General features: G+C 54.5%; 114 protein-coding genes, 1 tRNA gene and 2 pseudogenes (2 of these 117 cut by a window edge). 76 read left to right on the top strand and 41 right to left on the bottom strand.

Annotated features, from left to right (window positions below; translation table 11 throughout):
- The 18 genes from traD to F3J41_RS13265 form a co-directional block, all read left to right on the top strand.
- Window positions 1-1,187, top strand: the 3' portion of a protein-coding gene (traD, locus tag F3J41_RS13350; RefSeq protein WP_166711476.1) for a type IV conjugative transfer system coupling protein TraD. 925 nt of this gene lie to the left of the window's left edge; only the last 1,187 of its 2,112 coding nucleotides appear in the window; its start codon lies off the left edge, out of view; its stop codon occupies window positions 1,185-1,187.
- Window positions 1,174-1,935: a TIGR03747 family integrating conjugative element membrane protein gene (locus F3J41_RS13345; protein WP_166711474.1), complete on the top strand. Its 762-nt coding sequence runs from the start codon at window positions 1,174-1,176 to the stop codon at window positions 1,933-1,935. The genes traD and F3J41_RS13345 overlap by 14 nt, the downstream gene beginning before the upstream one ends.
- A gap of 269 nt (window positions 1,936-2,204) precedes the next feature.
- Window positions 2,205-2,531 carry a hypothetical protein gene (locus F3J41_RS13340; RefSeq protein WP_166711472.1) on the top strand — a complete coding sequence of 109 codons (327 nt, stop codon included), beginning with the start codon at window positions 2,205-2,207 and terminating at the stop codon, window positions 2,529-2,531.
- A 57-nt stretch (window positions 2,532-2,588) separates the two neighbouring features.
- Entirely contained in the window at window positions 2,589-3,275 is a 687-nt protein-coding gene (locus F3J41_RS13335) for a hypothetical protein (protein ID WP_166711470.1), read from the top strand.
- A gap of 262 nt (window positions 3,276-3,537) precedes the next feature.
- Entirely contained in the window at window positions 3,538-3,855 is a 318-nt protein-coding gene (locus F3J41_RS13330) for an RAQPRD family integrative conjugative element protein (RefSeq protein ID WP_166711468.1), read from the top strand.
- Window positions 3,846-4,091, top strand: a complete 246-nt coding sequence (locus F3J41_RS13325) for a TIGR03758 family integrating conjugative element protein (RefSeq protein ID WP_058770096.1) — start codon at window positions 3,846-3,848, stop codon at window positions 4,089-4,091. The genes F3J41_RS13330 and F3J41_RS13325 overlap by 10 nt, the downstream gene beginning before the upstream one ends.
- A 12-nt stretch (window positions 4,092-4,103) precedes the next feature.
- Entirely contained in the window at window positions 4,104-4,466 is a 363-nt protein-coding gene (locus F3J41_RS13320) for a TIGR03745 family integrating conjugative element membrane protein (RefSeq protein ID WP_104187946.1), read from the top strand.
- Window positions 4,467-4,475: 9 nt separating this feature from the next.
- Window positions 4,476-4,850: a TIGR03750 family conjugal transfer protein gene (locus tag F3J41_RS13315; protein WP_104187948.1), complete on the top strand. Its 375-nt coding sequence runs from the start codon at window positions 4,476-4,478 to the stop codon at window positions 4,848-4,850.
- Entirely contained in the window at window positions 4,847-5,491 is a 645-nt protein-coding gene (locus tag F3J41_RS13310) for a PFL_4703 family integrating conjugative element protein (RefSeq protein WP_166711466.1), read from the top strand. Before F3J41_RS13315 ends, F3J41_RS13310 begins: the two co-directional genes overlap by 4 nt.
- Before the next feature lie 11 nt (window positions 5,492-5,502).
- Entirely contained in the window at window positions 5,503-6,396 is an 894-nt protein-coding gene (locus tag F3J41_RS13305; protein WP_247656287.1) for a TIGR03749 family integrating conjugative element protein, read from the top strand.
- On the top strand, window positions 6,396-7,916 hold the full coding sequence (locus F3J41_RS13300) for a TIGR03752 family integrating conjugative element protein (protein ID WP_166711462.1): 1,521 nt from the start codon (window positions 6,396-6,398) through the stop codon (window positions 7,914-7,916). Before F3J41_RS13305 ends, F3J41_RS13300 begins: the two co-directional genes overlap by 1 nt.
- An 11-nt stretch (window positions 7,917-7,927) precedes the next feature.
- Window positions 7,928-8,188: a hypothetical protein gene (locus F3J41_RS13295; protein ID WP_166711459.1), complete on the top strand. Its 261-nt coding sequence runs from the start codon at window positions 7,928-7,930 to the stop codon at window positions 8,186-8,188.
- Window positions 8,175-8,591, top strand: a complete 417-nt coding sequence (locus F3J41_RS13290) for a TIGR03751 family conjugal transfer lipoprotein (RefSeq protein ID WP_104187956.1) — start codon at window positions 8,175-8,177, stop codon at window positions 8,589-8,591. The genes F3J41_RS13295 and F3J41_RS13290 overlap by 14 nt, the downstream gene beginning before the upstream one ends.
- A complete protein-coding gene (locus F3J41_RS13285; protein WP_166711458.1) occupies window positions 8,591-11,389 on the top strand; it encodes a conjugative transfer ATPase in 2,799 nt (932 codons plus the stop codon). The genes F3J41_RS13290 and F3J41_RS13285 overlap by 1 nt, the downstream gene beginning before the upstream one ends.
- Window positions 11,390-11,400: 11 nt before the next feature.
- Window positions 11,401-11,805: a hypothetical protein gene (locus F3J41_RS13280; protein ID WP_166711456.1), complete on the top strand. Its 405-nt coding sequence runs from the start codon at window positions 11,401-11,403 to the stop codon at window positions 11,803-11,805.
- 459 nt (window positions 11,806-12,264) lie between these two features.
- Window positions 12,265-12,732, top strand: a complete 468-nt coding sequence (locus F3J41_RS13275; protein WP_166711454.1) for a helix-turn-helix domain-containing protein — start codon at window positions 12,265-12,267, stop codon at window positions 12,730-12,732.
- A gap of 115 nt (window positions 12,733-12,847) precedes the next feature.
- On the top strand, window positions 12,848-13,240 hold the full coding sequence (locus tag F3J41_RS13270; RefSeq protein WP_166711452.1) for a VOC family protein: 393 nt from the start codon (window positions 12,848-12,850) through the stop codon (window positions 13,238-13,240).
- An 89-nt stretch (window positions 13,241-13,329) separates the two neighbouring features.
- The gene (locus F3J41_RS13265) at window positions 13,330-13,731 is read left to right on the top strand and encodes a VOC family protein (RefSeq protein ID WP_166711450.1); all 402 of its coding nucleotides are present in this window, start codon (window positions 13,330-13,332) and stop codon (window positions 13,729-13,731) included.
- A gap of 189 nt (window positions 13,732-13,920) precedes the next feature.
- Here the strand turns inward: F3J41_RS13265 and F3J41_RS13260 are convergent, their stop codons facing one another.
- Entirely contained in the window at window positions 13,921-14,709 is a 789-nt protein-coding gene (locus tag F3J41_RS13260) for a sulfite exporter TauE/SafE family protein (protein WP_058758735.1), read from the bottom strand.
- Between the two features lie 107 nt (window positions 14,710-14,816).
- Between F3J41_RS13260 and F3J41_RS13255 the strand changes: the two genes are divergently transcribed.
- Complete coding sequence (locus F3J41_RS13255; RefSeq protein ID WP_141496453.1) at window positions 14,817-15,584, top strand: helix-turn-helix transcriptional regulator; 768 nt, start codon at window positions 14,817-14,819, stop codon at window positions 15,582-15,584.
- Window positions 15,585-15,783: 199 nt separating this feature from the next.
- Here F3J41_RS13255 and F3J41_RS13250 read toward each other — a convergent pair whose 3' ends face one another.
- The gene (locus tag F3J41_RS13250) at window positions 15,784-16,680 is read right to left on the bottom strand and encodes a LysR family transcriptional regulator (RefSeq protein WP_181444788.1); all 897 of its coding nucleotides are present in this window, start codon (window positions 16,678-16,680) and stop codon (window positions 15,784-15,786) included.
- Between the two features lie 109 nt (window positions 16,681-16,789).
- Here F3J41_RS13250 and F3J41_RS13245 point away from each other — a divergent pair, with 109 nt between their 5' ends.
- Entirely contained in the window at window positions 16,790-17,953 is a 1,164-nt protein-coding gene (locus F3J41_RS13245; protein ID WP_141496452.1) for an alpha/beta fold hydrolase, read from the top strand.
- 371 nt (window positions 17,954-18,324) lie between these two features.
- A complete protein-coding gene (locus F3J41_RS13240; RefSeq protein WP_166711448.1) occupies window positions 18,325-19,197 on the top strand; it encodes a restriction endonuclease in 873 nt (290 codons plus the stop codon).
- Window positions 19,198-19,657: 460 nt separating this feature from the next.
- Here F3J41_RS13240 and F3J41_RS13235 read toward each other — a convergent pair whose 3' ends face one another.
- Window positions 19,658-19,891, bottom strand: a complete 234-nt coding sequence (locus F3J41_RS13235) for a PerC family transcriptional regulator (protein WP_166711445.1) — start codon at window positions 19,889-19,891, stop codon at window positions 19,658-19,660.
- Window positions 19,892-20,021: 130 nt separating this feature from the next.
- Between F3J41_RS13235 and F3J41_RS13230 the strand changes: the two genes are divergently transcribed.
- The 6 genes from F3J41_RS13230 to F3J41_RS13205 all read left to right on the top strand — a co-directional run bounded on the left by F3J41_RS13230 (window position 20,022) and on the right by F3J41_RS13205 (window position 27,311).
- Window positions 20,022-22,454 (top strand): ATP-binding protein, encoded by a 2,433-nt coding sequence (locus tag F3J41_RS13230; RefSeq protein WP_166711443.1) that lies wholly within the window; start codon window positions 20,022-20,024, stop codon window positions 22,452-22,454.
- A 168-nt stretch (window positions 22,455-22,622) separates the two neighbouring features.
- On the top strand, window positions 22,623-23,030 hold the full coding sequence (locus F3J41_RS13225; protein ID WP_166711441.1) for a TIGR03757 family integrating conjugative element protein: 408 nt from the start codon (window positions 22,623-22,625) through the stop codon (window positions 23,028-23,030).
- A gap of 2 nt (window positions 23,031-23,032) precedes the next feature.
- The gene (locus F3J41_RS13220) at window positions 23,033-23,998 is read left to right on the top strand and encodes a TIGR03756 family integrating conjugative element protein (protein WP_211075231.1); all 966 of its coding nucleotides are present in this window, start codon (window positions 23,033-23,035) and stop codon (window positions 23,996-23,998) included.
- 11 nt (window positions 23,999-24,009) lie between these two features.
- A complete protein-coding gene (locus F3J41_RS13215; RefSeq protein WP_233209822.1) occupies window positions 24,010-25,434 on the top strand; it encodes an integrating conjugative element protein in 1,425 nt (474 codons plus the stop codon).
- A 46-nt stretch (window positions 25,435-25,480) separates the two neighbouring features.
- Window positions 25,481-25,774 carry a hypothetical protein gene (locus tag F3J41_RS13210; RefSeq protein WP_247656286.1) on the top strand — a complete coding sequence of 98 codons (294 nt, stop codon included), beginning with the start codon at window positions 25,481-25,483 and terminating at the stop codon, window positions 25,772-25,774.
- A 10-nt stretch (window positions 25,775-25,784) separates the two neighbouring features.
- Entirely contained in the window at window positions 25,785-27,311 is a 1,527-nt protein-coding gene (locus tag F3J41_RS13205) for a conjugal transfer protein TraG N-terminal domain-containing protein (RefSeq protein ID WP_166711435.1), read from the top strand.
- Between the two features lie 45 nt (window positions 27,312-27,356).
- On the opposite strand, the gene F3J41_RS13200 is transcribed toward F3J41_RS13205, so the two are convergent.
- Window positions 27,357-27,599 (bottom strand): hypothetical protein, encoded by a 243-nt coding sequence (locus F3J41_RS13200; protein WP_166711433.1) that lies wholly within the window; start codon window positions 27,597-27,599, stop codon window positions 27,357-27,359.
- A gap of 576 nt (window positions 27,600-28,175) precedes the next feature.
- Window positions 28,176-28,490 carry an Abi family protein gene (locus F3J41_RS13195; protein WP_166711431.1) on the bottom strand — a complete coding sequence of 105 codons (315 nt, stop codon included), beginning with the start codon at window positions 28,488-28,490 and terminating at the stop codon, window positions 28,176-28,178.
- Between the two features lie 1,411 nt (window positions 28,491-29,901).
- Between F3J41_RS13195 and F3J41_RS13190 the strand changes: the two genes are divergently transcribed.
- From F3J41_RS13190 to F3J41_RS13145, 10 genes are all read left to right on the top strand, one after another.
- Complete coding sequence (locus F3J41_RS13190) at window positions 29,902-30,792, top strand: integrase domain-containing protein (RefSeq protein WP_166711429.1); 891 nt, start codon at window positions 29,902-29,904, stop codon at window positions 30,790-30,792.
- Window positions 30,785-31,012: a hypothetical protein gene (locus F3J41_RS13185; protein ID WP_146068654.1), complete on the top strand. Its 228-nt coding sequence runs from the start codon at window positions 30,785-30,787 to the stop codon at window positions 31,010-31,012. The genes F3J41_RS13190 and F3J41_RS13185 overlap by 8 nt, the downstream gene beginning before the upstream one ends.
- Window positions 31,013-31,357: 345 nt before the next feature.
- Window positions 31,358-31,774, top strand: a complete 417-nt coding sequence (locus F3J41_RS13180) for a hypothetical protein (RefSeq protein ID WP_166711427.1) — start codon at window positions 31,358-31,360, stop codon at window positions 31,772-31,774.
- Between the two features lie 88 nt (window positions 31,775-31,862).
- Window positions 31,863-32,228 carry a hypothetical protein gene (locus tag F3J41_RS13175; protein WP_166711425.1) on the top strand — a complete coding sequence of 122 codons (366 nt, stop codon included), beginning with the start codon at window positions 31,863-31,865 and terminating at the stop codon, window positions 32,226-32,228.
- 78 nt (window positions 32,229-32,306) lie between these two features.
- Entirely contained in the window at window positions 32,307-32,624 is a 318-nt protein-coding gene (locus tag F3J41_RS13170; RefSeq protein ID WP_166711423.1) for a hypothetical protein, read from the top strand.
- 109 nt (window positions 32,625-32,733) lie between these two features.
- Window positions 32,734-33,042, top strand: coding sequence for a hypothetical protein (locus tag F3J41_RS13165; RefSeq protein WP_059009494.1), 309 nt, complete (start codon window positions 32,734-32,736; stop codon window positions 33,040-33,042).
- 80 nt (window positions 33,043-33,122) lie between these two features.
- On the top strand, window positions 33,123-33,734 hold the full coding sequence (locus F3J41_RS13160) for a hypothetical protein (RefSeq protein ID WP_166711421.1): 612 nt from the start codon (window positions 33,123-33,125) through the stop codon (window positions 33,732-33,734).
- 71 nt (window positions 33,735-33,805) lie between these two features.
- Complete coding sequence (locus tag F3J41_RS13155) at window positions 33,806-34,789, top strand: ArdC family protein (protein WP_166711419.1); 984 nt, start codon at window positions 33,806-33,808, stop codon at window positions 34,787-34,789.
- A gap of 96 nt (window positions 34,790-34,885) precedes the next feature.
- Entirely contained in the window at window positions 34,886-35,836 is a 951-nt protein-coding gene (locus F3J41_RS13150) for a DUF1281 domain-containing protein (RefSeq protein WP_166711417.1), read from the top strand.
- A gap of 127 nt (window positions 35,837-35,963) precedes the next feature.
- Window positions 35,964-36,665: an N-6 DNA methylase gene (locus F3J41_RS13145; RefSeq protein WP_166711415.1), complete on the top strand. Its 702-nt coding sequence runs from the start codon at window positions 35,964-35,966 to the stop codon at window positions 36,663-36,665.
- A 173-nt stretch (window positions 36,666-36,838) separates the two neighbouring features.
- On the opposite strand, the gene F3J41_RS13140 is transcribed toward F3J41_RS13145, so the two are convergent.
- The 3 genes from F3J41_RS13140 to F3J41_RS13130 form a co-directional block, all read right to left on the bottom strand.
- The gene (locus tag F3J41_RS13140) at window positions 36,839-37,414 is read right to left on the bottom strand and encodes an SLATT domain-containing protein (protein ID WP_166711413.1); all 576 of its coding nucleotides are present in this window, start codon (window positions 37,412-37,414) and stop codon (window positions 36,839-36,841) included.
- Window positions 37,415-37,419: 5 nt separating this feature from the next.
- Window positions 37,420-38,781, bottom strand: a complete 1,362-nt coding sequence (locus F3J41_RS13135) for a nucleotidyltransferase (RefSeq protein ID WP_166711411.1) — start codon at window positions 38,779-38,781, stop codon at window positions 37,420-37,422.
- 375 nt (window positions 38,782-39,156) lie between these two features.
- Entirely contained in the window at window positions 39,157-39,399 is a 243-nt protein-coding gene (locus F3J41_RS13130; protein WP_166711409.1) for a DNA polymerase III subunit theta, read from the bottom strand.
- A gap of 71 nt (window positions 39,400-39,470) precedes the next feature.
- On the opposite strand from F3J41_RS13130, the pseudogene F3J41_RS13125 reads away from it, so the two are divergent.
- The 9 genes and pseudogenes from F3J41_RS13125 to F3J41_RS13090 all read left to right on the top strand — a co-directional run.
- Window positions 39,471-39,617, top strand: a pseudogene (locus tag F3J41_RS13125) (ISL3 family transposase); the annotation flags it as partial.
- Window positions 39,618-40,846: 1,229 nt separating this feature from the next.
- On the top strand, window positions 40,847-41,599 hold the full coding sequence (locus F3J41_RS13120; protein WP_166711407.1) for a methyltransferase domain-containing protein: 753 nt from the start codon (window positions 40,847-40,849) through the stop codon (window positions 41,597-41,599).
- A gap of 10 nt (window positions 41,600-41,609) precedes the next feature.
- On the top strand, window positions 41,610-42,521 hold the full coding sequence (locus F3J41_RS13115; protein ID WP_166711406.1) for a bifunctional 2-polyprenyl-6-hydroxyphenol methylase/3-demethylubiquinol 3-O-methyltransferase UbiG: 912 nt from the start codon (window positions 41,610-41,612) through the stop codon (window positions 42,519-42,521).
- Window positions 42,518-43,636 carry a site-2 protease family protein gene (locus tag F3J41_RS13110; RefSeq protein ID WP_166711404.1) on the top strand — a complete coding sequence of 373 codons (1,119 nt, stop codon included), beginning with the start codon at window positions 42,518-42,520 and terminating at the stop codon, window positions 43,634-43,636. Before F3J41_RS13115 ends, F3J41_RS13110 begins: the two co-directional genes overlap by 4 nt.
- 10 nt (window positions 43,637-43,646) lie before the next feature.
- Window positions 43,647-43,781, top strand: a complete 135-nt coding sequence (locus F3J41_RS23445) for a TglA family RiPP precursor (protein ID WP_247656285.1) — start codon at window positions 43,647-43,649, stop codon at window positions 43,779-43,781.
- A 60-nt stretch (window positions 43,782-43,841) separates the two neighbouring features.
- Window positions 43,842-44,756, top strand: coding sequence for a DUF692 family multinuclear iron-containing protein (locus tag F3J41_RS13105; protein ID WP_211075197.1), 915 nt, complete (start codon window positions 43,842-43,844; stop codon window positions 44,754-44,756).
- Window positions 44,746-45,513: a hypothetical protein gene (locus F3J41_RS13100; protein ID WP_166711401.1), complete on the top strand. Its 768-nt coding sequence runs from the start codon at window positions 44,746-44,748 to the stop codon at window positions 45,511-45,513. Before F3J41_RS13105 ends, F3J41_RS13100 begins: the two co-directional genes overlap by 11 nt.
- A 1-nt stretch (window position 45,514) precedes the next feature.
- On the top strand, window positions 45,515-47,953 hold the full coding sequence (locus F3J41_RS13095; protein ID WP_166711399.1) for a lantibiotic dehydratase: 2,439 nt from the start codon (window positions 45,515-45,517) through the stop codon (window positions 47,951-47,953).
- Complete coding sequence (locus F3J41_RS13090) at window positions 47,943-49,211, top strand: MFS transporter (RefSeq protein WP_166711397.1); 1,269 nt, start codon at window positions 47,943-47,945, stop codon at window positions 49,209-49,211. Before F3J41_RS13095 ends, F3J41_RS13090 begins: the two co-directional genes overlap by 11 nt.
- A gap of 51 nt (window positions 49,212-49,262) precedes the next feature.
- Here F3J41_RS13090 and F3J41_RS13085 read toward each other — a convergent pair whose 3' ends face one another.
- Entirely contained in the window at window positions 49,263-50,384 is a 1,122-nt protein-coding gene (locus F3J41_RS13085; RefSeq protein WP_166711395.1) for an aminotransferase class V-fold PLP-dependent enzyme, read from the bottom strand.
- Window positions 50,385-50,637: 253 nt separating this feature from the next.
- On the opposite strand from F3J41_RS13085, the pseudogene umuC reads away from it, so the two are divergent.
- Window positions 50,638-51,687 (top strand): annotated as a pseudogene (gene umuC, locus F3J41_RS13080) (translesion error-prone DNA polymerase V subunit UmuC); the annotation flags it as partial.
- Here umuC and F3J41_RS13075 read toward each other — a convergent pair.
- Window positions 51,682-52,245 carry a hypothetical protein gene (locus F3J41_RS13075; protein ID WP_166711391.1) on the bottom strand — a complete coding sequence of 188 codons (564 nt, stop codon included), beginning with the start codon at window positions 52,243-52,245 and terminating at the stop codon, window positions 51,682-51,684. The pseudogene umuC and the gene F3J41_RS13075 overlap by 6 nt on opposite strands.
- A gap of 200 nt (window positions 52,246-52,445) precedes the next feature.
- Between F3J41_RS13075 and F3J41_RS23675 the strand changes: the two genes are divergently transcribed.
- Window positions 52,446-54,026 (top strand): TraI domain-containing protein, encoded by a 1,581-nt coding sequence (locus tag F3J41_RS23675; protein ID WP_371815472.1) that lies wholly within the window; start codon window positions 52,446-52,448, stop codon window positions 54,024-54,026.
- 34 nt (window positions 54,027-54,060) lie between these two features.
- Complete coding sequence (locus F3J41_RS13065; protein ID WP_166711495.1) at window positions 54,061-55,020, top strand: site-specific integrase; 960 nt, start codon at window positions 54,061-54,063, stop codon at window positions 55,018-55,020.
- A gap of 276 nt (window positions 55,021-55,296) precedes the next feature.
- Here the strand turns inward: F3J41_RS13065 and F3J41_RS13060 are convergent.
- From F3J41_RS13060 to aspA, 5 genes are all read right to left on the bottom strand, one after another.
- Window positions 55,297-55,372, bottom strand: a tRNA-Phe gene (locus F3J41_RS13060).
- Window positions 55,373-55,480: 108 nt separating this feature from the next.
- Window positions 55,481-56,059, bottom strand: a complete 579-nt coding sequence (locus tag F3J41_RS13055; RefSeq protein WP_021507771.1) for a transcriptional regulator — start codon at window positions 56,057-56,059, stop codon at window positions 55,481-55,483.
- A gap of 66 nt (window positions 56,060-56,125) precedes the next feature.
- Window positions 56,126-57,823, bottom strand: a complete 1,698-nt coding sequence (locus F3J41_RS13050) for a protein-disulfide reductase DsbD (RefSeq protein WP_166711389.1) — start codon at window positions 57,821-57,823, stop codon at window positions 56,126-56,128.
- An 86-nt stretch (window positions 57,824-57,909) separates the two neighbouring features.
- Complete coding sequence (locus F3J41_RS13045) at window positions 57,910-59,211, bottom strand: anaerobic C4-dicarboxylate transporter (protein ID WP_166711387.1); 1,302 nt, start codon at window positions 59,209-59,211, stop codon at window positions 57,910-57,912.
- A gap of 114 nt (window positions 59,212-59,325) precedes the next feature.
- The gene (aspA, locus tag F3J41_RS13040) at window positions 59,326-60,762 is read right to left on the bottom strand and encodes an aspartate ammonia-lyase (protein ID WP_021507768.1); all 1,437 of its coding nucleotides are present in this window, start codon (window positions 60,760-60,762) and stop codon (window positions 59,326-59,328) included.
- 375 nt (window positions 60,763-61,137) lie between these two features.
- Here aspA and F3J41_RS13035 point away from each other — a divergent pair, with 375 nt between their 5' ends.
- The 4 genes from F3J41_RS13035 to F3J41_RS13020 all read left to right on the top strand — a co-directional run bounded on the left by F3J41_RS13035 (window position 61,138) and on the right by F3J41_RS13020 (window position 64,323).
- A complete protein-coding gene (locus tag F3J41_RS13035; RefSeq protein WP_166711385.1) occupies window positions 61,138-61,590 on the top strand; it encodes an FxsA family protein in 453 nt (150 codons plus the stop codon).
- Window positions 61,591-61,784: 194 nt separating this feature from the next.
- Window positions 61,785-62,078, top strand: coding sequence for a co-chaperone GroES (locus F3J41_RS13030; protein ID WP_021507766.1), 294 nt, complete (start codon window positions 61,785-61,787; stop codon window positions 62,076-62,078).
- A gap of 46 nt (window positions 62,079-62,124) precedes the next feature.
- A complete protein-coding gene (gene groL, locus F3J41_RS13025) occupies window positions 62,125-63,780 on the top strand; it encodes a chaperonin GroEL (RefSeq protein ID WP_021507765.1) in 1,656 nt (551 codons plus the stop codon).
- Between the two features lie 195 nt (window positions 63,781-63,975).
- Window positions 63,976-64,323: a DUF4156 domain-containing protein gene (locus tag F3J41_RS13020; protein ID WP_021507764.1), complete on the top strand. Its 348-nt coding sequence runs from the start codon at window positions 63,976-63,978 to the stop codon at window positions 64,321-64,323.
- Window positions 64,324-64,478: 155 nt separating this feature from the next.
- Here the strand turns inward: F3J41_RS13020 and epmB are convergent, their stop codons facing one another.
- On the bottom strand, window positions 64,479-65,507 hold the full coding sequence (gene epmB, locus F3J41_RS13015) for an EF-P beta-lysylation protein EpmB (RefSeq protein WP_166711383.1): 1,029 nt from the start codon (window positions 65,505-65,507) through the stop codon (window positions 64,479-64,481).
- Between the two features lie 40 nt (window positions 65,508-65,547).
- Here epmB and efp point away from each other — a divergent pair, with 40 nt between their 5' ends.
- The 3 genes from efp to epmA all read left to right on the top strand — a co-directional run bounded on the left by efp (window position 65,548) and on the right by epmA (window position 67,542).
- Window positions 65,548-66,114, top strand: coding sequence for an elongation factor P (gene efp, locus F3J41_RS13010; protein WP_021507762.1), 567 nt, complete (start codon window positions 65,548-65,550; stop codon window positions 66,112-66,114).
- 151 nt (window positions 66,115-66,265) lie between these two features.
- Window positions 66,266-66,400 (top strand): entericidin A/B family lipoprotein, encoded by a 135-nt coding sequence (locus F3J41_RS13005; RefSeq protein WP_031279745.1) that lies wholly within the window; start codon window positions 66,266-66,268, stop codon window positions 66,398-66,400.
- Between the two features lie 164 nt (window positions 66,401-66,564).
- Entirely contained in the window at window positions 66,565-67,542 is a 978-nt protein-coding gene (epmA, locus tag F3J41_RS13000) for an elongation factor P--(R)-beta-lysine ligase (protein ID WP_021507760.1), read from the top strand.
- 64 nt (window positions 67,543-67,606) lie between these two features.
- Here the strand turns inward: epmA and degS are convergent, their stop codons facing one another.
- The 3 genes from degS to zapG all read right to left on the bottom strand — a co-directional run bounded on the left by degS (window position 67,607) and on the right by zapG (window position 70,650).
- Window positions 67,607-68,680, bottom strand: a complete 1,074-nt coding sequence (gene degS, locus F3J41_RS12995) for an outer membrane-stress sensor serine endopeptidase DegS (RefSeq protein ID WP_021507759.1) — start codon at window positions 68,678-68,680, stop codon at window positions 67,607-67,609.
- An 86-nt stretch (window positions 68,681-68,766) separates the two neighbouring features.
- Window positions 68,767-70,137 carry a serine endoprotease DegQ gene (gene degQ, locus F3J41_RS12990; RefSeq protein ID WP_088516008.1) on the bottom strand — a complete coding sequence of 457 codons (1,371 nt, stop codon included), beginning with the start codon at window positions 70,135-70,137 and terminating at the stop codon, window positions 68,767-68,769.
- 108 nt (window positions 70,138-70,245) lie between these two features.
- On the bottom strand, window positions 70,246-70,650 hold the full coding sequence (zapG, locus tag F3J41_RS12985) for a Z-ring associated protein ZapG (RefSeq protein WP_021507757.1): 405 nt from the start codon (window positions 70,648-70,650) through the stop codon (window positions 70,246-70,248).
- Window positions 70,651-70,834: 184 nt separating this feature from the next.
- Here zapG and zapE point away from each other — a divergent pair, with 184 nt between their 5' ends.
- The 5 genes from zapE to sspB all read left to right on the top strand — a co-directional run bounded on the left by zapE (window position 70,835) and on the right by sspB (window position 74,497).
- Window positions 70,835-71,962, top strand: coding sequence for a cell division protein ZapE (gene zapE / locus F3J41_RS12980; RefSeq protein ID WP_058759600.1), 1,128 nt, complete (start codon window positions 70,835-70,837; stop codon window positions 71,960-71,962).
- Between the two features lie 238 nt (window positions 71,963-72,200).
- Window positions 72,201-72,629, top strand: a complete 429-nt coding sequence (rplM, locus tag F3J41_RS12975; protein ID WP_021507755.1) for a 50S ribosomal protein L13 — start codon at window positions 72,201-72,203, stop codon at window positions 72,627-72,629.
- A gap of 15 nt (window positions 72,630-72,644) precedes the next feature.
- On the top strand, window positions 72,645-73,037 hold the full coding sequence (rpsI, locus tag F3J41_RS12970; protein ID WP_021507754.1) for a 30S ribosomal protein S9: 393 nt from the start codon (window positions 72,645-72,647) through the stop codon (window positions 73,035-73,037).
- Between the two features lie 329 nt (window positions 73,038-73,366).
- A complete protein-coding gene (gene sspA / locus F3J41_RS12965) occupies window positions 73,367-74,008 on the top strand; it encodes a stringent starvation protein SspA (protein WP_021507753.1) in 642 nt (213 codons plus the stop codon).
- 3 nt (window positions 74,009-74,011) lie between these two features.
- A complete protein-coding gene (gene sspB, locus F3J41_RS12960) occupies window positions 74,012-74,497 on the top strand; it encodes a ClpXP protease specificity-enhancing factor (RefSeq protein WP_021507752.1) in 486 nt (161 codons plus the stop codon).
- Window positions 74,498-74,609: 112 nt separating this feature from the next.
- Here the strand turns inward: sspB and F3J41_RS12955 are convergent, their stop codons facing one another.
- Both F3J41_RS12955 and F3J41_RS12950 read right to left on the bottom strand, forming a co-directional pair.
- Entirely contained in the window at window positions 74,610-76,364 is a 1,755-nt protein-coding gene (locus tag F3J41_RS12955) for a sulfite reductase subunit alpha (RefSeq protein ID WP_058770697.1), read from the bottom strand.
- Between the two features lie 53 nt (window positions 76,365-76,417).
- Complete coding sequence (locus F3J41_RS12950; protein ID WP_166711381.1) at window positions 76,418-81,949, bottom strand: glutamate synthase-related protein; 5,532 nt, start codon at window positions 81,947-81,949, stop codon at window positions 76,418-76,420.
- Between the two features lie 884 nt (window positions 81,950-82,833).
- Between F3J41_RS12950 and arcB the strand changes: the two genes are divergently transcribed.
- Complete coding sequence (arcB, locus tag F3J41_RS12945) at window positions 82,834-85,167, top strand: aerobic respiration two-component sensor histidine kinase ArcB (protein ID WP_058780373.1); 2,334 nt, start codon at window positions 82,834-82,836, stop codon at window positions 85,165-85,167.
- 257 nt (window positions 85,168-85,424) lie between these two features.
- On the opposite strand, the gene F3J41_RS12940 is transcribed toward arcB, so the two are convergent.
- A complete protein-coding gene (locus F3J41_RS12940) occupies window positions 85,425-85,760 on the bottom strand; it encodes a hypothetical protein (RefSeq protein ID WP_127833598.1) in 336 nt (111 codons plus the stop codon).
- A gap of 306 nt (window positions 85,761-86,066) precedes the next feature.
- Between F3J41_RS12940 and mtgA the strand changes: the two genes are divergently transcribed.
- The gene (gene mtgA, locus F3J41_RS12935) at window positions 86,067-86,789 is read left to right on the top strand and encodes a monofunctional biosynthetic peptidoglycan transglycosylase (RefSeq protein ID WP_127833599.1); all 723 of its coding nucleotides are present in this window, start codon (window positions 86,067-86,069) and stop codon (window positions 86,787-86,789) included.
- A gap of 5 nt (window positions 86,790-86,794) precedes the next feature.
- Here mtgA and npr read toward each other — a convergent pair whose 3' ends face one another.
- From npr to F3J41_RS12880, 11 genes are all read right to left on the bottom strand, one after another.
- Entirely contained in the window at window positions 86,795-87,067 is a 273-nt protein-coding gene (gene npr / locus F3J41_RS12930; RefSeq protein WP_058759594.1) for a PTS phosphocarrier protein NPr, read from the bottom strand.
- Complete coding sequence (gene rapZ, locus F3J41_RS12925) at window positions 87,064-87,918, bottom strand: RNase adapter RapZ (protein WP_021507744.1); 855 nt, start codon at window positions 87,916-87,918, stop codon at window positions 87,064-87,066. The genes npr and rapZ overlap by 4 nt, the downstream gene beginning before the upstream one ends.
- 52 nt (window positions 87,919-87,970) lie before the next feature.
- Complete coding sequence (ptsN, locus tag F3J41_RS12920) at window positions 87,971-88,453, bottom strand: PTS IIA-like nitrogen regulatory protein PtsN (protein WP_031279741.1); 483 nt, start codon at window positions 88,451-88,453, stop codon at window positions 87,971-87,973.
- 166 nt (window positions 88,454-88,619) lie between these two features.
- Window positions 88,620-88,907: a ribosome hibernation promoting factor gene (hpf, locus tag F3J41_RS12915; protein WP_010618250.1), complete on the bottom strand. Its 288-nt coding sequence runs from the start codon at window positions 88,905-88,907 to the stop codon at window positions 88,620-88,622.
- Window positions 88,908-88,928: 21 nt separating this feature from the next.
- Window positions 88,929-90,362, bottom strand: coding sequence for an RNA polymerase factor sigma-54 (gene rpoN, locus F3J41_RS12910; protein WP_031279740.1), 1,434 nt, complete (start codon window positions 90,360-90,362; stop codon window positions 88,929-88,931).
- A gap of 48 nt (window positions 90,363-90,410) precedes the next feature.
- Window positions 90,411-91,136 carry an LPS export ABC transporter ATP-binding protein gene (gene lptB, locus F3J41_RS12905; RefSeq protein WP_010618248.1) on the bottom strand — a complete coding sequence of 242 codons (726 nt, stop codon included), beginning with the start codon at window positions 91,134-91,136 and terminating at the stop codon, window positions 90,411-90,413.
- 5 nt (window positions 91,137-91,141) lie between these two features.
- Window positions 91,142-91,696 carry a lipopolysaccharide ABC transporter substrate-binding protein LptA gene (lptA, locus tag F3J41_RS12900; RefSeq protein ID WP_031279739.1) on the bottom strand — a complete coding sequence of 185 codons (555 nt, stop codon included), beginning with the start codon at window positions 91,694-91,696 and terminating at the stop codon, window positions 91,142-91,144.
- Complete coding sequence (lptC, locus tag F3J41_RS12895; protein WP_021507740.1) at window positions 91,671-92,243, bottom strand: LPS export ABC transporter periplasmic protein LptC; 573 nt, start codon at window positions 92,241-92,243, stop codon at window positions 91,671-91,673. The genes lptA and lptC overlap by 26 nt, the downstream gene beginning before the upstream one ends.
- A complete protein-coding gene (gene kdsC, locus F3J41_RS12890) occupies window positions 92,240-92,806 on the bottom strand; it encodes a 3-deoxy-manno-octulosonate-8-phosphatase KdsC (RefSeq protein ID WP_021507739.1) in 567 nt (188 codons plus the stop codon). The genes lptC and kdsC overlap by 4 nt, the downstream gene beginning before the upstream one ends.
- Window positions 92,807-92,819: 13 nt before the next feature.
- On the bottom strand, window positions 92,820-93,800 hold the full coding sequence (gene kdsD, locus F3J41_RS12885) for an arabinose-5-phosphate isomerase KdsD (protein WP_021507738.1): 981 nt from the start codon (window positions 93,798-93,800) through the stop codon (window positions 92,820-92,822).
- 12 nt (window positions 93,801-93,812) lie between these two features.
- Entirely contained in the window at window positions 93,813-94,796 is a 984-nt protein-coding gene (locus F3J41_RS12880; RefSeq protein ID WP_021507737.1) for a calcium/sodium antiporter, read from the bottom strand.
- Window positions 94,797-95,023: 227 nt separating this feature from the next.
- Here F3J41_RS12880 and mlaF point away from each other — a divergent pair, with 227 nt between their 5' ends.
- From mlaF to murA, 7 genes are all read left to right on the top strand, one after another.
- Window positions 95,024-95,839, top strand: coding sequence for a phospholipid ABC transporter ATP-binding protein MlaF (gene mlaF / locus F3J41_RS12875; RefSeq protein ID WP_021507736.1), 816 nt, complete (start codon window positions 95,024-95,026; stop codon window positions 95,837-95,839).
- Window positions 95,840-95,843: 4 nt separating this feature from the next.
- On the top strand, window positions 95,844-96,626 hold the full coding sequence (gene mlaE / locus F3J41_RS12870; protein WP_021507735.1) for a lipid asymmetry maintenance ABC transporter permease subunit MlaE: 783 nt from the start codon (window positions 95,844-95,846) through the stop codon (window positions 96,624-96,626).
- A gap of 4 nt (window positions 96,627-96,630) precedes the next feature.
- Window positions 96,631-97,173: an outer membrane lipid asymmetry maintenance protein MlaD gene (gene mlaD / locus F3J41_RS12865; RefSeq protein WP_021507734.1), complete on the top strand. Its 543-nt coding sequence runs from the start codon at window positions 96,631-96,633 to the stop codon at window positions 97,171-97,173.
- A 19-nt stretch (window positions 97,174-97,192) separates the two neighbouring features.
- Window positions 97,193-97,831 (top strand): phospholipid-binding protein MlaC, encoded by a 639-nt coding sequence (mlaC, locus tag F3J41_RS12860; protein ID WP_021507733.1) that lies wholly within the window; start codon window positions 97,193-97,195, stop codon window positions 97,829-97,831.
- The gene (gene mlaB, locus F3J41_RS12855) at window positions 97,831-98,136 is read left to right on the top strand and encodes a lipid asymmetry maintenance protein MlaB (RefSeq protein WP_021507732.1); all 306 of its coding nucleotides are present in this window, start codon (window positions 97,831-97,833) and stop codon (window positions 98,134-98,136) included. The genes mlaC and mlaB overlap by 1 nt, the downstream gene beginning before the upstream one ends.
- Before the next feature lie 114 nt (window positions 98,137-98,250).
- The gene (ibaG, locus tag F3J41_RS12850) at window positions 98,251-98,508 is read left to right on the top strand and encodes a BolA family iron metabolism protein IbaG (protein WP_007886637.1); all 258 of its coding nucleotides are present in this window, start codon (window positions 98,251-98,253) and stop codon (window positions 98,506-98,508) included.
- 46 nt (window positions 98,509-98,554) lie between these two features.
- A complete protein-coding gene (gene murA, locus F3J41_RS12845; protein ID WP_021507731.1) occupies window positions 98,555-99,814 on the top strand; it encodes a UDP-N-acetylglucosamine 1-carboxyvinyltransferase in 1,260 nt (419 codons plus the stop codon).
- Window positions 99,815-99,877: 63 nt separating this feature from the next.
- Here murA and F3J41_RS12840 read toward each other — a convergent pair whose 3' ends face one another.
- Together F3J41_RS12840 and ispB are read right to left on the bottom strand one after the other, a co-directional pair.
- Window positions 99,878-100,171: a helix-turn-helix transcriptional regulator gene (locus tag F3J41_RS12840; protein WP_021507730.1), complete on the bottom strand. Its 294-nt coding sequence runs from the start codon at window positions 100,169-100,171 to the stop codon at window positions 99,878-99,880.
- 238 nt (window positions 100,172-100,409) lie between these two features.
- Window positions 100,410-101,381 carry an octaprenyl diphosphate synthase gene (ispB, locus tag F3J41_RS12835; protein WP_021507729.1) on the bottom strand — a complete coding sequence of 324 codons (972 nt, stop codon included), beginning with the start codon at window positions 101,379-101,381 and terminating at the stop codon, window positions 100,410-100,412.
- A gap of 254 nt (window positions 101,382-101,635) precedes the next feature.
- On the opposite strand from ispB, the gene rplU reads away from it, so the two are divergent.
- From rplU to cgtA, 3 genes are all read left to right on the top strand, one after another.
- Window positions 101,636-101,947 (top strand): 50S ribosomal protein L21, encoded by a 312-nt coding sequence (gene rplU, locus F3J41_RS12830; protein WP_021507728.1) that lies wholly within the window; start codon window positions 101,636-101,638, stop codon window positions 101,945-101,947.
- Between the two features lie 15 nt (window positions 101,948-101,962).
- Entirely contained in the window at window positions 101,963-102,220 is a 258-nt protein-coding gene (rpmA, locus tag F3J41_RS12825) for a 50S ribosomal protein L27 (protein ID WP_006121751.1), read from the top strand.
- Window positions 102,221-102,469: 249 nt separating this feature from the next.
- On the top strand, window positions 102,470-103,645 hold the full coding sequence (cgtA, locus tag F3J41_RS12820) for an Obg family GTPase CgtA (protein ID WP_058759590.1): 1,176 nt from the start codon (window positions 102,470-102,472) through the stop codon (window positions 103,643-103,645).
- 173 nt (window positions 103,646-103,818) lie between these two features.
- Here cgtA and F3J41_RS12815 read toward each other — a convergent pair whose 3' ends face one another.
- The 5 genes from F3J41_RS12815 to F3J41_RS12795 are packed head-to-tail and all read right to left on the bottom strand — an operon-like array spanning window position 103,819 to window position 108,669.
- Window positions 103,819-104,235, bottom strand: a complete 417-nt coding sequence (locus F3J41_RS12815) for a hotdog fold thioesterase (RefSeq protein ID WP_058774892.1) — start codon at window positions 104,233-104,235, stop codon at window positions 103,819-103,821.
- 3 nt (window positions 104,236-104,238) lie between these two features.
- Window positions 104,239-104,997: a 2,3-dihydro-2,3-dihydroxybenzoate dehydrogenase gene (dhbA, locus tag F3J41_RS12810; RefSeq protein ID WP_058759589.1), complete on the bottom strand. Its 759-nt coding sequence runs from the start codon at window positions 104,995-104,997 to the stop codon at window positions 104,239-104,241.
- Complete coding sequence (locus F3J41_RS12805; RefSeq protein ID WP_021507724.1) at window positions 104,994-105,848, bottom strand: isochorismatase family protein; 855 nt, start codon at window positions 105,846-105,848, stop codon at window positions 104,994-104,996. The genes dhbA and F3J41_RS12805 overlap by 4 nt, the downstream gene beginning before the upstream one ends.
- A gap of 18 nt (window positions 105,849-105,866) precedes the next feature.
- Complete coding sequence (locus tag F3J41_RS12800) at window positions 105,867-107,480, bottom strand: (2,3-dihydroxybenzoyl)adenylate synthase (RefSeq protein WP_166711380.1); 1,614 nt, start codon at window positions 107,478-107,480, stop codon at window positions 105,867-105,869.
- A gap of 10 nt (window positions 107,481-107,490) precedes the next feature.
- Entirely contained in the window at window positions 107,491-108,669 is a 1,179-nt protein-coding gene (locus F3J41_RS12795) for an isochorismate synthase (protein ID WP_371815474.1), read from the bottom strand.
- Window positions 108,670-108,848: 179 nt separating this feature from the next.
- Here F3J41_RS12795 and fepB point away from each other — a divergent pair, with 179 nt between their 5' ends.
- Window positions 108,849-109,814 (top strand): Fe2+-enterobactin ABC transporter substrate-binding protein, encoded by a 966-nt coding sequence (gene fepB / locus F3J41_RS12790; RefSeq protein WP_058774890.1) that lies wholly within the window; start codon window positions 108,849-108,851, stop codon window positions 109,812-109,814.
- Here the strand turns inward: fepB and entS are convergent.
- Window positions 109,809-111,059, bottom strand: coding sequence for an enterobactin transporter EntS (gene entS / locus F3J41_RS12785; protein WP_166711376.1), 1,251 nt, complete (start codon window positions 111,057-111,059; stop codon window positions 109,809-109,811). The genes fepB and entS overlap by 6 nt on opposite strands.
- 146 nt (window positions 111,060-111,205) lie before the next feature.
- Here entS and fepD point away from each other — a divergent pair, with 146 nt between their 5' ends.
- Together fepD and fepG are read left to right on the top strand one after the other, a co-directional pair.
- Entirely contained in the window at window positions 111,206-112,195 is a 990-nt protein-coding gene (gene fepD / locus F3J41_RS12780; protein WP_166711374.1) for a Fe(3+)-siderophore ABC transporter permease, read from the top strand.
- Window positions 112,192-112,458: the 5' portion of an iron-enterobactin ABC transporter permease gene (gene fepG / locus F3J41_RS12775; RefSeq protein WP_058759584.1), read on the top strand. The gene runs 717 nt beyond the window's last position; 267 of the gene's 984 nt are visible here — the first part of the coding sequence; the start codon lies at window positions 112,192-112,194; its stop codon lies beyond the right edge, outside the window. The genes fepD and fepG overlap by 4 nt, the downstream gene beginning before the upstream one ends.

The following is a 112,458-nucleotide window of genomic DNA, read 5'->3' as shown; positions in this document are numbered from 1 at the left end:
TGGTCGCCCTCGGTCAGCGACCGGATTACGGCCTCATTCTCCGCTATGTCACCAATATTGGTGAACTGTATGAAACCTACGTGGATAACCTGCTGAGTGAAAAGGCACCGCAGCTGCTGAATACCGCAGAGGCCTTGATGCAGAAAGGGATCAGCGATAAGGACCTGCCGCGTCATCTTCAGGGCAGGCCTAACGGCGCGAAAATCTGGGTATCGGAGCAGGTACTGGGCAGCCCGGAGGGGAAAAAGCTCTGGGACCCGGTGCTTGATGGTCTGCGCAGCGCAGTCCAGTACGATCGCACCTACTTCGATAAAATTGTGGCCTCCCTGTTGCCGCTGCTGGAGAAACTCACCACCGGTAAGACGGCTGCGCTTCTCGCGCCCGATTACACCGACCTGGACGATCCGCGCCCGATTCTCGACTGGCACAATATCATCAAGTCACGTGGCGTGGTGTATGTCGGCCTCGATGCGCTCTCTGATCCGGTGGTGGCCGCGGCCGTCGGCAACAGCATGTTTGCCGATCTGGTCTCTGAGGGCGGTCACATCTACAAATTCGGGCTTGGCGATGAGGAGGAAGGAAAATCCGCAAAGGTGGCCATCAACCTGCACTGCGATGAGTTCAACGAGCTGATGGGGGATGAATTCATTCCCCTCATCAACAAAGGGGGCGGCGCCGGGTTTCAGGTGACCGCGTACACCCAGACCCTGTCCGATATCGAGGCACGGATCGGCAGCACGGCTAAAGCAAATCAGGTGGTGGGGAACTTCAACACGCTGGTCATGCTCCGCGTGCGCGAGAAGAACACCGCCATGCTGCTCACCGATCAGCTCCCTGAAGTGGACGTTTACCAGAAAACACTGACTTCCGGCGTCACGGATGTTTCCCGTCCCGGGGAAGGAACAGACTTTAACAGCAACGTTAATGACCAGGTGAGTCTGGTAAAAGTCCCGATGATTAGCCCTGCAGATATCATCAATCTGCCAAAGGGGCAGGCCTTTGCGTTACTTGAAGGGGGGCGGTTGTGGAAAGTTCGCATGCCGCTGCCGGCAGATAATGACGATCCACATATGCCTGCCAGTCTTAAGCAACTGTCTGACAATATGGAAAAAAACTACCACACCGGTGAGACATGGTGGACGGGTGGTGACATGCCGTTGGCAGGAGGTCCGGATGTCCCAGCATGATGGTGACAGCAGACAACGAAGCGCCCCTGCGCGCCAGCGGCAGTCAGGACCGATTGGGCTGCTTCTGTGGGATTTTCCGGTGGGCCTTATAGGCGTGCTGCTCGGATCACTGCTCGTCAGCCTGCTGATTGAATATGCCTGTATCGCGCTGTTGTGGCCGGAGGAAGGCGCCGCCCACAGCTACCGGGTGATGGTGGCTGAAAGTCACTGGCTGTCGGAGGGGTATACGCGCAGCCTGCTGATGGCCGCTCCGGTTGAGACGGTCAGCCGCTGGGTGCATGTAGCGTGGCAGTGGCTGTTCGTGGACAGCGGATTCAGCGGCTGGCTGCAGTCATTTAAAGCCCTGAGCGAAAAAGGCAGCGGGCTTATTCCGGCGCTCAATGGGCTGGGTGCTTCACTGGTGAGCTGGCTGGCTGTGTACCTTCAGGCCACAGTCTGGGTCACGCTGATTTTCTTCATCCGGGTCATGATCCTTTTTCTCAGCCTGCCGCTGTTTGCGCTGGTTGTCATAATGGGCGTGGTGGACGGGCTGGTCAGGCGTGACTTACGGCGATACGGCGCCGGCTATGAATCAAGCTTTGTCTATCACCACGCCAAGCGCTTTATTAAACCCGCTCTGTATGGTCCCTGCATGCTCTACCTGGCATGGCCAACAGCTGTGTGGCCAAATCTGTTGTTACTGCCTTCAGCACTGCTGGTTGGTGGCGTTCTGGCGGTGGTAACGGGGTCATTTAAAAAGTATCTCTGAGATACCGCGCGTTGTACCATTTTCGGGATGCTCCCCGAGGGCCCGCAGCTGGTGCGGGCTTTTTTTATGTTTTTTAGATTGCGGCGTTTCGGCGGCCCTGAGTCTGGCGGCGGCATGGGCATTAAATCTGATGGGAGACTTTCGATTAAAGCATCTCAAGTTAGTGTCGATAAGGGATAGTACAACAATTTGAACATCAAATGTCCGCATCAAAAGATGCATTTTTTTATGCCCGTGTTAGACTGACGAAAAGAAATAGGAGGTGCGAGATGACTACATTACGGCGTATGCCAGCCCTCAGCCCGGAAGAAATCCGCAAAATTTCTGAAAAAGCCGTGGAAAATGTCGCTGCACAGAAAATCGTTACGACTAACTCAAAAATGCCATTGGTACACAGTCCTGATGGTTGTGCGCTGTCACGCAAAGTAAGCGCGCGAGCTTATAGGCGCACGAAAGATGCGGCTTCGTTAAATGCAGCGGCATCAGGCTTAGTTGAACGAGCTCGCGCGCTGGCTGGCTCTGTATTATCTCAGAGCAGCGGGCGTCAATATATGCAGGATTCATTTAATCAGGTACGCAAAACCAAAAAAGCGTAACTCCGCTTTATCGACAAAAGCCCCTAACGAGGGGTTTTTTTTTGTTTTTGGTGAACTATGGCTCAGCAATCTAAACAGTGGATTTTTACCGAACTGGTAAAAGACCCAAATAACATCGAACAACTGATTTCATATGCAATTTATAAAGGGTTCAAGGACGAAATTGCCCGGAATGCCCGCGCTGCTGGAAAAACAGAACCAGAAATAGAAACGGAGCTGATGGCATATCATGATCAATGCCTCAAATCGCCGAGACAGTTAGAAGTTTTCCGAAAGAGCGCTAAGGATACGCTGGATGGGTATATAGCCCGGGTAAATGGCGAATTGGAATCACGTTTGAATAAAATATTTGCACAGCAAGAGGCAGACTACCATAAGCAGATCAAAGCTCTGGAAAAGGACAAAAAGGCGGCTGAAAAAACGGCGTTGAATCAGCTGCTGGCGGGGGCAGAGAAATATAGCAAACAGGTCACAAAACCGGTGGGTGCTATTGAACATATCCAGAAATATTCTATGGCGTTCCTGAGATTCATGTTTTCGGGCGTCCCAAAACTTTTTGCGACAGCATTCTCGGTGTCATTAATGTTTGCTGTATATGGCTGGGCTAGCGGTGATGGCACATCTGCTGTCCGCACAGGCTTGCAGAAGTGGATAGATATGACGTTTCCGGCAAAAGAAGGGAAAAATGCGCCCAGCGAGGCAACCAATAATGCCCCGCGAAATGGTGCGGGTCCAACTGATTAACGGCGGCGGCTCGATTCGGTATAATCTCGAACCTCCGTTCCTCGCTCACAGCAGACTGAAAGTTTCAGTCTGAGCTGGTACACCTCTTAATGAGCGATGATAAGCGCTATATATGAAGCTTACTCTAAAGGCGTGCACGTTGAGTACATTAATCATCCCGGGCAGTTACACCTAAATTTTCGACAGTACATAAAGAATTTTCTGCTGTAAGCCTCGCTGCTTTGCGTCACTCTCCCGACGACCAGATAACCGGGAGAGCCTCATGCGTCACACCAGAAACCTCATTGCCCTGCTGATAACCACACTTCCCGTCCTGCAGTGTCACGCCTCCGAGAAAGACGAGCTGGCGCTGGTCATGCGTCAGCTGGATCAGGTGCAGGCCGGGCTTGACCGGGCCCGTGTCGCGGCAAACCAGACTCAGGATGCCCGCTTTTATTTCGACTATCTGCAGGCGACACGCGATATCACCACCATGAAGCAGGGTATTTCCGCCTATCTGGAACCCTCCAGGGCACAACCCGCATCCCGGCAGTCCGCTGTTACCGGCCAGTATCGTGCTGAGGAACCCGCATGGCGATGAACGGCGCGCAACTGAACGGGTGGAGCGCCGGCACCGGCAGCAGCCTAACGCCCGGACAACTTAACACCCTCATTCTGGGGTTGCTGGCCGTCGTCATTCTTCTGTTCTGCGCCTGGGCGCTGGTTCAGGCCTATCGCGGGATTGCCTCCAAATCCGTGACGTTTCGTCAGTTCAATGAACTTGCGGTAAGGCTGATCGTGCTTTACCTGGCAACGCTGTTTCTGTTTTTCCACTAAAAGGACACCTCAATGAAATCCACATTACTCAGGCTTTACCACTCTGCATTCGCACGCGCCGGGCTGTTGCTGACGGGTTTTCTCATCAGTGGTCAGGCGCTTGCTGATCTCCCGCCGGTTGAGCAGCCTACGACCGGCGGTGGCGGTGGCACCTATAACACCATGATGGGGTACGCCAAAATGGGCGGGCTGGCACTCGGGCTGTTGATAAGCGTTGGGGCCTTCCTCGCGGTCGCCCATGCCGTCATTACCTCTTTCCACGACATCCGTAAGGGTAAAGGCTCCTGGACGGAATTCCTGCTTTACGGGGTGGTTGGCATCATTCTCATCCTCGCCGTCATCTATCTGGCCACTAAAGCCTCTGACATTTTGTAAGGAGCCAGCATGGCCGTCATCGACTTCCTTCCTGATCGTCTGAACAATCCGCCCGTGGTGTGGAAAGGCTTCACGTCTGGTGAGTTTCTTCTGGCGGCCATCATTGGCGTCGTCGCCGGCATTCCACTGGCGGTGCCGCTGGCGCTGGTGCCATTTATCGGCTGGCTGGCATTTCCCACCTGCATGCTGCTGATGCCGCTCATTGTCATCTTCCTGGGTGGCGGCTGGATTGCTGGCTATAAACGTGGCAAGCCGGAAAATTACATCTGGCAGCGGCTGGAGGAAATCCGCTGCCGGGCCCGCCTTTCACGTTCACTGGTACTCGACAGCCGGGCGTGGGAGATGAAGCGAACCCGGGCCATGCCGCAGAGAGGTGAGCGATGAGCCGGTTTCGTAACGGTATGACCGCGCGTGATAATCACATCATTTCGCTTCGCATCGCCTGTGTGCTGCTGTTCGCCGGCCTGCTGGTCACGGGGATTGGCTGGATGCGCGCGCCTTCCGAACTCACCATCCATAACCCACCGGACCTGCGATCGGGCAGCACGCGAAAATGGTGGGAGGTTCCGCCGTCCACCGTATACAGCTTTGCGTTCTATATCTTTCAGCAGCTGAACTCATGGCCCAAAAATGGTGAGGTGGATTATCCGGCCAAAATTGCCCAGATGAGCCCTTATCTGACGCCGTCCTGCCAGGACTTTCTGAATAAAGCCGCAGAGATGCGTAAAAACAGCGATGAACTCCGGGACCGCGTACGCGTAGTGTATGAAATTCCCCGCCGGGGCTACAGCAGCCGCAGCGTCACTATTCTCGATCAGGACAACTGGATCGCACGGCTGGATTTAGTGGCAGACGAGTATTACCACACCGAGTCGGTCAAGCGCGCGCTGGTCCGGTATCCCCTGAAAGTGGTGCGCTGGGAAGGTGATCCGGAGCGCAATCCCTTTGGGCTGGCGCTGGATTGCTATGCGGCTACGCCTCAGCGGCTTGAAGCTGTCACCCTGCCTGAGCCGGAGAAAAAGTGATGGGAAACCGGATGAAAAAGTATTCACTCATTTTTCTCGTCAGCCTGTGTTTTCCCTGTATGGCGAACGCCGTCGAGCTGATGAAATGGGAGCGTATCCCGCTGCAGGTCCCCCTGACGGTGGGCCAGGAGCGTATCGTTTTTGTGAATAAAAACGTGCGCGTTGGCTTTCCGCCCTCGCTCAACAACAAGCTGCGTATCCAGAGCAACAGCGGCGTGGTCTATCTTGATGCCAGCGAAGCGTTTCCGGTGACGCGACTTGAGCTGCAGAACAAAGAGAACGGGGAGATTATCCTGCTGGATGTCTCTGCGGCACCCGGTAAAACCACGCGTGAACCCGTGAAAATTGTCTATGACGGTGAAGTGGCCACCGTATCTGCCAGTGACAGGCAGTCCGTCAGCAGCGACGGGGACAGCACCGGACGTCAGGCGAAGCAGCCGGATGTGGATGCTCCTCAGCAGGATCGTAAGCCCGCAAAACTCAATGCTCCTCTGCCTGTCGTGCTGACCCGCTATGCGGCTCAGAACATGTATGGTCCGCTGCGTACGGTTGAACCGGTGCCGGGTATCAATCCGGTTTCACTAAAGCTGCCGTCAGCTGTTACCACACTGATGCCTTCAGAACCCGTCAGCGTTACACCGATGGCAGCATGGAGCCTGCAGGGCAGCAGCGTGGTTGCGCTGCAGGTCCGTAACCGTTCAACCGGCAAAGTGATTCTCGATCCGCGCGCGCTGGAGGGGCAGTTTATTACGGCCACCTTCCAGCACCGCTGGCTCGGCCGTGCAGGTACGCCCGAGGATACAACGGTTCTTTATCTGGTTACGTCCGGGCGCCCGGAGGGGGCATTCATTGCCGAACCGCCGTCGCAACAGCCTGCTGACAGCCGTAAGCGGAGAAAAAAATAATGAAAGCACCTGCCTCTAATCTCATCGTTAAAATTGCCGTGCCGGTGGTGCTGGCCGGCGCCATTGTCGTCGGCGTGAAATCATGCTCAGGGGGCGGAAATCATCCGGCGATGACAGGCAACGCAACCAGTTCCGCGCTGAAAGACCTGTCGCCGGAAGACCTCAAGGCTGCGGGGATCGAGGGTGACACGCCGCAGGACACGCTTCGCACGGTGGTGGGAAATTTCCGCAAAGTTCAGGACCGTCTTGATTCGCTCGCGGACGATAACAAAAAACTCACTGACGAAAATAAAGCCCTGAAAACCACCAACAGCAACGTGGACGCACAGATCAGCCAGGCGGTGAGCAATGCCCGCAATGAGGAAGCGCAGAAACGCCAGCAGCTCAGCGCTCAGGTCACGGATCTCAGCTCACAGGTCAAACGGCTGATGGATCAGCTGCAGAATGGCGGTGCCGGCACGGAATCCGGAAAAACCAGCAGCCCCGGCAGTGATATTCCGATCGGGCTGGGCTACGACAGCGGGCTGAACAGCGGCGCTTCCGGCGTATCGTCTTCTTCTGATGGCCTGCAGTGGGTTGAGCCCAGAGACGGGGTATCCGTTGATGCAAGCGGCCGGCCGGTGACCGACAGCAACAGAAACAACGCGACCGGTTTCTCCTTTGCCACTTCGTTTTCCGAAGCGGGTGAAGCAGGAAAACAGGCGGCAGGAAAAGCAACCGCAATGGTTCAGACTCAGCTTACGGATGCGCAGAAGGCGACCGTTCCGGTATTTACGCTTCCGGAAAACTCCACGCTCGTAGGCAGTCAGGCGATGACCGCCTTACTGGGGCGTATTCCCGTAGATGGTAAAGTCACTGATCCCTATCCTTTCAAGGTCATGATTGGCAGGGATAACCTGACGGCGAACGGCATCGAGCTTCCCGATGTTCAGGGGGCAATCGTGTCCGGTACCGCGACGGGGGACTGGACGCTGTCGTGCGTGCGCGGGTCTATTACCAGCATCACGTTTGTCTTTACCGACGGCACCGTCAGGACGCTGCCCTCTCCGGATGGCCAGAACAGTGGCGGCAGCCAGAACAGCGGCAACGCGAACGGTAATAACAGCAGCATTGGCTGGCTGTCAGACGACAACGGCATTCCCTGCATTTCAGGCACGCGTAAAAGCAACGCCTCAACCTACCTGCCAACCATCACCACACTTGCGGCCGCCGGTGCGGCGGGTGATGCCGTGGCGGAAAATCAGAATACCGGCCAGACCAACGCCTACGGTGGCGTGACTTCAACTCTCACGGGTGATGCCGGTCAGGCCGTGCTGGGCAAGGCGCTTTCCGGCGGCATGCGGGAAACGATCGACTGGGTGAAAGCCCGCTACGGACAGACATTTGACGCCATTTATGTACCGCCGGGTCAGAAGGTGGCGCTGCATATCACGCGACAGCTCGCCATCGATTACGAAGAAAAAGGCCGCAAGGTTAAATATGACTTCAGCCTGGCCGGCAATGGCACAGGCATGGACTGACGGGGATTCCAATGCAAAACACCAACCTTGAGTATCGGGTGGGGTATACCCCACTCAGTGGACGGCTGTATGCCGGTTATGTCCGGAAAGATAATGGAAAGTGGGAGGGTTCTCCCCATGAGGTGACCGACTGGGCCATGTTTGCGGTTGGCCAGAAACTGGCCCGGGAAGAGACGGATATGCTGTTTCCCCTGCCTGACGGTCGGGTGATGCGAGTGTCTGCAGTCATTACGGACCCTGAAACGACGGAGGATGCGAATGCACAGCGCTAAACCCCGCCTGGTGTTGCCTCTGACACTGATGCTGTCGTTATTACTGGCCGGCTGCAGCACGTCCAAAGACGAGATGCTGCCGCCCGGAGACAGCAGCATGCTTGAGCTCTGGAATGATGGCGCCTCTGCGACACATGCAACCGGCGAAAGCCGCACCACACTGCGCCGTCCGGTTACGGACAGCGAACGCGTTATTTCTCAGCAGACGCGCGAAAGCTACAGCCGCACGCAGGAAAACGAAATTCAGCAGACGTTTCCGCGCCTGCCTAATCCCGACATGGTCATGTACGTGTTCCCGCACCTGGCCGACGGCAATACGCCGGTTCCCGGCTACAGCACCGTTTTCCCGTTTTACAGCCAGGTACAGTATGCGCTGCCTGGTGAGCGCACGGAGGATCTTTAATGGCTTTTTCTCTTTTTCGCCGTCGGGCCGACGCGCAGGCGCCGCATCAGTATGGAGATGGTCCGTTTTCCATTAACGGGCATGAACCGCTGACGCGGGAGGGGCGGCTTACCCGCCGTGATGAAGCTAAGCTGTATGATACTGCGCCTTCCATTATCGACCACATCCCGTGGGGCGAGTATCTTCCTGAGCACCAGTGCATCCTGCTTGATGATGGCGTATCGGTCGGCGCTGTTTACGAAGTGATCCCGGTTGGGACCGAGGGACGACCAGACTCACGGCTTGATGAAATTCGTGACGTGGTGGAAAACGCCCTGCAGGACAGCCTTCCGGAGCTGGATGCTCACCAGTGGGTGGTGCAGTTTTACTGCCAGGACGAGTCAGATCTGACCGTCTACATGGACGGAATCAGGGGGTATGTGAAGCCCAATGCTCAGGGAACGGCTTTTACGGAAGCCTGGCTGACAGAGCAGGAGCGGCATCTGCAGAACGTGGCCAGCGAAAAGGGCCTGTTTCTGGATGAGGCCGTCACCGGTGCGCCCTGGCGCGGCCAGATCAGACGTACACGTATGGTGATTTACCGCTGGGTTGAATCACCGTATCGCGACCCGATGGCACCCGAGGTGTTGCTAAAACAGGTTTGCGATCGTCTGACCTCAGCAATGAGTGGTGCGGGTATCCAGTGCCGGCGTCAGAACGGAGAGCAGATCCACAGCTGGCTGCTGCGCTGGTTCAATCCCGATCCGAAATGGGTGGATAAAGCGACACTTTATCGTTGTGCAAAACACACTGACGATGCGCCGGGTGAATTACCTCTGCTGAACGATTTCAGTGAAAGCCTGTGGTTCACCCGCCCGCGCAGCGACGGGGAGAAAGGTGTCTGGTGGTTTGATGATGTGGCGCATAAAGCTGTTCCCGTGGCGCGTCTGCGTAATGCGCCCTCAACAGGTCACCTGACGGGAGAGGTCAAACGCGGTGAACATATCAATGCCATTATGGACCTGCTGCCTGAGGGCACCGTGCTTGCCCTGACGCTGGTCATTCACCCTCAGGATAAGCTGGAGGAAAACTTTGCCCGCCTGAGCCGCGATTCAATGGGTGAAAACGTGGACTCCCTACGCGCGCGCGAGGATGCCGCCACAGCCCGCACTTACCTGGGTAATAAACATAAACTGTATCGGGCTGCCATTACCCTGCTGATTAAAGCCCGGGACCTTCCATCGCTGGATAAGCGCTATCTTGATCTCAGCAGCAAGCTGCTCAACTGCGGCCTTGAGCCGGTTAACCCGGAGCATGATATCGGTCCGCTCAGCACCTATATGCGCGCATTACCCATGTGCTTTAATCCGGCACAGGACCGGCATAACTGGTATACGCGCCTGATGTTCGTGCAGCATTTTGCCTGCCTGGCACCGGTCTATGGTCGTGATACCGGCACCGGCAACCCGGGCTTCACCTTCTTTAACCGGGGCGGTGGCCCGCTCTCGGTCGATCCGCTTAACAGAAATGACCGCACGCAGAACGCGCATCTGATGCTGTTTGGGCCAACCGGTGCCGGCAAGTCCGCAACCGCGCTGGTCAAGCTTGCCCAGATGATGGCCATCTATCGCCCACGTATTTTCCTGATAGAAGCAGGCAACAGCTTCGGCCTGTTTGGTGATTACTGCGCCTCTCTGGGACTGAGCGTACATCGGGTCAGTATCAAGCCCGGTAAAGTTATTTCTCTCGCACCGTTCGGTGACTCACATCTGCTGATGCAGGCAAAACCGGATGAACTGATCATCAGTGAAGACGCTCTTCCGGATATTGATGACGATGAAGATAAGGATGAAGAGCGTGACGTACTCGGTGAAATGGAAATTGCCGCCCGCCTGATGATCACCGGCGGAGAAGCTGCAGAAGAATCACGATTAACACGCGCAGACCGTGGCATGATCCGTGAGGCTATCATGATCGCCGCCCGCACGGCTTTTGAGGAAAGCCGGCAGATGTTGCCTGAAGACCTGATGTTTGCGTTGCAGAATATTGCCCGGGATAGCAGCCAGGGAGAAGACGGCCGGGAAAAGCGAACTGCGGCACGTCGTTCACGCGCGGAAGAAATGTCCGAGGCGCTCCGGATGTTCACTGAAGGCTTCGAAGGCGAACTCTTCAACCGTCCAGGCACCCCGTGGCCAGAGGCTGATGTCACGATCGTTGACCTGGGTACGCTGGCCCGTGAGGGCTATGAGGCGCAGATGGCCGTTGCGGTCATTTCGCTGCTTAACTCAATCAACAATATCGCTGAGCGCGATCAGTACAGCGACAGGGATATTATTGTGCCCATTGATGAAGGACATATCGTAACGACTAACCCGCTGCTCGGACCTTACGCGACAAAAATTGCCAAAATGTGGCGTAAGCTGGGCACCTGGCTCTGGATTTTCACCCAGAACCTCGAGGATTTCCCTGATACCGCAAAAAAAATGCTGAACATGGCGGAGTGGTGGATCTGTCTGGTAATGCCTCCGCAGGAGGTCGAGCAGATTGCCCGCTTCAAGACGCTGACAGCTGAACAACGGGAAATGCTGCTTTCAGCGACGAAGGTCCCCCGGAAATATACGGAAGGCGTCATTATTTCAGAGAAGGTGCAGGCGCTCTTTCGTGCGGTTCCCCCCAGTCTCTACCTGGCGCTGGGGATGACTGAAAAACCAGAGAAAGCCGAGAGACGACAAATCATGAACGAATTAAATTGCAGTGAGCTTGAGGCTGCGTTTCACGTTGCGCGCCAGCTTGATGAAAATCGCGGACTGAGTATCTGACAGGGGAACCCATGAAAAAACTGACTATGGCACCGCCAGTGGTCGTAGCGGACAAGGCGCTGATTGCGTCTGTCATTTTTACCGTGCCACCGCAGGGGACGGCATCAATTGGTCAGTCCGACAGTGTCTCACTGGAAATACTGCAGCGCCAGATCACAAGTCGGCTTGATAAGCCGGTTCTGATTTCAGTATTCCCTCACCGCGTTGGGCGCCGCAGCTGCGTGGCGGTACATCTGACGGATGCCGGCGGGAAAAAACTGGATATTCTCATCACGGTAACCGGTAACACGCTGTGGCCTGGTGAAGCTGAGTTCGAAAGCAGCCTGCGCTGGAATATCTGCGTGCCGGATGCCACCGATATGTTATGGGTGCTGAAGGAGATCGACAGAGTTACAGACGGCGAGGTGTTCAGTTAAATCGGCCCTGCCTGTTTGTCAGGCAGCGGTTTCAGACTGTCTGACAAACAGGCAGGCTGCGGGTGCGGGCGGCATAGAGCCCGCGTTTATTTTGACTCATTCGGGTTGAGCCTTTTCAAACTTACTTTATTGACTGCGTAATTACACCTGACTTGACTACCCATTTGCATTTTACTTGGCGACCGTTTGCAGATTACCTGACCATCGCCAACTAAAATTGGCGTATGGCTCACATCTTATGACGAAGCCCGAACTAAACGGCAGCAGTGTGCCAAAAGCGGAAGTAGCATATGAACTCGTATGTTAAAACCGACCGTATATGCTCCTGAAGTTTGGGATACAAGACTCTCAAACCGGCATGTCAGACCGTTGTCAGGTTACTGTCGGGTTACGATCGTGGGCGTGCAGGATTGTCTGAGCAACACTGTGCGCTGACCACTTTCAATTTGTAGACATAATATGAGTAATACAAACAAATTTAGATCGCGGCGTCTTGCGCGAGCATGGTCCCAGGAACAGCTTGCCGAACTGTCCGGACTGAGTGTGCGCACGGTGCAGCGTATTGAGAATGGCGATCAACCCAGCCTGGAAACACTGAGCGCCCTTGCAGCTGTATTTGAGGTGAGCGTTGCGGATCTTTCTGGCTCTGACGCGCATGGCGATAACGCGCTCGACCAGAGAATTGCCGAAGCGAAGAGCAACCTGGCAGAGGAAGGCCGTTTTTACCGGTCGGTTATTACCGCTGTCGTTGTTTGTGCGCTACTGCTTGTTCTTAACCACTTTACGGCCCCGGCCAGCGTATGGTCATTGTGGGTATCAGGGATCTGGTTTGCACTGCTGGTTATTCGTGGTATGAGAACGTTTGTTTTTCGCGGGCTGATTAGCCGCTGGCAACAGAAGCGGTTGCGGCAGATGCTGCGGCGATAAGCGCGATTCGCAAAAGTAGTCTTATGTTAAATCGAGTGCTGTAGTGTGCTTGGTTGGTTGTTTATCAAAAATGACTAAGAGAGTCTATTTGGTAATAACAATCAGGGAGGCGGCTGTGAAGATAACGAAGATTGACCACATACACGTATACGTGGAGAACATCAAACTGGCAGAACGCTGGTACCAGGAGGTTCTTGGTTTTTCCCGCGATGACTCGCTGTATTTCTGGTTTGAGCAGGGAGGGCCGCTGGTTATCAGAAATCACGGCGCATCACTTTCCCTGTTTCCCAGGAAAAATCAGCATCCCGGCCATACGGTGGCTTTCGTTGTAGAAGCGGCTGAGTTTCTCAGTTTTGTGCCTGCTCTCAACGCAAAAAATATCCCGTTTACCGTATGCGATCACGATGTATCTTTATCCGTGTACTTTAACGATCTTAGCGATAACAAGATTGAGCTGACCAGCTACGAATACCTTCAGGCAAAGCAGCTACTGGAGAGCGTTGTATAGCTTTCTCCCCTGGCTGCAGTCGGAGCGCAAAACTTTTATGCTAAAAGAGAGTGTCAGGGCTGTTGTGCCTGAAACCTGACGGAGCAGAAATGAGAACGCAAAAGCGATGTATAGGATACGTGGCGATCGTGGTCGATGACTACGACCGCGCGATTGAATACTACACCGACAAGCTGGGTTTTACTCTGGTTGAGGATACGCCGCAGCCTGGCAAGCGCTGGGTTGTGGTGACGCCGCACCCGGAAAGCGACTGTAATATTCTCCTGGCCCGCGCTTCAAACGAGCGGCAGGAAGGCTTTATCGGCAACCAGTGTGGCGGACGGGTTTTCCTGTTCCTGCAGACCGATGACTTCTGTCGCGATTACAACGCCATGAAGGAGAAAGGCGTCCACTTCTGCCAGGAGCCGCGGGAGGAGGAGTGCGGGATGGTGGTGGTGTTTGAGGACATCTACGGCAACCGATGGGATCTTTACCAGAACGCGCAGCCCTGAAAGCCCTGAGGCTGCGCACGTCCAGTGCGTGGCCGGGACTGTATGTCTGATATTTATTTGTCATCATTAAATGTCCACTCTTCGCTCATAGCGGACCATGCTCCGCGTCTGTCCGCTTTGTGCCAGTAACGGATGTTCATACAATTATTGCTTCTGTAACAGCAGCCAAATCAGCAAAACAAGGTTTGCCTAAAGCACTATTACTACCAGAACCATGCACAGCAGCATCACGTAGATTCGCGCGTGCCAGACATCGGGGACGGCGGGGATAGCCCGGCGGCTGAACACAATACCCGCCCAGCCGGTCACCAGGAGCAAGCCCAAGATTTTCAGGCTGATAAATCCCAAAAATCCGCCTGCCTGAATTTTATGCCAGCCGCTTATCGCATATGTCATCGCACCGCACAGCGCTACCGGCAGGGAAAGCGGGTTGGCCGCACTAATACACGCGCGCATTGCATGGCCGTGTCGTCGTAACAGTGGCACCGTCATTACGCTGCCGCCAACGCCCAGCAGTGCAGCAATCATGCCGATTAGCATACCGCCACCGGTAACTGTCATAAGTGATAAACGACGCGGCGCGCTGCCGCTGAAGAAGCCTTTGCGTAACAGACAATCCCCAATCGTCGCCAGCATATAAAGGATAAAAAGCGCACGAATCAGCGCCTCGCTCATCATTCCCGCTAACCACGAACCGACTACCGCGCCTGTGGCGATAAACCACAGCAGCGGAAACAAGACGGTTGAAGAAAGCCTGCCCGCTTGCCAGTTTTGGTAACTAACCCAGCCTGCGTTGAAAATCATCACCGCTGTCGAGGTGGCCACGGCAATATGCATCGCATTTCCTGCCAGCAGCGGCTGCCGCATCAGCAACTGATAAATAAATGGCACGACAACAAAGCCGCCGCCGAAGCCAAAAAGGACCGTGGTTATGCCGGTAGTAAAGCCGGCAAGTACTATTATCAGCAATTCGTTCAAGGAGGTGTCCCGTTTACAAGTGAGGCAGCAGCATATCGCTCCAGCGGCCCGCTTCCCATTTGCGCAGCGCTCAATTACCCTTGCAAACTGGTCAGATGGGGACGGATATGCGAAACGAGAAAATTGACGGCTTCGATCGGCTGAATCGCGATGTTGTGGCGCTCGGCAACGACTATGCGCAGGGATTTTTCCTGCCGCAACATCAGCACCGCCGTGCGCAGCTTCTGTATGGCGCAACCGGCCTGATGCACGTTTCAACCCGGGACGGGGAATGGGTGGTGCCGCCCCAGCATGCGGTATGGATCCCCCCCGAAATCCTGCATGCCGTCAAGTTCACAGGCGTAACGACGCGTAGCCTGTATATCGAACCCGCATGCGCGTCCAGATTGCGTAACATCAGCCGCTGCGAAGTGATTGCCGTATCGCCGCTGTTGCGGCAGCTACTACTGGAGGCGGTTGATTTGCCGCCGTGCTATGACAGCGTACGCGATCGGGCGCTGATAGATTTAATGCTGCTTGAAGTGGCGGCAATGCCAGTGTGCGCGCTCGAGATCCCTTTGCCGCAGCAGCCCGCGCTGTTGAGGCTATGTCAGGCTTTTTTACTTGCGCCAGCCATTCACGATCCGGCAGAACGCTGGGCCAGCGCGCTGTTTATGAGCGGCAGCACATTTCGTCGCCATTTTCAGCAGCAAACCGGCATGTCGTTTTCAGCCTGGCGTCAGCGAGCCTGTGTGGTCAGCGCGCTGGCAATGCTGCTAACGGGAACACCGGTAAACGAAGTCGCGTTGTCGCTCGGCTATGACAATGGTTCTTCCTTCGCGACGATGTTCCGTCGGGTTACCGGCCAGCCACCTTCATTTTATCACCCGACTTAACAGGGGGGCTTTGTCCACTGCTACCAGCTCAGGTCTGATAGCTTTCCTGCGCCATTGACTGAGCAGACGCATGGCAGTTGCTGTTTTGAAGGTAGAATAAGCTTTGTAAAGCCAAGGTAAAGACGTAATGCTGGAACAATAACGTTCGCGTTGTGCTAAAAGCGGGCATCATTCTATGTTTGTTTAAGTACCCGCACTCTTAAAGCGGCTTCGCTTTCAAAGCATCAGCAATAAAATCAACGAAAGTGCGAACCTTAAATGGAATGCGCATCGCACTCGGGTACACTGCCTGAATGGTAAGCTCTGATGTCCGGTAATCTGGCAGCAGCTCAATAAGTTGGCCCTGCCTTATGTGCTCTCGAAAAACAAAACAGGGGCCATATACAATCCCTGTACCGCCCAAGGCCGCTTCCATTAACAAGTGGATATTGTTTGATGTGAGCCGGCAACGGCTTTCGATAGTGTGTGGCCTGTTATCTGTGTCATAGATTGTCCAGTCTCCGGCAGAAATTGCCTGGCTGAAAGCCAGGCGCGGCATACGCGAGAGATCATCTGGCGTTTCAGGCATGCCGTATTTTTTCAGAAAGTCTGTTGATGCGCATAAAACCATTTTACAGGGTGCCAGACGTCGGGTGACAAGCGTCGGATCGTCCAGATGTCCTATGCGTATGGCTACATCTATCCGTTCCTCAAGCAAATCAATATAATTATCCTCAAGGACAACACCTGCACTGACTTCCGGAAATTGCTCAAGGTAGCGTGACACAATCTTCCCCAAATGCATTTCGCCGAAGGCAAGAGGGGCGGCGATGCGTAACAATCCCCGGGGAGTGGCCTGAATGTCACTGGCTTCCCTGTCTGCGTCATCCAGAGCCTCGATAATCACTTTGCAGCGTTCATAATATCGCTGACCAACATCCGTAAGGCTCAGTCGGCGTGTAGAGCGCTGAATAAGCCGCACGTGTAAATCGGATTCTAAAGCACTGACATGTTTTCCTGCCATGGCTGATGAAAGTTTAAAACGTCTTGCGGCCGCAGCAAAACTGCCTTCCTCAACTGCCGCAATAAAAATTCGCATACTGGTAAACTTGTCCATTACGCACACCATTCGATAATATGGTTATCGACTGTAAACACTATTCAGCCAATTATCATTTATAAGAACTGTAATTAACATTGTTTTAAACCATGAGGAGAATGAAATAATGAAAATTACAGTGAACAATACAGGTATTAATGTACAGCAACATGGTCGCGGTGAGCTTGCACTGGTGTTCCTGCATTACTATGGCGGATCATCCCGAACGTGGCAGAGCGTGATATCACAGTTACCTGATCACTATCGCACGGTAGCTATCGATCACCGTGGCTGGGGATTATCAGATGCGCCGAAGTCCGGATACCGGATTGCGGACCTTGCAAGTGATGCTGAAGGCGTCATTGCCGCGCTCAAGCTAAAGCGCTATATCCTGATTGGCCACTCAATGGGAGGAAAAGTTGCCCAATTGATGGCATCCCGTCGGCCTCAAGGCCTTGAAGGGCTAATGCTGATTGCACCCTCTCCTCCTTCGCCCATGATGCTTTCTAAAGAAGATCGCGACAGGCTTACCAGTGCATATAGCAGCCGTGAATCAGTCGAGTTTGTTATCGACAATGTTCTGACGTCGAGGCCGCTTAGCCCGGCGCTCCGTGAGCAGGTCATTGAAGACAGTCTGAGCGCCGGAACTGAAGCGAAGGCTGCCTGGCCCGACATCGCCATGCGCGAAGACATTACAAGTGCAGTTGCCTCCATTAATGTCCCCGTAAGAGTCATATCAGGAGAGCTGGACCGGGTCGATACCCCGGAAACGTTGCAAAGAGAGCTGCTGCCTCGCATTCCTCACGCAGCAATGATGATTGTTCATGACACAGGACATCTTTCGCCGCTGGAATCACCTCAAGAAATTGCAGGATACATTTCCAATTTCGCAGCTTCGGTTGAGAGGAGCGATACTGTCCATCGATCGCCAGCTGAAACCATTGCTGCATTTGATGAAGCATTTAATGCCGGAAATATTGACGCATTGATGTCTGTTTTCAGTAACCGTGCCACGATGAGAATGCCCAGCAATGTTGTCATCGAAACTGATCCTTATGCATTGCGTATGGCTTTTACCACGTTGATAGCATCAAGGCCAATTATCAGAAACCAGATCCATACTCTTATCCCTTCAGGTGACCTTATTCTTGCCATCATTAAATGGTCGCTGACTACGACATTAGAAGACGGCACTCAAAGAGATGATTGCGGCGTCGCCACACAGGTGATGGAACAAGGGGCGGATAAGGGCTGGCGGATACGCATTTCAAACCCGACGGGAATTAACTGACTGGTCAAGGTCCGCTTTTGCTCATAGCGGACATTGGCCTGAGCGTCTGTCCGCTTTGTGCCAAGAGCGGACGTGGGTTTTTCTGATCATCTTATCGATGGACTGCAATATTTTTCGTTCATTCAAAGTGGTGGCTATAGGCCGAAAAAGAAAGAATCTTTGTCTGGATATTGGCTCGAATGTTATAGTAAAAGTTACAGGAACGACAGAAGTTCACTGACGGTATAAAGTTAAGCCATGAAAAAATCCATTAAAACAATGTCAAATCGAAGCAATAGAAGATAATTTAGCAAATAAAGTAAAGCACGAGATATAACGAAATATTAGAGTGGAAAGATAACAACTTTCAATGTTAAAGCTAAGAGGCTGATATGAAAAAAAACACTGGAAAGGAGTATGAGGAATTTGTTGGTGCCATACAGCAAAGTTTGATTAATGCTGAAGGGATGTCACATTTAAAAAATATAAAAGTGGAAGTAAACAAAAAAATTGAAGATAGAAACGGGATTTTAAGGCAGTTTGATGTGTATTGGGAGTTTAATTTAGGTGGTTATGATTATAAGACTGTAATCGAATGCAAAGACTATGCATCTTCAGTGACCATAGATAAAATTGACGCATTTATTGGCAAGACACAAGACATACCAGGACTTAGGCTCATCTACGCTACGAAAACAGGCTACCAGAGCGGAGCACAAAGAAAAGCAGATCAGCATAAAGTAGATCTTCTTATTATACGAGAAGGAGTTGATGAGGACTGGACTGCACCTGATGGAACGCCACTAATAAAAATCATCAATTTGAACATCATCGCCATATCCCCTCCAAATATTACGTCTTTTTCTCCTTTTGTGGATGCTTCTTGGTTGGAATCTCAGCCGGAGCTTGATATTGAAAAAATAAATAATAAATTCAGTATGACGCTAAATAATGAAGTTTTTATATGTAACGAAGTGACTGGCGTTAGATTTTCACTGTATGACTTGGCTAACTCACTGACTGGTAAAATCCCTGACATGCAGTATGGGGAGGGAACATATAGTGAGGAGCTACATAATTCTTATTTAGAGTCTGACGATGGAGATCTGAGAGTTAAGCTTAGAGGATACAAATTGAGCTATGAGTACCGCAAGCCCGCAAAAGTTACATCAATAATTGATTACTCCAAAGAACTTCTAGGTATCGTTCAAAACTATTCATCAGGAGATAAGCAAATGGTCTTTAGGGATGGGCGTGTAAAGTGATCACACTTTAGGAAAAAAAAGCCTAAATAAGAGAATTGCCCTCCAACAGAGGGCTCTTTTTATCATTAGAAACTTCCGAAATGCTCTCCCCTTCTTGAAGCCTGTGTGGCCTGCCCCCTATAAAACAATACGTGACTTCTTAGCAAGTTCTCTATCAACTGTAAGGTAGCTGCTAACTTCCGCTCCTCGCTCTTAGCTGCCAGTTAATCTGGCCGGGTTTTGACTGCTTTTTTGTTTGAGATGACCAATTGAAATGCAAATACGCGGTCAAGTAAAATGCAAACGGGTTGTCAAGTGAATGCAAAAAAACAATTGACAAAACAAACATGTTTTTGTATTTAAATACTTGCCTGGTGTGATCTATATACCCGTCCAATCATTCCTCTCACACCGGGTCAAAGCCTTATCCAAACGGATAAGGCTTTTGTTTTGTCGTTACGGCAGCTCCACTTTTCCTGCATCAATATCCATCACTGAAACGGCTCTGAATCTTATACAGACGCCGTGTTTCGCTTCTGCGACCATCAGGCGTGAGATTGGCCGCCATATCCAGACATCGCTCTCTGCGGCGGGCTATGGCCTCGCGTTCGGCATCTTCCGTAATCTGATCCATCACGGTCAGCCAGCGGCGTGCAGCGCGTCGCCATAAGCCCCTTCTTTCCAGTGATTCTGCTACAGTGTCTTTCAGTCCCATAGGCCTCCACCGGGGTCACTCTTGCCTCATCTGTGCCATCTATTCTTTCATAATGGTAATCACAGTTGTTTATTTCACCCAGAGCGCATTCACAGAAAATGGACTTCCGTCTACAAACAGGAGCCTGTTGATGCGCTATCCCTTTGAACTCGATCCGCAGATTATTCACCACATCATATACAGTCAGGCCGGTTCTGTCGGCAAGGCCGTCATTGAACTCATCATGAACAGCGTCGACGCCGGTGCCGGCGCGGTGATAATCGATATAACCCCGAAGGGCTTCTCCTGCCGGGATGATGGACGCGGTTTTACCTCATACGATGACGTAAAGCGCTATTTCGGGCGTTTCGGCACGCCACATCAGGAAGGTGATGCAACCTACGGGCGCTTTCGTCTGGGCCGGGGCCAGATCATGGCGCACGCCCGTACACTCTGGCGCTCGCAGCGCTGGCAGATGTCGGTTGATACGCGTGAAATGGGTTATCACTATGACCTGGAAGAAATTGCGGAGGCTGAGCCAGGCTGCCATATCACTGGTGAGTGGTATGAGCCGCTGACCAGTCAGGAGCGCATGTCATGCATTCAGGAAATCCGCGATTTGGTGCGCTATACGCCCGTCACGGTGCACCTCAACGGCACCATCATTACCCGCCAGCCGGCACTGGAGAAGTGGGATGCGGAGGACGATGAGGCCTGGTATCGGCTCCGGGAAGACGGTGCCGTGTCGGTTTACAATCAGGGCGTTCTGGTGCGTCATGATCCGGGTCACATCTGGGGTGTGGGTGGCCTTATCGTCAGTAAAAAAACCATCGCGCTTAACGTCTCGCGTACTGAAATCCTTCGCAAGACCTGCCCTGTCTGGAAAACAATTGCCGCCCGGTTTGGCCAGCTTGCCACCGCCTTCTCTGACAATCAGGGGAAACATCGTAAAACTGAAGCGCGTCGGGAGAAAACCGCCCGCGCTTTGCTTTCCGGAGAGGGCGACCTGCAGAAGCTGATGCACGATGAAGAGGTCATAACGCTCCTGCCCGGCAAACGTCACGTCACGCTTGAGCACTTCATCCGTAAGTGCCGTTATTACCCGGCGGCAACCGACAAAAACTGCTTCACCCTCGCGCGGTATGCTCGCGATGTTCCGCGCGGGGAAATCATTGCCCGGGCCGGTATCGCTCCAGTGTTGCATCCTGTCACGCTGCCCCGCTTCGGCTGTTACGAGCCGGAAGAGTTTATGGAATGTCTGAGCCGCGTACGCGCAAACCTGATGGCATACCGTGAACAGTTACCCCGGCACCGGCGATGGGGTTCCGGCTGGCAGTCTGAGCTGGTACTTATTGATTTCGACACCCTCAGCGCAAACTTTATCGACCGCACGCAGATGGTCAGCGAGAAACAGCTTGATAAGGAAACGCGACGGGCTTGGACAGCGCTGCGCTGGTGCCTTACCCAGTATGCTGCTGTCTGCTCGGGTGGCGAAGCGGGTTATCAGTCACGTTCTTACGGGGGGAAGCGCTTTCAAATTTTGCTGGGTGAGTCCACGTCGGCGGATGCCTGGACGGACGGAGAGACCTATATTGCCTTCAACATCGATATCGTCCGCCGGCTAAAATCCGATGCGCTGCAGACTGCCAGTCAGCTGTTCAGCCTGACGGAGCACGAGGTGGCACACCAGGGTGACAGCCTGGACTGTGGCCACGACGAGACTTTTTATCAGCGTTTCCATGATATCAGCACCCTGTGCGCACCCGTTCGCCAGCGTTACATGCACGTCTGGCTGATGAAATACACGACTAGCCTGGAGGCAGAGGGTAAACGCGCAACCGGAACAGCCTGGAAAGAGCGTTATCTGACTGAGCGTGCCAGCACCGGCCGGGAGAAAAAAGGACTCCCCGGCGTTATCAGTGATGCCGGAATTCGTGATGCTGTAAGTGCACAGCCGGACCCGGAAGATATGTCACGGCTTGATTTTCTTAACCAGCAACTGACGGGCGCCGGTGCAGCGGCGCCTGTAAGGTCCGACTGGGATAGCGCGGTGGCCGCCGGCATTGAGCAGGCCCGTAAGAATCAGGCAGAACGGTTACAGGAACAGCAGGCCACGGAGGACTGGTACGCTGCTGAGGATGATGTATCCGACATTCTGACCGATGAGCAACGGGCGGCTGAAGCCGAAGCTGAAGAGCAGATGTGGCTGGCGTCCTGTAAATTGCATTACCTGTCTATTTTACCCGGTGCAACGGAGGAAAACCTGAATGACAGGGTTGTCGCGTTTCTTGCTTATATGACCGTTTCAGAAGAGGAAGAACTGGCGGCCTGGGCCATGCGGGCCTGGGATAACAGTGACCAGTGGTATGCCAGAAATGCCCCGTCGTACAGTGAGGCTGATGAACTGTATGAACAGGACCTGGAGCAACCACCCGGAAAAAGCATCCCTGCTGACTGGCTGCCCTTTATGCAGGAAGGCGAAACGCGATGGAGCATAGAGCGGAATGCGGCGGCGGCCGGATTTATGCATGAGCTGGATTATCTGGAATGGCGGCGCGACAGCGACACCGGTGAGCCAGCCTGACGGTGCAGAATACCGGATTTGTCAACCGGCCGGAGGGTGCAAATTCTGCATTCTGTCAACCAGGACGCCCGGTTAATAAATTATCAGCACCGGGCTCAGAGTTAATTACTGACCGGCCTTGTTATTGAACGCACCCTGAGCAGGTTACTCACTCAGGGAGTGTTCTCCATGAAATTTTCATTTTGCTGCCTCGCAGCACTGTTCCTAACCGCCGGCGCCCATGCCGGCACCGTCATTTATACCGACAGCGCCCACCCGGTAACGGGTAACCCCGGGCCTGACGTGACTGTCATTATGCTGGATGCGCCTGACCGGCTGCAGGCGGATCTCTTCGGCCCGCTGCCGGCAGACCCGGCGCAGGCTGAACAGCAGGCGCGGGCTGTCATCAGTTCGCCTGCGTTTAAGCAGCGTCAGCAGGACCTTGCCGGAACCTATGCTGGCCTCACGCACGCCTGGTCGCTGGGTCTTGAGAAATACCCCGCGGTGGTGTTTGACGATAAGTGGGTGGTCTACGGCACCACGGACGTCGGCGTGGCCACGCAGCAGCTGAACGCCCGGAAGGAGTCTGCACAGTGAAAATGTCATTCTCCCGCCCGCGCCGGCTGGCACTCACCACGTTAATGGCCTGCACCGGCACGATGGCCAGCGTCAATACCGCGAGTCTGCTCTCAAGCGCCGCCAGTCCTGACTGTATCAGCTGGCGCATCAGCGGTATCTGTTACTGGCTGTTCTGTACGCCTTTCGGCTGCTCCGTTAAAACCTCCGTGAAGGTCACCCATTTCATTCCGGAAGCCGTGGTTTCAGCCTACCTGAGCCCTGGAGCCAATCCCTGGACGGAGATGTCGGCCGTCAGCAGCCTGGCTGATGGCGCCGAGAGTGCGCTCCTGGGAGGCGCTGCAGGTGTGGCGACCGGTGGCGGACGGCAGGAAATGAAGGCGCCCGGCGATCGTAAGCAGAACCTGCACTTTTACTACGGCGATGCGTATGGCCATCCAGCTACCAGACTCATCGGCGGAATGGTGCCGGGGTATTCCTGTGACAGTGCCGCCACGCCTTTTATGCCGTACTTCACAAGCAGCCTCGATGCGCTTGCCTGGCGCACCGGCGTACCGGAATCGCTCTACCCGGAGGCGTTAATCCCGGGACAGCGAGAGATTGGCAGCACGGCCAGCGGCAACATGTGGGGGAATGTCTACCCCCGCAGCGGCTTTGTCACTCAGACCGACAGCTACAAGTCGGCGGCCGTTGTTGTGCAGCGTGTGGCCGACATTATCACCCGCCAGGGACAGCTGCATGTCTACAGCCCGCTCACCGGGCAGCGTTCGCCGGGCTACTGGCCACCCGACCCCGTCCAGGAAAATACCGGCACAAAAAATCACAAATGGCAGCGTCTCTCTCCCCAGCTCTCGCAGAGCTGCGCAGTGTTCCCCGACACCGGCGGGCAGATAGCTGAAAACGGCAACTATGCCTGGGCGCTGTGGCAGCCCTACAGCTGCTGCAAACGACGTGGCCAGACCTTCCTTTTCAGCACCGATTTCTCCTGAGGACTAAGCAGATGAAACAGCAGTATTCGCAGCGGCTCTACCGCCCTCTGGCGGCATTAGCCTTCTCCGCCTTTCTCTCCCTGCCGGCACTGGCTGTCGACACGTCACTTTCGTCCGGCGGTGCGTCAGTGAGCGGCGCGATTAATGACGGACTTTTTTACTCTATTGGTGGCGGCTCAGTGATCTCACCGCCACCGAGCCGCAGCAACATGTCCCGGCTGGGGCTGAATGGTGGGTGGAGCAGTGACCTCATGTGCGGCAACTTTGACCTGAAAACGACCGTAGGCAATCAGCTCAACGGCATTACCAGCGGATTCAAGGACCTTATGGGCAACGTGATTCAGGGCGCGACCGGCGCGGTCATGAGCATGCCGGCAATGGCCATTCAGCGTGCTAATCCCGGGCTGTATGAAATGCTCACCAACGGGGTGCTGCAGGCAGGGCTCAACTTCGATAAAGCGCAACTCAATTGCCAGAATATGTCGAAAAAGCTTGCTGACTATACCCTGGGCAGCAAGTGGCAGCAGGCTGCTGTATCCGAAGAATACAAGGATATTGTGGCATCCAGCGGCGGAGACGCCGTCTCCAGCGACCAGCAGCTGCAGAAGGCCACCGGTGAAGAAGGCGTAACCTGGGTTGGCGGTCAGAAGCGCGGAGGCAAAGGCCAGCAGGCCATTCAGCCGACCCGTGACCTGGCTAAAGCCGGTTATAACATGATGAACAGCCTGCCGGTGACCAGCAACAGCAGCGTGGGCTCCGCCAGCTGCAACGGCACGGTCTGCCAGCGCTGGAAAACCTCGGATGATGCGGCAGCGGCGGTGGTTAAGGTGCTTGGCGATCGTTCGATCCGGACCTGCAGAGAAACCAGCGAATGCACAAGCGGCGGGGCTGAAAACCAGCCCGGCAGTTCTGTCGCCGGCACGGGATTCTCGCCCGTGCTTGAAGATGCTACCAAAGCCAATCTGGAACAGCTGGGTAAACTGGTCGGCGGTGAACTGCAGCCAACGGCCGATAACCTGGCGGCGCTTAAAACCGGCAGCCTGGTTGTAACGCGCGGTGTTATTCAGTCACTACGCGATGACCCGGACAAGGTCGCGCTGGTTCAGCGCCTGGCCGGCGAGCTGGCGATGGCTGACACCGTGGAAACAGCACTGACCATGCGGCGCATGCTGACCACCGGCGAATCCGAGCCAAACGCCGCTGAGCAACCCGAGGCGCTTGCTGAAGGCGACCGCCGCATTGATGCGCTTGACCGCGAGCTCAGCGCCCTGCGTAACGAGATGGAGTTGCGCAAATCCATCAGCAACAACAGCCTGCTGACCACGCTGGCGCGTCAGGGAGAGCGTAACCAGGATAACCAGCTGCAGCAGAAAGCCGGCAATCAGGATCAGGGCTTCAGTCAGATGAACCAGACGCAGTCTTCCGGAGCAAACTGATATGACACTCCCCTCTGTTCGCGGCCGTGCGGGCCGCATATTACTCATGCTTCTCCCGTTACTGCTGGTAACCGTGGCCATGTTTGCGCTGGCTTCGGTCTTTATGGCGTATGACCCGGACGGCCAGCTGACACGCCGCTGGCTGCATGAGAGCCGGTGGGGGCTGTTTGCCTGGCGACTTGTGATGTATGCCGGCATCGCTGCAGCCTGGGGCCTGAAGATCCGCCCGCAGCTTCTGAAGCGGTGGCCGGAGGCTCGTGCCCGCCTGCCGCGCACCGAGCTGCTCGGGGTGCTGTTTATTCTGGCCACGGAATGCGTGGCCTGGACCGGCACGGCATAAGGGGAAGATCATGACAGCAAACAGTTACCTGGAATATTTTCTGGTCCTCTTTGGCTGGGTGATGAACAATGCCATGTGGACCATTCTCAGCAGCACAGGGCTCTTCGCGCTGCCGCTGGTTTTTAAGGTCATGGGCGTGTGGCTCAAGGTGCGTGAGGAAGGTGCAGACGAAGGGAATAAAGGATTACTGGCGCTCCCGCGCATTGAGCATGCCATTTATGTTTCATTTGTGGTGATGCTTTTTTGCTGCATCCCGCTGCTGCCAGTAGATATCAGCACCATCAAATTCGACAGTTCCCGGGCAAAGCAGTGTGGCATCAGCGTACCCACGCCGCAGAACTCGGGCTACAGCGGTTTAGTCAATGACTTTGACGGTCGTACCGCCCAGGTGCCCATCTGGTGGTATCTGCTGCATATGATGTCTAAGGGCACTACCCAGGCCATGATTGCGTCCATTCCCTGCGGCACGCAGCTGCGCCAGATGCGTTTTGACGTGCAGAACACGAAGCTACGTGACCCGGTATTGCTGCAGGAGGTCCAGGACTTTGCAGATCAGTGTTATTCAAGGGCCTATTTCCGGCTTAAGAACAGCAACAGTCAGCTCAGCGATGCCACCATTAACTCGGTAGGCTGGATTGGCAGCGATTACTTCCTGAATACGTCGGGCTATTACGATTACTACACCGCCACCACACCGAGGAGCCAGTGGCCCTATAACAGCTCCCGCGACAGCGGCTATCCGGACACCGGTCAGGGCGGCTATCCCACCTGTAAAACGTGGTGGTCCGATGGCTCATCGGGGCTTCGTACTCGCGTGCTGGCCACCTTTAGTGATTACACACGTAAAGAAGTGCAGAGGCAATTTCCCGGTCAGCAATGGGAAGAGGTCGTGCTGCGGTGGATAGTAAGCCCGCGAAATGCCGGACTTTCGGGAGGCGGTGTTACTTACATGGCCGGTGCAGATGATACCGCCTCCGGTATTGGCGGAAATCTGTCACGGCTGGCATCTACTGTAGGTTTAGGCATGAAGCAGGTAGAGGCACTTCCTGGCTTCGATGCGCTGAAACAGGCGCTTCCGATGATTCAGGCGCTTCTGCAGATGATGATTATCACTGTGATACCGGTGCTGATGATGTTCAGTGCTTACGAGCCCAAAACAGTGGTTACCATATCATTCGCATTGTTTGCATTGCAGTTCATCACCTTCTGGTGGGAGCTGGCAGGATGGCTTGATGACAGATTGATCACTATTTTGTACTCGAGTCTTGCGGCTAATGGGCTTGCTTCAGGTCAACCTATAGCGGATTTCCTTAGTTCACCTCGTGATGGATGGATTATGAATCTGGTGCTGGGAATGATGTATGTAGTGTTCCCGACATTTTGGGTGGGAATGCTGGGGTGGGCCGGAGTAAGGATTGGTGCTGTCATAGATTTAGCAATGTCAGCTGCATCTAAAATGCCCCAACAGGCTGGCAGTGAAGGGGGGAAAACTGCTGCTAGCGCAGTTAAAACCGTGGCAACTAAAGGAAAAGCCTGATACTGAATAGGAAGATTTGGACCAAGTCAAATGGATGTTCTTGGTCTAATCCTTCATCCCATTACGATAATATCCATATCCTTGAGTGCCGTTTTTCCAGCCATCAGAACTTGTTTTTAATTCATCATAGATATCATCAAGATCGTCATGAGATTTTAACGAGTTTGGCATGTTTGAGGCGACAATCCGGGCAACAGAAAAAATTGTTGTAATAGAATCACTTAAATCATCTTTAAAGTTTCTATTATTTTCATATAGTTTCAGTTGTTCATCCCAGTGAGTAGACATTGAATCCCCCGAACCTGATAGCGATGGTAAAATTTTGTCAGTCCTGACTCGTAAGCTTACTTCATCGGCTGATGACCTACAATCCAAGTTACTAGATTTAAAAAGTGTTGGCAAATTTTCGAGCAACCAGGAGCAGGTTGTTAGGGCGGCTCTTAACGCTCAGTGAGCAATCAAACACATACCAAGCTAATTCTGTAGTGCGGCGCGAAGTTGACATGAAAGGCAGTCGGGGGTAGTATCACCCATGTAGACGTCTCGTTGCCTTGACAGTCTCCTTACCGAAGGCGCGTATGTGAGATGCAAAGGAAGTAATGAAAAAGCCACCTCTAAAGGGTGGCTTTTTCGCATCTACCAGGGGTGAAAACGTCCTACTACTTTTCCTTTATACTGCAATAATATGGACTCCTTTTTCAGCAAATGTCGCTTGATGTTATGGATACGGCTGATTCTGGAAAGATTCATTTTCTTCACTTGCTCACTATTCCGGAAATTATTTAGCCCTTCCTGGCTGATTAGAAAAGTTAACTCCTGGTGTGTACGGGTGCTTTCATAATAAGATGACATGTCCGGAGATAATCATTTTAATAAATCAGTCATTTTTTTATACTCCAGTTTCAATCTGGCAAGACATGTGATTGAATCTACTGGTGGGGGTTTAATTACACTACCGTCATCTTCAGAGAGTAAAGGCCCAAACTTCCAGACTGGTTCAAAATGAGCGCAGCGATTACGAATTTTATTAAATGCCTTCAAACGATTCAGAACAGTATTTCTCTTTTTATCTGAATTGCTATCAACCCCTGCAAGAGATGAAGTGTAATTTATAAATACATCAGGGAAAACTTCATTCCAAGCAATTTTACATCCATTAAGTGTGTTTTTTACTTTCATTACATAAAACCATTTTCCATTCTCAATTGAGGAGATGACTTTATGAGGTGATGGTGGTGGAGTTAAAATTTTACCCTGCCTATCATTTAGCTAATTATTAAATGCTCGTTTAAGCTCTTGGTTTTTAATATTGAAATGATTGTACCAGTTGCATGACGAAGCATTTCCAGATGGGAGCACTTGGCAATACAAAGCACTCCTGTTAAAGATTAACTTACTAATACCTCCGTGTATCCTGTTTCTGCGTGTTACTTCAATCATCCCAATCAGGTACATCATTTTTGCTGCAATTTCTTCATTCCAGCTGTAAATACCATGCAGCTCCGAGTCATCTTTAACGGCGAAAATGTTCTTATAATTAATAAGTCGTGTATGAGTAATATCATTTATATGCGAAATAGTGCTTACTGGTGGCGTCCTGAACATGTTTATCACCTGATAGGAGTGGTCTTAATCCTCTGAATAACGTTGAGCATATCACGATTCTGTTCTGGAGGAATAAGGCTACATATATAAGCAGGTGATAGAAGATACTTGAAAAGGATCATGCTCCGATCTAACATCTTCCTCGTTGTACCGTTGCGTAAAGCAACATGCCAATGTCCCGGCAATCTGAGAGGGACGCCTTCGGGTGATTGCATGCCAAAACCGTCATTACCTGAGAGACGGTGCCTTAGGGCGGTAACTCCGTTTAACCTTTGAAAACGGAGGTCGTACAACGACGAAGGTCCTTTTCTTTCATTGCCTGTTCAGGGCTTTTTCATCTCCACGGCGTTTTTCGCCAACGTTTTCTCTTTCGTTCTGACGCTGAATTCCGTTTGCAAACTTTGCGACGTGGGTATGACCATTTGGAACATTTGGGCATCTTCCACGACTGCATTGAGAGCAGAGGAGCGCGGCGTCACTTGCGTTCGAGTGAAACGAGTACCAAGTGACGCGCGCAGCGCATAACTGGCAGCGCTGACGCACTGCCGTTTAAACAACTTCTTTACCAACTGACCAACACGTACTCAAAGGTTTTAAGCGCCTTTAAGACGTGCTTCATTCACGGTTTGTTCACTTATCAATCAAACGTCTTAACCGTAAAAACGGCTAGGGACTTCATTAAAAGAGGAGAAAATCGACACGATATCGATGGCGACACCAGTCAACACACTGGTGTGTGGAAGCAGACTGATTCATTTCAGCCCGGTGCAAACCGCGAACAGGTCAGAGACCTGGGGAGCTTCGCAATAACTCAACATTTCGCCGCCCCGATGCACAGATATCTGTCGAGACGCAGGAAGCGCAACAATAAACCGTGCCGTCGGGGTGAAATTCATCGTCTGTAGCTGTGGTGCAGTCGGTGTCAGTGCTTTTCCGTTCACACAGACGGAAAAGCACTGACACCTGTTTAAATGGAGGGGGGATTATGGCAAAACTGAATAAAAATCTTAAAACGCTTGCCAGACAGGCGGGGGGAAGTTTTAAAACTGTTTCTGACCGAATGAAAATTGCAGACAGGTTTGCCGAACGTTTATTAAGGCTTAATGTTCAAATCAGAGATATCAAGAACATTAAAACGTCGCATATCGAACTGTATATGAAAAGTCGCCTTTCAGAAGAAATTTCCAGGCGCACTCTTCAAAATGAAATGGCGGCGATCCGCGCTTTACTGCGGGTTGCAGGAAAGACATTCATGGCTAATCCTTCTCATGAAAAACTGAGCAACCAGGCCCTGGGCATTTCGGAAACGAGCCGGGACGGAACGAAGGTTGCCATTCCCGATACTTATTTTCGGCAGGTATTAACGAGTGTAGAGCAAAAGGATGAGGGCATTGCCTGCGCAATGAGGCTATCCCGATTACTCGGTTTAAGAACGGAAGAAACAGTTCAGTCTGCTAAATCATTGCTTACCTGGCAAAAAGCGTTACTGAATGGGGACGTAAAAATACGCATTGTATTCGGTACAAAAGGAGGGCGCCCAAGAGATACCACGGTATTAGATCGTGATGCGACTCTGGCTGCAATCAATGCGTCTCTTAAACATCTGAGTGAAAATAATGGCAAGTTAATCGATAAACCATCATTACACACGGCCATTGAACGCTATCGCAATGTCGTCCGTGAATCAGGATTAACCGGTAAATATGCACCCCATAGTTTACGTTATGCGTACTCTGTTGATGTTATGAATCTCCATATGAAAAAAGGTTTTACTAAAGAAGAGGCACAGGCTCTTGCATCAATGGATCTGGGACATGGCGATGGCAGGGGGCATTATGTGGCGCGTATTTATAACAAGGTTGAGCTTCATGATTAAGCATGGTTTTATTTCTGGTGATGTTTCGATTATTTGTCGCGTGCTTTTAGGGTTTAAAGTAAACATTTCACGCATTATCGACAGGGGACATTGCGAGGTAGCCTGTTTACAGGAGGCTTATGCCCATTATGGTGACAGGTTCACCCGTACTGATGCCTGTCTGTACTTCACTCAGGGCGCACTGTTTGAAACTTTCAGAATTGTGCTGAGAGAAAAATAATGCGGGGAGATCTTTGCGTTGACACTCTTGCCTGAGGTGCGGGAATTGTGTACGCTTATTTTGCTAACGTTGTCTCTGACAACTGCCAATGTTCCGGTGATTTGAGAGGAACGCCTTCGGGTAATCACTTGCCAATGCCATCACAACCTGAGAGATGGCGCTTTCGGGCGGTTACAAATCTGTTTAACCTTTGAAAACAGAGACCCCTGTGGTTAAGGTCCTTCTCTACTTCGCTTCACTCTCCTGAACATCTTATTTACTCATCAGCCATTTTTGGCCTGATTCTCACCCTGAGGGATACTTTCCCTTTGGGACGGTTCCCTTTTTTCATAAGGAATCGTACCCATGCATTATACCAAAATGATCAATCCGCTCACGTTACTGAATTGTGATTCCCCCGCTTCTGCAAGAATCATGGTGAATTACGTTAAAACTCAGCTTAACGTACGTCTTGGTTACAAACTCATGGTTGACGCCGATCCTCAGGTTCCTGCTGACGGCCTTCCTGACTACCTGACTTTTCTCAGATATGTCGCACATACCGTTGGTTTTGCAACTGAGCATTGCTTCATAAGACATACCTTTGTCGAAGAGGCCGTGACCGAGCTTACGCTCCTGGGGGTAAATGTTCACAGTCGTCACTGGAACACCGCTTTTCAACAGGGCGTTACCCTGTCTCGCCAGGAAAAAGAACTGGACGACGCTACAGAAGAAGCACGCAAAATGTTTTATCAGAGCGCCGGTTTCTCTGACATTTCCTGACTGCCTTATTAAACGAACAGTCTTTCACCCTCACGGGACTTCTGTCCCCGTCAGGTACAGATTTCCCCGACGCTTCAGGGAATCCTCAATGAACGATTTAACTCTCACTGCAGATTTTTATCATCGTGCCAGCGAGCATACCGCTCACATAGTCGCACTGGCCAAAGCAGAGGGCGAGCTGCTGAGTATCGCAGCGCTTCGTCGTCTTGGCCTGAATACCGGGACAGATGACGACGGCTTTCCGTTTTACGTCTGGGAAATGGCTGCGGTCGCCAGGGACCTGGCTGAACTGCATGTCCGGAAGCTTATACCTGAATCATGGGAAGCATTCTTCAACGGTCTTTGCCGCATGGCAGAAGGTATTGATAAAGAGGCCTGGACATATTTCTACAAAAGCGCAGTCAAAGACGAAAAATGCTTTCTGTCTATGGAAAATAGCGAAGCAAATTTCTGAGGTGATGCACTTAACCCGTATGGGGATTTTCTCCATACGGAGATAAATCCTCTTATTTTTACTGAAGAGGATTTACCTGTGAATACACTGGCATTTAATACGTTATTACTCGTTAAACATAACAGCAGCGAATGGCACCGGATGTGGAGCAAGCTGGCAAAGCACAGGTCCAACCGCGCCCTTCAGGAACCGGCTGTTGCTGATAATGACGGTGAAGTCTGGCAGTACAAGGAGACAGTGGAAAAACGCGTTCTGTGGTTTGGAAAACGCTACATCCATCGTTTCCGTCATCGTTATCACCCAGCCTGCGGTTGCGCCATGACAGTTAACATTCCTGCCAGCCGAACCTTTAATCCGGACGATCCGGATAACGCTTTATATCATCACTTCGGTTAGTCATTAACCAGACGCCAGCGTCATTTATGACAAAGGCGTTAACCCATGCGGGGACAACCTCCCTGCATCTGCGGTGATGGTTTTCTCCGCATTCATTAAGGAGAAAACCATGAGCAGTATAATGCTGTTACTTATCACCCGCACATCGCGCGCCCTCAGCTGCCTTGCAGAGGCAATGCGTCAGCAGCAGGCTGAATGGTTCACCAACCGCAGCGGACACAGTAGTTTCCGCGCCGAGGTCGTTCAGTCTGAAGGAGGGTTTACCGCCATCATTTCACGCAGAACAGGCTACAGTTCGCGTGACTGGCAGTATCAGCAACTTGGCAGCGCAGGTAAGTTTGCCTCCGCACGTAAGGCTTTACGGGCGGGCCGGCAGATGGCGCAGCAAATGGCCGGATTGCGTTACCGTTTCGACTGAATCTTTTTTTACTGATTAACACTTCCCGGAGGGACCTTCCCTCCCTGGGAGGTTTCCTCCTTCTTTTATCCGGAGGAAAAATGATCCGTTTTACTTCTGCTGAACTTCGTCCGCTTTTCACACAGAACCTGGGTATGCAGCGCCCGCTGATACTTGAAAAGAACCTGGGGATTTACCTTCGTGTACCTGATGACAATCATCCCGGAGAGTGGCTGAAAGCCTGGGCTGCAGGGTGTAATCCGTCGGAGGATGCAGACTGGTCAGATCTTGCTGACTCACTGATACCCGAACGGGAATTCTCCTTTCAGACCTTTATTGCGCAGAGCATGTTTGATGCTGTGCTGAATGACCAACATGATCTGCTCATCAAACCCGTGATCAGTAACCTGAACAATGCGCTGACACTTCATAAGGAAACGCATCCACCGCTGAAGGTGTATGTACCGGTGAGCGAATATCGTGACCGGACCCGCTGGCTTTACGATCAGTCGCTGCGCCATTTTCACGCCTGTGTAGGTAATGCTGAACGTCTCAGCTGGCGTTCGCAGGCATTACATGTTCTCGACCAGGTCATTCGCCTTGATTCAAAGCGGGCGAAACCCGCCGATCGGGAGATGTTTGACAGTGCGGTCGCGAGCGTACGTGACCGTATTCGTTCGGTTATGGCCGACGGCTCCTTACGTTTTTACTGATTTTTCCACTCACCGGTGGCGCATCGTCCGCCACCGGCCGGGATGCGCCACGTTTTCAAAGGATGCATCCCATGAAAAAGACAACAGCCCGATCCAAAGCGGCAGCAGTACAGACTACCGACCTGTATCAGCAGGTCACCGATAAAATCATCGTGGCGCTGGAAAATGGCGTGCCGCCCTGGCGGCGCCCGTGGCGTTCGGCTCAGAACGTGCACGGCAGCTGCCTGCCGGTCAATGCCGTAACCGGCCGTGCCTACAGCGGGGTTAACGTTCCCCTGCTCTGGATGGCCGCAGAAGAACACGGTTATACGTCCGATCGCTGGCTGACTTTCCTGCAGGCTAAAACTGCGGGAGGTCACGTCAGGAAGAATGAAACCAGCGCGCTGGCCATTATCTACAAACCGTTTGAGAAACAGGCCAGGGACGGCAGTGATAATCTGCTGTTCCGGGACGGAGAGCCGGTTATGGAGCAACTGACCATGCTGAAGCAACTGCAGCTGTTCAACGTTGAACAGTGCGAGGGCCTGCCTGAATTCGTCTGCGGTGAAGGTGGGGTTTCTGTTCCGGCAGAATCCCCGTCTGAACTCAGCGCGGTACAGCTGAATCAGGTACAGCAGATATTCAGCTCCACGGGAGTTGGGTGCGATCACCGCCGGCAGGACCGCGCTTATTACCGGCCGGGCGCTGACCGCATAGTCATGCCGACGGTATCGCAGTTCCGGACGGAGGCGGACTACTGGTCCACTCTGCTGCATGAACTGGTGCATGCCACCGGGCACGGCAGCCGCCTGAACCGGGAAGGCATTACCTCATCGTCACGGCAGTTTGGTGACCCGGTTTATGCGTTCGAAGAGCTGATAGCGGAAACCGGAAGCGCCTTTCTCTGTGCGGAGCTCGGTATTACCGGCGACGTGCAGCACGAAAGCTATCTTGCCGGCTGGCTGAGAGCACTTCGGGAAGACAAGCGGGCAATTTTCCGTGCCTGCCGGTTCGCCCGTGAAGCCTCGGAATATTTACTTGCGCCCCTGAACCGTAATACGGAACAGGCGGCATAATCTGACCCGGCGGCTGCGGCCGCCATCATCCCCCTGAGGGCATCTTCCTCAGGGAGATGCCCTCTTTTCGTTTCAACCGACAAGAGGAGTTTCACAATGTTTTCATGGTGCCAGAACCGCCTGGAAATCACCGGTAAGTCAGTCTGCCTTGATGTTATGCAGCCCTGGATTGCCGGCACGGAAAAACCGCTTTACCGCCATGCCGTCCGGCAGGCGATAAAACTGTTTCTCGCTGGCTGTGCCGGCATACTTAAGCCTGTCAGGGTCGTGGACTATGCGCCGTATCCGATGCTGACCGCTTCAGGTACGGGGGCGCAGACTTCACCTAACCAGGCATTCCAGCACTTTATCGAGTTGCTGGAGCAGGATGCGTGGCTGGACACGAAGACTCTCTCCCGCATGGAGAAAATCACGCTGCAGTCCGGCATCGATGCGCTGAAATGGGAAGCCATTCCGTTTTCGGCCCGGCAGATAATGGCGCAGCTGATGGCCGTGCATTATGCCGACTGGTTTGGTGTTGCCGGAGCCGGTGGCCACTTCGATCCGCAGGAGCGCTGGGAATGGCTCAGCATTATGCCGGAGACAACCTGCCCCTGTGACATGCTGATGGTGATGCCGTCACGTCTGGCAACCGAACTCAACGGCGATACGGGTCTGTTTAGGGGGCTCAACACGTCGTCAGAACTTTACATGCAGCTTTTTGGCATGGAGTTCCCGGCAGGCCATCAGGCCAGCTGGAGCCGTGATGATGTGGGTTCGCTCACGCTGCACTTTGCGTCTCCCTGGTATCCGCCGTCAGGTGAGATCATGGGAGAAATGTCACAGTTGTTTGACTGCGAGATCCGGCACTACTGGATTTCACCGGATGCCGGCACGTCAGGTTACAATTGCTTTGACCGGGGCGATCATGTTGACAGCGGTCCGTACCCGGCTGAGGAGCTACGCCAGTCTTCATCGGGTGATGGTGCCCGTATGTACCTGGTTACGCCTGAACCAGCCTTAGTGTCCGCTGTAACCACTGCGCACTACGGCAGTATCCGCGCATAGCGACAATCCAGAACCGGTGATCCGGCTAAGTCGTCCGGCCACAGCGAAACCTGTGGCCATTTTTTTCACCCTGAAGGGAACACCGTTTCCCTTCAGGAAGCGTGTTCCCTTTTCTGAGGAAGCACGCATGAAACAAGGGATTAATCACGAAAAAGCCTTTCTTAAACTCTTTAATCAGACCGCCCGTTATCACCGCCGGCATCAGGTGTTTGAGGATTTCATTAGCTGCAGCGTCATCGCACTGGAAAATCGCCTGCAGTTCTGTGAAAAGCGTGAGCAGAAGTACCTGCGCATCGCGTCCCGTTATGAAAAGCCAGACGTCAGTAATATGGCGCATCTGTTTGCCCATGTGGTGAACGGGCTTGAAGAGGAGCCGGGTGATTTTCTGGGGCGGGTTTTTATGCAGCTCGAGATGGGTGATAAATATCGGGGGCAATTTTTTACCCCGTGGAGCATCGCCCGTATGATGGCTCAGCTTCAGCTTGGAAATATTGAAGAACAGCTGAAGGTTAAGCCGTTTATCACTCTCTGGGAACCAGCGTGCGGTGCCGGTTGCATGGTGCTGGCGTATGCCAGTGTAATGATGGAGGCTGGTTATCCACCACACCGCCATCTGTGGTTTTCAGCAACGGACATCGATCCGCTTGCCGCAGGTATGGCGTACATTCAACTCTCCCTGAGTGGCGTAGCCGGAGAAGTCGTAATCGGAAATGCTCTGAGCGATGAGCGGCGAAGGGTATTACGAACTCCGGTTCATTACTGGGAGCGCTGGCAGGAAAGGTTGCGGAATGTCGCTGAAGGGCAAAAACAACTTTTTCACGAAGCTTAAAACTTAGCAGGCAGACCTGAATACAGGTCTGCTTTCTTCTTTCTTTCGACATACATAAGAAACGTAAGTGCTGTCATGATAAATGGTTACCCTGATGAAACCTTATAAATCTTGTATCAGAGCAAAATCTAAAAATTACAGAGGGATTAACCCATTAATCAAGAAAACCTATGCTACCTATAAAACATCGAAATTAAAACAATTGCTAAAGTCGTGAAAATGAATATCTTCAAGGTATTAGGGAACTTATCCTTCCAAAAGGTTAATGATAATTGCTCCTCAATCCATCTTTTTTCCATTTCACTAAAAAATTTATAGTGAGCATACCAATTGCTCCCGAAAATTTGTTTCGTGATAGTGCTTTTATCAAACTCTTGCATCAGATTGTCAAGTTGACTAATGAATTTTACAGAATCCGGGGCGTCTTCTGACTTTGCATCATAATATAAGCGTTCAATCTTTCTAAAGATTGAAGTCTGCATCTTCCCCGCTTCTTCGTATTTATTTTTATCACTATCATAAAAGTTGATGTACAGGCTGCCAATACTTAAAATGATGAAAATGGCTGCAATATGCTTTGAGCTCATTTCATCCATATAAAGCCCAAAAATAGAGACCGCAAGAGATATTATGCCTATCCAGCCAGGGATCTTGCTGACAATATCAAATGTAGCAAAACTTTTCTTAGCGCCAAAACCAACGTTATATCCTGCAGAAGCGATATGATTTAATAGATCTTTTTTTTGCATAATAATTACTCTATTGGTATGTCGATAACATCTTGGGCAATTACCACATGGTTTTTAACTATGTAGCACCAAACCTTATGAGCGCCTCTAAACTTAGTGTGTTCAATATGAGTTTTTTGACCTAAAGTTATTTGACCTCGAATGTCATCACGTTGTTCAGCTTCTCTGCCTCTATTTAATACCTTCCAATAAATATCATAAGGTTCAGGAATGATATCTAGGCTCGCTTGGTTTATAGAAAATGATAAAGTTTTATTAGCTGGCAACCAAGAACGAGCTATGTCCGATAGATAAGCCTTAATTGTGCGTTCTCTGTATCCGTTTTCCCTAACCTTACAGTAGATTTCGAGTGGATATCTTATATCAACATCATCAAACTTTTCATCTGTAAACTCTTCCGTATTACGCCATGTCTGAGTTGTAGTTGACTCATTGATAAAATTAGCTGACTCTAGCCCCATAGTATCACGCGTTTCTACCGCAGCTTTAGGGAAAGATAGCCCAAAAACCTGCCGCCAGTGTTCATGGCATTTCTTAGTTGTGCCATTTTCATAAGCCTCAATAGCTTGTGAACATAATTCAAAAGCTCGCTTTGCTTGCCGACGAAAATTTCTATACACTTTAACTCGTTGCCCACTTCCTACTGCTGCATAATGTTCATGGGGTTCCTCTTGATATAAAAATCTAAAGAAGTCCCGACACATAAAGCCATAACTGACCATTCCTGTGTCGTCATAATCACATGTTTGTTTAAGAAATCTCCAAGCTAATGTGTCAATGAGAAGCCCCCCCATGTCAACAGTGTTCCTGTTTTTCCAGGCTCGTAACATACGGCAAAGATTATGAAGATTACGACTTTTTGTGTTACGGAAATTTCTCATCTCGATAATTTCCAGCCGAGGTTTTGTCACTCGCCAATCGCCATCACCATCCTTAGCTTTAGTATCAGGATATTTAAAATGACCTTCATTAGTCTCAAAGACTGGTTGCACCTCTATATGAAAAGAGTCAAAAACTATCTGTACAACTAATCTATCAACTTTTATTTCTTGAATAGGAAAGGATTCTCTTAATGCTTCTTTTACATCACGAAGTAATCGTCGCTGTGGATTAATCCCGGTTTGGTAATCCTCCCACATTCCTGCGGGCATAATATATAGCATATCCAAGTCTGACGTTTTACTAACTGCTGTTCGACGACCTGCTGAACCGACTTTTAGACGATTGCTGAATCCATTTGCAGAGCCACGGAACTTAATATTGAGTCGTCTTGTGGCATTTTTATAATGTTTTGCAATTGCCTGAATCCGTTCATCTGGAATTTTCAAGTTATCCAGAAAAGCTCGAAACATCTCTGCTGTTTGCATCTGATTATCCTTAAAAGATCCTTGGGTTACATAAATTATTGATAATTAATGTTATTATTGCTATTTCTCATCGCTACTGCCCAATTCTAATGGATGCGGAATTGGTTAGGAACGCGGCGTGTAATGCTAATATGCGAGGCGTTTTTGCATACTTGTTAATTAGGTTAAGAAAATACAATAAAATCTTATGCCAACAATCTGCCGCTCAGTTATCTTTTCATATCCAACGACGCATATTTTATTAAATTAGCATTAAAAATGGTGATATCAAAGTACATTGATACTCAGATTCGTACAAACGTCTTACAGAACACTCTCGCGTGTAGATATGGTTGCTGCAGAAAGCGAACTTCTGCTTATCGCTCAAAGGAAACACTATTTCTCAGTTTCCTTCTGATAAACAGGATCGCTGCCGCGCGGGAACTTTTGCGCTTCCTGCCGATAGAACGCCAGCCGCTCCCGGAAGTATTCACGCATGTCTTCTGGCTGCTGCCGCTCCACTTCTGCAGGTATTACCGGCAGGTTCATGCGTTCTTTGTAGGCCACGCCAGACGCTGCTAAATCCACGTTAACTCTGTCGCGTTCTTCCCGCGACCGGGCTGCAAGGTTATGAGACATGATGACTCCTCCGGATGACAGTATACCGCCTATGCTGAATAGCAGGAGGTAATTATGTGTGGACGGTTTAAAGCTATGACATCATCCGTGCAAAGACGCTGTATTCCAAAGAAGCCCGCAAGGTCGGCAGTGGTATTCGAGCAGGACGATGCAAGGTCGAGTATGGGCCGCACATTCCGACATTGTTGAAGCAGGCAGAAGGTGGAGATTTGGATTAACGCGAGAGAGGGTGCGTCTGAGAATCCAACCAATGTTAGATTCTCGCAGGGTGGTGAAAAACAGAAAAATCCAACCAGAAGCAGCTTTTTGTCCGACTAAGAATCAAGGGGTGGAATGGATGAATTCCAACCCTAGAATGCAAATAGCTGAAATATGACTTTTTTTTGCGACCAGCGTGCCCCTCCAGCTTCGCCTGTCGGCAATCCGTCTCTGATATGACTTTCTGATGTACTTGGCCCCTTGCACGATTAATCCGCCGCCCCAATCCGGAACTCCTGGCAAGGAAGTTTCGGCCAGAAACTGGTTGCCAGCGTCGCAAAGCTGCGGAGGATCCCTGAGGAGGGACAGTGGTAGTCTTTGCTGTTTTATGCGGCCGCCTCCTCGCTTCGTGATCGCCTGATTCTGGCATTAATCTTTTACGGTGCGCTGCGGCGTTCTGAAATTATCTTGCTAAGTATCGGGGACTGCGATTTTGGTCATTGGCTTATTCGCCTCCGATTAAAAACAGGGCACGCCGCTATTCATTCTGGAACAAGAGCTAAACGGTGCGGAAATCGGCGCTGAAGTCCAAAATGTCGAGCATCCTAACGCATACCTTCCGGCAGCTTCATGTGACGCATCTGGCTCCCATGGGAGCGGGTATGTCTGGTGGTTGAGATGTTGAGGGAATTACTGGCGTACTCCGAATCTCTTTTTTGTACAGAGCTCTAATTTTCCAAAATAAACATTAAAATTCAGTCAGTTAGAATAGGCATTTACAACTGGCTAATCATCATCGTAATCCCGCGATTACTAAGCAACAGTATAAATGACTGACAATTCTCTTGTAGAAAGCGACTTGAACTTTAAAATAATGAATTTTTATATGAAAAAACCACACATTAACACTCTTTACATATAAATTTTATTTTCACAACGAAAACTAAAACCCTTTAGAAAGTTTATTATTAAATAACTTTTTGGTTTTTTATCTCATAAAGTTTGAACAAAAAAAGATTTATCTACCGCTTTGTTTTGTTGTATATGCACTTTTTACCTCCCCGATCACTGGCACTTCATGTCGATTTTACATATACATCAATAACTTAACCTGCATTCTTGCTTTGTCAAGTTAAGTAAATTTTCACACACACATTCATAACATTTTGCTATGGCATGCAACCTTGCATGCTCGAAAATAAAATGATAGATATTAGAAACATTAAAATTAATTATGGAAAGGTAGATCATGGAACATAGCTCTGCTGCACTTGGAACTACTGAAATTGTAAGCGTTGGAGATGGAATTGACTCTTTGAATGCGGCATGGTCTTTTGGTGGCAATACCCCTTTAAATTTTGACAATCATGTTTCCAAATCCGTCCCAAAATATAATGATGGTCATGATCTTGTTCTGGCGTTAAGTGATTTTTTTATCAATAAGAATTCTGTAGTTTACGAACTGGGCAGCTCAACTGGTGCGCTAACGCGCAAACTAGCTCAACGCCATTGTTCAGATGCCCGTTTTATCGGAATAGATATTGAATCAGCAATGACCGAGCAAGCCTGTTCGGTACATGAAATGAACGGTGGTGGTAAAAATGTAAGTTTTGTGACTGACGATATCTTGAATTTTCCCTATGAGAAAAGTGATTTCATTGTAGCATATTATACCATTCAGTTTATTCCTCCGCGAGTGCGCCAGCAGCTTTTCGACCATATTTATGACTCCCTCAACTGGGGTGGAGCCTTTGTTATGTTTGAAAAGGTTCGCGGTCCTGACGCTCGATTTCAAGACATCATAAGCAGCCTATATGTGGATTATAAATCCTCCCAAGGATACGCCGCGCAGGAAATACTGGCTAAATCACGATCTCTAAAAGGTGTTCTCGAACCTTTTTCCACTGGCGGAAATATAGATATGCTCAACCGAGCTGGTTTCGTCGATGTGATGTCAGTATTTAAACATATCTGTTTTGAAGGATTCTTCTGTATTAAATAACAGGATTGTTATGAACAATGAATTCGTGAGATGTTATTTAGAATTACTGAACATGCCAAGTGATTACTCTGCTCAATCAGTTCACTGTGAATTATGTGACTCAGAAGAATATGAGTTATTATTAAGCCGTATTCAAGGCCCCCAAGATAAAAGAGTTAATTTACCAGTTGTCGGTTGCAAACAGTGTGGGCATATTTTCCAGCTATATCGTTTCGAAGCAAAGTTTTATCAGGATTATTACGACAAGTTTTATCGGCTAAGCCTATTTGGTGATAGTGAACCAGATAAGTTATTTTTCCTCGACCAGGTAAAACGTGGAGATTATCTCTTTAAAAGTTTAAGGCCTTGGTTACCCCAGAATGGCAATCTATTAGACGTAGGTTGCTCAGCAGGAGGCCTGATGATTCCCTTTGCCAAAAGAGGATGGAAAGTAAAAGGGAACGATCCCGACAGTAGTTTCGCTCGTTATGGCAGACAGCTGGGATTGGATATTGAATCGATTAATGCAGAGTCTATGCCTATAGATTGGCCAACAGATTTAATTATCATCAATGGTTCCCTTGAGCATGTTTATGACATAAACCTGGTATTGAGTAAATGTAAAGCTATGTCCAACGAAAACGGATTACTTCTTATTGAAGGCCGCGCGCTGGGTTACGGTATTCAGCAAGGATACCTGACACATAATCATCGCCGCTTTTTAAGTGGTGAGAGCATATCGCATTTGATGTTGAAACATGGCTGGACCCCTTTACTGGTTACCGATGAGCCTTTATGTGGCCCAACCAGGCCTGGTGCCGTATTTGTACTGGCGCGCTTGGCTGAGATTGATAACGCAGCTATAGAAAAGATCAGAGTTCGTGGCAAAGACAGATTAGCACAAGATTTTCGTACATGTTTCGCAAGTTGGGATGCTGTATGAGCAATGCCGAAGTTAAAACACCTGAGTCGATGCTTCGTTACTGTTACCGGGATGAGCTTATTTGTGAATCTCACCGCGACGGAGTCCGCCATATATTCCGGCTTTATGATGCGGCTAACGACATCACCTATGAACTGGGTAAAAATGAGATGGCCCTGGCTCGCCTTTTTAATGGAGTTGATGATCTCATTCAAATCCAGTTGCATGCCCAGACAAAGCTAAATGCTGTAATTAGCATAGAGAAACTTGAAAGATATCAGTCGCGCTTGATTGAATTAGGTATTCTCACAAGTCTTGGTGAGGAAGGTGGGTTAAAACGCGATCCCGCAACCGGTATTACTTATGGACCGCTAAAACGCTACTTACTTATTAATCTGGTTAAGATGAATCCGCAGCCTGCATTAGATAAACTTTATCGATGGGCACCCTGGATTTGCAGCTTATCTGCACATATTTTACTAATGAGTGCTGCTGTTCTAATACTATCATTTCTTGGGTTTCACTGGGCTGAATTCCGGGCCGATGTTTACATCACTTATATACATAGCTGGTCATGGATGGTCTGGCATTATCCCGTGATTTTAAGCTCGATCGCCTTGCATGAACTGGGGCATGCGCTGAGTTGCCGGCACTATCGCGTGCGTGTAACAGATTTTGGTATAGGTATCTATACCCTGTTAGCAACAGGCTGGGTGAGGCCAGAACAGCGTAAATGGTCGAGTTTACTCCCGGGCCAGCGCGCCATAACCATTTTGATGGGGCCTGTTGCCAGCCTTTATTACACAGCCTTAGGCGTAGTCATCTGGTATATCACATCTAAAACCTCGGCGTTTCATCCTTTAGGCGTTGTGATGATAGTGGCTTCAACATTGTCACTAATCCCAACCTTACTGCCCATCTTCAATGGTGATACCTATCTGGCATTAACCGAATATTTTAACCAGCCCCGGCTGAGACAGAGAGCTCTACGCTATTGTCGCCAGTATTTTGCTGGTAAACCTCAAGCACAAGATAAAAATTATCGTCTTTACTGGGTGGTTAGCACCCTGACCGTAATCGGCTGGGTGCTGTCTTGGTGCGGAATCGTAATGTTGGTGTGGCGTTTTTTACCCTGAGGAGTATGTGATGAAACCTGAAGAAAATGAAAGTGAGCAAGGCGCAGTGTCAGTGCATCCTATTGTTGAAGAATCTTCTGGCAATCTATTTGAAGAATTCGATTTGGATGACATTGAAGTTATAGAAAGCAAAGTATTTGCTTAATACGTGCGCTGCCCGGTGGCATTCATCTGGCAGCGCCTTATTTTACAGGATGATAAAACTATGTCCGTAATGGAAAAACCCGCCACAGTAGGTGTGGGCATTCAATACAATCCGGAAATACTAGATTGGTTTCCGTTTGAAACTTTGAAAGTAGATTTACTGGAAGTCCTGCTTGATAATATTATGGCTCCGCTTGATGGCCCACATGTCATTCGTCCTGAGGTCCGTTTAACACTGGAAAAACTTTCCCAAAACTTCACTCTGCTTGCGCATTCTAATTATGGCTGTGATTTTGGTTTTAATCCACTATTAGATACGGCCGCCGTACGGCGTCATGTTCCTCTCGCCAAAATGATAAATAGCCCGTGGGTCGCCAATCATTGTTTCTATGGCGATGATTCCTGGCTGGACATCTGGAGCAGTCCTTTACAGTTTTCACATCGAGAAATGATACGTTGTGCCGATCGTGCGGCTGAGCTTCAGCAACTTTACGGCATGCCGCTGGCGCATGAGAATGCCGCTTATTATTTACCATGTCCTGGTGCAGAGATGCGTGAGGCCGAATTCTTGGCCACACTGGTTGAACGCTCTGGAACCTTCTTACACCTTGATTTACATAATATTTATGCAAACTCGCTGAATCTACCAAACTTTGATCTGCGAGATTATCTCGATACCATTCCGTTGGAAAAGGTAATTTCAGTTCATTTAGCGGGCGGCAGTTGGGCTGAAGGGCTTTATCACGACTGGCACGATGCCCCCGTTCCTGAGCCAGTATGGGAATTATACGAAGAGTTGCTGTCCAGAACTCTCCCATGCGCAATTGTACTGGAGTACCAAGGGCAGGCGCACCATAACTTGACTCGAGTAATGAACGCAGATGATGAACCGATGATTGTTAAAGATGTTAAACGCGCCCAGGCAATCTGGAATCGAACGCTGAATGCACAACAGGAGGCGGTACATGGACGCTAAGATTGTCTGGGATACTTGGCGCAAAATTTTGCGTGACGAAACGCTGCAACATCAGTTAATAACCAAAAAGTGGCAGTCAGCAGATATTGACGGCTTTAGCACTGTAGAGTGCGAGGTCATCGCTGCCTATGCGGATAATATTGACCGCGCAAAATGGTTCATTGAAAATTATCAGTTTCGCTTAGTTAATTCATTCATTAATGCACTTGAAACCGGGGCTCCTCTTACTTTGCGAGCTTTGCTTAACAGAGGTACTAATATTGACACATTATCGCGTGAGTTCCTGCGTGACCATCATTGGCACGATTATGGCCCGCGTGTTTATACCTACTGTCGCGATGCACTCGAATGGTTGATGAACAGCCAGATTTGGCCCGGTGAGCTATTAGATTTAATGGGTCTAGAATACCAAGTTGTAATGCTTTATCTGTCGTTGCAAGCACCCATTCCAGCTCATGACCGGCCTGCTGGCTATTCGTATAGCGGTATGGCGCGGATTTATCAGAGCCAATATCGGCTATCGCAGTGGTTGCGTGATAAGAAATCACTGGGTATTACCATGCCGCAAACCGGAGAAGAAAATCTGCTGATTGTGCTTCCTGATCTTGCCAGTAGACACAAATATTTGCTGGTCCCCCCTCGCTGTGCTGCACTTTATCGACATTTACCTGATTCGGACGAAGTTATGAGTCAGGATGATCAGATGCATTTACAACGACTGTTAGCTGCAAATGCGCTGCACCGTCAGGAGGTCTAATATGTATTGCGCTGATTATTTTTGGCTGCGTTCTGCAGGTTTTTCCGCTCATCACATATTACAGAGTGAATCGTTCACCGGTCAGGAATTAACCCGCGAATTAATCACGCTTTACCAACACAGGGATAGGTTACTTAAATACTTTGAACAGCAGATTGCTGCGGTAGGGGAAGACCATTGTCGTAAGTTCGCGCGGAAAGTGGCGGCTCTCGTATCGTTCAACCTGAGTGATTTACCTCTTGTATTACGTGATAGTCTTCAGGAATCTGTTGAAGAATGGCAACAGGTTACAAATGCTATCAAGCAAAGAGAACCTGAAGCACAGCAAAAATTCGACACTTTCAGTGAGCATGCTCGACAGCAACTGATTGATTTTCTATTACGTGAAGATGTTGCCGAAGCAATCTTTATTTCGAATCCAGATGCAGCCCAGCGGATTAGCGATCTGATTGCCGATCGCAACGCGCCCCATGACAGCCGTAAGAAACAGAAAATTCGTCTCGGCTGGAGCTACGCCCAGCGTTTTTGCACTAAAAATGATACCTCAAGTTTTTTTGGTCCAATAGCTTGGGGAAGGTTCGATAATCAACAGCAAAACTTGGCCGAGCTAACTGGATGTGAACAACCATGGCTAGCGCAGCGCATTACCTTTTTTGAAAGCTGGGTCATACAGCGCATTATTCAGCAGATTAATCTCCACTACCCGCAACAGCAACATCTTCCTTTGAGAATGAATCCTGGCTGTTATTTACACGGTAGTGTTCTTCACTATCCGCTGAATAAATCACGTGTAGTTTCCGGTACGGTTCTGGAAGTGCTGAGGTTAATTACTCAGGGGATTACACGCGAGTCAGAGCTATGCATCCGGCAAAAGCAAGATAGGCTACCCGTCATTGATCATCTTCTTAATGCAGGGATTTTGCGGCGTGGCTTTCAAATTTCTCCACGTGAACCCAACGCATTGGCCGAACTATTGCAGTCCATGAAGGCCCATGAGTTAGATCCACAGTACATCAGCAAATGGTCTGCCTGCTTCTTACAATTAGAAACGCTGCGGGAACATTACGCTGCAGGTAATTTAACTCAACGCCAAAAGGCATTAGAAGCTATCAGGAATACTTTACAGGAAGCAGATGTCTCACTCACCCGTGACAGCGGAAAAATGTATGTCGGGCGCTATCCACTGTATGAGGACTGTGCGCGGGCAAGTTCTGTGACTTTCAGTCGAAAATTTCAGCATTATCTACACACCGATTTTCAGCCTCTCATGTCTCTGTACCGATGGCTTACCAGAGCTGCAGGTTTTGCTCTGCATGAAGCCTGGCTTGAGATATATCACGCAGAGATTTCATCAGAAAATATGTCGGAACAGGACATGAGTCTGTTGAAATTCCTCAATGTTATTCAGACTCAGCAGCAACAAACCCGACAAAAAGTCATTAAAAAGATACGTGCTATGCTGGCCAACGCCTGGTCCCCAGTTTTAAATTCTGTGGAAGATGACGAGGTTAGCCTCAGTCAGGCTCAAATCAATCAAGTATTAGCTTCTCTTAACGAAATGTGTCCCCAGGTAAATACATTTACCGTATTCGGAGAAGATTTTCACTCTCCGGACTTTATGCTAGCGGCTCAAAGCATACAGGCATTGAATCATGGTGAATTTCTGATTGTGCTGGGGGAAACTCACCCCGGAGTCCACACACTTAGCCAGCCGGTTGCGGCTCCATTTTGCCCCTTCACAAAAGAAATTGAGCAAACCGTAAACAAGTTGTTTGGCCGCCAGCGTTTCATGCTGGCTGACTCTCCAGGCAGCTATCAGCGTTCACATATCGATTGGCCTCTGATACCAAACTATGCCCAGATCATTTTACCAGACGGTGGAGGCTGCGTTTCAACAACACAACGCTACCCTGTTGGCCGCGCACGCGTGTTAATTACGAACGCGAGGCTGACCGTTGAAGACATAGAAGGCCAGTTTCAAGAGGATTTAATTTGCGTTTGCTCTACCGAGCTCCATCATCTGTTGTTTGACCTTGCTGCAGATATCATGCCTCGCTATGACACACGCCGTATCATATTTAATCGTACCGTATACAAACGGCAAACGTGGCAGTTCAATTCAGATGCCTGGCCTAATACAGGCAATGATGAATATAGCGCTTTTATTCTGTGGCAACTCTGGCAAAAAAAACATGAACTCCCACGCTGGGTGTTTATCAAATGTGACAGCGAGCCCAAGCCCTTATTCATTGATTTTGAGAATCCGCTATCGCTGGATGTCTTAGCTACAGCGCTGAAAAGATCGCATCTCATTAGCGTTTCGGAAATGCTGCCTACTCCAGATGATCTATGGATGAACGATAGCCGTGGGTCGGTTTGCTGCGAGGTTCGCACAACTTTCTCTCCTCTTACATCAGAGGAATTCAGTCATGCAGAATGAACAAGTTTCACCGACGGCCGTTCATGAAGCGAAAAAAAGCTTCGCTATGCTGTTTCTAACAATTTTCATTCCTTTCGGACTAGGGCACTTCATGTCCTATCTTTTCCGAACCGTGAATGCTGTGATTTACAGTGACTTGGCCGGTGAGTTGATGCTTCCACCGGATAATTTGGGAATGCTAACTGGTGTCTATTTTCTAACCTTTGCCGCTGCACAGATCCCCATGGGAGTATTATTGGATCGCTACGGGCCTCGCTCGGTCCAGAGCCCTATGCTGCTGATTGCTGCTACCGGCTCGGTTATATTTGCTCTCTCTCATAGCCAAACCGGTCTGCTGATTGGGCGTGGGTTTATCGGTTTTGGTGTCGCCGGATCGCTAATGAGTGCAATAAAGGCTTGCAGTATCTGGCTCCCCGTTGAACGTCTGCCTCTGAGCACTGCCTGTCTGTTGTCTGTTGGGGGATTAGGTGCCATGGCCTCAACTACACCCCTACACTTTCTTCTGCAATGGATTAGCTGGCGCGGGGCTTTTTTAGGCTTGGCACTCATGACCGTTATAGTTAGTGCAATAATACATTTCTCAGTTCGAGGAGAGTTTACGCCAAAAAACACACATTTTAACCAAATGTGCAAGGATGTAGGCCGTTTGTACCGGTCATGGACTTTCTGGCGGCTCAGCCTTTATTCGGTCTTTGCAAACGCGACTTATATGGCGGTGCTAGCGTTGTGGATGGGACCCTGGCTACACGATGTCGCAGGCCTCAACGAAACACATATGGCTAACGCTCTGATGGCAGGTACTGTTGCCATGGTGGCAGGCTCACTCTCTTTTGGCTGGTTGACAGACTATTTACGCAGGTATGGCGTTCAGCCAATTATGATTTGCGGCGGTGGCGTGGCTATCTTTGTACTTTTTCAGGTGCTGATGCTTAGTGGATTACCGGTCTCTCCATTTGTTATCACCATGGGATTCAGTTTTTTCGGCACTGCAGCAACGATGAACTATGCAATCGTGGCGCAATCCGTCAAGCCGGAGCTTGCCGGGCGTGTCAGCGCCTCGTTCAATTTGATTGTATTTGTGCTGGCATTTGCCGTTCAGTGGATTATGGGGGCAGTTATCGGGCATTGGGGAGCGATTAACGGCAACTGGCCATTAGTGGCTTATCAATGGTCTTTGCTATTCCTTATCGCTTTGCAGTTGCCGGGATTGATTCTGTGGTTAACGTTTAAACCGTGGAAGCGGAAGTTGCCGGATTAGTCCAGTCCGCAGGCGGAACTACATCCAGCTCCGCCTGATTAGTGCCTTGATCTATCGCGAGAAATCACCGGTCTCAATTAAATAATCGATAAGAGCAGTGAGCTTTTTTAAATTCTCAAGGGAGATATTATGAAATAGCGCGATGCGAAGCTGGTTTCGACCTAATCCTCGATAGCCATCAATGCCGTAGGCATATTGGTTCTGTTCAAGGAAAGCGAGCAGTTTATTGACTATAACCGACTCAGCAACATCGATAGTGGCAACGGTTGTAGAACGAGCATTTTTATCATCAACGTAGCAGGCTAGATGATCTCGAGAATCAGCCCATTGGTAAATCCAATCGGCTTTTTTCTGCGCCTGCTGCTCTACCGCTGCAAATCCCAACGCGTTCATACGCTTTAATTGTTGTGCGAAAAGCCATAGTGTAACCACCGCTGGCGTGTTATAGGTTTGTGCCTGCGCACTATTACTCAGCGCCAACCGCCAGTCAGCAAATACGGGTAAATAGCGACTGGGATCAGATGCGACCTCAGCCACACGCGCCTGTGCTTTAGGTGACATAACAGCCACAAACAAACCACCCTCGCTGGCAAATACTTTTTGCGGCGAAAAGAAAAAAACGTCCGTTTTGGCAATATCACATGCAATTTGACCTGCTCCACTAGTGGCATCCACTGCCAGTAAACAATTTTCATCCACAGTGGGAAGCTGAGTGTTCATGATACCAGTTGAAGTCTCATTAAGCGTGAGACTCACTAGGTCAGCCCCATCATGCTCAGAGATAACATTGGGTTTACCATTTTCAGCATGGTTCCTGATCGCTTCAATCCACGGAATTCTCTGGGAAGCACTAAACCATTTATTCGAAAACTCACCACATACATAGTGCACCACTCGCTTTTTAACTAGTCCAAGCCCAATCATATCGAATAAAAGTGTAGCCCCTCCGTTACCCAACACGATGGCATAGTCATCAGGAATGCTGAGGTAGAGACGTAGCGCATCCTGAATATCTCGACACAGAGTCTTTACCGGTTCTTTCCGATGACTGGTACCTAATAGATGAGGGCCTTGTGCCTGCAATGCAGCTAAGTCCTCTAGATGAATCAAGGAAGGCCCACAGCCAAAACGTGGATCTGTGGGAATACATGATTCAATTATACGAAAAGGCATTAGAACTCCTTGCTGAATATGGAGGAATGACCTAAAAGAAACTTATGTCTGTGCTGAAACTATCAAATTCTATCGCGGAATTATCGGCTTACATTATCCTGTATTATTCTTACAGGCCACATTTTATGTGTCACTTAGCATTTTATTTCCATCTGGCTAAAGAGTTAGCTTATAAGTTAGCCATACATTAGCGAGCTGCCCCTCGAACGCGCTCGCTAGTTTGTATTGATTTAACCGTTCATTGAATCGCCACATAAATCATAGCCTTAGCCAGAGAGTGATGACTGCGCTGGAAGAGGTCACGCCCCGCGTCGAGCAGTATTCCATTGACGAAATGTTCCTGGATCTGACCGGCATCGATGGCTGCGAGGACTTTGAGCATTTCGGCCGGCGCCTGCGCGCGCACGTGCTGGCCACAACCGGCCTGACCGTCGGGGTGGGGATGGGGCCGACAAAAACCCTGGCAAAATCGGCGCAGTGGGCCAGCAAGGAGTGGCCGCAGTTCCGCGGTGTGCTGGCGCTGACGCCGGGCAATCCGAAGCGCACCGCAACGCTGCTGGAAAACCAGCCCGTGGAGGAGATATGGGGCGTTGGCCGGCGCATCGGCAAAAGGCTCAACCTGATGGGCATTGAAAACGCTCTGCAGCTGGCGCGCGCGCACCCTGCCTTTATCCGTAAAAACTTCAGCGTGGTGCTGGAGCGCACCGTCCGCGAGCTCAACGGCGAATCGTGCATTCCCCTTGAGGAGTTTGCGCCGGCGAAACAGCAGATCGTCTGCAGCCGCTCCTTTGGCGAACGCATCACGACAAAAGTGGCCATGCAGGAAGCGCTGTGTCAGTACGCCACCCGGGCGGCGGAGAAACTGAGAAAAGAGCGCCAGTTCTGCCGGCGCATCAGCGTTTTTATCCGGACCTCGCCGCACGCACAGGGAGAAGTCTTTTACGGCAACAGCGCTGGCGAGAATCTCACTATACCCACGCAGGATACGCGCGACGTGATCGGGGTGGCGATGCGATCGCTCGACCGCATCTGGCTTGACGGGCGGCGCTATATGAAGGCCGGCATAATGCTCGATGACTTCACATCAGACGGTGTCAGTCAGTTGAACCTGTTCGATAAGGATAAGCCGCGGGTGAACAGCGCGCAGCTGATGAAGGTGCTGGACGGCATTAACCAGTCCGGGCTGGGGCACATGTGGTTTGCACGTCAGGGTGTCAGCAATGAATGGCAGATGAAGCGGGAATTACTGTCACCTGCCTGGACTACTCGCTGGAGTGATATTCCACAGGCACGAGTTTTATGAGGGGGCCGAAAAACTTAATTTGCGCCGCAGGACCAGCACGGGCCAGTCACTGCGGAAGTCCGTGCGCCAGCGCCACTGTCGGAAGAGGATCTCCAACTGCATCAGTGCCTTCATCGTCGGTGTAAAAGGGATGCGGTAAGTGCGGTGGTGGACGGTGAGTCCACCTTCAGCGATATAGGCTAGCACCCGATGGGCACGCATGTCGGTCAGAAGGTGCGAGGAGATGATAACGATATGGTGCTTTTCCAGAGCCTGTCTGGTTGACGCCATTACGCTTTGCCAGAACTGATGGACCCGCTCTGGCGTCAGATCTGTGGTGGGCTGCCACGGGGCAAGATGCACCCACGCCCGGCTGCGACGATGGCGGATCAGCGTCATCGCCGGTCTTAACTGCCGCTCGGCCCATGCGAGTGGGCGGAGCAGGAAGGGGAGACAGAACAGCAGCACCCATACCAGATAAAACCCGGTGGATGTGCCCTGGAGGGTGAAACTCAGGCTCATCGTCCCGCACAGGGCCATCCAGATCATAAAAAAAAACAAAACAAAGAATTGCTGCATGCAATGGCTCTCGATACCGGTGTAAACAGGGGCATGCAGGAAACCATTACGGTGTTACCAGAGCACCCTGAAACTCTGAAACCACTTTTTAATATTTTAACAAGCAGGATTTCTGTCAGAGACGGTTCCGTGTTTACAGTTGAAATTGTCCGGAGTGCTTTTAGGTTAGCGTCATATTCAGCAGGCATATTCCGGCGGAGGTGACGGTGATTGGACTTAACTGGTTAACAGGCAGAGGCAGACAGGAAAGCCAGCCCGGAGAGAGACTCTCTAAGGGAGACACGTCATCCCGGCCTGTTGCTGACGGTAGCTGGCACCCTGCTCAGACGGGCAGTGTGCTACTGCAGACAAACCAAAACCGTCGCCTCATCAGGGTGCTGACAGAAAACAGCCCGCTTTCAAAAGAAGCCACTGAAGCCTGGTGGCTCAGGCCACTGGAGGAGATGGCGGCAAGGGTGCAGACCTGCCCGGCAGCCTGGTCCGGCCCGTACTCTGGTCCCGGAGGATTTAATGAACTCAGCCTGAACGTAGCCGCGCGTGCGGTCAGGCTGGTTCGTGGCATGATGCTGCCACCGGGCGCCACGCCTGAAGAACAGGCTGAGCAAACTCCCGGCTGGGTCTGTGCTGCTTACTGGGCAGGGCTGTTCCATCATCTACCCTGGCTGATGCAGATGGAAGGGGCTCTGAAAAACGGTCTGGTCTGGTATCCCGGTCTTAGTGTGCCTGGAGAGCAATGGCGGGTCAGGCAGACCAACGAACCATCAGGCGAGATGAACTGCGTATTTGTGGCGCTAAGACTATTGCCAGAGGCGGCCCTGCTGTGGCTTCAGCGCTGGCCCGCTCTTTCTGATACGCTACTGCTCTTTCTGTCGGGACGCCGTGCTGAAGCCGGGATATTAACCAGTATTGTTAACGATGCCCTGAGCAGCTGCGGTCTTTCAAATGAGACCGTAATGTCCGGGCAAAAATCTCAGCAGGTTTCTCTGGTTAATATCACATCAGTAACAGACCATACCCCCCCGAAATTATATGAAGTAAAACCTAACTCATTGTCCAGTCTCGATAATGCGGAAGGTCCTTTAGTGCCAATTAAAACTGGAGCTTCAGACTACAGTTCTGCTCAGGAAAGCGAGTTGTCGCCTGAGAAGATTATCCCACCTGCGCTTTTACTGGAGCTGGAATCCGCACTCACAGCTGAGGAACCGCTGCTTTCTGCAGAAAACGCCATCAGTACGGGAGAAGAAGTGCAGATGCAGGGATCTACGGAGAATCTCCTGTCATTGCTTGATTTAATGGCTGAAGGGAAAACTGCTACGGCAATGGATAATTCTTCTGCGGATAACCGTCCAGCCACGCCAATTACAACTGATGTGTTTCATTCTGATGAAAACAGGAAAGATAAGGGAGAAGAATCCGGTGTGCTCTTTCTTGAATGGATCAGGGACAGCATTGAGGACGGCACGCTGAGCGTAAATCAAAAGGACAGTCTGCTTCACGTTCTGGCGCAGTTTGTTTTTGTGGTCTCACCGGCCTGTTTTTACCGTTACAACACGACTGCAGGAGGCACTGATACGGATAAGGCCAGACTACAAAAAAGTTTTGAGGCACTGAACGTACACCATTCACGAAATGGTAAGGGATTATTCCATTACCATCAATACGATACGCCGGACAAGAGCGGTCGTTTTACAAAAGTGTCAGGCTATATGATTAATGCCGACATTTTATTTAAAAAAGGGAGCTGTCCTTCGGACAGCACATGGCTTTCAGCCAGGAAATGACTGGCTGGGGAGCATTTATAAAACTGAGGTCAAAATGAAAGATTCATGTTCATTTGATGAACTTATTGAAGGATATTTTTTTAGTAAAACTCTTCGAGTTGCAACTGAATGGAGTTACAGAAAAGTATTAAAGACTTTCCTGAACTTTGCTGGAGCAGCCATATCTCCTGCTGATGTTGATGACAGGTTGGTTTTAAACTGGCGCAGACATGTGATTAATGTGGAGGGTCTAACAAAAACCACTTGGAACAATAAGCTCACACACATGAGAGCATTATTCAACTTTGCGATTGAAGAAGGTTATATTTCGGCAACCAAAAATCCCTTTAATGGCAAGATTGCACGGCCAGATGTAAAGCGAAAGAAAACCCTGACTGATATCCAGATTAATAAAATATATCTTTTAATGGAGGCCAGGGAGGCGGATGAACAGTATGGTAAAAACTATAATTACAGGTCGGCATTGAGGCCTGCATGGTTCTGGCTTACTGTGCTGGATGCTTTACGAAGGACAGGGATGAGGCAGAATCAGCTTCTGCATATACGATTATGTGACGTTAATTTTATGCATAACTGGATAAGCCTTCGACCGGAAGGAGCAAAAAACCATCGCGAGCATCTTGTTCCGATCACGCGTTATCTGAGACCAAGATTAGAAATGCTTTATAACCGTTCTCTGGAAAGAGGAGCAAAGATGGAGGATCAGCTTTTCAATTTATCCCGATTTGATGGTCGCAGAAATGAGACAAGTGAAAACATGGATAATCCACCATTGCGTGCATTTTTTCGCCGGCTTTCAAATGAATGTGGCTTTGTTGTGAGTCCTCATCGATTCCGGCACACCATAGCTACAAATCTGATGAGTATGCCTGACCGAAACCTGAAAATGGCTCAGGATCTTCTGGGCCATTCAACGCCTGCAGTCACTCTGCAATACGTTGAGAGCGACATCAACAAGGTCAGGAGCGTTCTCGAACAGCTGGAGGTGGCCTAAGAGTAATCTTAAGTCAAATCTTAACGATATGATTCTAAAAGAGGAAAAAAAGGGAGGCAAACCTTTACAAAAGATTGACAGAAAACATTTCTAAAGGTAAATACGATGCTGAAGTATTTTTTAAGGATGTGAGAAGTCCAGAGGATGCACCAACATCCTCCGGACTTTAAGTCCCGTGTTCAACGATGGTGCGGTAAGCAAACTACCAACATCATGCTGGGGACCACTGTCATGCCCGTTAAGGATCTCAACCCCTAACGAACAGGCTCTGAAGAGTGGTGCCCGGAGGCGGAATCGAACCACCGACACGGGGATTTTCAATCCCCTGCTCTACCGACTGAGCTATCCGGGCAACGGGGCGCATTAAACCCTAATGGCTCACAGCCGTCAACGGGTTTCGTAAAAAAAGCGTAGCAATCGTGACTGATTGCCTGCTTTTCAGGCAGGGTGAACAAAAAGCCTACGCCAGCGCGCCGTTTTGCCGGCACAGCGCGATGCTCAGCACATCTTCAGCCAGACGCCGCGCGGTAGCGACATCCTGCACGTTGCGCTTCACCAGCAGCTTACTCAGACAGCCTTCGAGGATCAGCTCCATCTGATCGGCCACCATGCTGGGGTTGTCCAGCGCCAGGTCGACGAGGATTTCATGGGTGAACTGCCAGGAACTGCGCTTCTGCTGTTCGGCGAGCTGGTGCACCGGCTGATCCGGCTGGGGATAGAAACTGCAGGCAGCAATAAACAGGCAGCCGGGAAAGCGGCCTTTACTGACGTGCTCTGCCAGCACGTCGTAACGCGCCAGCAGCTTTTGTGCCGCACTGAGGCGCTCATCCAGCTGCACCTGGCGGCGCCAGCTGTCGATCTGCTGGCCGTGAAAGCGCAGCGCGTCATACAGCAGGGCATCGCGATCGGGCCAGTAGCGCTCCAGCTGATCGCTGGCGAGGCCGCTCTCGCCAGCCAGCTGCTGCAGCGAGGTGGTCGCGGCCAGGCCGCTCTGTTCGAGCACATTCAGCGCATGCTCAAGGATCTGTTCGCGTTGCAAAAGACTCTCCTCCGGAATGCGGGCCCGGGCGCGTGCGCCCGGGCAGTGTCGTGCAACCAGTTTCGTTTAACGCGGCAGATTGTGCAAATGGGCGCGGAAATCCGCGGCGTTAAGGAAGCCGGTGACGCGTGAATCGGCAATCTCTTTGCCCTGCGCATCAAAGAACAGGATGGTCGGCAGGCCAAGCACCTGCAGATGCTGCAGCAGCGCGTTATCCTGCGCGTTATTGGCTGTCACGTTAGCCTGCAGCAGCTGCACGTTGCTCAGGGCACTGCGCACGCCGTCATCGCTGAAGGTGTATTTTTCAAACTCTTTGCAGGCCACGCACCAGTCGGCATAGAGATCGACCATGGTGATACGGCCCTGCGCCTGCTGTAATGCGCTGTCCAGCTGCTGGCTGCTGCTGATGCGCTGAAACGGCAGGTGGGCGACGCTTTGCGTACTGCTGCTGCCGAATGCCCAGTCCTGCAGCGGGCGCGCCACCACCAGCGCGGCCGCCAGCATCAGAATCGGCAGCACACGCGCTGTGCCGCGCGCGCTGAGACTCAGGCTGAACGCCCAGGCAAAAAACGCCACGCCGAGCAGGCTCCACAGCCGCAGTCCCCAGATATCGCCCAGCACGCGCTCCAGCAGAAACACCGGCAGCGCCAGAATCACAAAGCCAAAACCCTCTTTCACGCTCTGCATCCACGGACCGCTTTTCGGCAGCAGCCGGTTGCCGAACATCGTTACAGCAATCAGCGGCAGTCCCATGCCGAAGGCGTACAGCCACAGCGTGCCGGCTCCGGCCCACAGATTACCGCTCTGCGCGATATACAGCAGGATGGCGCTGAGCGGCGCGGTGGTGCAGGGTGAGCAGATCAGGCCTGCCAGTGCGCCCATCATAAACACGCCCGCCAGCGACCCGCCTTGCTGACGGTTGCTCCACAGCGTCAGACGCGTCTGGAGGCTGGCAGGCAGCTGCAGCGTGAACAGGCCAAACATCGACAGCGCCAGCAGCACAAACAGCACGGAGAGGCCGATCAACACGTAAGGATGCTGCAGCGCAGCCTGGAAACGCAGCCCCGCCGCAGCCACCACCATACCGAGCAGGGTGTAAGTCAGCGCCATGCCCTGTACGTAGACCAGTGCGAGGGCGAACAGCCGGCCCAGCGAGTAGCGGCGCTGGCCGCCAAGAATGATGCCGGAGATCAGCGGATACATCGGCAGCACGCACGGCGTAAAGGCCACGCCGATGCCAATCAGCAGCGCCCACAGCGGCGAAAACGGCAGCGGCGTGCGGTGAGCGGCCGGTGATGCCGCGATTACCGGCGCGGCGCTATCGGCAGCAATCGCCGTCAGCGGCACCGAGCGGGTCTCCGGCGGATAGCAGAAACCGGCCGCGGCGCAGCCCTGATAGGTCACGCTGAGCGTTGCACCGGCATCGGCCTGGCGCAGGGTGATCGGCAGCTGTACGTCCTGCGGATAGATTTCGCTCTTGCCGTAAAACTCATCTTCATGCGGCTGGCCCGGCGGCAGCGTGACCGGCGCCAGCTGCGCGTGTTGCGCGCTGATGTGGAATTGCTGGCGATAGAGGTAATAGCCGTCCTTCACTTTCCAGCTCAGCGTCAGCTGATGACCCTGCTGGCTGAAATCAAAGCCAAAGGCCTGATCGACCGGCACAAAGCGGTTGTTGGTGGTGGGCGAGAACAGGCTGGCCTGCGCCGACAGGCAAAACAGCAGTGCCAGGCACAGGCTTAGCAGGCGGGAAAATCGAGCAGCCATGACGAATTAATCAGCTCCGGTGGCGAATGAGCCGCGATAATAACACGGCTCATTCGCCACGAGGTTTTCAGGATGTAACCACGACGCTACAGAATCAGGCTGCCGAACAGGAAGCCAAACGCCACCGAGAAGGTAATCGCCAGCACGCCGGGAATGATAAACGAGTGGTTGAACACGTATTTCCCAATGCGGGTCGAGCCGGTGTCGTCCATCTCCACCGCGGCCAGCAGCGTCGGGTAGGTGGGCAGCACGAACAGCGCGGACACCGCGGCGAAGGAGGCGACCGCCGCCAGCGGCGATACGCCGAGCATCAGTGCCGCTGGCATCAGCGCTTTGGTGGTGGCCGCCTGCGAGTAGAGCAGCGTGGCAGCAAAGAACAGCACCAGCGCCAGCATCCACGGATAGCTCTGCAGCATGTCGCCGGCCAGCGTCTGGATGTCGCTGAGATGCGCTTTAACAAACGTATCGCCCAGCCAGGCGACGCCCATTACGCAGATACAGGCGCTCATGCCGGATTTAAACGTGCTGGCACTGAGGATTTCACCGGTTTCCACTTTGCAGGTCAGGCAAATCAGCGTAGCAACCGTCAGCATAAACACTACAATGGCTTCGTTACGCGGCAGCACCTGATTGCTGATCAGGCCCACGCTGTCGCTGATTGCCGTCGCGTACAACACGACCGCCGCAATACCGATCAGGAACAGCAGCACCGCGCGTCTGGCACCCGGCTTGATGTGATAAACCTGCTCACCGCGCAGCGTCACTTCACCTTTCGCCAGGCGCGCCTGATAGACGTCATCTTCTTTGAGCTCTTTGCCGAGGAAGTTGGTGATCACGGCGGCACAGAAAATGGCCAGCATGGTGGCAGGCAGCGCGACGCCGAGCAGCGCCAGATAACTGACGCCGCGCGGTTCAAGAATCGAGGCAAAAAATACCACCGCGGCCGAAAGCGGCGAGGCGGTGATGGCGATTTGCGACGCCACTACGGCTATCGACAGCGGGCGCGAAGGGCGTACGCCTTGCTCCTTAGCCACTTCCGCAATCACCGGCAGGGTGGAAAAGGCGGTATGACCGGTGCCCGCCAGCAGCGTCATCGCATAGGTCACCAGCGGCGCGAGGAAAGTGACATAGCGCGGATGGCGGCGCAGCAGGCGTTCCGCCAGCCCGACCAGATAATCCATGCCGCCAGCCACCTGCATCGCGGCGATGGCCGCAATCACCGCCATAATGATCTCGATGACATCAAACGGGATCGCGCCGGGTTTCATGCCGCAAACCAGCGTCAGCACCAGCACGCCTAAACCGCCGGCAAAGCCAATGCCGATGCCGCCGAGGCGCGCACCCAGCCAGATCGCCAGCAGGACGATGAGCAATTCCACCACTACCATAGTTTCACTCCCTGAAGTGCCGCCACACGCGGCCACTTTAGTTATAGACGTCAAAATAAAAAAGCACGCCGTATTGTATACAGGCGTGCTTCAGACGACTTGATCCGGAACGGATTACTGTTCGTTTTCGTCGGTGTAGCGTTTGGCTTTGTATTCCGGGTGCATCAGGTTCTGGATGGAGAAAATATCGTCCAGCTCGGCTTCGGTCAGCAGACCGCGTTCCAGCACCACTTCGCGTACGCTCTTACCGGTTTCAGCACAAATTTTTCCGACGATATCGCCGTTGTGATGGCCGATGTACGGGTTGAGGTAAGTGACGATACCGATGGAGTTGAACACGTAGGCTTCACAGACCGCTTTGTTGGCGGTGATGCCGTTAACGCATTTTTCCAGCAGGTTGTAGCAGGCGTTGGTCAGGATGCTGATCGACTCAAACAGCGCCTGGCCAATCACCGGTTCCATCACGTTGAGCTGCAGCTGGCCGGCTTCGGAAGCCATGGTCACCGTGGTGTCGTTGCCAATCACTTTGAAGCACACCTGATTGACCACTTCCGGTACCACCGGGTTAACTTTCGCTGGCATGATCGAAGAACCGGCCTGCAGTTCCGGCAGGTTGATTTCGTTCAGGCCGGCGCGCGGACCGGATGACAGCAGGCGCAGGTCGTTACAGATTTTCGACAGTTTCACGGCCAGGCGCTTCAGCGCTGAGTGCACCATGACGTAAGCGCCGCAGTCTGAGGTGGCTTCAATCAGATCTTCGGCGGGCACCACCGGCAGGTTGCTGACTTCCGCCAGGCGCTGTACCGCCAGCTGCTGGTAGCCGTCCGGTGTGTTGAGGCGGGTGCCGATCGCCGTGGCGCCGAGGTTAACCTCCAGCAGCAGTTCGGCGGTACGCAGAATGCTGCGCGTCTCTTCGTTCAGCAGTACGTTGAACGCGTGGAACTCCTGACCGAGTGACATCGGCACCGCGTCCTGCAGCTGGGTGCGGCCCATCTTCAGGATGTTTTCAAACTCCACCGCTTTGCGCTGAAAACCTTCGCTCAGCTGGCCAATCGCGTCGAGCAGTTTGAGGATCGAGGCGTAAACCGCAATGCGGAAACCGGTAGGATAAGCGTCGTTAGTGGACTGACACTTATTCACGTGATCGTTTGGGTTGAGATACTGATATTCACCTTTCTGGTGACCCATCAGCTCCAGACCGATGTTAGCCAGCACCTCGTTGGTGTTCATGTTGACCGAGGTGCCCGCGCCGCCCTGATAGACATCAACCGGGAACTGGTCCATGCACTTACCGTTGTTCAGCACTTCATCACAGGCCTGAATGATGGTGTTGGCGATGTGGCGGGGGATGGTTTGCAGCTCTTTGTTGGCGAGCGCGGCGGCTTTTTTCACCATCACCATGCCGCGAACAAACTCAGGGATGTCGCTGATCTTACTGTTACTGATATAGAAGTTCTCAATCGCACGCAGAGTATGAACACCGTAATAGGCATCTGCCGGAACTTCACGCATGCCTAACAGGTCTTCTTCGATACGAATGTTGTTCGCCATGATTACCTTCTTATTATTGCTGCTGTGTTACTGCCGGGCATCCGGAATGGATGGGCGGCGAATAACGTGCAGGTGAAGCAATTATATTGTCGTGGAATACCAGTGCCGACATTTTATCCATCTTCGGGCTGGCGAGCACGATCATATTCTGTCACTGCAGAAATGCTTGTGCACAGATCACTTTACGGACATTTGCTGGCCCAGCGGTAATAACGATATGTGATGTACTTCGCAATTTTAAGTCAGTGGCATAAATTTAACAGCGGCGGTTGAATTTCTCCGGCCGCGTGCCCATCTCATACGTTATGGTCATGCTGACCCTTCAATTTTGCTGCCCCGCACGCTGCGTGGCGGCGCGACTCACAGGAGATATCGGTGCGCTGGTTACCGTTAGTGATTTTTTTTGTTCTGGCCTGGATTGAGATCTCGATTTTCATCCAGGTGGCGCACGCGCTCGGCGTGCTGCTGACCATGCTGCTGGTGATTTTTACCTCGTGCATTGGTGTGTCGCTGGTGAAAAATCAGGGCATGAAGAACTTTATGCTGATGCAGGAGAAGCTGGCGCGTAACGAGAGCCCGGCGGCGGAGATGATCAAAAGCGTGTCGCTGATCATCGCCGGTTTTCTGCTGCTGCTGCCGGGCTTCTTTACCGATTTCCTCGGCCTGCTGCTGTTGCTGCCGCCGGTACAGAAGCACCTGACGCTGAAGCTGATGCCGCACCTGCGCGTATGGCGCGGCCCGGGCCAGGGCCCGGACAGCGGCGTCACCATGGACGGCGAGTTTGAGCGCAAAGATCAGGAGCGTATCGGCCACAATAAAGATCGCTGAATGTAAGCGGGGCGGCGTAAGCCGCCCTTTTTGCTGTCTTTTTCGTCATCTGTTACGCAAACGAAAATTTTTTATTTTTTTGCCCTTGAAAGCCCCTTTTCTGCCCCTATCTCTCTCTCCACGAGGCCGGAACCCTCAAGCCCGGCGTTCAACCCAAAAATGAATGATTGGACTTCTCAAAGGAGAGCTATCAAATGAAAATTCGTCCGTTGCACGATCGCGTTATCGTCAAGCGTAAAGAAGTTGAAGCCAAATCTGCTGGCGGTATCGTTCTGACCGGCTCTGCAGCAGGCAAATCAACCCGCGGTGAAGTACTGGCTGTTGGCAATGGCCGCATCCTGGAAAACGGCGACGTGAAGCCGCTGGACGTGAAAGTGGGTGATCTGGTGATTTTCAGCGAAGGCTACGGTGCCAAGACTGAGAAAATCGACAACGAAGAAGTTCTGATCATCTCTGAAAGCGACATTCTGGCGATTGTTGAAGCGTAATTTACGCGTAATTCACTGAACGAAACGAATTTAAGGGATATTTGAAATGGCAGCTAAAGACGTAAAATTCGGTAATGACGCACGCGTAAAAATGCTGCGTGGCGTGAACGTACTGGCAGATGCAGTAAAAGTTACCCTGGGCCCGAAAGGCCGTAACGTGGTTCTGGATAAATCTTTTGGTGCACCGACCATCACTAAAGATGGTGTTTCTGTGGCACGTGAAATCGAGCTGGAAGACAAGTTCGAGAACATGGGTGCGCAGATGGTGAAAGAAGTCGCTTCTAAAGCCAACGACGCAGCAGGCGACGGCACCACCACCGCTACCGTTCTGGCCCAGGCTATCGTCAACGAAGGCCTGAAAGCCGTCGCGGCGGGCATGAACCCTATGGATCTGAAGCGCGGTATCGATAAAGCCGTTGCCGCAGCCGTTGAAGAGCTGAAAACCCTGTCTGTACCATGCCAGGATTCCCGCGCTATCGCGCAGGTAGGTACCATTTCTGCCAACTCCGATGAAAGCGTCGGTACCCTGATCGCTCAGGCGATGGACAAAGTGGGTAAAGAAGGCGTGATCACCGTTGAAGAAGGCACCGGTCTGCAGGACGAGCTGGACGTGGTTGAAGGTATGCAGTTCGACCGTGGCTACCTGTCTCCGTACTTCATCAACAAGCCAGAAACCGGTGCAGTGGAGCTGGAAAGCCCATTCATCCTGCTGGCTGACAAGAAAATCTCTAACATCCGCGAAATGCTGCCAGTGCTGGAAGCTGTGGCGAAAGCCGGCAAACCACTGCTGATCATCGCAGAAGACGTGGAAGGCGAAGCGCTGGCTACGCTGGTGGTGAACACCATGCGCGGTATCGTGAAAGTGGCTGCGGTGAAAGCACCGGGCTTCGGCGACCGTCGTAAAGCGATGCTGCAGGATATTGCTATCCTGACCGGCGGTACCGTGATCTCTGAAGAGATCGGTATGGAGCTGGAAAAAGCGACGCTGGAAGACCTGGGTCAGGCAAAACGCGTGGTGATCAACAAAGACACCACCACCATCATCGATGGTGTGGGCGATCAGGGCGCAATCTCTGGCCGCGTGACGCAGATCCGTCAGCAGATCGAAGAAGCGACGTCTGACTACGACAAAGAGAAACTGCAGGAGCGCGTTGCTAAACTGGCAGGCGGTGTAGCCGTACTGAAAGTAGGCGCAGCGACTGAAGTTGAGATGAAAGAGAAGAAAGCACGCGTTGAAGATGCCCTGCACGCTACCCGTGCTGCGGTTGAAGAAGGTGTGGTTGCCGGTGGTGGTGTTGCGCTGGTGCGTGTTGCGGCGAAAATCGCAGCATCTGGCCTGAAAGGTCAGAACGAAGACCAGAACGTCGGTATCAAAGTTGCTCTGCGTGCGATGGAAGCGCCACTGCGTCAGATCGTTTCTAACGCCGGTGAAGAGCCATCTGTGGTTGCTAACAACGTGAAAGCGGGCGACGGTAACTACGGTTACAACGCGCAGACCGAAGAGTACGGCAACATGATCGACTTCGGTATCCTGGATCCAACCAAAGTGACCCGTTCTGCGCTGCAGTACGCATCTTCTGTGGCCGGTCTGATGATCACCACCGAAGCGATGGTCACCGACCTGCCGAAAGGCGACGCACCTGACTTAGGTGCTGGCGCTGGCGGCATGGGTGGCATGGGCGGTATGGGCGGCATGATGTAATTGCCCTGAACGTCTGAGCTGTTGAGAAACCCCCGATCGGAAACGGTCGGGGGTTTTTCTTTTGCCGGCGAACAAGGTATAAGTAAGGGCGCAATACTTCGGCTTTGCGGGTTTAGGGCAATGAATGTTCAGAAAAAATGTGCGCTTTTCTGCTACGCTGCCGCCCGACACTGATGATAATAAATGGGGATTATAATGCGGATTAACCTCTCGCTCGGACTGGCAGTCGGTACCTTACTGCTGGCGGGCTGTAGCACCTCCAACCAACTGAGTGCCGCCGGCGAACGTGTCACCTTTGTTGATCAACAGCCAGGCAGCCAATGTCAGCTGCTGGGCAATGTTACCGGCTCGCAGAGCAACTGGCTGACCGGCTCAGGCGGTGAAGGCAGTTCACTGCGCGGTGCGGCCAACGACCTGCGTAACCGCGCAGCGGAGATGGGCGGCAACGTAATTTATGGTGCCACCAGCCCGACGCAGAACCTGCTGTCTGCCTTTGCCCCGCTCGACAGCAAAATGTCGGGTCAGGTGTATAAGTGCCCGTAATGGCAGAGCAGCAATAAAAAAGCCGCGAGAGCGGCTTTTTTGTTTTTGAGTTCAGCCCCTGCGCGGTCGCCATCATTGGCTTCTGCGGTGATGGCGCCGCCACAGGAATACTGTAGGGTGCGCATTCATGCGCACCGGGCAGCTGGCAGGGAACGTCACTCCTGACGCAGCTGCAGATCCAGCGGCGTTTTGCTCGGCTCACCGCCAATTTCCCGCGCCAGCTTCGGCACCATATATCCCGACACCATGGTCAGCAGCTGCCGCACCAGCGCGCGCGCCTGCTCATCCGGCACAAAGAAGTGCGCCGCCCCCTGCACCTTATCCAGCACATGTAAATAGTAGGGCAGGATGCCGGCATCAAACAGCGCATTGCTGAGCTGTGCCAGAGTCTGCGCATCGTCATTAACGCCGCGCAGCAGCACGCTCTGGTTCAGCAGGGTGACGCCGACGCGTTTCAGCCTCTGCATGCGTTCGCGCAGCGCCTCGTCAATCTCCTGCGCGTGGTTGATGTGACTGACCAGCAGCACCTGCAGACGCGTATCTGCCAGCAACTGGCATAGCCCTTCGGTAATGCGCGCCGGGATCACTACCGGCAGCCGGCTGTGAATGCGCAGGCGTTTCAGGTGCGGAATGTTTTCCAGCGCGCCCATCAGCCACGCCAGCTCCTGATCTTTCGCCATCAGCGGATCGCCGCCGGAGAAGATGATCTCGTCCAGCTCGGGATGGGCGGCAATGTAATCAATCGCCGCCTGCCAGTTGCGCTTGTTGCCCTGATTATCCTGATAGGGGAAATGCCGGCGGAAGCAGTAGCGGCAGTTCACCGCGCAGCCGCCCTTGACCAGCAGCAGCGCGCGGTTTCTATACTTATGCAGTAAGCCCGGCACCACGCTGCTCTGCTCATCGAGCGGATCGGTGCTGTAGCCCGGCGCATCGGTAAACTCCTGACGGCTGGTCAGCACCTGCAGCAGCAGCGGGTCCTGCGCATTGCCGCGCTGCATGCGCTGAATAAAGGCGCGCGGTACGCGCAGGGCGAACAGACGGCGTGCCTCGCTCCCGGCTGCCAGATCCGCGTGGTTTTCGAGGGCTAAAAGTTGCAGTAATTCAGCAGGATCGGTGACAACATCAGCAAGTTGCTGCAACCAATCTTCTCTGACGGGGGGATTTAGGGTTACAATGTGTGCCATTTTTTTGGCTATTACCAGTTAATATCTACAGAGGGCCTTTATGGCGACTTATCTTAGCAACGATTTTCGTGCCGGTCTTAAAATCATGTTCGAAGGCGAACCGTATGCCATCGAATCCAGTGAATTCGTTAAGCCGGGTAAAGGCCAGGCGTTTGCACGTGTTAAAATGCGTCGTCTGCTGACCGGTTCACGCGTTGAGAAAACCTTCAAGTCTACCGACTCCGCCGAAGGCGCAGACGTGCGTGACATGACGCTGCAGTACTCCTACAACGACGGTGACTTCTTCTACTTCATGCACCCTGAAACCTTCGAACAGTATCAGGTTGAAGCCAAGGTGCTGGACGACGTGACCAAATGGCTGCAGGACAACGCCGAGTGTATCGTAACCCTGTGGAACGATAAACCGATCGCCGTTCAGCCACCGAACTTCATCGAAGCTGAAATCACCGAAACTGACCCAGGTCTGAAAGGTGATACTGCCGGTACCGGCGGCAAGCCAGCGACGCTGTCTACCGGCGCTGTGATCAAAGTGCCACTGTTCGTACAGATTGGCGAAGTGGTAAAAGTGGACACCCGCTCTGGCGAATACGTTTCCCGCGTAAAATAATCGTCAAATCAGGCGCATCATCGATGCGCCTTTTTTATTTCCGCGCTCTTCCCCGCACCGCGTCTTTTTTCAGCAGCTTAACCGCCATCATGGCGTATCCGGTCTATGCTTTAAAAGCTGTACTTTTACTGCAACCAACAAGGATATGGCTATGTTAAAGAAAAGTATTGTCGCGATTTTCTCGGTACTGGTGCTTTCCTCGCTGCTTTCTGCCTGTAACACCACGCGTGGCGTAGGCGAAGATGTTGAAGCGGGCGGTCAGGCAATTCAGCGCAGCGCGCAGTAACTAAAACCGGTGCGAAACCTGCTTTCGTACCGGCTTTCTCTTCCTCCTGTTGTCCTGCCTGCACCTGTGATTTCTGAAACTGCCTGCCGCGACGGCGGTGCCGTTGTTTGCCGTCAGCAATACGGGTAGACTTCCTCCCCTTGTCTGTATAAGGAGTCATCACCATGAGCGAAACGGCAAGCTGGCAGCCGAGCGCACCCATTGCCAATTTGTTGAAACGCGCCGCCATCCTGGCGGAAATCCGGCGTTTCTTTGCCGATCGCGGCGTACTGGAAGTGGATACGCCTGCCATGAGCCAGGCGACGATCACCGACATCCACCTGGTGCCATTCCAGACGCGCTTCGTCGGACCTGGCGCGGCAGACGGGCGCGATCTGTGGCTGATGACCAGTCCGGAATATCACATGAAGCGCCTGCTGGCGGCGGGCAGCGGCCCGATTTATCAGATGGGGCGCTGCTTCCGTAATGAAGAGGCCGGGCGCCACCATAATCCGGAATTCACCATGCTGGAGTGGTATCGGCCGCACTACGACATGTATCGGCTGATGAACGAAGTCGACGACCTGCTGCAGCAGGTGCTGGAGTGCGACAGCGCCGAATCGCTATCGTATCAGCAGGCGTTTATCCGTCATCTGGAGATCGATCCGCTGTCGGCGGACAAGGCGCAGCTGCGCGAAGCGGCGGAAAAGCTGGGTGAGGGCGAGCTGGCGAATCGCGAAGACGATCGCGACACGCTACTGCAGCTGCTGTTTATGCTGGGCGTGGAACCGAAAATTGGTCTTGATAAGCCGTGCTTCGTCTATCACTTCCCGGCCAGTCAGGCGGCGCTGGCGGAGATCAGTACCGAAGATCACCGCGTGGCAGAGCGTTTTGAGGTCTATTACAAAGGCGTGGAGCTGGCCAACGGTTTCCGCGAACTGACCGACAGTCGTGAACAGCGTCAGCGTTTTGAGCAGGATAATCGCCGTCGCGCTGCGCGCGGTTTGCCGCAGCATCCGATTGATACTTACCTGCTGGATGCGCTGGCGCACGGCATGCCGGCCTGTTCCGGCGTGGCGCTGGGCGTGGATCGCCTGATTATGCTGGCGCTGAAGGCAGATGCGCTCAGTGAGGTGATCGCTTTCCCGGTCGATCGCAGCTAGTTACGCCGCGGTTCTGCACACCCGGCCGCGGCTCAGCGATGGCGCTGTCCGCGGCCGGGTGCGTTTACGGCGAGGTATTATTGGCCGCTTCCGGAAACTCCTGGATGGTAACCGGCAGCGTCATCTTCTGCTCATTGCGCAGCACCTGCACATCAATCACCGATCCCGGGCGGATTTCCGCCACCTGGTCCATGGTCTCCTGCGCGGACAGCGCCGGCTTACCGTTTACCTGCAGCAGGACATCATTGGCCTGAATGCCGGCGCGATCCGCCGGACCGCCCGGCGTCACTTCACTAACAATAATGCCCTGCACCCGATCGAGGTTGCTGCCCTGACCGTGCAGCGGCGGCAGCTCGCGCCCGGTAATACCGATATAACCGCGGATCACCCGGCCATCGCGAATCAGCTTATCCATAATTTTGGTCGCCAGCGCGGTCGGAATGGCAAAACCAATGCCTTCCGGAGTTTCGCCGTCGTTGCTTTTGTCGAAGGTCAGCGTGTTGATGCCCATCAGCTCGCCCAGCGAGTTAATCAGCGCGCCGCCGGAGTTCCCCTGGTTGATCGAGGCATCGGTTTGCAGGAAGTTCTGCCGACCGGAGGAGCTCAGACCGATGCGGCCGGTGGCGCTGATGATGCCCTGGGTGACCGTCTGGCCGAGGTTATACGGGTTGCCAATCGCCATCACCACATCACCAATATGCGCGACACGTTTGGCGTTAATCGGGATTACCGGCAGATTGGAGGCGCTGATTTTTAACACCGCCAGATCGGTCATGGCGTCGGAGCCCACCAGCGTCGCTTCAAAAAAGCGTCCGTCCTGCAGCGCGACGATAATCTGGTCAGCGTTATTGATGACATGTTTGTTGGTGAGGATGTAGCCTTTCGCGTTCATGATGACGCCGGAACCGAGCGTGGTAATGCCGCGATTATTGTTACCGTGCGCGCTGCGGTTATAGACGTTGACCACCGCCGGCACAGCGCGGCGCACGCCCTGATTGAAACTGAAGGGCGCTTCATCGGCGCTGCTGTCGTGATCAAAGGTGACGTTGCTGCCCATTCGCAGCGCCGGGATCGCGACAAGCAGTAAACCTGCCACGATCAGGCCCATCACCACAGAACGTAAAAGTTTAAGAAACATGGTGTTATTTCAGGCAAGAGTTGATCGCAGGGCAGAATAGCACGAGAAGGGCGGACAAACACCTGCTTGTCCGCCCGTTGCGAGGATTATCGCAGAAGCAGGTAAATACTCTCGTCGCCGCGCACCACGTTCAGCGCCAGTACCGGCGGTTTGCCCTCCAGCACTTTGCGCATCTCGGCGAGGCTCTGCACCCGCGTACGGTTGACGCCGACAATCACATCATCTTTCTGCAGGCCAACCTGTTCTGCCGGCGTGCCTTTTTCGATGGTATCGACTTTGACCCCTTTATCGCCGGCTTTGGTATTGCCGTCACTGAGCGTGGCGCCCTGCAGCGCCGGCGACATCAGCTGGGCGCTGGCGGTGCTCTGCGCGCTCTGTTCCAGCGTTACGGTCACCGTCAGCGGTTTGCCATCGCGCAGCAGACCGATTTTCACCTGCTGGCCTGGCGGCGTAGTGCCGACTTTCACCCGCAGCTCGGCAAAGCTGGTGATTGGCTTATCGTTAATGGCGGTGATGATGTCGCCCGCTTTGATGCCCGCCTGTTCCGCCGCCGACTTCGGCAGCACTTCAGAGACAAATGCCCCGCGCTGCGCATCGACGTTAAACGCTTTCGCGATATCGGCGGTCATTTCTGTCCCTTTGATCCCGAGCTGACCGCGCTTCACTTCGCCGAACTGAATCAGCTGCTGCGCCAGATTCATCGCCATATTGCTGGGGATGGCAAAGCCAATACCAATGTTGCCGCCGCTCGACGCCAGAATGGCGGTGTTAATGCCGATCAGCTCGCCGTTGAGGTTCACCAGCGCGCCGCCGGAGTTGCCACGGTTGATGGCGGCATCGGTCTGAATAAAGTTCTCCAGCCCTTCCAGATTCAGCCCGCTGCGGCCCAGCGCCGAAATAATGCCGGACGTCGCCGTCTGGCCGAGGCCGAACGGGTTGCCGATCGCCACGGCGAAGTCACCCACTTGCAGCGCGTCAGAATCAGCAATTTTCACCTGCGTGAGGTTTTTTGCGCCTTCTACCTGAATCAGCGCGATGTCGGTTTGCTCGTCATGACCAATCAGCTTTGCGTCATATTCGTTGCCATCGCTCAGCTGCACGCTGATTTTATCCGCACCGTTTACCACGTGATTGTTGGTCAGAATGTAGCCTTTGGCCGCGTCGATGATGACGCCGGAACCCAGTCCTTCAAATGGCTGTGGCTGAGACTGGCCGGGCGCCTGGCCAAAGAAGCGCTTCAGCGGCTCGGGAATATCCTGGCCCTGCTGACCGCTGTCGGTGCCCTCGACATGCACGCTGACCACCGCCGGCAGCACTTTTTCCAGCATCGGTGCCAGGCTTGGCAGTGCTTGTCCCTGAATCTGTGCCGGCAACGTGGCCATGGCACCCGGCGTCGCCGCCAGACTCATCCCAATGCTCAAGGCTAATGCGCTTAACAGTCGTGCTGGTTTTTTCATTGCTATGACGCTCTCGCTGCGAAAAGGGGGATAAAAAAAGTGTGACAGTTATTGGTAATAAGCGTTCGGAAAACAAAAAGGGCACAGCCATGCTGTGCCCCAAAAGGATTAACTGCGGGTGGTGCGTTCGCCGCTGCGCAGCAGGCCCGATGCGCCTTCAGAGTAGTCGCGCGGGATCTGCACCGGCGCCTGGTCGTTATCGGCCTCGGCTTCCGTCAGCTGGTAAGCAAACGGGTTTTTCTCGCCCGGCAGATTTGGCAGCAGGTCATTCGACCCTTTCGCCATGTGCTGATACAGCTGGCGATAGTCGCGCGCCATGTTGTCCAGCAACTCTGCGCTGCGCGCAAAGTGGTTGGTGAGCTCTTCGCGGTAATCCGCCAGCTCCGCTTTGGATTTTTCCAGTTCGTACTGCATGCTGCGCTGCTCACGCAGCTTTTTGTTGCCAAAACGCATCGCTACCGCGCCGACAATAATGCCAATCACTAAACCAATCAGCCCGTATTCCCAGGTCATAATGACTCCCGTGTAATTTCCGTTGCTTCGTAGGGCATTGCTTCTGTTTCAACTTCAATAGTAGCCACTATACCCGTTAATCCATCGGAAGTGGAATCCTCGGGCTGTATCGCTTAGTGTAGAGCGGCCTAATTTTCGACAACCGACACGTGAATCGGACTTTTTCAGGGATTCTGAGAGAACCATGCAAACCTCATCTCCGCTTGCGCGCTATGAGCAGGCGCTGTCGCAGGGCGAGTTTCGTCCGGACGATGTACAACGTGACGCCATCACCCGTTTAGATCGCATTCAGCAAGGCCTGATTGCCCGCCAGCAGCAGCCGCAACCGGCAGCTAAAGGGCTGTTTGGCCGCTTATCGAAGCTGATGAATAAAGCGCCGGAGAGCCATGAAGCGCCGGTGCGTGGCCTGTATATGTGGGGCGGCGTCGGACGCGGTAAAACCTGGGTAATGGATCTGTTTTTTCAGTCTATTCCTGGCGATCGCAAACTGCGTCTGCATTTCCATCGCTTCATGCTGCGCGTGCACGAAGAGTTAACGCAGCTGCAGGGCCACAGCGACCCGCTGCTGATTGTCGCTGACCGTTTCAAAGCGGAAACCGATATTCTCTGTTTCGACGAGTTTTTCGTCTCCGACATCACCGACGCAATGCTGCTTGGTACCCTGATGGAAGCGCTGTTTGCCCGCGGCATTACGCTGGTGGCGACCTCCAACATTCCGCCGGATGAGCTGTACCGCAACGGCCTGCAGCGGGCGCGTTTTCTGCCGGCTATCGAGCAGATTAAGCGCCACTGCGATGTGATGAATGTCGATGCCGGCATTGATTATCGCCTGCGCACCCTGACATCGGCCCATCTGTGGAATTTCCCGCTTAACGACGCGACGCACGCGGAGATGGAGCGCATGTTCAGCGCGCTGTCCGGTAAACCGCGCGGCGACGCGCCGGTGCTGGAGATTAACCATCGCCAGTTGCCGACGCTCGGCGTTCACGAAGGCGTACTGGCCATCAACTTCCTCGCGTTGTGCGGTGAAGGGCGCAGCCAGCACGATTACATCGAGCTGTCGCGCCGCTTCCACAGCGTGCTGCTGTACGATGTGCCGGTGATGATTTACAAAACGGAAGACCAGGCGCGGCGGTTCCTCGCGCTGGTGGATGAGTTCTACGAGCGCCACGTCAAGCTGGTGGTGGCGGCAGAAACCTCGCTGTTTGAAATCTATCAGGGCACGCGGCTGAAATTCGAATATCAGCGCTGTCTGTCGCGCCTGCAGGAGATGCAGAGCGAGGAGTATCTTCGCCTGCCGCACCTGCCCTGAGGGGCAAACAGAAATCACCGCTTCGGGCGCAAAAAGAGTCGATCTTTAGATTCGACTTCTCTATAATCTTGCGACCCCACGTTACAGCACAGGCTTTCTTTTCCCGGAAAACTGTGTGATCCGGTAACTCTACCTGAGGGGGTGGGCTTGCTGGGCGAATTGGTCGTGTGAGCCTCAATCGTTAACTTAGCGTTTGGGATTTCACCAACGTGTAACTTTTATTTGGGTAAGCTTTTCAATGAAAACTTTTACAGCTAAACCAGAAACCGTACAGCGTGACTGGTATGTTGTTGACGCAACTGGCAAAACCCTGGGTCGCCTGGCGACTGAACTGGCGCGCCGTCTGCGTGGTAAGCACAAAGCGGAATACACTCCGCACGTTGATACCGGTGATTACATCATCGTTCTGAACGCTGACAAAGTTGCTGTAACCGGCAACAAGCGTAACGACAAGATTTACTATCACCACACTGGCCACATCGGTGGTATCAAGCAAGCGACCTTTGCAGAGATGATCGAACGCCGTCCTGAGCGTGTGATTGAAATCGCGGTTAAAGGCATGCTGCCAAAAGGCCCACTGGGTCGTGCTATGTACCGTAAACTGAAAGTTTACGCAGGTAACGAGCACAACCACGCGGCGCAGCAACCGCAAGTTCTTGACATTTAATCGGGATTATAGGCAATGGCTGAAACTCAAAACTACGGCACTGGTCGCCGCAAAAGCTCTGCCGCTCGCGTCTTTATCAAGCCGGGTAGCGGTAACATCGTAATTAACCAGCGCTCTCTGGAGCAGTACTTCGGTCGTGAGACTGCACGCATGGTCGTGCGTCAGCCGCTGGAGCTGGTTGATATGGTTGGTAAACTGGACCTGTACATCACCGTTAAAGGTGGTGGTATTTCTGGTCAGGCTGGTGCGATCCGTCACGGTATCACCCGCGCTCTGATGGAATACGACGAGTCTCTGCGTTCTGAACTGCGTAAAGCGGGCTTCGTTACCCGTGACGCGCGTCAGGTTGAACGTAAGAAAGTCGGTCTGCGTAAAGCACGCCGTCGTCCACAGTTCTCCAAGCGTTAATTGCTGGCTGCTTCGGCAGTTACAATTGGCTCAAAAAACCCGCTTCGGCGGGTTTTTTATTGCCTGAACTGCCGCTTTTTCAGCGTAAAAACGCGAGCTTTCCCCGCATTTTGCCCGCAAATGATTATCCCCGCCCCACAAGCTGCTTAAAATCTGGTAAACTGACTGACACTTTGCGCCCGCGAGTCGCGGCGTTGTGCATGCTGCGCCTGTCGGGACGACCGGACGATGCGCGTAACGCCCGGCTGTGTGCGAATCTGATGAGCAGGTGAGTCGCCGCGTGGCTGGCCATTCGCAGTATTTTTTTGTGAACAAACTTGGAGGTTTTCATGGCTGTCGCTGCCAACAAACGTTCGGTAATGACGCTGTTTTCTGGTCCGACTGACATTTTCAGCCATCAGGTACGTATCGTGCTGGCTGAGAAGGGCGTCAGCGTGGAGATCGAGCAGGTTGAAACGGATAATCTGCCGCAGGATCTGATTGACCTCAACCCGTATCGCACTGTGCCAACGCTGGTCGACCGTGAACTGACGCTGTATGAATCCCGCATCATCATGGAATACCTCGATGAGCGTTTCCCGCATCCGCCACTGATGCCGGTTTATCCGGTCGCGCGCGGTGAAAGCCGTCTGATGATGCACCGCATTGAGCAGGACTGGTACAGCCTGATGCGTACCATTGAAACCAGCAGCGGTGCCGAAGCCGATGCCGCGCGCAAGCAACTGCGCGAAGAGCTGCTGGCCATTGCGCCGCTGTTCTCACGTACGCCGTTCTTTATGAGCGAAGAGTTCAGCCTGGTTGACTGCTATCTGGCGCCGCTGTTGTGGCGTCTGCCGCAGCTGGGTGTGGATCTGGCTGGCGCTGGTTCGAAAGAGCTGAAAGGCTACATGACGCGCGTATTTGAACGTGACTCCTTCCTCGCTTCTTTGACGGAAGCCGAACGTGAAATGCGCCTGCAAGCCCGGGGCTAATCTATGGAAATGTCGCAACTTACTGCCCGCCGTCCCTATCTGCTGCGGGCCTTTTATGAATGGCTGCTCGACAACCAGCTGACGCCGCATCTGGTGGTGGATATCAATCTGCCTGGCGTACAGGTGCCGCTGGAGTACGCTCGTGACGGACAGATTGTCCTGAACATCGCACCGCGCGCGGTGGGTAACCTTGAGCTTGCCAACGATCAGGTGCGCTTCAATGCGCGTTTCGGCGGCGTGCCGCGCCAGGTATCCGTGCCGATGGCTGCGGTGCTGGCGATTTACGCGCGCGAAAACGGCGCCGGCACCATGTTCGAACCGGAGCCTGCTTATGAGCTGTCCGGCGACGAGCAGGAAGGCGGCCAGGAAGAGACGCTGATGTCGGTGATTGATGGTGACCGTCCGGACGATGCGACGGATGACGACTCTTCACCGGATGATGAACCGCCGCCGCGCGGTGGACGTCCTTCACTGCGCGTAGTGAAGTAAATCGCGGAAAATAAAAAACGGGCTGATTAGCCCGTTTTTTTTATGCTTGTGTCGCGGCGCGGCTTAGCGCGCAGCAGACCAAAGGAAGCGTAGCGCTCCCTTTGTACCGATCTTAATAAACGTCGCGCAGATAACGCTTATCTTTCTTCAGCTGATCGATATAGGCTGCGGCACGCTCGCTGGAAAGACCACCGAACTGACGCACCACTTCATACAGCGCGGCGTCGACGTCCTTCGCCATGCGTGAGGCATCGCCACAGACGTAGAAGTAGGCGCCTTCCTGCAGCCAGGCGTACAGCTCAGCGCCTTTCTCCAGCATGCGGTTCTGCACGTAAATCTTCTCTTCCTGATCGCGGGAGAAGGCCAGGTCGAGATGCGTCAGCAGACCGCTCTGCTGCCAGCCCGCCAGCTCATCCGCGTAAATGTAATCATGTTCCTGATGCTGGTCGCCGAAGAACAGCCAGTTTTTACCTTCAGCGCCGGTCGCCTGGCGCTCCTGCAGGAAGGCGCGGAACGGCGCGATGCCGGTACCCGGACCGACCATGATCAGCGGGGCGTTATTGTTCGCCGGCACGCGGAACGCTTTGTTCGGCGAAATAAAGATCGCCGGCTTCTCTCCGCGACGCACGCGTTCAGCCAGATAGGTCGAGCACACGCCTTTACGCTCGCGGCCACCGCTGTGATAGCGCACGGAAGCGATGGTCAGATGCACCTGGTTAGGGTGCGCCTTCGAGCTGGACGAAATGGAGTAAGCACGGTGCTGCAGCGGACGCAGCATCGCCACCAGCTCCGGCACCGACAGATTACGCTTCAGCTCGAGCTGCAGCAGATCCAGCGTATCTTTACCCCACAGCCAGTTGGCCAGCGTATCTTTATCGTCGTGCTGCAGGACGTGCAGCAGCTCCTGGTTGGTGGTGTGCTGTCCGACCCACTCAATCAGCTTGCGCGACGGCTCAGAAATCTCGAACTGATAGGTCAGCAGATCGCCGAGGTTACGGTCAAAGCCCGGCACCGGGGTTTCGTAGTCGGCTTTCAGCTCGCTCAGCAGCAGACTTACCAGCCCGGCATCGTTCACCGGGATCACGCCCAGCGCATCACCGGCTTCGTATTTCAGGCCGCTGTCGCTCAGGTCAAATTCGAAGTGACGGATATCTTTGGCGGACTGCTCGCCGGACAGACGCTTATTGGTCACCAGCGCCGCCGCGTATGGGTTTTGCTTGTTGCTGCCTGGGATTACCGGCGCTTCCGGCGCGCTCTCCAGCACCGTGCCGCTGCTGCCCGCGCTGGCGGCAAACTGTGGCATGGCGCTGCCAATCCACTCGCTGGAAGGCTCTTCGTAATCGATGTCGCAGTCGATGCGATCCACCACGCGTTTCGCCCCCAACTGCTCCAGGCGCATATCAATGAACTTACCGGCCTGGCAGAAACCGTCGTAGCCGGTATCGCCGATTGCCAGCACGGCAAAGTGCATCTGCTCCAGACGCGGCGCGGTGCTGGCTGAGATGGCCTGCCAGAACAGCTGTGCGTTGTCTGGCATTTCGCCTTCGCCGTAGGTGGAGGTGACGATCAGTACATGACGCATGGTGGCGAACACATCCAGATCCACTTCACCCAGTGCCTGCACTACCGGCACCAGGCCTTTAGCGCGCGCCGCCTTGGCTGCGGTCTGCGCCAGCGCTTCGGCGTTACCGGTCTGGGAACCAAACAGAATATGCAGCTGGGTGGTGGCGCTGGCGCCCGCTGCCGGTGCGGTCTGCTTATCTTCTAATACCAGCAGGCGCGAGTGGAGACCGGCGAGAAACCCCGCCAGCCAGTATTTCTGTTCGCCGTTGAACGGCGCGTCTTCAGGAATGTAAGGAATCTTCATGGATATCAGTACTCAAACCGTTTTATCATCATCAATCTTCTTTCGCAGCACAATCAGGAGAGTTTCCCGACCGCGGCGGCAATCTCTGGCAGTGCGGCGCGTGCAAACAGCTCTTCAAAATCAGGCAGATGGCCCAGCACCTCACGGTTGCAGGCGTCCTGATAAATGATCCAGCCATAGGTTGCCAGGCTGTCCATGGAGCGAATGTTGCGCTGCGTCAGCGCGGCTTTGTAATCCGACATACGCTTGGCGGCGATCAGGCTTGCCAGCTCATCATCGCTGTAGCTCTCAATGGCCGCACGGGCATGACGCTGCAGTTTGCTGACCAGCGCGAAATCTTCGGTCATCAGCAGGTTGCGAACCGCTTTCTCGACTGCCGCGTCTTCCACCGCTGTGCCTTTCGGCAGTTTGCCCAGCGCCAGCTGCTGCGCGAAGCTCAGAACGGTGTAGTTATTCAGCAGAACAAACATCTCCTGCGTATCGGTCGCGCCGTAGGCCGGTACCGCACCGTCGGCGATGGTTTTGCCCGCACGCCAGGCTGATTTGAACTTGGCAACCTGATGCGCGGCCAGCGACGTGGACAGTTCTTCCAGCAAATCCTTACGCGTTTTCGCTTTCAGGATCTCGCCGCCGTCCTGATACAGCAGCAGCGAGCGTGGCATCACGTAAACGAAGTGCTGACACTCGGTTTCCCAGTTCTCCAGCAGCCACGCCGCGCGCGGCGACTGGGTGGCTTCGACGTGCCAGTGCAGCATGGTCAGCACTGCCTGCTTGTGCACCTGCGCCATTTCGTCTTCGTCAGCGATGGAGCCGAACAGCACCGAATCACCGGCGGCGTGCGCGGCCAGGGAACGGTACGGATCGTACTGATAGGCGAAGCCGCCGCTCATGCCGTTACCGAAACCTTTACCAAAGGTGCCGAGGTTAAGAATCGCGCCGTTAGTCATGTATTCACAGCAGAAGTCGCCGACGCCTTCCACCACCGCGGTGGCGCCCGAGTTACGCACGGCGAAACGGTCACCGGCCTGGCCCTGAACAAACAGACGACCGCCGGTCGCGCCGAATAGCGCAAAGTTACCAATCAGCACGTTGCCGTCGCTGTCCTGTGCGCCGCCGCCCGGTGACATCACCACCAGTTCGCCGCCACACTGACCTTTACCGACGCCATCGTTACAGGTGCCGTAATGCTTCATCTGCATGCCGTCGTTGCAGAACGCGCCAAATGACTGACCGGCTGACCCGCGGGTATCAATCTGCACCGTGCGCGGTGCCAGATATTTCCGGCCACGGTCATCCTGCAGTACCGCCGGCAGCGCGGCCAGCTGCTGCGCCGACAGCTCGTGGTTCAGCATGCGCTCAATATCGATCGCCAGCTGACCGCCAACGCTCTTGTTACGGTTGTTCAGCGTTACGCCGTTACCCAGCGTAATCTCGCGGCGGGCAGCATCAACCAGCTGCGCTTTCAGCTCATCTACCCAGCCATCGTCCAGCTCGAAATCTTTTTCCAGATACACCGGCTGAGCAATCTTCTGCTCCGGCACCACGGTCAGCATGGCGCGCAGATCGAGTTTGCCCACTTCCAGCGGATGATCCATCAGGTGTAGCAGGTCAGAGCGGCCGCGCGCTTCACGCAGCGAACGCAGACCGAGGCGTGCGAGGAACTCACGCACTTCCTGCGCCACGTTGATGAAGTACTGCGCCAGCTGACGCGGATCGCCATCGAAGGCTTCAGCGTTAGTGGTGAGGCCAGCCGGGCATTTGACGTTGCAGTTTTTCGCCATCACGCATTTCAGCATCATCAGCGCGGTGGTGCCGAACTCGAAGCTGTCGCCGCCGAGCAGCGCCGATTTGATCACGTCGCTGCCGGTCTGCTGTGCGCCGGAGCAGCGCAGCTGCACTTTGTCACGCAGCCCGTTAGCGCACAGCGCCTGGTGTACTTCGGCGATACCGATTTCCGCCACGCGCCCGGTGTATTTCAGGCTGGTGACCGACGCCGCGCCGGTGCCGCCGGTGTTACCGGCGACGTTGATGACGTCTGCGCCGGCTTTTGCCACGCCGACTGCGATAGTGCCGATGCCTTCAGACGACACCAGTTTGACGATAACGCGCACGCGTGCCGCTTTACAGTCGTGGATCAGCTGCGCCAAATCCTCGATGGAATAAGTATCGTGATGCGGCGGCGGTGATACCAGCTCAACGCCCGGCGTACCGCCACGCGCGGCCGCAATCTCCACCGTCACTTTCGGTGCTGGCAGCTGACCGCCTTCGCCCGGTTTAGCGCCCTGGCCAATTTTGATCTCCAGCTCTTCCAGCATCGGGTCGGCCAGATAAGCCGCCCATACGCCGAAACGACCGGACGCCAGCTGTTTGATGCGCGATGCGCGAATGGTGCCGTGACGTGAATAGTGTTCGCCACCTTCACCACAGTTACTCATTCCGCCCACCATATTGGTGCCGTGCGCTACCGCTTCGTGCGCCGGCGCGACCAGCGCGCCGTGGCTCATGGCGCCTGAGGCGAAGGTACGGGTGATTTCGTGCGCCGGCTGGATCTCTTCCAGCGGCAGCGAGGGCAGCGCGGTAAAGATTTTCGCCAGATAGTCTGCTGCCTGACCGTAAGCGGTAATGTGCAACACGCCTTCAGTGATGCTGCTGCTTTCGATCTCATCGTTAAAGCGGGTTTTCAGCGCGCGTGACAGCGCGGCCAGACGCTCGCTCTCCGGCTTCAGGCCGGCAATAGCATCAATCAGACGCAGCTCAAACTGGTTGAGGCTGCCGTTCACCGCTTCGCAGCGCAGGCCGCGAATGGCGAAGCCGTTGTTGACCAGCGAGTAGCGGCCCAGCTTGCGGCCAAATTCGGCTTCGCTGTCCACGTGGGTCAGATCGCACGGCAGCGCGAGGATGTCGCGCAGCGCCGCCGGACGACGCTTACGCTCGGCGTGCATCAGGCTGGAGAACTGACGGTAATCCGGCGTGATAGCAAAGCTGTCGATCACCGCATTCGGGATGCGCTCGAAGCTGCTGTCTTTAAACGACTCGGCTTTGATGCTGAACGCGTTGTCCAGCCTGGCCAGCGTCATCAGACGGATAAAGTTGTCCTCTTCGCGCGCTTTGTCGGCGAAACGAATCGGCTGCTCTGTCATATCAATAAAGGTACGTACTGCGATGGTGCCATACGAGTGGCCCGCACCCTCAGAACGTTCTTTGAACAGACCCAGCAGTGGCACTTCGGCTTCGCCCTGAATTTTCAGCGCGCTCTGGTGCCAGTCCACCGCCATCTGCGCGATGGCCGGGAAGCCCGCGCCGCCCACCGGGGTTTTGATATTCGGGAAATATTTCTTCAGCACCGGATCTTCGGTATCGAGGAAGTTCGGCTCGAAGAACTCACCGCAGCTGTAGCTCTCAACGGTACACAGGCCCACTTTGCCCATGGTTTTCATCAGCGCTTTTTCTGCCGCTTTGGCATAGCGTTTGAACGCTTTGTTGCCTTCTTCACCTTCGCCAAACTTCTCTTCTGCACGCATCTGTACGCCCAGCGGATACACGGCAGAGGCGCCGAAGCCGAGCGTGGCGGCGATATGGTGTGAGGAGATGCTCTGACCGCTCTCGACCACCAGTGACACATCCAGACGCAGGCCTTCCTGCACCAGACGCTGGTTGATGGCCGATACCATCAGCAGCATCGGAATGGCAGCATGGGTTGAAGAGATATGGCGATCGGTGATCACCGCGATGCCGCCCTGCTGACGGGCAAAATCCACCACCTGCTGCGCCAGGTTATCGATAGCGTTTTCCAGCGCTTTGGCGTTGGCGGCGCGGCTGACGATGTCTTTACCGATGACCGGCTCATACAGCATCTCGAAGCGCGCATACGGCGCCACTTTCTGCTCGCGCAGACGCAGCATGTCCAGATGCGTCAGGATTGGGCTTGGCACGATGATCTGCTGGCCTTTACTGCGGCCGAGGTGCGGTTTAGCGCCGAGCGCCACGCGCAGCGTCATGCCGTCCGCTTCACGGATGGAGTCGAGCGGCGGGTTGGTGACCTGTGCAAAGCGCTGCGAGAAGTAGTGCGCCATGCCGCCTTCATGATCGGACAGGCCATTGATGGCGTTGCCGTAACCCATCGCGGAGATCTTCTCAGCGCCGGTTTGCAGCATCGGGTCCATCATGAATTTGAAGCTTTCCTGGTTGTAGTAGTAAGCCACAAAGCGCTGATAGGTTTTCAGGTCGCCGCGATAGCGCAGCGGTGAGCCGAGTTTCTCTGCCGGCACTTCCGGCAGCTGCTGCAGTTCAACGCGTGCCGCCTGCACCAGGGAGAGATAATCTTTTTCTGCCGCCAGCTTTTCCAGCGCCTGCACGGTGGTGTAAGAGCGTTTCTCTTTGTGATCGTAATAGAGCATGCCGCCAGCTTCGATACGGCCACGGCGCAGCACGCTCTCCGGTGGGAAGGCGATCTGGCCGGCTTCTGACATCGCACCGATATACTCAGCGGTTTCGACGGAGCGCAGCGGACGCAGGCCAAGACGGTCCAGCCGTGCGCCAATCACTTCGCCGTTACCGAAGATCAGCGCGGCGGGGCCGTCGTTCTTCTCTTCATACAGCGAGAAGTATTCCAGCATGGCGCGCACTTCAGCCGACAGCGAGGTGTCGTTTTCCCAGGCCGGCGGCATCATTGAAACCACGGCGTTGATCAGATCGAGGTTATCTTCCATCAGACGGCTGTGGATGCTCTGATCGAGACGCGAACTGTCAGACTGGCCTTTTGGCCGCACGATCTTTTTGCCGCGCGCCAGCATCAGTGCCGCTTCCGCGATGCGGTTTTTACGGTCCGTGTTCAGCTCACCGTTGTGCGCCATCAGGCGGAACGGCTGCGCCATCGTGGTATGCGGATCGGTATTGGTGGAGAAGCGGGTATGGAAAAACAGTCCGCGCACCTGATGATCGGGATCGGTCAGATCTTTGAAGTAAGGGATCACTTCGTTGGAGTTCAGGCGGGCTTTGAACACCTGAGTGCGCGACGACAGCGACAGCGGATAAAGACCGCCGAATTCGCTTTCGGTAAAGGCGCGTGCTTCGATGTCCAGCAGCGCACGGTAAATGTGGCGCTCGAAGTCGCTCTGCTCGGTAACGTCCTGCGGTGCGGCAAACACCCACTGCACGATCGGCAGCTGGAACTGCTGTGCGGCCGGGCGCGTGACGCTGTTGTCCAGCGGCATATCACGCTTCAGCAGCACCGGGAAGTTGTAAGCGGCCAGCGTCTCTTCAACCAGACGCTCTGCGTTCGCGCGCAGCGCCGCATCTTTTGGCACAAAGAAGTTGCCCACGCCAAAGCGGCCCGCTTCCAGCGCCTGACCGGTCAGCTTACGGAAGAAGTTCAGGGAGAGGTCAACGTTAACGCCTGCACCATCGCCCACACCCTCTGCAGACATCCCGCCACGGTGCGGTACCGTGCACAGGGCGCTATGCGCCATCTGCAGGATTTCATGGGTCTGCTCGCCGTCCTTGCGGGTAATGAAACCTACACCACAGCTGTCGCTTCCTGCTGATGGATCATACAAACCCCAGGGGTTAGGTTGTTGAGTGGACATTGAGGGTCTCCTTAAACTGCTTTAGACATTACCTGCATTATTTCAGGCACAGAGCGCTGCTGCGTGCTGTATCAATTTGTTTTCGCGCGCTTTTACGCGGACGTCGCAACACCGGACAACGACAATCAAGGCACTGATTTACGTCCTTGATTGGCTGTCCATAAAATCCGGTCTCTAAGGGAGATAACTTGCATCCAGAGGGAGTCTTCTTGCTGCATAGATATGCCGAGACACAGTCCCGACTGGAAAGCATCCAGCGGAATTCCAACTTATCGGGAAAGCGAACTCAGGTCAAATAGCCAGCTTTATTACGGTTAATCAGCCTTTTTGCAATTTAACTGTATGATTATTATGTTTTTATTACGTAAATATATGTCAATCTGACCTTTCTGATTCCCTTATGAAGTGTGAGCCGTCTCACTGTGTGATCGGCCTCATATTTCCAGACCATGCTGTTGAATATGGGGATGCCAGCACAAAATTCTGTTTGGACCGTTTCGTGCACAGCATGTATCTGTTTTTCTTATGGCGGAACATTTGAATCAAAACGCGGTTGCCATTAGTAAAATTAATTAACCAGGGTGTGATTAAAACAGCACTTAAGCTGAATGGATATGCAATAACGGAAGGCAACCATCAGGAGGGATGGCTGCAGAAAGCGGATGCGCCGGGCACGCGGCACCGGGACCCGCAAAAGCGCGGCCCTCCAGATTATTCAGTTGGCAGAATTAGTCAAGCGCTTTAGGCATAAAGCCGCGAACGTCGGCGAAACGCCGCGCTGCTGCACCATAACAGGGCGTAAAGTCAGTCCGCACGGCGCGTGCGGCGGCGCAGCGCGCGGATAATTACGCTATGATGAGCCAGATTCGTTCAGGGAGCGCGTAATGAAACAGATTCGTCTTTTAGCACAGTACTACGTGGATTTAATGGTCAAGCTCGGGCTGGTGCGGTTTTCGCTGCTGCTGGCTTCGGCGCTGGTGGTGCTGGCAATGGTGGTGCAGATGGCGGTCACCATGGTGCTGCGTGGCCACGTTGAAAGTATCGACGTGGTGCGTTCAGTGTTTTTTGGCCTGCTGATTACCCCATGGGCGGTCTACTTTCTCTCCGTGGTGGTCGATCAGCTGGAGGAGTCGCGCCAGCGGCTGTCGAAGCTGGTGGACAAGCTGGAGGAGATGCGCACGCGCGACCTTGAACTGAATCAGCAGATGAAAGAGACCATCAGCCAGCTGAACCAGGAAATCAGCGACCGTATTAAAGCAGAGCAGGCGCGCGAGCAGGTGATGGATAAGCTGCGCGAAGAGATGACGCGGCGTGAACAGGCGCAGATTGAGCTGGAGCAGCAATCTTCCTTCCTGCGTTCGTTCCTCGACGCCTCGCCCGACCTGGTGTTCTATCGCAACATCGACAAACAGTTCTCCGGCTGTAACCGCGCCATGGAACTGCTCACCGGCCTGAGCGAGAAGCAGCTGATTGGCCTGACGCCGCGCGACATTTATGACGAAGATGCCGCCACCAAAGTGCTGGAGACCGATGAGAAGGTGTTTCGCCACAATGTGTCGCTCACCTATGAACAGTGGCTGCAGTATCCGGACGGGCGCAAAGCCTGCTTTGAAATCCGCAAAGTGCCGTATTACGACCGCGTCGGTAAGCGTAGCGGCCTGATGGGCTTCGGACGCGATATTACCGAGCGTAAGCGCTATCAGGACGCGCTGGAGAACGCCAGCCGTGAAAAGACCACCTTTATCTCCACCATCAGCCACGAGCTGCGCACGCCGCTTAACGGCATCGTCGGGTTAAGCCGCATCCTGCTGGATACCGATCTCAACCAGGAGCAGCTGAAGTACCTGAAAACCATTCACGTCTCGGCCATCACGCTCGGCAATATCTTTAATGATGTGATCGAAGTCGACAAGATTGAGCGGCGCAAAGTGCAGCTGGATAACCAGCCGCTGGATTTCACCGGCTTCCTCGCCGACCTGGAAAACCTCTCCGGCCTGCTGGCGCAGCCGAAAGGGCTGAAGTTCGTCATGGCACCGGAATTGCCGCTGCCGCACAAGATCTCCGCCGACGGCACGCGCCTGCGCCAGATTCTGTGGAACCTGATCGGCAATGCCGTGAAGTTTACCCGGCAGGGAGAAATCGTGGTGCGCGTCGCCTATCGCCAGGACGAAACGCTGCACTTTGAGGTGCAGGACTCCGGGATGGGCATTCCGCAGGAAGAGCAGGACAAAATCTTCGCCATGTATTACCAGGTGAAAGATCAGCACGGCGGTAAACCGGCCACCGGCACCGGAATTGGCCTGGCGGTGTCACGCCGGCTGGCGCAGGCGATGGGCGGCGATATTACTGTTAGCAGCGCACCGGGGCAGGGCTCGTGCTTTACCGTGGAAATCCACGCGCCGCGCGTGGCGGATGAAGTGGAAGATGAGGATCAGGACGACAGCATGCCGCTGCCGGCGCTGCACGTGCTGCTGGTAGAAGACATCGAACTCAACGTGATTGTGGCGCGCTCGGTACTGGAGAAGCTGGGTTGCAGCGTGGAGGTGGCGATGACCGGCGGTGAGGCGCTGGCGATGTTCGATCCGCAGGAGTTCGACCTGGTGCTGCTGGATATCCAGCTGCCGGACATGACCGGCCTCGATGTGTCGCGCGCCATTCATCAGCAGCACGCCGGCGTGACGCTGCCGCCGCTGGTGGCGCTGACTGCCAACGTGCTGAAGGATAAAAAAGAGTATCTCGATGCCGGCATGGACGATGTGCTGAGCAAACCGCTGGCGGTGCCGGCGCTGACCGCGATGATCAAAAAATTCTGGGATTACCAGGCCGAAGCCGAAGCGGTGGTGAGTGACACCGACGCGGAACAGTCACGCACGCTGCTGGATGTAGACATGCTGGAGCAGTATATCGAGCTGGTTGGTCCGGGGCTGATCACCCAAAGCCTGACGATGTTCGAGCAGATGATGCCGGGTTATCTTGAGGTGCTGGACTCCAACATGATGGCGCGTGACCAGAAGGGCATCGCCGAAGAGGGGCACAAGATCAAAGGCGCGGCGGGCTCCGTCGGCCTGCTGCATCTGCAGAAACTGGCGAAACAGATTCAGTCACCGGAATTGCCGGCCTGGTGGGATAACGTGCAGGAGTGGGTCGACGAGCTGAAACACGAGTGGCGGCACGACGTTGAAGTATTACGGAACTGGGTTGCGGAGCGGGAAAAATAGCGCGGGCCAGAAAAAAAATGACCCCAGTCGAAACCGGGGTGCGCGAATACTGCGCCAACACCAGGGAAATGGGCGCTGCTGCTATTATTAGAAATCGAATACAAAAGCAACAGCGTGGTATTGGTTAACGCTTCAAAATCACCTTAGCAAATTCGCCACAGCTTGTGACAAGATTCATTAAATTGTGTGATGTTGAGCAGCGTTTAAATACAGAAAACATTAATTTGCTGACACAGTCAAGCAAGGAATCAATTTCTTTAGCGTATTGCACTATTTTTGAGCAAATGTCCGGTTTTTTGCCTGGTTTTCCCACAGTCGCGGTCCGGAAAGCGCTGCGCGGCGAAGGGAAACGGCAAAAAGCGCAGCGCAACGGTCTTTTTTATGCTCATGTTATTGATTCTAATAATGAATAACCAGATTTTGTGGCGGTTATCCAAAACGTTTTGGAAACCCCCGGCTGAAAGTTCCAGTTCGGGCATTGAACGGTTAGCGTAAACCGGATGGGCGATAAAACGTTTTACATGTTGCGCCCTGGCCTGAAGCGTAATTGTCGCTATTTGCGCCGTGTTTTTCAGAATGGTCTCGGTTGTCAATGAACATCTTCACTGACTACTAAAGATGATAGTTAAACATCGTGAAAGGTTTAACGTGAGCGGTATCACAATCGGTTAAGTATTTATGCCTGTGCGCGCTGCGCGATTTTTCTGCATGGAACCGATTCCTTTTTGCCGGAAGTGCTTGATGCGACTGGCTCTAATAGAGGAACGATGGTTGCCCGCGCAATGAGTTTGGCTGGTGGTCGCGATGCCGCAGAGATAAAATTCCGGCTTGCATCACCGCTATTTGAAATCATGACCTGAGTAATTGATTAATCCAGGGAACCGGTAAGAGACGATTGCATGAGTAAGAGTAAAGGGAAGATGGTCCAGCGCCTGAAGCGGCTGGCTGGCAGGGTGCTTCTGGCATGGCTGGGTCTGTGGCTGGCCGGTATTGTGCTGTTCGCATTTTTGCCGGTGCCGTTTTCGGCGGTAATGGTGGAGCGGCAGCTTGGCGCGTGGTTGAGCGGACGCTTCGATTATGTCGCCCATTCAGACTGGGTGGGAATGGATGAGATTTCACCGTGGATGGCGCTGGCGGTGATCGCCTCGGAAGATCAGAAGTTTCCTGAGCACTGGGGCTTTGACGTGCATGCCATTCAGCAGGTGCTGGACAATGACGGCAGCGAACGGATGCGCGGCGCATCAACGCTGTCTCAGCAGACGGCGAAGAACCTGTTCTTGTGGGATGGCCGCAGTTGGGTGCGCAAAGGGCTGGAGGCCGGGCTGACGGTGGGGCTGGAAACGGTATGGACCAAACGCCGCATTCTGACGGTGTACCTGAATATTGCGGAGTTCGGTAATGGAGTGTTTGGTGTGGAAGAGGCATCGCAGCGCTATTTCCACAAGCCTGCCAGTCGGCTGAGCATGGCGGAAGCCGCTTTGCTGGCGGCGGTGCTGCCGAATCCGATTCGCTTCCGCGCGGATGCGCCGTCCGGCTACATTCGTCAGCGCCAGCAGTGGATTATGCGCCAGATGCGCCAGCTGGGGGGCGAGGGTTTCCTCAACCGTTACCAGCTGCACTGACGCGGTTAGTCTTCGTCAAAACCGGCTTCAAACAGCTCAATGACCGCGGCCAGCGCCTGGGTTTCCTGTGGGCCGCTGGCCTCGATTTCGATATGACCGCCTTTAGCGGAGTCGAGCATCAATAGCGCAATCACGCTGCTGGCTTCGGCTTCGGTACCGGCCTCGTTACGCAGCAGCACTTCCGCATCAAAACTCTGCACCAGCTCAAACAGCTTCATCGCCGGGCGCGCATGCATACCCAGCTTATTTCGAATCTCAACGGTTTGCTTCACGGTCATGATTTGCGTTTTTCCAGGGTGCGATGACGGGACTGCACATTCTTACCGCGCGAACGGAAATAGTCTGCCAGCTGTTCGGCAATGTAGACCGAACGGTGCTTACCGCCGGTACAGCCAATCGCCACCGTCAGATAGCTGCGGTTATTGGTTTCCAGCATCGGCAGCCACAGCTCGAGATAGCTGCGCGTCTGGTAGATAAAGTTGTGCACTTCGGTGTGACGATCGAGGAAGGCCGCCACCGGACGATCGAGCCCGGTCATCGGACGCAGCTTCGGATCCCAGTGCGGGTTAGGCAGGAACCGCACGTCAAACACGTAATCGGCGTCGATCGGGATGCCGTGCTTGAAGCCGAAGGATTCAAACACCATGGTGAGTTCACGCTCACGCTTGCCCAGCAGGCGCGTGCGCAGCATTTCTGCCAGCTCATGCACCGACATCTCTGAGGTATCGATGATCAGATCGGCACGCGAGCGCAGCGGCTCCAGCAGATCGTTCTCCTCATCAATGGCGCTTTCCAGCGACAGATTTTTGCTGGAGAGCGGATGCAGGCGGCGCGTGTCGCTGTAGCGGCGGATCAGCGTGTTGCGATCGGCGTCCAGAAACAGCAGCTGTGGCGAGAACGCTTCCGGCAGATTGTTCAGTGCCTGCTCAAACACCTCCGGCGATTCCGGCATGTTGCGCACGTCAATGCTGACCGCCGCTGAGATATTGCGCTCGGTTAAGGTGTTCGCCAGCTCCGGCAGCAGCACCACCGGCAGGTTATCGACACAGTAGAAGCCCATATCCTCAAGGGCGCGCAGCGCGACTGATTTTCCTGAGCCTGACCGACCGCTAACGATCATCAGCACCATCACATTTCTCCCGTGTTAAACCGGCACGCAGGCCGGTAAAAGTGTCTGTCGCTTAAGCGTGATCTTCCTGAGCTTCTGTAATGATGGCGTAGAGCTCTTCATCGCTCTGTGCCGCGCGCAAACGGCGGCAGACGGTTTTATCCGCCAGGCGTTTCGCCACCAGCGACAGGGTGTGCAGATGGGTTTTGCACTGGTCTGCGGGCACCAGCAGGGCAAACAGCAGGTCAACCGGCTGGTTGTCGACGGCGTCAAAGGCGATAGGCTGGTCGAGGCTGATAAACACGCCAACGGCGCGCAGCGTATCCTCCTCCAGCTTGCCGTGCGGGATGGCGATGCCGTTGCCAATGCCGGTACTGCCCATGCGTTCACGGGTCAGGATGGCTTCAAAAAGCGTCTGGTGCGGCAGATTGAGCTGCTTAGCGGCCAGCTCGCTGATAATTTCCAGCGCGCGCTTTTTACTCTGGCAGTGTACGCCGCTGCGGGTGCAGTCCAGCGAAAGGACCGCGCTCAATTCCAGTGTCAGATCGTTGTTCATCATCGTTTCACTTGCGTGTTCACATAGCCGTAAGGCACGTACCGGGACACCGCGAACGGGCAGGGCAGGTGACTGCAGGCGCTTGCGCAGATGACAAAACGGGGCGGTGACCCGCCCCATTTCTCCTCTGAGTGCTGAACCCGTCAGCACTCTGCAAGCGTGAAGGTTAGTGTTTTTTCAGTTTGTCTTTGTGTTTGGTCAGCTGACGGGCCAGCTTGTCAATCAGCCCGTCGATGGCCGCGTACATGTCTTCCGCTTCCGATGTGGCGTGCAGCTCCCCGCCGTTGACGTGCAGGGTTGCTTCCGCAATCTGCGTCACCTTCTCCACTTTCAGAACAATATAAACCTGATTGATACGATCAAAATAGTGTTCCAGTTTGGCAAATTTGTTATTTACAAATTCGCGCAGTGGGTCGGTTATCTCAACATTCAGTCCGGTAAGGTTTAGCTGCATAGGTCTTCCTTCTTGTTTCGGTCAAACCAGCTGCTTGCGCTGGTTTGATGGCGGTATAGATAAAGACTCGCGATACTTAGCAACCGTACGTCGCGCCACCATGATGCCCTGTTCAGATAACATGGAGGTCAGTTTGCTGTCGCTCAAGGGTTTTGCGGGATTTTCCGCGGAGATTAATTTTTTCACCAGTGCACGGATCGCCGTCGACGAGGCTTCGCCACCGCCTTCGGTGCTGACGTGACTGGAGAAAAAATACTTCAGTTCAAAAATGCCACGCGGGCTGTGCAAATACTTTTGCGTGGTGACGCGGGAAATGGTGGATTCATGCATATCCACGGCCTGGGCGATATCCGCCAGCACCATCGGACGCATATACTCTTCACCCTGTTCAAAAAACGCCTGCTGCTGTTCGACAATACAGCGCGTCACTTTCAGCAGCGTGTCGTTGCGGCTCTCCAGGCTCTTAATCAGCCAGCGGGCTTCCTGTAAGTTGCTGCGAATAAACTGACTGTCACTGTCATTACGCGCAGAACCGCCCATCGCGGCGTAATGCTGATTGATCTTCAGGCGCGGCAGGCTGTCAGCGTTCAGCTCCACCGTCCAGCGCGTGCCAGTCTTGCGCACCAGCACATCGGGAATCACATACTCGGGCTCGCTGGTATTAATGGACTGCCCGGGGCGCGGATCGAGCGACTGAATCAGCAGCATCGCTTCCTTCAGCACCTCTTCTTTCAGCCGCGTCACGCGCATCAGGCTGCGGAAATCGTGGTTAGCCAGCAGGTCGAGATGCTCGCTGACGATCAGCCGTGCTTCGTTCAGCATCGGCATATCGGCCGCATACTGCGACAGCTGCACCAGCAGGCAGTCACGCAGATCGCGTGCGCCGACGCCCACCGGATCGAAACGCTGTACGCGCTTCAGCACCGCTTCCACCTCTTCCAGCGTCAGCTCTTCGTCACCAATACTGTCACAAATGTCCTGTAAGCTGACGGTGAGATAACCGGTATCGTCGATGGCATCGACGATGGAGGTAGCGATGGCGCGGTCGGTGTCGGTGAACGGCGTCAGTTCTACCTGCCACATCAGATAGTCCTGCAGCGACTGCGTGGTTTCACCCTGATACACCGGCAGCTCGTCGTCCTGGTAATCGGTGCCGGTGCCGGAGGGCGTACCGGCCGTGTAGATCTCGTCCCAGGTGGCATCGAGCGGCAGCTCTTCCGGCATCTCTTTCTGTTCGAGTGCCTCACGGGTATCTAACGCCTCGTTCTCCTGAAATTCGCGGGCATCGACTTCATCGTGCAGATCGGTTTGTTCAAGCAGCGGATTGCTTTCCAGCGCCAGTTGCAGTTCCTGCTGGAGTTCAAGCGTAGAGAGTTGCAGCAAGCGGATTGCCTGCTGCAACTGGGGGGTCATCGCCAGCTGTTGGCTGAGCCTGAGTTGCAAACCTTGCTTCATAATCCGGCTAGAATTTCCTAAGCAAATGTCGGGTATGCCGACACCTTATCAGAGTCTGAACTCTTCGCCCAAATAAACCCGCTTAACCTGCTCATCTGCAAGAATTTCATCTGGCGTGCCGTGGGCAATCAGATGGCCCTGGCTGACGATATATGCGCGCTCACACACCGCGAGCGTTTCACGCACGTTGTGGTCGGTGATCAGCACGCCGAGGCCGCTGTCACGCAGGTGTTCGATGATCTTTTTGATATCGATAACGGAGATGGGGTCAACGCCGGCAAAAGGTTCATCCAGCAGGATAAACTTTGGATTGGCGGCCAGCGCACGGGCAATCTCGACGCGGCGACGTTCACCGCCCGACAGCGCCTGGCCCATGCTGTCGCGCAGATGACCGATGTGGAACTCGTCCATCAGCTCATTGGCGCGATCCTGACGCTGCTCTTCCGTCAGGTCGTCACGCACCTGCAGTACCGCCATCAGGTTGTCGTAGACGCTCAGACGGCGAAAGATCGACGCTTCCTGCGGCAGATAACCGATGCCGCGCCGCGCGCGCGCATGCAGCGGCAGAATACTGATATCTTCTTCATCAATAATAATGCGGCCGGCATCACGCGGCACGATGCCGACCACCATGTAAAAGGTGGTGGTTTTACCGGCCCCGTTGGGGCCCAGCAGGCCGACAATCTCGCCGGATTTCACCTGCAGGCTGACATCTTCTACTACGCGACGGCCTTTGTAGGCTTTCGCCAGGTTTTCAGCGACTAATGTGGCCATAGCGATCAGTTACTCTTTTTGGGGCTCGCAGACGAACCGTTTTTATCCTGCAACTGCGACGGCACCAGCACGGTGGTGACGCGCTTGCTCTGGCCCTGACTGTAGGCCTGCATTTTCTGCTCTTTCACCAGATAGGTGATGCGATCGCCTTTGATGTTGCTGTCCTGCTGCTCAATAAAGGCGTTGCCGGTCAGCTCGACGAAATCGTTGGCCAGCTCATAGTGCAGTTTGGCGGCGTGACCCTGCACCGGTTTGCCGTTGTCCTGCATCTGATAAAAGGTGGCCGGATTGCCGTAGGCATCGACGATGGTTTTGTTGCTGTCGCCGCCCGGACGGGTTACCACCACTTTATCGGCGGTAATTTTGATGGTGCCCTGGGTCACGATCACGTTACCGGTAAAGGTGGCGACGTTACCCTGCAAATCGAGCGCCTGGTTCACCGAGTCGATGTTAACCGGCTTGTCCGAATCGCCCGTTAACGCCAGCGCCGGCAGGCTGGTTGCCAGCAGCGCACTCACCAGCAGCAACTTAAGGCTATTTTTGTTCATTTTGAATTTCATAGGAGGTTTTGACCTTTTCAAGCAGCTCGGCATTCTTTGTCCGTAGGTTGCCGCGCATCTTCATGCCAGTGGAGTTAAAACTGCGGCCAAATAGGGTGACCTGATCGTCAGACGTCACATCCTGGCTGACCAGATTAACCTGAGCATTATCCGTGATGATGCGCTCAAGCTGGGAATCCTGCGTCAATGTGTGTACTTCAACGTGGCCATAAAGATACAGCATACGATCTTTCGTCAGCTTTGCCTTGTCAGCACGAACCGACCACGTGGGCACTTTGTTTTCGTCGTAAGTGGTCATCACCGGATTATCGAACCAGCTCACTTCTTCGGCCGAAAAGTAGGTCACTTTATCCGAGACCAGCTTATAGGCCAGCGCACCCGTCGGGTTATACACCACGGTGCTGGAGTTGGCGCTGGTATAGGTCGGCGCCTGATCGTTGGTCGCCACCGGCGTGGCGCTGTCGTCCTGGTTGGTAAGATTCCAGCCGATCAGCACCAGGGCGATCAGCGCCAGAATCAGCGTTATCCAACGCCTGCTTTTACTCATACTGATTGCCCTTTGGCATCCTCAAATTTGTTCTGCGCCAGCAAAATCAGGTCGCATAGCTCACGTACCGCACCGCGACCGCCAGCAATGCGCGTCACGTAATGCGCGCGCGGCAGTAACACCGGATGCGCATCGGCGACGGCCACGCTCAGACCCGCCTGTGCCATTACCGGCCAGTCGATCAGGTCGTCACCAATATACGCGACCTGGTCTGCCGATAGTGACAGTTTATCCAGGAGTTCGCGCCAGGCCAAAAGCTTATCCGACTGTCCCTGGTAAAGATGCGTAATGCCGAGCGTTTTACAGCGATCTTCCAGCAGTTTAGCGCGGCGGCCGGTAATAATAGCCACTTCGATGTCCGAGGTCAGCAGGCAGCGCACGCCGTAACCGTCGCGCACGTTAAAGGCCTTTAGCTCTTCACCGCTGTTGCCCATGTAAATCAGGCCGTCGGACATCACGCCGTCGACATCGCAAATCAGCAGGCGGATGTTGGCCGCCCGCGCCATCACGTCGGCGCTCACCGGGCCGTAGCAGGTGTCGACCATCGTGGTTTCAGCACTCATTGTTGTTTCCCGTTCAGACCACGCCAGCGCGCAGCATGTCATGCATATGTACCACACCGAGCAGGCGATCGTCATCGGCCACCAGCAGCGCAGTGATGTTTTTGTTTTGCATCAGATTAAGCGCGTCCACCGCCAGCAGGTTAGGGCGCACGCGAATCCCGCCGCGCGTCATCACATCCTGGATGCGGGCCGACTGGAAATCGATGCCCATATCGAAGATGCGGCGCAGGTCACCGTCCGTGAAAATCCCTTCGATTTTCATCAGGTCGTCGACAATCACCGTCAGGCCGAGGTTTTTGCGCGTGATTTCCAGCAGCGCGTCGCGCAGTGAGGCGTCACGGGTGACGTGGGGAATTTCATCGCCGCTGTGCATAATGTCGCTGACGTGCAGCAGCAGTTTGCGCCCCAGCGCGCCGCCCGGGTGCGACAGCGCGAAATCTTCCTGCGTGAAGCCGCGCGCTTCCAGCAGCGCCACCGCCAGCGCATCGCCCATCACCAGCGTGGCGGTGGTGCTGGAGGTCGGTGCCAGCCCGAGCGGACAGGCTTCCTGCGGTACTTTCACGCATAAATGCACATCGGCAGCCCGGCCCATGGCGCTCTCCGGACGGCTGGTCAGGCAAATCAGCTGCACTTTCTGCCGTTTGAGCACCGGGATCAGCGCGAGGATTTCGCCTGACTCGCCGCTGTTCGAGATGGCGATCACCACATCGTTGGTGCTGACCATGCCGAGATCGCCGTGGCTGGCTTCACCCGGGTGGACGAAGAACGCCGGCGTGCCGGTGCTGGCGAAGGTGGCGGCCATCTTCTTGCCGATATGGCCGGATTTGCCCATGCCCATCACCACCACTTTGCCACGGCAGGCAAAGATCATTTCGCAGGCGCGGCTGAAGTCGGCGTTAATATACTGATCGAGCTGTTCCAGCCCTTCGCGTTCAATGCGCAGTACCGCTTTACCTGCCTGCTGGAAGTCGAAATCCGGTTGCTGATGTGACATGGTCAGTCATCCTTAATAGCTTGCGATAAGCGTGGGGCTGAGCCACAGCCACAGCACCCACACGATAAATCCACCTAACAGCAGCGTGCCCGCTATGCGGCCGATGCGGCGCTTGCGCAGCAGGCACAGCAGGGCGAACAGCACGCTGACGCCCAGCATAATCCAGTAATCCCGCGCAAAGGCGTGCGCATCGATCGCGCCGGGATGCACCAGCGCCGGCAGGCCCAGCACAATCGCCAGATTGAAGATATTGGCGCCAATCAGGTTGCCGATGGCGATATCGTCTTCGCCTTTCAGCGCGCCGGCCAGCACCGTGGCCAGTTCCGGCAGGCTGGTACCGACAGCAATCAGCGTCAGTCCCATCACCAGTTCGCTAACGCCGAAGTAATCCGCAAACACCGTGGCGTTGTCGATCACCATGCGCGTCGACATCGGCAGAATAATCAGCGCCACCGCCAGCCAGAGAAACGCCACCGTATTGCCGCTTTCGTCACGCGGCAGCTCCGCCAGTTGTTCACGCGTCAGGGTGTCATTATTATCGCGCTCGGCCCGCCGGGCGATGCGGATCGCCACCAGCAGATAACCCAGCGCCAGCAGCAGCAGTGCTACGCCATCCAGCCGGCTGAGCTGGTTATCAAACAGCATGATGCCGCTGAGCAGTGAGACCAGCAGCAGCAGAGGGAGTTCGCGGCGAATCAGATTGGAGTGTACGGTTAAAGGGTGCAGCAGCGCAGCGCCACCAAGGATCAGCAGAATATTGGTGATGTTCGAGCCCAGCGCGGTACCCACGGCTAAATCCATCTGACCATGCTGCGCGGCAGAGAACGAGACGATCAGTTCCGGCAGTGAAGTGCCAATGCTCACCACCGTCATGCCAATGATCAACGGGGGAATGCCAAGGGATCGACACAGGATCGCGGCGCTGAACACCAGGCGGTCAGCTCCGTAAGCCAGTAAAATCAATCCGATAAACAGCAGGGCAGTGGCTACGAACATGAAAAATCCTTGATGGATAACGGTGCCGGCAAACCTTGTCCGACAGGTAAAAGCAGTGCGCGTGCGGAATCAGGCGCTGATTTTGACTGTCTGAGAGGCAAAAGTAAATTTTAAGGCCGTTTTCGCCACACCGGACGGGTAAGTTTCTGTAAAACTATCGTGCATTGTGGTTTACCAGGCTACCATCCACCACGTTAATTACGCCCGATCCGTTTAAAGAGGTAATGATGATCCAGCAGCAAACGAATCTGGTTGAGGTTCGTGGCGTCAGTTTTACGCGCGGCAATCGCACCATCTTCGACGACATTTCGCTGACCGTTCCAGCGGGCAAAGTCACGGCGATTATGGGCCCTTCCGGCATCGGTAAAACCACCCTGCTGCGCCTGATTGGCGGGCAGCTGCAGCCGGACAAAGGTGAGATCTGGTTTCGTGACCAGAACATTCCGACGCTGTCGCGCCGTAAGCTGTATGACGTGCGTAAAAAAATGAGCATGCTGTTCCAGTCCGGTGCGCTGTTCACCGACCTTAACGTCTATGAAAACGTTGCCTGGCCGCTGCGCGAACACACCCGGCTGCCAGCGGAATTGCTGCACAGCACGGTGATGATGAAGCTGGAAGCCGTGGGACTGCGCGGCGCAGCGCAACTGATGCCAGCCGAACTCTCTGGCGGCATGGCGCGCCGGGCGGCGCTGGCGCGGGCAATTGCGCTGGAGCCGGAGCTGATCATGTTCGACGAACCCTTTGTCGGCCAGGATCCCATCACCATGGGCGTGCTGGTCAAGCTGATCGATGAGCTCAACCATTCGCTGGGCGTCACCTGCATTGTGGTTTCACACGATGTGCCGGAAGTCTTGAGCATTGCCGACCATGCCTATATTGTTGCCGGGCAAAAGATTATTGCTCAGGGTAGTGCGCCGCAGCTGAGGGAGAATCCCGATCCGCGCGTGCGCCAGTTTATTGAGGGTCATGCGGATGGTCCAGTGCCGTTCCGCTTCGCTGCCGGGGATTACCTCAGCGATCTGACCCGCACAGGGAGAAGCTAAACTGATGTGGTTACAGGCACTGGCGTCATTTGGGCGTCAGGGAATTAACACCTGTGCGGCCTTTGGCCGGGCGGGCTTAATGCTCTTCCATGCGCTGGTGGGTAAACCGGCGTTTCGTAAGCATGCGCCGCTGCTGGTGAAGCAGCTGTACAGCGTGGGCGTGCTGTCATTGCTGATCATTGTGGTCTCCGGCCTGTTCATTGGCATGGTGCTGGGGCTGCAGGGCTATCTGGTACTCACCACTTACAGTGCGGAAACCAGCCTGGGTATGCTGGTGGCGCTGTCGCTGCTGCGCGAACTGGGGCCGGTAGTTACCGCGCTGCTGTTTGCCGGGCGCGCCGGTTCGGCCCTCACAGCGGAAATTGGCCTGATGAAAGCCACCGAGCAGCTCTCCAGCATGGAGATGATGGCGGTCGATCCGCTGCGCCGCGTAGTGTCGCCGCGCTTCTGGGCCGGCTTTATCAGTATGCCGCTGCTGGCGCTGATCTTTACTGCGGTGGGCATTGCCGGTGGCGCGCTGGTCGGGGTGGCCTGGAAAGGCATCGACCCGGGCTTTTTCTGGTCGGCGATGCAGAACGCGGTGGATTTTCGTACCGATGTGATCAACTGCCTGATCAAGAGCGCGGTGTTTGCCATTACGGTGACCTGGATCGCGCTGTTCAATGGGTATGACGCCATCCCGACTTCGGAAGGGATCAGTCGCGCGACGACGCGTACCGTAGTCCATGCTTCGCTGGCGGTGCTTGGACTGGATTTTGTGCTGACGGCACTGATGTTTGGGAATTAATGCAATGCAAAGCAAAAAAAACGAAATCTGGGTTGGCGTGTTTATGCTGGCTGCGCTGCTGGCGCTGCTGTTCCTCAGCCTGCGCGTCGCCGATCTTAAATCGCTGGGTACTGAGCCAACGTGGAAGCTGTACGCCACCTTCGATAATATCGGCGGCCTGAAAGTCAGCTCGCCGGTGAAAATTGGCGGCGTGGTGATTGGCCGCGTCACCGACATTTCACTGGATGACAAAACGCTGTCGCCGCGCGTCACCATGGACATCAGCGAACAGTATGCCAATAAAATTCCTGACACCAGCTCGCTGGCGATTCGCACCCAGGGTCTGCTGGGTGAGCAGTTCCTCGCGCTCAACTTAGGTTTTGACGATCCGGAGCTTGGCTCGGCGATGCTGAAAGATGGCGGCACGCTGCGGGATACCAAATCGGCGCTGGTGCTGGAAGACCTGATCGGCCAGTTCCTCTACAAGAGCGGCGACAACAAGGACAATGAGAAATCGTCGGGCGCCGCCAGCGCGAGCGCCCCGGCAGCACCTGCTACAACGGAATAACCCAGAGAGGTACAACACGATGTTAAAACGTTTCCTGATGGTGGCCCTGCTGGCCATCGCGCCGCTGGCGGCAAACGCAGCGGACGCCAACCAGAGCAATCCGTACAAGATGATGAACGAAGCGGCGGAGAAAACCTTTACCCGCCTGAAGAACGAACAGCCGAAGATTAAGCAGGATCCGAATTACCTGCGCGAAATCGTGCGCCAGGAGCTGCTGCCGTACGTGCAGATTAAATACGCGGGGGCGCTGGTACTGGGCCGTTACTACCGCGAAGCCACGCCGGCGCAGCGCGACGCCTACTTTGCCGCGTTCGGGGATTATCTGGCGCAGGCTTATGGTCAGGCGCTGGCGTTGTACCACGGCCAGACTTACCAGATTCAGCCTGAGCAGCCGATTGGCGATGCCAATATCGTGGCGATTCGCGTCACCATCATCGATCCCAACGGTCGTCCGCCGGTGCGCCTTGATTTCCAGTGGCGCAAGAACAGCCAGACCGGCAACTGGCAGGCTTATGACATGATTGCCGAAGGCATCAGCATGATCACCACCAAACAGAATGAGTGGAGCGATCTGCTGCGCACCAAAGGCATCGACGGCCTGACTGCGCAGCTGAAAACCTATGCCGCGCAGCCTATCACCCTGGACAAGCAGCAATAATGAGCGAACCGTTACGCTGGCAGCGCACTGCCAGCACGCTGGCCCTGAGCGGCAAACTGGACCGCGATACGCTGTTGGCGCTGTGGCAGGCGCGTGACAGCGCCATGGCCGGTATCACCACGATTGACGTGGCGGCGCTGGATCGGGTTGATTCTGCCGGGCTGGCGCTGCTGGTGCATCTGCGCGAAATCGCGCGGGCGCAGGGCACGACGCCGCTTTTCAGTGGTATCACCGATAAGCTCGACTCGTTAATCAAGCTGTACAACCTGCAGCAGATTATTGTTTCTGCGGAACAAATCGCCTGATTAACGGCGCTGCTGACAAAGCCCCTGATTTTTTCAGGGGCTTTTGCGTATTTAAGAGTCAGGCGCTTTCCTCTAAGATATCCGCCTTATTATTATCAAGTGAAGCAATGAGCGATGGAAAATAGTGAAGTTCAGGCCGTGCTAATGCAGGCGCTGCCGTTAGAAGAAGTACATGTTCTCAGCAACGATGGCAGCCATTTCCAGGTCATTGCCGTGGGCGAAATGTTTGGCGAGCTGAGCCGCGTAAAGAAACAGCAGGCTGTGTACGCGCCGCTGATGGAATACATTGCGGATAACCGTATTCATGCGGTGTCCATCAAGACTTATACCCCAGCCGAGTGGGCGCGCGACCGTAAACTCAACGGTTTCTAAGCGCCACTCTGGCTGTTTTGTTGATAGATAATTGAGAGCCGTGTTAATGGACAAATTTCGTGTGCAAGGCCCCACCCGTTTAAGCGGTGAAGTGACCATTTCCGGGGCGAAGAATGCTGCGCTGCCGATTCTGTTTGCTGCGCTGCTGGCTGAAGAGCCGGTAGAGATTCAGAACGTGCCGAAGCTGCGTGACATCGATACCACCATGAAGCTGCTGAGCCTGCTCGGTGCGCGCGTGGAACGCAATGGTTCGGTCCACGTTGATGCGCGCGAAGTTAATGTCTTCAGTGCGCCGTACGATCTGGTGAAAACCATGCGTGCCTCCATCTGGGCGCTGGGGCCGCTGGTGGCGCGTTTTGGCCAGGGCCAGGTTTCTCTGCCGGGCGGCTGTGCGATTGGTGCGCGTCCGGTCGATCTGCACATTACCGGCCTGGAGCAGCTGGGTGCCGAGATCAAACTGGAAGAGGGCTATGTTAAAGCCTCTGTGGATGGCCGCCTGAAGGGCGCGCACATTGTGATGGATAAGGTCAGCGTGGGCGCGACCGTGACCATCATGAGCGCCGCAACGCTGGCGACGGGCACCACCATCATTGAAAACGCGGCGCGTGAACCGGAGATTGTCGACACGGCAAACTTCCTTAACACGCTGGGCGCGAAAATCAGCGGCGCCGGCACCGACAAAATCACCATCGAGGGCGTTGAGCGCCTCGGCGGCGGCGTCTATCGCGTGCTGCCGGACCGAATCGAAACCGGCACCTTCCTCGTGGCCGGCGCTATCTCGCGCGGCAAAGTGGTGTGCCGCAATGCGCAGCCAGACACGCTGGACGCCGTGCTGGCGAAACTGCGTGACGCGGGTGCGGAGATTGAAGTCGGCGAAGACTGGGTGAGCCTGGATATGCACGGCAAGCGTCCGAAAGCGGTTAACATCCGTACCGCACCGCACCCGGGTTTCCCGACCGATATGCAGGCGCAGTTTACGCTGCTCAACCTGGTGGCTGAAGGCACCGGCGTGATTACCGAGACCATCTTCGAAAACCGCTTCATGCACATCCCGGAGCTGATTCGTATGGGTGCGCACGCCGAAATCGAAAGCAACACCGCTATCTGTCACGGTGTTGAAACCTTGTCCGGCGCGCAGGTGATGGCGACCGATCTGCGTGCGTCAGCCAGTCTGGTACTGGCAGGCTGCATTGCAGAAGGTGCGACGCTGGTGGATCGTATCTACCACATCGATCGTGGCTACGAGCACATTGAAGACAAGCTGAAAGCGTTAGGCGCCAACATTGAGCGCGTCAGCGGCGAGTAATCCTTTGTCCTGATTGCCAGGCATGAAAACCAGTCACGACAGCGTGGCTGGTTTTTTTTTGCTTTATCCGCGTGAGACGATCTTTTTCAGATCCTGGGGCGATCGAATGCGTTTTTTACGATCCAGTAGACGCTGCGTGACCGGATCAAAATAGCGGCTGGGCCAGATCTCGGAAGGATGGACCTTCAGCGCCGTGGCGATCAGCCATTCACCTTTAGGCCAGGGGCGTGACAGCGCGTTGGCCAGCGTCGATGAACTGAGGCCAGATTGACGTGACAGGGCGGCCAGTGACGTACCGCGCTTGCGCAGGGCCGCAATGATATCTGCCGGATGCCAGTCTTCTCTCCTTGCATGCATAACTCTCTTCTCCGTGTCCGTGTTAGTGCTCCATCTCTGCAGCGCTGTGGCTCTCCTGCGCAGAGATAACTGGAAAAATCCGGATTTTTATAGCAAATAATTTCCATATGTTTCCAGTAATTGTTTTGCCTGTGCACGAAACTGCGCAGTTTTTCGCAAAAATGCTGCAAGGGAATGTAATCAGACGGGCAGAGCAGGGGAGAGAAATAAAAACGGGGCCGGACGGCCCCGTAGCAGGTCAGAAATCGCGCTGCACCGACATATGCGCCAGCGCTTCCAGTGCGCTGCGCCACGGCGTTTCTGGCAGTGCCTGTAGCGCCGCGATGGCTTTATCCGCCTCTTCTTCGGCGCGTTTGCGCGTCCATTCCAGCGAACCGGTTTGTTGCATTGCCGCCAGCACCGGCTCCAGCAGATGACGGCCATTACCTTCTTCGATCGCCTTGCGGATCATCTGCGCCTGCTCGGGCGTGCCGTTGTGCATGGCGTGCAGTAGCGGCAGCGTCGGCTTACCTTCGCTCAGATCGTCACCGGTATTTTTGCCCAGCGTCTCGCCGTCGGCGCTGTAATCCAGCAGATCGTCGATCAGCTGAAACGCCGTACCGAGATAGCGGCCATAATCCTGCAGCGCTTTCTCCTGCGCTGGCGTGGCCTCCGCGAGGATCGCCGAAGCCTGCGAAGCGGCTTCAAACAGGCGGGCGGTTTTGCTGTAGATCACCCGCATGTAGCTCTCTTCGGTGATATCCGGATCGTTGCAGTTCATCAGCTGCAGCACTTCCCCTTCGGCGATCACGTTCACCGCTTCGGACATCAGTGCAAGGATCTTCAGCGATCCCATGCTGGTCATCATCTGGAAGGCGCGGGTATAGATAAAATCCCCGACCAGCACGCTCGCCGCATTGCCGAACGCGGCGTTAGCGGTGGCTTTGCCACGGCGCATATCGGATTCATCCACCACATCATCGTGCAGCAGCGTCGCCGTGTGGATAAATTCGATCAGCGCCGCATTGGTCACATGCAGCGATCCCTGATAATTCAGCGCGCGTGCTGACAGCACCGCGATCATCGGACGGATGCGTTTGCCTCCCCCGCTGATGATGTAATAGCCCAACTGGTTAATCAGTGAGACATCTGAATTCAGCTGGTCGAGGATGGTCTGGTTGACGGCCGCCATGTCCTGCGCGGTTAATTCGTTAATCTGTTCTAAGTTCATTCGTCTGTTCAGCTTTGACTCGTTTTCTGCATGGTAAGCGCTTTTACCCAGCGTGAGTTCAGGTAATCTGTTACTGATTGTACTTGAAAAATCGGGTTGAGAAACGTTTGCATTCGTCCTGCGCTTTTTTTCTGCAAGAGAGTGCAAAGTGCACTTGTCTTCTGCTGGAGTTTTGCGTAGAATTCGCGCCCTATTGTGAATATTTATCGCGCCGCCTGATGAACAGAAAGGCATGCGCAGAAGCGGAGTTTTATATGTACGCGGTTTTCCAAAGTGGTGGTAAACAACACCGAGTAAGCGAAGGTCAGACCGTTCGCCTGGAAAAGCTGGACATCGCAACCGGTGAAACCATCGAGTTCGACCAGGTTCTGATGATTGCAAATGGCGAAGACGTGAAAATCGGCGCGCCACTGGTTTCAGGCGGTGTGATCAAGGCAGAAGTTGTTGCTCACGGTCGTGGCGAGAAAATTAAAATCGTTAAGTTTCGTCGTCGTAAACACTACCGTAAGCAAGCTGGTCACCGTCAGTGGTTCACTGATGTGAAAATCACTGTGATCAGCGCGTAAGAGGAGATCTGACAAATGGCACATAAAAAGGCTGGTGGCTCGACTCGTAACGGTCGCGACTCCAATGCAAAACGTCTGGGTGTTAAGCGTTTCGGTGGTGAATCTGTTCTGGCAGGTAGCATCATCGTTCGTCAGCGTGGTACCAAATTCCACGCCGGTAACAACGTAGGTTGTGGTCGTGACCACACTCTGTTTGCTACCGCAGACGGCAAAGTTAAATTCGAAGTTAAAGGTCCTAACAACCGTAAATACATCAGCATCGTTGCTGAGTAAGGTTGTTGTGCCGCAGACGATTAACGTCTGAACACACGAATGGAAGGCCCCGCAGCTTTGCGGGGCTTTTTACATTCTGCCGCAGGTTACGGCAATCACGCTGACCTTGCGCCTCAGTTTGCTGTACACTTTATGTACACATGGCTTTGCCAATCCTGTTTTATCCGCCGCCGGTCAGCGCAGAAGACCCTGGCGGACCCGTTTGTCGCCCGCAGCGTGGCGCAAACGACAGTGTGACGGAGATAAAAAATGAAGTTTGTTGATGAAGCGACGATCCTGGTGGTCGCGGGTGATGGTGGCAACGGTTGCGTCAGCTTCCGCCGCGAGAAGTACATTCCCAAAGGGGGACCGGACGGCGGTGACGGCGGTGACGGCGGTGATGTTTACCTGCTGGCGGATGAAAACCTCAATACCCTGATCGATTATCGTTTCGAAAAATCTTTCCGCGCCGAACGCGGCCAGAATGGCCAGAGCCGTGACTGTACCGGTAAACGCGGTAAAGACATCATTGTTAAAGTGCCGGTGGGTACGCGCGTGATCGATCAGGGCACGGGCGAAACGCTGGGCGACATGACGCGCCATGAGCAGAAGCTGATGGTGGCGAAGGGTGGCTGGCACGGTCTGGGCAACACCCGCTTCAAATCGTCCGTGAACCGTACGCCGCGTCAGAAAACCATGGGCACGCCGGGCGAGAAGCGCGACCTGCAGCTGGAACTGATGTTGCTGGCAGACGTGGGTATGCTGGGTCTGCCAAACGCCGGTAAATCGACCTTTATCCGCGCAGTATCAGCGGCGAAGCCAAAAGTGGCGGATTATCCGTTCACTACCTTAGTGCCAAGCCTCGGCGTGGTACGTATGGACAGCGAAAAGAGCTTCGTGGTCGCCGACATTCCCGGCCTGATTGAAGGCGCAGCGGAAGGCGCGGGCCTCGGCATTCGCTTCCTCAAGCATCTGGAGCGCTGCCGCGTGCTGCTGCACCTCATCGACATCGCGCCAATCGACGAATCCGATCCGGTAGAGAACGCCCGCATCATTCTCGGCGAGCTGGAGAAATACAGCGACAAGCTGTACCAGAAGCCGCGCTGGCTGGTGTTCAATAAAACCGACCTGCTGAGCCGTGAAGAGGCGGAAAGCCGCGCTAAAGCGATTGCCGAAGCGCTGGGCTGGGATGAGAAATACTATCTGATCTCCGCCGCCAGCCGTGACGGTGTCAATGAGCTGTGCTGGGATGTGATGAGCTTTATCATCGCGAATCCAAAAGAAGCGGAAGAAGAAGCGAAGCAGCCAGAGAAAGTGGCCTTCATGTGGGATGATTACCACCGTGAAGCGCTGGAAAATGCTCAGGAAGTGGAAGAAGACGAAGACTGGGATGACGACTGGGATGAAGACGACGACGAAGGCGTCGAGATCATTTATCAGCGTTGATGTCAGCGAAAAAAGCGGCCAGATGGCCGCTTTTTTTATTGCTGTTTAGCGCAGAGCACCAGCCCGTACAATCATTCCTTCTCCCCGCGGGAGAGAGCACCAGGCCGCACCATCATTCCCTCTCCCCGTGGGAGAGGGCAGGGTGAGGGCATCAGGCCGCAGCGGAACCAAACCTACCCCAGCACCGCCACCGTCAGCCGCGAACTGCAACACAGCTGATCGCGACTATTGCGTATCTCAATCTGCCAGCTCTGATTGCGCGCCCCCAGATGCAGCGGACGACAAACACCGCGCACCTCGCCGCTGCTCACCGCCCGATGATGGCTGGCGCTCACCTCAATGCCCACCACGCTTTTACCTTCTTCCACGCTCAGGTAACCGGCAATGGACCCCATCGACTCCGCCAGCACCACCGACGCGCCGCCGTGCAGCAGGCCAAACGGCTGCTGCGTGCGGTTGTCTACCGGCATGGTGGCCTCCAGATAATCGTCACCGATCGCGGTAAACACGATGCCCAGATGCGCCACCAGCGAGTTATCGCCCAGCTGATTCAGCGTGGCGAGATCCACCGTACGTTTCCAGATTGCCATGCCTCAGGCTCCCAGCGTTGCGCCACCGTCTACCACAATATCCTGCAGCACCACGTGGCTGGCAAGATCCGAGGCCAGGAACAGGATATTGTTCACGATCTCCTGCGGCTGGGCGATCTTACGCAGCGGGATCCCCAGTTTGTACTGATCCGGGAAACCGTTGATCATCTCCTGCTCGGCTTCCGGCGTATGCCACAGGCTGCGCTGCATATCGGTATCGGTTGATCCCGGTGAGACAATATTGCAGCGCACGCCATACGGTGCCATCTCCAGCCCAACCGTCTGGCACAGGCTGCGTAGCGCTGCTTTGGAGGCGCCATAGGCTGACATGCCGAGGCGCGGGGCGTGCGCGGCGTTAGAGGCGATGGTGACAATCGCGCCAGCGCGCTGCTGGCGGAAGACCGGTAGCGTCTGCTGGAACAGGTTAAACGCGCCGCCGGCGTTGACGGCGAGGCACGCCTGCCAGTCGGCGAAAGACAGCGCATCGGTGCTGCCGATGCGCAGAATGCCCGCGCCGTTCACCAGGATATCCAGCCGCGGCTGGCTGGCCAGCAGTGACTGACAGCAATCGCGCACCGCAGCACTGTCGGCGACATCCAGCTGGCAGGTGGCAAACGGATAGTCATCCTGGCCAAAGTGCAAATCAAAACCGGTCACCTGCGCACCGGCCTGATGGAACGCCAGCGCGGTGTGATAGCCGATGCCTTTACCGGCACCGGTCACCCAGACAATTTTTCCGCTGAAATCAAAACAGGCGCTCATTGGGCTGGCACCCGTGACAGCAGCGCCCACCAGCCATCTATGCTGGGGTTTTTCGCCAGACTGATGAAGTCGATATCGCTGTGCACCTGACGCCAGCGCGCCGCCAGCGCCATCACGCGCACCGAATCCAGCCCATAATCGATCAGGTTTTCATCATCTTCCGGCACGTCATCATCTTCCAGCAGCGGCAGAATCAGCGCGCGCAGCGCGTCCTTGCTCTGTGGCAGCGGCATCAGGTCGGCGGTCATCACCACTTTGCCACTGCGGCCTGCGGTGTAGGTCAGCGCCATCATATGCTCGTCGCGCGAGAAGTCGGCCAGCGCATCGGCCACCATAAACGGCTGGATGTTACGCATGAAGGCGTCGGTGGCGGTGGTCAGGCAGCCGATGTGGGCATACACGCCAGTAATGATCAGCTGATCGCGGCCCATCTCCTGCAGGATAGATTCCAGCGGCGAGCGCACAAACGCGCTGTAGCGCCATTTAGTCAGCACCTGATCGTCCTGATCCGGCGCCAGCGCGTCGACGATCTTCTGCTGATCCGGATGTTTGTTCAGCCCCGGTCCCCACATATCATTCAGCAGCGCGCGATCCTCATCGCTTTGCTGGTTGGGCTGGGCGGTATAGAACACCGGAATGCCCTGCGCTTTGCAGTAAGCGCGCAGGCGGGCAATGTTCTCCACCACCTGATTCACCAGCGGGCTGTCTTCGCCCCAGAAGTTGAGGAAATAGGCCTGCATATCGTGAATCAGCAGCGCCGCGCGCTGCGGCTCCAGCGCCCATTGTACTTTGTTAGCCGGCAGCTCAGTGGCGGCGGGCAGCGCATAAGACGTCAGTTTTGGAATAGCCATTACAATCTCCGGAAAAAATCAGGCTTGCGTCTGCTCAGCAAGCTGTTGGCGTAAACGTTTTTTATCCACTTTGCCTACCGGGGTAAGCGGCAGGTCGTCGACGCAGGTAATGCGGTCGGGAAGTTTGAATTCGGCAATGCCCAGCTCGCGCAGATGGCGGCGCAGCGCGACCGGTTTTACCGGCTGGCGCGCCACAATGAAGGCACAGCTCTTTTCACCCATCAGCTCGTCATGCATGGACACCAGCGCGGCGTGGATTACATCCGGATGGCGCAGCAGCAAGTTTTCGATCTCTTCTGCGGCGATCTTCTCGCCGCCGCGGTTGATCTGATCCTTTTCGCGTCCCTGTACGGTGATGTAACCCTGAGCGTTGATCTCAATCAGATCGCCTGAGCAGTAAAAACCGTCAGCGTCGAAGCTGGCGGCATTGTGCTCCGGGCTGTTGTAGTAGCCCCGGAAGGTGTAAGGGCCGCGCGTCATCAGGCGACCGACCTGGCCTGGCGGCAGCGGATTGCCGTTCTCGTCGGCCACCCACACTTCGTCATCGTCCGAAATCGGGCGCCCCTGGGTAGTCAGAATGGTTTGCTCGTCATCGCCGAAGCGCGTGTAGTTAACCAGTCCTTCCGCCATGCCAAACACCTGCTGCAGCTGGCAGCCGATTTCACGCTGAATGCGTGCGGCCAGCGTTTCGCCCAGTTTGGCCCCGCCCACCTGAATGCGCTGCAGCGAGGCCAGCGCTGAATTGCCGCCCCACTCCTGAATCGCCTGCAACCACAGGCTGACCGCCGGCGGCACCAGTCCGGTATCGGTCACCTGGTGCTGCTCAATCAGCGGGAAGCAGAGCGTGGCGCTGGGATCCGCGGCGAGAATCACCTGGCCGCCGGCATAGAACACCCCGAGCGAACCGGGGGAACTCATGGCGAAGTTATGCGGCGCGGGCAGGGCGATCAGATAGCGCGTGTCGGCATTGATGTGGCAAATCTCGTCGCTGGCGCGGATGCTGTAGTAATAGTCGTTGTGGGTGCGCGGAATCAGCTTCGGCGTCCCGGTGCTGCCGCCGGAGAGCTGGAAAAACGCCACTTCATCGGCGGCAGTCGGTGTCGCGACAAAATCGCCAGCCGCTTCATCCTGCAGCGACGCCAGCGTATTTTCCGCCTGCGCGTCGTTACGCAGGATCACCTGCTGCAGCGTGGGCTGCGCCTCGCACAGCGTGGCGATGAAGTCGTCGCTGGCAAACAGCGCGTGCTGGCGATCGGCGATCAGCAGTTTCGGTGCAATCTGCTGCGCATAGGCCAGCAGTTCAGTGCGCTGATGGCTGAACAGCGCGTACACCGGGACCACGCCCAGCTTAAACAGGGCAAACAGCGTAACGTAAAAGTCCGCCACGTTGCCGAGCTGCACCAGCGCCGTGTCACCGCGCTGTAAACCGCGCCGCTGCAGCGCCGCCGCCAGATTATCACTGCGTTGCGCCAGCTGGCGGTAGCTGAGCTGCAAAGGGCCGTCGATCACGGCGATAGCGTCGTTTTCGCGATGGCGGTCGATGATGTCGGTCAGCGGCACGTCGATCCAGTAGCCTTTCTCGCGATAGCGCGCGGCCAGATGTGCCGGCCAGCGGCTGAAGGGAATGCTCATGCTTGTTCCTTTATTGCAGTCCAAAAGCGCGCAACATGGTGTCCAGCTTCACACCCGTTTCACGCCATTCTGATTCCGGTTGTGAGTCGGCGACGATGCCAGCGCCGGCAAACAGCCGCACGCGCGTGCCGTTTACCGTCCCGCAGCGAATGGTCACCACCCATTCGCCGTTGCCTTCGCTGTCGCACCAGCCGACGATGCCGCCAAACAGCTGGCGATCAAAGGGTTCGAGCTGCTGAATCAGCTGCTGCGCGCGGGCGTGCGGGAAGCCGCTCAGGGCCGGGGTTGGGTGCAGCAGCGCCGCCAGCGACAGCGCGTTTTCGCGCTCATCCTGCACTTCGCCATCGATTTGCGTCGCCAGATGCCACAGCGTGGCGGTGGTGATCAGCGACGGCACGGTAGGCACCGACAGCAGGCGGCTACGCGGCTGCAGCGTGCTGCGCATCGCGTCGGTCACCAGCTGATGTTCGTGGCGGTCTTTGGCTGACGCCATCAGGGTGTTACCTGCCGCGCGATCGGCGCTGACGTCGTCATGATGGCGGCGCGCCGAGCCGGCCAGCGGGCAGGAGGAGAAATCGCGCCCCTGTTTGCGCAGCATCAGTTCCGGGCTGGCGCCCACCAGCGCGCCGCCTTCCGCCAGCGGCAGATGGAAATGGTAGCTATTGGGATTTTGCGCGATCACGCGCTGCATCAGCGCGGCGGTATCCACCGGCTGCTCCGTGACGATATCCATCAGGCGCGACAGCACCACTTTGTCCGGATCGCCGCGCTGGATGGTGGCAACGGCGTCGGCCACCATGCGGGTAAACACCGCGTGGTCTGGCACTGCCGTCCGCCGCCGCACTGCCGGCAGATCGCTCTGCTGCGCCGTCAGCGCCTGTTGCAGGTCGGCGCGATTAAAGCTCTGCCAGGATTCGGGTATGAACAGCGACGCTGGCTGGCTGACGTCAAACGGAATCGCGCCCACCAGCAGCGGATTGGCGATCCCCTGCTTTTTCGCCGCGGCAAAGTGCTGGCGCAGCTGCTGTTGAAAGTCGCCCTGCAGCAGCGCGGCATCGCCCACCGGCGTGTTGATCGTGGTATAGCATCCCTGGGTGGCCAGGCTGCGCCATGGCGAGGTGAAAAGGAAACCGCGGCACAGCGCGGAAAAATCCTTCAGCCAGGCATTTTCAAACGTAGAGCTTTCCACCATAATTTTCACCTATAAATGATAAGATTATTAAGAATGATTATCATTTTTATTATGGCTCTGTAACCTACGTCGAAAGGGGCAAAGAGTCAATCCATTCGCGGGATTTACCGTGCTGTCAGACGTAAGCGGCGGCTGACGCCGGGCCAGGCATTAAGCTAAAAGGTGGATCAAAACTTATGAATAAATGCGGTTTATGGGGCATGGCTGTCCTGTTGTTCATTTTCCAGTCGCTGTCAGGGACAGCGCGGGCCGACCAGGGCTGGCCGCGCAGCGTACAGGGCGCGACCGGAACGGTAACGCTTCACCAGGCACCGCAGCGCATTGTCTCCACCAGCGTCACGCTGACCGGCTCGCTGCTGGCGATTGACGCGCCGGTCATCGCCTCAGGCGCGACCGCACCGAAAAGCCGCCTGGCCGACGATCAGGGCTTCTTCCGTCAGTGGGGCGAGGTGGCAAAGCAGCGCCACGTTAAGCGGCTGTACATTGGTGAGCCGAGCGCCGAGGCGATTGCGGCGCAAGCCCCGGATCTGATTATCGTCAGCGCCACCGGTAATGACTCCGCCCTGAAGCTGGTCAGTCAGCTGTCCGCCATTGCCCCCACGCTGGTGGTCAACTACGACGATAAGAGCTGGCAGGATGTGGTTACGCTGCTGGGGCAGGCCACCGGCCATGAAGCACAGGCGGCGCAGCGCGTAAAAGAGTTCGACGATCGCGAAGCGGCGCTGAAGCAGGCCATTACGCTGCCGCCGCAGCCGGTCTCCGCGATGGTATGGAACGGTGAAGGCCGGGCGGTGAATCTGTGGACCGCCGCATCGGCGCAGGGCAAACTACTGCAGCAGCTCGGTTTTACCCTGGCGCAGCCGCCGGCCGGTACGCAACAGGGGCACAGCATGGGCCAGCGCAAAGATATTATTCAGCTCTCGGGCGAGAATCTCGCCGCCAGCCTGACCGGTCACAGCTTCCTGCTGTTTGCTGGCGATGACAAAACCGCGCAGTCAGTGCTGAGCAACCCGTTCCTGGCACAAAACGCGGCGGTGCGCGATAAGCAGGTCTATGCGCTGGGTATCGACACCTTCCGCCTGGATTACTACAGCGCCAGCAATCTGCTGACGCGTCTGCATCAGCTGTTCGTCAAATCATGATGTTTGCTGCGCCAGCACGGGCGCGGGCGCCTGATAGCGCCGTAATCCTTTCATCATCAGCCACATCATGACGCCAAGCAGTGTCGCGGCACAGCCAAACGCCGCGGCAGCCTGCGCCGGTAACAGCCACGAACCGAGGGCACCAATCAGCGCTGCGCCGAGGGCATCGCCGCACACGTTCTGCGCCGTCCACAGGCTGTTGATGCGGCCCAGCAGATGATCCGGCGTCAGCAGCTGAATCATCGCGTACTGCACCAGGCTGTTGATGGCACTGAAATAGCCGAAGCCCGCCAGACACAGCAGTGCCAGCCACAGCGTCGGCATCAGGCTGAACAGGCCCAGGGCGACGAAACCGGCCACGGCACTGCCCAGCACCAGCCGCCCCGGGCGCGCTGCCTGTTTCAGCCTGCCGCTGGTAAGTGCACCCACGGCGGCACCGAGTGGCACGGCGGCGTACAGCATACCGAGCTGGTCGGCGCTGACTGACCAGTGCGGTGCCAGCGCCGGGTACAACACGCGGATGGCGCTGGCCAGCGTCACCAGCGCACCGGTCAGCGCCACCATGCCGACCACCGGGCTGGCGAACAGGAACTGCACGCCGGTTGCCAGCGCCCGCAGCGGATGCTCGCGCGGCTGCGGAGGCGGGGGCAGCGCAGGTAGCTGCAGCAGCGTCAGCACCGTCAGCAGCGTGCCGAAGGCGGTCAGTCCGTAATTCCACAGCACGCCGCCGTGCGCGATCACCACACCCGCAATCGCCGGCGATAAAATCGAGCCGAAGCGCACCGTCAGCATGGTGATCGCGCCGGCCTGCATAATGTTTTCGCGTCCCACCAGCGCCGGCGTAGCGGCCAGCAGCGCCGTGACGCCAATCGCACCGAAAAAGCCGTCCCACAAGCCCAGCAGATAGACCGCCAGCAGCGAAGGCGCGGGCAGCGCGGCATTTATCGCCAGCGCGACAAAGCCCAGTCCGCAGGTGGTGCGGGCAAACAGGATCAATTTCTTACGCTCATAGCGATCGGCGAGCACGCCGCCGGTCAGCAGGCCAGTAAACATGCCGGCAGCGGACAGCGTGACGGCGAGGCCCACCAGCAGCGGTGAATGGGTCATCTGCTGAATCTGCACCGGCACGGCAACGGCCAGCATGCCGAGCGCCACAATCGAGATAAAACGCGCAATAAACACCGCGCGAAACGCCGCGTGGGTTTTCAGCAGTGAGAGATCGATAAAGTGAGAGGGTTTGTTCATTGTTTCGCCTTTTTGCACCAATTTTCCTCATCATCCGCGAGGCGACTCATGGTAACATAGGCAAACGCGAGTAATAACGATAACAAATATCATTATCACATTACGTTGCACTGCAACGACGTCGAACAGTGAAGGTTTAGAACGCTATGCGCCAGATCCGTGCATTAGCAGGCTCAGGGATTCTGCTTTTGCTCCTCTTGGCGCTCAGTCTGATGCTGGGTGCCAAATCAATACCGCTTTCCGATGTGTATCACGCTCTCACCGCCTCCTGCTCAAGCGCGGAGTGCATCATTGTGCGCGATGCGCGCCTGCCGCGCACGCTGGCCGGTCTGCTGGCGGGCGTGGCGCTGGGGCTGGCGGGCGCGCTGATGCAGAGCCTGACGCGTAATCCGCTGGCCGAGCCGGGCATTCTGGGCGTGAACGCCGGTGCCGGTTTTGCCATCGTGCTCGGCATCGCGCTGCTGGGGGCGGACTCCCCGCTGCAGTGGCTGATGCTGGCCTTCAGCGGCGCGCTGCTGGCAGCGCTGTTGATGACGGTGATTGGCGCGATGGGCGGCGGGCGCGTCAATCCGGTGCGTCTGACGCTGGCGGGCGTGGCGCTGGCGGCGGTGCTGGAGGGCTTAACCTCCGGCCTGTCGCTGCTCAATCCGGACATTTACGATCACCTGCGCTTCTGGCAGAGCGGCTCTTTAGATATCCGCGATTTCAGCGTGTTGCGTACCCTGAGCCCGGCGATGCTGGCCGGTGCGGCGCTGGCGCTGGGTCTGGCGCAATCGCTGAACAGCCTGAGCATGGGCGGTGATATGGCGGCGGCGCTGGGCACGCGCGTGGTGCGCACTCAACTGCTGGGCCTGCTGGCGATTGCCTTACTGAGCGGCGCGGCGACCGCCGCCGTCGGACCGATCGCTTTTATCGGCCTGATGACGCCGCATTTTGCCCGCTGGCTGGTGGGCAACGATCACCGCTGGCTGCTGCCGGCGACGGCGCTGATCACCCCGGCGCTGCTGCTGGCGGCGGATATTCTGGGGCGGATGATGGTGGCAGGCGAACTGCGTGTCTCAATAGTGACCGCCATCCTTGGCGCGCCGATGCTGATTTTGCTGGTACGGCGCCAGCGCGGGCGAGGTGGACTATGACGCGGCGTGCCTGGTTGCATGGCGGCTGGCTGCTATTAGCGTGTGCGCTGCTGACGTGGCTGGCGCTGACGCGCGGTGCGCTGCCGATTACGGCGGAGCAGGTGTGGCAGGCGCTGCGCGGGCAGGGAGCGGCCAACGTGCAGCTGATTGTGGTGGAGTGGCGGCTGCCGCGCGTGCTGATGGCGCTGCTGATCGGTGCGGCGCTGGGTGTCAGCGGGGCAATTTTTCAGTCGCTGCTGCGCAACCCGCTCGGTAGCCCGGAT

The organism is Pantoea sp. Ap-870, from assembly GCF_011752515.1.
GTDB classification, from domain to species: domain Bacteria; phylum Pseudomonadota; class Gammaproteobacteria; order Enterobacterales; family Enterobacteriaceae; genus Pantoea; species Pantoea dispersa.
The sequence above is the reverse complement of the archived record's forward strand: the minus strand, read 5'-3'. Positions and strand labels throughout refer to the sequence as shown.

What these genes read in the sequence shown, in the direction of transcription:
- F3J41_RS13345 (WP_166711474.1), top strand. Translation starts at nt 1,174, where the DNA reads ATGTCCCAGCATGATGGTGACAGCAGACAACGAAGCGCCCCTGCGCGC.
- F3J41_RS13340 (WP_166711472.1), top strand. Translation starts at nt 2,205, where the DNA reads ATGACTACATTACGGCGTATGCCAGCCCTCAGCCCGGAAGAAATCCGC.
- F3J41_RS13335 (WP_166711470.1), top strand. Translation starts at nt 2,589, where the DNA reads ATGGCTCAGCAATCTAAACAGTGGATTTTTACCGAACTGGTAAAAGAC.
- F3J41_RS13330 (WP_166711468.1), top strand. Translation starts at nt 3,538, where the DNA reads ATGCGTCACACCAGAAACCTCATTGCCCTGCTGATAACCACACTTCCC.
- F3J41_RS13325 (WP_058770096.1), top strand. Translation starts at nt 3,846, where the DNA reads ATGGCGATGAACGGCGCGCAACTGAACGGGTGGAGCGCCGGCACCGGC.
- F3J41_RS13320 (WP_104187946.1), top strand. Translation starts at nt 4,104, where the DNA reads ATGAAATCCACATTACTCAGGCTTTACCACTCTGCATTCGCACGCGCC.
- F3J41_RS13315 (WP_104187948.1), top strand. Translation starts at nt 4,476, where the DNA reads ATGGCCGTCATCGACTTCCTTCCTGATCGTCTGAACAATCCGCCCGTG.
- F3J41_RS13310 (WP_166711466.1), top strand. Translation starts at nt 4,847, where the DNA reads ATGAGCCGGTTTCGTAACGGTATGACCGCGCGTGATAATCACATCATT.
- F3J41_RS13305 (WP_247656287.1), top strand. Translation starts at nt 5,503, where the DNA reads ATGAAAAAGTATTCACTCATTTTTCTCGTCAGCCTGTGTTTTCCCTGT.
- F3J41_RS13300 (WP_166711462.1), top strand. Translation starts at nt 6,396, where the DNA reads ATGAAAGCACCTGCCTCTAATCTCATCGTTAAAATTGCCGTGCCGGTG.
- F3J41_RS13295 (WP_166711459.1), top strand. Translation starts at nt 7,928, where the DNA reads ATGCAAAACACCAACCTTGAGTATCGGGTGGGGTATACCCCACTCAGT.
- F3J41_RS13290 (WP_104187956.1), top strand. Translation starts at nt 8,175, where the DNA reads ATGCACAGCGCTAAACCCCGCCTGGTGTTGCCTCTGACACTGATGCTG.
- F3J41_RS13285 (WP_166711458.1), top strand. Translation starts at nt 8,591, where the DNA reads ATGGCTTTTTCTCTTTTTCGCCGTCGGGCCGACGCGCAGGCGCCGCAT.
- F3J41_RS13280 (WP_166711456.1), top strand. Translation starts at nt 11,401, where the DNA reads ATGAAAAAACTGACTATGGCACCGCCAGTGGTCGTAGCGGACAAGGCG.
- F3J41_RS13275 (WP_166711454.1), top strand. Translation starts at nt 12,265, where the DNA reads ATGAGTAATACAAACAAATTTAGATCGCGGCGTCTTGCGCGAGCATGG.
- F3J41_RS13265 (WP_166711450.1), top strand. Translation starts at nt 13,330, where the DNA reads ATGAGAACGCAAAAGCGATGTATAGGATACGTGGCGATCGTGGTCGAT.
- F3J41_RS13255 (WP_141496453.1), top strand. Translation starts at nt 14,817, where the DNA reads ATGCGAAACGAGAAAATTGACGGCTTCGATCGGCTGAATCGCGATGTT.
- F3J41_RS13250 (WP_181444788.1), bottom strand. Translation starts at nt 16,680, where the DNA reads ATGGACAAGTTTACCAGTATGCGAATTTTTATTGCGGCAGTTGAGGAA.
- F3J41_RS13245 (WP_141496452.1), top strand. Translation starts at nt 16,790, where the DNA reads ATGAAAATTACAGTGAACAATACAGGTATTAATGTACAGCAACATGGT.
- F3J41_RS13240 (WP_166711448.1), top strand. Translation starts at nt 18,325, where the DNA reads ATGAAAAAAAACACTGGAAAGGAGTATGAGGAATTTGTTGGTGCCATA.
- F3J41_RS13235 (WP_166711445.1), bottom strand. Translation starts at nt 19,891, where the DNA reads ATGGGACTGAAAGACACTGTAGCAGAATCACTGGAAAGAAGGGGCTTA.
- F3J41_RS13230 (WP_166711443.1), top strand. Translation starts at nt 20,022, where the DNA reads ATGCGCTATCCCTTTGAACTCGATCCGCAGATTATTCACCACATCATA.
- F3J41_RS13225 (WP_166711441.1), top strand. Translation starts at nt 22,623, where the DNA reads ATGAAATTTTCATTTTGCTGCCTCGCAGCACTGTTCCTAACCGCCGGC.
- F3J41_RS13220 (WP_211075231.1), top strand. Translation starts at nt 23,033, where the DNA reads ATGTCATTCTCCCGCCCGCGCCGGCTGGCACTCACCACGTTAATGGCC.
- F3J41_RS13215 (WP_233209822.1), top strand. Translation starts at nt 24,010, where the DNA reads ATGAAACAGCAGTATTCGCAGCGGCTCTACCGCCCTCTGGCGGCATTA.
- F3J41_RS13210 (WP_247656286.1), top strand. Translation starts at nt 25,481, where the DNA reads ATGCTTCTCCCGTTACTGCTGGTAACCGTGGCCATGTTTGCGCTGGCT.
- F3J41_RS13205 (WP_166711435.1), top strand. Translation starts at nt 25,785, where the DNA reads ATGACAGCAAACAGTTACCTGGAATATTTTCTGGTCCTCTTTGGCTGG.
- F3J41_RS13200 (WP_166711433.1), bottom strand. Translation starts at nt 27,599, where the DNA reads ATGTCTACTCACTGGGATGAACAACTGAAACTATATGAAAATAATAGA.
- F3J41_RS13195 (WP_166711431.1), bottom strand. Translation starts at nt 28,490, where the DNA reads ATGAAAGTAAAAAACACACTTAATGGATGTAAAATTGCTTGGAATGAA.
- F3J41_RS13190 (WP_166711429.1), top strand. Translation starts at nt 29,902, where the DNA reads ATGGCAAAACTGAATAAAAATCTTAAAACGCTTGCCAGACAGGCGGGG.
- F3J41_RS13185 (WP_146068654.1), top strand. Translation starts at nt 30,785, where the DNA reads ATGATTAAGCATGGTTTTATTTCTGGTGATGTTTCGATTATTTGTCGC.
- F3J41_RS13180 (WP_166711427.1), top strand. Translation starts at nt 31,358, where the DNA reads ATGCATTATACCAAAATGATCAATCCGCTCACGTTACTGAATTGTGAT.
- F3J41_RS13175 (WP_166711425.1), top strand. Translation starts at nt 31,863, where the DNA reads ATGAACGATTTAACTCTCACTGCAGATTTTTATCATCGTGCCAGCGAG.
- F3J41_RS13165 (WP_059009494.1), top strand. Translation starts at nt 32,734, where the DNA reads ATGAGCAGTATAATGCTGTTACTTATCACCCGCACATCGCGCGCCCTC.
- F3J41_RS13160 (WP_166711421.1), top strand. Translation starts at nt 33,123, where the DNA reads ATGATCCGTTTTACTTCTGCTGAACTTCGTCCGCTTTTCACACAGAAC.
- F3J41_RS13155 (WP_166711419.1), top strand. Translation starts at nt 33,806, where the DNA reads ATGAAAAAGACAACAGCCCGATCCAAAGCGGCAGCAGTACAGACTACC.
- F3J41_RS13150 (WP_166711417.1), top strand. Translation starts at nt 34,886, where the DNA reads ATGTTTTCATGGTGCCAGAACCGCCTGGAAATCACCGGTAAGTCAGTC.
- F3J41_RS13145 (WP_166711415.1), top strand. Translation starts at nt 35,964, where the DNA reads ATGAAACAAGGGATTAATCACGAAAAAGCCTTTCTTAAACTCTTTAAT.
- F3J41_RS13140 (WP_166711413.1), bottom strand. Translation starts at nt 37,414, where the DNA reads ATGCAAAAAAAAGATCTATTAAATCATATCGCTTCTGCAGGATATAAC.
- F3J41_RS13135 (WP_166711411.1), bottom strand. Translation starts at nt 38,781, where the DNA reads ATGCAAACAGCAGAGATGTTTCGAGCTTTTCTGGATAACTTGAAAATT.
- F3J41_RS13130 (WP_166711409.1), bottom strand. Translation starts at nt 39,399, where the DNA reads ATGTCTCATAACCTTGCAGCCCGGTCGCGGGAAGAACGCGACAGAGTT.
- F3J41_RS13120 (WP_166711407.1), top strand. Translation starts at nt 40,847, where the DNA reads ATGGAACATAGCTCTGCTGCACTTGGAACTACTGAAATTGTAAGCGTT.
- F3J41_RS13115 (WP_166711406.1), top strand. Translation starts at nt 41,610, where the DNA reads ATGAACAATGAATTCGTGAGATGTTATTTAGAATTACTGAACATGCCA.
- F3J41_RS13110 (WP_166711404.1), top strand. Translation starts at nt 42,518, where the DNA reads ATGAGCAATGCCGAAGTTAAAACACCTGAGTCGATGCTTCGTTACTGT.
- F3J41_RS23445 (WP_247656285.1), top strand. Translation starts at nt 43,647, where the DNA reads ATGAAACCTGAAGAAAATGAAAGTGAGCAAGGCGCAGTGTCAGTGCAT.
- F3J41_RS13105 (WP_211075197.1), top strand. Translation starts at nt 43,842, where the DNA reads ATGTCCGTAATGGAAAAACCCGCCACAGTAGGTGTGGGCATTCAATAC.
- F3J41_RS13100 (WP_166711401.1), top strand. Translation starts at nt 44,746, where the DNA reads ATGGACGCTAAGATTGTCTGGGATACTTGGCGCAAAATTTTGCGTGAC.
- F3J41_RS13095 (WP_166711399.1), top strand. Translation starts at nt 45,515, where the DNA reads ATGTATTGCGCTGATTATTTTTGGCTGCGTTCTGCAGGTTTTTCCGCT.
- F3J41_RS13090 (WP_166711397.1), top strand. Translation starts at nt 47,943, where the DNA reads ATGCAGAATGAACAAGTTTCACCGACGGCCGTTCATGAAGCGAAAAAA.
- F3J41_RS13085 (WP_166711395.1), bottom strand. Translation starts at nt 50,384, where the DNA reads ATGCCTTTTCGTATAATTGAATCATGTATTCCCACAGATCCACGTTTT.
- F3J41_RS13075 (WP_166711391.1), bottom strand. Translation starts at nt 52,245, where the DNA reads ATGCAGCAATTCTTTGTTTTGTTTTTTTTTATGATCTGGATGGCCCTG.
- F3J41_RS13065 (WP_166711495.1), top strand. Translation starts at nt 54,061, where the DNA reads ATGAAAGATTCATGTTCATTTGATGAACTTATTGAAGGATATTTTTTT.
- F3J41_RS13050 (WP_166711389.1), bottom strand. Translation starts at nt 57,823, where the DNA reads ATGGCTGCTCGATTTTCCCGCCTGCTAAGCCTGTGCCTGGCACTGCTG.
- F3J41_RS13045 (WP_166711387.1), bottom strand. Translation starts at nt 59,211, where the DNA reads ATGGTAGTGGTGGAATTGCTCATCGTCCTGCTGGCGATCTGGCTGGGT.
- aspA (WP_021507768.1), bottom strand. Translation starts at nt 60,762, where the DNA reads ATGGCGAACAACATTCGTATCGAAGAAGACCTGTTAGGCATGCGTGAA.
- F3J41_RS13030 (WP_021507766.1), top strand. Translation starts at nt 61,785, where the DNA reads ATGAAAATTCGTCCGTTGCACGATCGCGTTATCGTCAAGCGTAAAGAA.
- groL (WP_021507765.1), top strand. Translation starts at nt 62,125, where the DNA reads ATGGCAGCTAAAGACGTAAAATTCGGTAATGACGCACGCGTAAAAATG.
- F3J41_RS13020 (WP_021507764.1), top strand. Translation starts at nt 63,976, where the DNA reads ATGCGGATTAACCTCTCGCTCGGACTGGCAGTCGGTACCTTACTGCTG.
- epmB (WP_166711383.1), bottom strand. Translation starts at nt 65,507, where the DNA reads ATGGCACACATTGTAACCCTAAATCCCCCCGTCAGAGAAGATTGGTTG.
- efp (WP_021507762.1), top strand. Translation starts at nt 65,548, where the DNA reads ATGGCGACTTATCTTAGCAACGATTTTCGTGCCGGTCTTAAAATCATG.
- F3J41_RS13005 (WP_031279745.1), top strand. Translation starts at nt 66,266, where the DNA reads ATGTTAAAGAAAAGTATTGTCGCGATTTTCTCGGTACTGGTGCTTTCC.
- epmA (WP_021507760.1), top strand. Translation starts at nt 66,565, where the DNA reads ATGAGCGAAACGGCAAGCTGGCAGCCGAGCGCACCCATTGCCAATTTG.
- degS (WP_021507759.1), bottom strand. Translation starts at nt 68,680, where the DNA reads ATGTTTCTTAAACTTTTACGTTCTGTGGTGATGGGCCTGATCGTGGCA.
- degQ (WP_088516008.1), bottom strand. Translation starts at nt 70,137, where the DNA reads ATGAAAAAACCAGCACGACTGTTAAGCGCATTAGCCTTGAGCATTGGG.
- zapG (WP_021507757.1), bottom strand. Translation starts at nt 70,650, where the DNA reads ATGACCTGGGAATACGGGCTGATTGGTTTAGTGATTGGCATTATTGTC.
- zapE (WP_058759600.1), top strand. Translation starts at nt 70,835, where the DNA reads ATGCAAACCTCATCTCCGCTTGCGCGCTATGAGCAGGCGCTGTCGCAG.
- rplM (WP_021507755.1), top strand. Translation starts at nt 72,201, where the DNA reads ATGAAAACTTTTACAGCTAAACCAGAAACCGTACAGCGTGACTGGTAT.
- rpsI (WP_021507754.1), top strand. Translation starts at nt 72,645, where the DNA reads ATGGCTGAAACTCAAAACTACGGCACTGGTCGCCGCAAAAGCTCTGCC.
- sspA (WP_021507753.1), top strand. Translation starts at nt 73,367, where the DNA reads ATGGCTGTCGCTGCCAACAAACGTTCGGTAATGACGCTGTTTTCTGGT.
- sspB (WP_021507752.1), top strand. Translation starts at nt 74,012, where the DNA reads ATGGAAATGTCGCAACTTACTGCCCGCCGTCCCTATCTGCTGCGGGCC.
- F3J41_RS12955 (WP_058770697.1), bottom strand. Translation starts at nt 76,364, where the DNA reads ATGAAGATTCCTTACATTCCTGAAGACGCGCCGTTCAACGGCGAACAG.
- F3J41_RS12950 (WP_166711381.1), bottom strand. Translation starts at nt 81,949, where the DNA reads ATGTCCACTCAACAACCTAACCCCTGGGGTTTGTATGATCCATCAGCA.
- arcB (WP_058780373.1), top strand. Translation starts at nt 82,834, where the DNA reads ATGAAACAGATTCGTCTTTTAGCACAGTACTACGTGGATTTAATGGTC.
- mtgA (WP_127833599.1), top strand. Translation starts at nt 86,067, where the DNA reads ATGAGTAAGAGTAAAGGGAAGATGGTCCAGCGCCTGAAGCGGCTGGCT.
- npr (WP_058759594.1), bottom strand. Translation starts at nt 87,067, where the DNA reads ATGACCGTGAAGCAAACCGTTGAGATTCGAAATAAGCTGGGTATGCAT.
- rapZ (WP_021507744.1), bottom strand. Translation starts at nt 87,918, where the DNA reads ATGGTGCTGATGATCGTTAGCGGTCGGTCAGGCTCAGGAAAATCAGTC.
- ptsN (WP_031279741.1), bottom strand. Translation starts at nt 88,453, where the DNA reads ATGAACAACGATCTGACACTGGAATTGAGCGCGGTCCTTTCGCTGGAC.
- hpf (WP_010618250.1), bottom strand. Translation starts at nt 88,907, where the DNA reads ATGCAGCTAAACCTTACCGGACTGAATGTTGAGATAACCGACCCACTG.
- rpoN (WP_031279740.1), bottom strand. Translation starts at nt 90,362, where the DNA reads ATGAAGCAAGGTTTGCAACTCAGGCTCAGCCAACAGCTGGCGATGACC.
- lptB (WP_010618248.1), bottom strand. Translation starts at nt 91,136, where the DNA reads ATGGCCACATTAGTCGCTGAAAACCTGGCGAAAGCCTACAAAGGCCGT.
- lptA (WP_031279739.1), bottom strand. Translation starts at nt 91,696, where the DNA reads ATGAAATTCAAAATGAACAAAAATAGCCTTAAGTTGCTGCTGGTGAGT.
- lptC (WP_021507740.1), bottom strand. Translation starts at nt 92,243, where the DNA reads ATGAGTAAAAGCAGGCGTTGGATAACGCTGATTCTGGCGCTGATCGCC.
- kdsC (WP_021507739.1), bottom strand. Translation starts at nt 92,806, where the DNA reads ATGAGTGCTGAAACCACGATGGTCGACACCTGCTACGGCCCGGTGAGC.
- kdsD (WP_021507738.1), bottom strand. Translation starts at nt 93,800, where the DNA reads ATGTCACATCAGCAACCGGATTTCGACTTCCAGCAGGCAGGTAAAGCG.
- F3J41_RS12880 (WP_021507737.1), bottom strand. Translation starts at nt 94,796, where the DNA reads ATGTTCGTAGCCACTGCCCTGCTGTTTATCGGATTGATTTTACTGGCT.
- mlaF (WP_021507736.1), top strand. Translation starts at nt 95,024, where the DNA reads ATGATCCAGCAGCAAACGAATCTGGTTGAGGTTCGTGGCGTCAGTTTT.
- mlaE (WP_021507735.1), top strand. Translation starts at nt 95,844, where the DNA reads ATGTGGTTACAGGCACTGGCGTCATTTGGGCGTCAGGGAATTAACACC.
- mlaD (WP_021507734.1), top strand. Translation starts at nt 96,631, where the DNA reads ATGCAAAGCAAAAAAAACGAAATCTGGGTTGGCGTGTTTATGCTGGCT.
- mlaC (WP_021507733.1), top strand. Translation starts at nt 97,193, where the DNA reads ATGTTAAAACGTTTCCTGATGGTGGCCCTGCTGGCCATCGCGCCGCTG.
- mlaB (WP_021507732.1), top strand. Translation starts at nt 97,831, where the DNA reads ATGAGCGAACCGTTACGCTGGCAGCGCACTGCCAGCACGCTGGCCCTG.
- ibaG (WP_007886637.1), top strand. Translation starts at nt 98,251, where the DNA reads ATGGAAAATAGTGAAGTTCAGGCCGTGCTAATGCAGGCGCTGCCGTTA.
- murA (WP_021507731.1), top strand. Translation starts at nt 98,555, where the DNA reads ATGGACAAATTTCGTGTGCAAGGCCCCACCCGTTTAAGCGGTGAAGTG.
- F3J41_RS12840 (WP_021507730.1), bottom strand. Translation starts at nt 100,171, where the DNA reads ATGCATGCAAGGAGAGAAGACTGGCATCCGGCAGATATCATTGCGGCC.
- ispB (WP_021507729.1), bottom strand. Translation starts at nt 101,381, where the DNA reads ATGAACTTAGAACAGATTAACGAATTAACCGCGCAGGACATGGCGGCC.
- rplU (WP_021507728.1), top strand. Translation starts at nt 101,636, where the DNA reads ATGTACGCGGTTTTCCAAAGTGGTGGTAAACAACACCGAGTAAGCGAA.
- rpmA (WP_006121751.1), top strand. Translation starts at nt 101,963, where the DNA reads ATGGCACATAAAAAGGCTGGTGGCTCGACTCGTAACGGTCGCGACTCC.
- cgtA (WP_058759590.1), top strand. Translation starts at nt 102,470, where the DNA reads ATGAAGTTTGTTGATGAAGCGACGATCCTGGTGGTCGCGGGTGATGGT.
- F3J41_RS12815 (WP_058774892.1), bottom strand. Translation starts at nt 104,235, where the DNA reads ATGGCAATCTGGAAACGTACGGTGGATCTCGCCACGCTGAATCAGCTG.
- dhbA (WP_058759589.1), bottom strand. Translation starts at nt 104,997, where the DNA reads ATGAGCGCCTGTTTTGATTTCAGCGGAAAAATTGTCTGGGTGACCGGT.
- F3J41_RS12805 (WP_021507724.1), bottom strand. Translation starts at nt 105,848, where the DNA reads ATGGCTATTCCAAAACTGACGTCTTATGCGCTGCCCGCCGCCACTGAG.
- F3J41_RS12800 (WP_166711380.1), bottom strand. Translation starts at nt 107,480, where the DNA reads ATGAGCATTCCCTTCAGCCGCTGGCCGGCACATCTGGCCGCGCGCTAT.
- fepB (WP_058774890.1), top strand. Translation starts at nt 108,849, where the DNA reads ATGAATAAATGCGGTTTATGGGGCATGGCTGTCCTGTTGTTCATTTTC.
- entS (WP_166711376.1), bottom strand. Translation starts at nt 111,059, where the DNA reads ATGAACAAACCCTCTCACTTTATCGATCTCTCACTGCTGAAAACCCAC.
- fepD (WP_166711374.1), top strand. Translation starts at nt 111,206, where the DNA reads ATGCGCCAGATCCGTGCATTAGCAGGCTCAGGGATTCTGCTTTTGCTC.